Raw genomic sequence first — 114,833 nt, 5'->3', positions numbered from 1 at the left:
GCGTGCCGCCGGAGGCCGTCGCGCCGGGGCTGAGGCTCGGGCGGGGCGTCGGCAGGCCCGCGGGCAGGCCCGAGCCGTCCTCGGTGCTGATGTGCGGGTCGCCGCCGGGCTTCTCCGAGCCGGTGACGCTCATCGCGACCGCCGTCCCGAGCACTCCCAGCGCCAGCACGGCCGCCGAGGCGGCGATCACCGTCCGCCGGGTGCCGCCGGCCGTTCCCGGGGTGCTCTTGAAACGCCACGGCACCTGCGCGATGGCCCGGATGACGGGCCGCCGGGGCGAGGCCTGGCCGACCGACCCGGCCGCGGGCAGCTGACGCCCGTCGGCGCGCAGCAGGTCGAGCATCCGACGGGCCGCGACGGCCCCCCGCGGCTCGCCCAGCGCGGCCCGCAGGGCCAGTGCGGCCTCCAGGTCGGCCATCGCGCGGGCCGGTTCCCGCGCACAGATCGCGAACACGCCCAACTCGTGGCGGAACCAAGCCTCGTCGCCGCGCGAGCCGCTCCGGCGGGCGGCCTCCAGACCGAGCTGCAGGGCCTGCTCCCAGGCCCCCCAGCGCAGCGACAGCGCCAGCGCGGGGGCGGCCGCCCGGGCCAGCCGCAGCACCGAGCCGTCGCGCCCGGCGGCGGCGTCGGCCAGCAGTACGCCGATCACCACCTCCGCCTCGGCCGCGATCTGCCGGGTGGAGACCGAGCTGTGCCCGACCCACCAGGCGAAGTGCTGGGCGGCGCCGTCGATGCTGCGACGGGCCGGCCAGTGCGGGGCGAGCAGCTCCAACGCGCCCGAGGTGAGCCGGTGGTGGCCGCCGATGGAGACGGCCAGCCCGCAGTCGGCGAGTTCGTGCAGGGCGCTCTCGCCCTGGCCCACGTCGATCAGCGCGGGCAGGTGGGGCGCCGTCGGGCACTCGCCGCCGAGTGCCACGGCGAGCCGCAGCACGGCCTGGGCGGGCTCACTGAGCCCCTCGGCGAGCCGGACGGCGGGTGAGGCGCTCTCGGCGACGGAGGGCAGCGGGAAGGTGCCGCGCAGCTCGCCCTCGCGGATCGCCGGGTCGGGGTGCTGGACCGGCTCCTCGACCGCGCCGAAGACACCCAGCCGGTCCTCCTCGGCGGCCACCAGCGCGTCCACCGCGACGTCCCGCTGGCGCAGCAGCGCGGCGGCCTGGACGAAGCGCAGCGGCAGGCCCTCGGACTCGAACCAGAGGTCGACCGCCCAGGCCTTCTCGGACGGGTCCAGCGCCCGGCCGGCCAGCCGGGCGGCCAGCGCCAGGCAGGCGGACCGGGAGAGCCCGGCCACCAGGTGGTCCTGCAGCCGGGAGTCGAGCGGCAGCGCGGGGCTGTCCGGGGTGACGGAGAGCAGGAAGGCGCAGTCGGGGGCCGCGGCGAGCAGCTGCTCCAGCTCGGGGCCGACGCACTCGACCTCGTCGACCACCACGACCGCGCCGACCCTGGCCAGGTGCTCGGCGAGCTGCCCCGGGTCGGGCCGGTAGCCGGGGGCGTGGTGGGTGGCGGCGAAGAGGTCCTGGAGCAGGTCGGCCGCGGTGCGGCGGTGACCGCAGAGCTGGACGACGCCGCCGGGGGCGATGTCCCCGGCCGCCTCGGCGACCGCCGACAGCAGGGCGCTGCGGCCCGAGCCGGCCTGGCCGACCAGGCGTATCGAGCGGCCCTCGGCGAGCAGGCCGAGCAGCTGGGCGATGTCGGCCTCGCGGTCCAGCAGCGGCAGGTCGGCCGCCCCGGCGCCGAGGGCGAGCGGTCCGACGGCGCGGCCGGGGCCGCCGACCGGGCCGCGGGCGGGCTCGCTGCGCTCGATCCGGCGGGGGCGGGGGCGCCACTCCTCGGGGCAGGGGCGCACCTCGGAGCCGTCCGGGGTGCCGACGCTCACCAGCAGGCCGCCGGAGACCAGCTCACCGCCCCGGGTGCGTACGGCCTCCTGCCGGAACTCACCGGATGGCTGTCCCACGTTCTACCTCGCCCCATGCTCGGCCGACGACTGCGTGCGGCCGCTCCCGTGCCGGGGTACGCCCCCGGCCTCCGGTCGGCGGACCCCCGCCCGGCCGAAGACCGGGGGGAGCCGGACCTGGCTCCGGCGGCCGAATTCTCTGACGGCAGACTCTCGCACATCCGGCCCCACCCGTGCAGCGGCGGTCCGGGCCGGGCCCGCGGACGGCGGCCGGACCAGGGGCGGTGCCCGCCGCCGGGACCGGACGGTGCCGGGCCGAGCCGGACGGTGCCGGGCGCTAGAGGACCGGCCCCAGGGCGGGCAGGTTCGCACCGAGGTGGTCGACGGTGATGCCCTCGACGGCGAGGATGCGGTGCAGCCTGGTGGCCACCAGCAGGCGCTGGAGCTGGGCCGGGACGGCGCGCAGCACCAGTCGGCGGCCGATCCGGCCGGCCCGGCGGTGGGTGCCCATGATCACGCCGAGTCCGGTGGCGTCCCAGAAGTCCAGCCGGGCGAGATCCAGGACGAGGTCGCCCCGGCCGCCGTCGACGGCCCGGTGCAGGCGGGCACGGGCGTCGGCGGCGGTGCGCACGTCGAGGCGGCCTTCGATGGCCAGCGCCGTGTGGTCGCCGGTGATGCGCATGCTCTCCTCCTCCGCCTGGCAGGCCTGGTACGGGATCGTTCCGCCCCGGCCGCGCCGGGTCCGGGGGCGGGGTGTCCATCCGGGCGGGCCGTGGCCCCGCGCCCGGGCCCGGCCGCGGCATCAGTGCCGGGTCGGGTTCCCCCTCATCTGACGGTGAACCAGGTCCGCAGGTTGCTGGTTCCGGCCAGATCTGAAGCAACTTCACTCGTCCGAGGGAATATACGCAGTAACTCCCCACACCTACGCTCGATTACCGCCCAAATCACCCGTCTGCGGCACCCGGCGTGAGGAAACTCACCCGCCCCCTCGGAGGCGGGCCCGCGATGCGCTGATCGCGGGCCCGGCCCTGCTCATCCGAGCCGGCGGATCACTTGCCCGGGTAGGGGTAGAAGCCCCGGCCGCTCTTGCGGCCCAGGTCACCGGCCGTGACCATGCGGGCCATGATCTCGGGGGCGGCGAACTTCTCGTCCTGGGTCTCGGCGTAGATGTTGTGGGCGGCGTGCAGCAGGATGTCGACACCGGTGAGGTCGGCGGTCTCCAACGGGCCCATCGGGTGGCCGAAGCCGAGGCGGCAGGCCGCGTCGATGTCCTCGGCGGTGGCGACGCCCGACTCGTACAGCTTCGCGGCCTCGACGACCAGGGCGGTGATCAGGCGGGTGGTGATGAAACCGGCCACGTCGCGGTTGACCACCACGACGTCCTTGCCGACGCCCTCGGCGTAGGCGCGGACGGTGGCCAGCGTCGCGTCGCTGGTCTTGTAGCCGCGCACCAGCTCGACCAGCTTCATCAGCGGCACCGGCGAGAAGAAGTGCACGCCGACGACCGACTCGGGGCGCCCGGTGGCGGCGGCGATCCGGGTGATCGGGATGGCGGAGGTGTTGGAGGCCAGCACCGCGCCGTCCTTGGCGATCTTGTCGAGCTCGCGGAAGACGCCCTCCTTGACCTCCAGCTGCTCGAACACCGCCTCGACCACGATGTCGGCCTCGGCGACCGCGCCCAGGTCGGTGGTGGTGGTGATCCGGGCGAGCGCCGCCTCGGCGTCCTCGGCGGTCAGCCGGCCCTTGGCGACGAACTTGTCGTACGAGGCGCGGATGCCGGCGAGGCCGCGCTGCAGCGCCTCCTCGGTGACGTCCCGCAGCACCACCGGGTGCCCCGCCTGCGCGGAGACCTGGGCGATGCCGGCCCCCATCAGGCCGGCGCCGATCACGGCGATCTGCTGGCTGGACGCATTGCTCATGGCTGGGTCTCCCGGATGCCGTCGCCGCCCTTTGGGCGGGCCCTGAAGGCGGCTCAGGGCAGGGGTCACCCGCTTCGGAGCCGCGTCGCTCATGCGCGGACTCTAATGCCCTTCAGGCCCGCGTGGTGCCATTCGAGAGTGTGATCTGTGCCCGACCTGGTCACCCGATCAGACCGTCAGCCCGAGGTCCTGCGCGAGGATCGCCGCCTGCACCCGGCTGCGCAGCTCCAGCTTCGACAGGATCCGGCTGACGTGCGTCTTGGTGGTCGCCTCCGCCATCTCCAGCCGCCGCGCGATCTCGCCGTTGGACAGCCCGGCGCCGATGCACGCCAGCACCTCCCGCTCGCGCGGGGTGAGCGCCGCGACGGCCGCCCGCGCGTCGGGCCCCACCGTGCGGTCCGGGCGGGCGAAGGTGCCGATCAGCCGCCTGAGCACCGAGGGCGCCAGCATGCCGTCCCCGCGGGCCACCGTGCGGATGCCCTCGACCAGGGTGTCCGCCTCCAGGTCCTTGAGCAGGAACCCGGCCGCGCCGGCCCGCAGCGCGCCGTAGACGTACTCGTCCAGGTCGAAGGTGGTCAGCACCAGCACCTGGGCCGCCCCGGCGGCCACCACCTCGCGGGTCGCCGAGACGCCGTCCAGCCGGGGCATCTGCACGTCCATCAGGACGACGTCGGGCCGCAGCTCCAGCGCGAGGCGCACCGCCTCCTCCCCGTCGGCGGCCTGTCCGACCACCTCCAGGTCCGGTTCGGCGCTCAGGATCATCACCAGCGCCGCCCGCACGGCCGCCTGGTCCTCGGCCACCAGCACCCGGATCGTCATGCCCGGCCCTCGCCTTCCTCGGTCACCAAGGCGCGCGGCAGTACCGCGCGCACGCTCCACAGCTCCCCGTGCGGGCCGGCCTCGAAGTCGCCGCCGAGCAGTCCGGCCCGCTCCCGCATCCCCACCATGCCCGCCCGGGCGCCGGGCAGCGCCTGGCCGGCGCCGCTGCGGTACGGGCTGTCCACGGCGATCCGCAGCTCCCGCGGCAGGTACTCCAGCCGCACCCGGACCGTCCCCGGACCGGCGTGCTTGAGCGTGTTGGTCAGCGACTCCTGCACGATCCGGTACGCCGCCAGCCCGACCGGCACCGCCAGCGTGCCGCGCTCACCGCTCTGCTCCAGTTCGAAGTCCAGCCCGACGTCCTGCCCGGCCGCCCGGGCCTTGGCCAGCAGCGCGTCGACCGCGTCCAGGTCGGGCGCGGCATAGGACTCGTCGGCCTCTCCCCCGCCGCTGTCCCGCAGCAGCCCGATCATGCGGCGCATTTCGGCCAATCCCTGGACGCTGTTCTCCCGGATCACCCTCAGCACCTCCACCAGCGGGTCGTCCTCGGTTCGGCGCTGACGGCGGGCCACCGACTGCGCGCCGGTGGCGTGGATCGCGATGGCCGACAGGTGGTTGGCCACCACGTCGTGCAACTCCCTTGCCATCCTGGCCCGTTCGGCGACGACCGCCTCCCGCCGGTCCATCTCGGAGAGCAGCGCGGTCTGTTCGGCCCGAAGCCGCTGGGTCTCCGCCTCCTCGCGGTGCCTGCGCACCAGGTCGCCGGTCCACACCGGCCCGAGGAAGATCAGCGTGGTGATCACCACGACCGCGAGCGCCGTGGGGGCGTCGCTGTAGAGGAAGGCCAGACTGCTCAGCACCACGACCGACCCGGCACCGGTCAGGTGCAGGATCCGCGACATCCGGGCGTTGCCGTAGAGCACGCTCGCGTAGAGCAGGTCGGTGTACATGATCGTGGTCGCGATCAGCGCACCCGTGAAGATGCTCACCGCGAAGACCACCCCGCCGAGCGCCACCGTCAGGATCGGACGGGTCCGGCGGAACAGCTCCAGGCAGGCGGTGACCAGCAGCGGCGGCAGCACCATCCAGCGCGGGACGCCCTCGGAGTGGTCGTACACCTTGAACGCGATCAGCAGCAGGCCGCCGAGCAGCCCGCCGAGGGCGATCGCTCGGTCCTCCTGCCGCGGGGTGAGGGTGGGTCTGCGCACCACCCCATCAGATCATCTCCGGGCGGGCCCCCGGCTCCGGTGCGGGGAGGAGCCGTCGTACACCGAAAGATGCAGGCCGGGCTCGCCTTCGGCGACGATGACGGGCGCGCCCGCACCGGGGAGGCTGGAGGCACCGCCGAGAGTCCCGGAGTACACCATGATCGTCACCCTCATCCTCGCGGCCGAGGTCGCCTTCTGGGTTCTCCTCGCCCTCGGTCTGGCCGCCCGCTACCTGCTGCGCCGGCGCGCACTGAGCACCGTCCTGCTGGTCGGGCTGCCCGCGGTGGACCTGACGCTGTTCGCGCTCACCGTGCTCGACCTGCGCGGCGGGGCCACCGCGAGCTGGACGCACGCGCTCGCGGCGAGCTACGCGGGCTTCTCCATCGGCTACGGGCCGTCGCTGGTGCGCTGGGCCGACCGGCACTTCCAGTACCGCTTCGCCGGCGGCCCCAAACCGCAGCGCCCGCCCAAGTACGGCGCCGAGCGGACCAGCCACGAGTGGCGGATCTGCCGGCGCACCGTGGTCTCGGCCGGCATCACCCTGGCCCTGATCACCGCGCTGGTCCCGCTCTCCGCCGGCGCCGCGCACTTCGACGACTTCACCGGCTGGTACCTGCGGCTGGGCATCGCGGCCGTCGTCAACGTGATCGTCGCCGCCTGCTACTCGATCTGGCCCAAGGAGGCCCCGGCCGGCGCCCCCGTCGGGAACGGCCACCTGGTCGGCCGGGACTCCTGACCGGCCTAGCGGTTCTCGCCCGGCACCCAGAGCACGTCGCCCTGCTCCTTGTTGGCCGTACGGGCCAGGATGAACAGCAGGTCGGACAGCCGGTTGAGGTACTTGGCGGTGAGCGGGTTGACGGTGTCCCCGTGCTCGTCGATGGCCGCCCAGGTCGACCGCTCGGCCCGCCGTACCACCGTGCAGGCCAGGTGCAGGTACGCGGCGCCCGCGGTGCCGCCGGGGAGGATGAAGCTGCGCAGCTTCTCCAACGGCTCCAGGTAGCGGTCGCAGTCCTCCTCCAGCTTGTCGATGTAGGACTCCAGCACCCGCAGCGGCGGGTACTTCGGGTCCTCCACCACCGGGGTGGCCAGGTCCGCACCGACGTCGAAGAGGTCGTTCTGCACCCGGGTGAGCACCGCGGCGACGTCCTCGGAGAGCCCGCCGGCGGCGATCGCCACACCGATCGCGGCGTTGGCCTCGTTGGTGTCGGCGTACGCGGCCAGCCGCGGGTCGGTCTTGGTCGTACGGCTCATGTCACCGAGCGCGGTGGTGCCGTCGTCGCCGGTACGGGTGTAGATGCGCGTCAGATTGACCATGCCGCCAAGACTAGCGAGCCAGGTTAGGCCGCGTTAACCCCCGGCCCGAGGTCCGCCGCTACGCGACGTTGACCCTCCCCCAGCCTCCGGCCGGGGGTGCCCCCACCCCGAGGGTCCGGCCGGGGGTGCCCCCACCCCGAGGGTCCGGCCGGGGGTGCCCCCACCCCGAGGGTCCGGCCGGGGGTGCCCCCACCCCGAGGGTCCCGCCGCTACGCGACGTTGACCCTCTGCCCGGGCGGGGCGGCCTCCAGCCAGGCGAGGAAGCCGGTCAGCGCGTCGTCGCTCATCGCAAGCTCCAGCGGGGCGCCGTTGTGCAGGCAGCGCAGCACGACCGAGCCGGAGAGCAGCGCCAGCTCCTCCTGGCCCTCGGGGTAGCGCCGACCGAGGACCTCGATCTCCCGGCGGGGCAGCACCTTGCGCGGGCGCGGGGCGTAGGAGAAGACCCGGAACCACTCGATGGAGTCGCCGCTGTACCGGCCGATACCAAAAACCCACCCCTTGCCATCGGTCTGCGGAACCGGGGCCGAGGTGGGTTTGCCGTTCTCGTCGAGGTCGGGCTGCGTCGACGCGTCGGCGGGCATTTTGAGTCGGTAGCTGCAGTCGAACGTTCCGCCGACCCGCTGGATGACACGGCGGCGTACCGCGAAGGCCACCAGGCCGATCACGCCCAGTGCCACGACCGCCGCACACACCACAAGGGCGAGGACCATGCTCACCTACCTCCTCGCTGCCCGCGTTCCCCGTATCGGTCGTATCAAGCGACCGCGTTGACCTACCAACTGATACGACAGTCCCGGGGTCACGCTCACGCGTCCCCGGGACCGTCGGTCGACCCCGCCACTGCGGGGTCAAGCTTGCTCAGGCGTGGGCCTTGAGGCCGCGCGCCGCGAACAGGCGCACCTCGGCGCGCCGCTCGGCGTGCTCGTCCAGGTCGGACTTGGCCTTGTCCAGCGCGCGCTCGGCACGGGCGACATCGATCTCGTCCGCCAGCTCGGCGATCTCCGCAAGCAGAGACACCTTGTTGTCGGCGAAGGAGATGAAGCCTCCGTGCACGGCGGCGATAACGGTGCCGCCGCCCACCGTGCGGATGGTGACCGGACCGGTCTCCAGCACGCTCAGCACCGGGGTGTGTCCCGGCATGATGCCGGTGTCACCGGAGGCCGTACGTGCGACAACGATGGTGGCCGCACCGGACCACACCTTGCGGTCGGCTGCGACCAGCTCGACGTGCAGCTCAGCCAACGTGGGCTCCTAGGCTCATGCAACGCCCGATTACTCGGGAGTTTCGGTAAGAATAACGGGCCCGCGCCTCCGGCATGAAACCGGCGGCACGGATTTGACCTGAATCACAGCCGATGCGACGCGAGGGGTGGGTCCCAGGGCTGGGGCCCACCCCTCACGGTCGCTCAGCTGCTACCGGCCGCGATTACTTCTTCGCCAGCTCGGCGGCGTTGCGCTCCAGGTCCTCGATGCCACCGCACATGAAGAAGGCCTGCTCCGGGATGGAGTCGTACTTGCCGTCGGCGATCGAGTTGAAGGCCTCGATGGTCTCCGACAGCGGCACGGTCGAGCCCTCGACACCGGTGAACTGCTTCGCCACGTAGGTGTTCTGCGAGAGGAAGCGCTCGATACGGCGGGCGCGGTGGACAGTGATCTTGTCCTCCTCGCTCAGCTCGTCGATACCGAGGATCGCGATGATGTCCTGGAGGTCCTTGTACTTCTGCAGGATCCCCTTGATACGGATGGCCGTGTCGTAGTGGTCCATCGCGATGTAGCGCGGGTCCAGGATGCGGGACGTCGAGTCCAGCGGGTCGACGGCCGGGTAGATGCCCTTCTCCGAGATCGGGCGCGACAGAACGGTCGTCGCGTCCAGGTGGGCGAAGGTGGTGGCCGGGGCCGGGTCGGTCAGGTCGTCCGCGGGGACGTAGATCGCCTGCATCGAGGTGATCGAGTGACCGCGGGTCGAGGTGATGCGCTCCTGGAGGAGGCCCATCTCGTCGGCCAGGTTCGGCTGGTAGCCCACCGCGGAGGGCATACGGCCGAGCAGGGTCGACACCTCGGAACCGGCCTGGGTGAACCGGAAGATGTTGTCGATGAAGAGGAGCACGTCCTGCTTCTCGACGTCACGGAAGTACTCCGCCATGGTCAGCGCGGAGAGCGCGACGCGCAGACGGGTGCCCGGCGGCTCGTCCATCTGGCCGAAGACCAGCGCGGTCTTGTCCAGAACGCCCGAGTCGACCATCTCGTCGATGAGGTCGTTGCCCTCACGGGTGCGCTCGCCGACGCCGGCGAACACCGACACACCACCGAAGTTCTCGGCGACGCGGTAGATCATCTCCTGGATCAGAACGGTCTTGCCGACACCGGCACCACCGAACAGACCGATCTTGCCACCCGTGACGTACGGGGTGAGCAGGTCGATGACCTTGATGCCGGTCTCGAACATCTCGGTCTTGGACTCGAGGTCCTTGAAGTCCGGGGCCTTGCGGTGGATCGGCCAGCGGACCTCGACCTGGGACTCGAACTCGCCCTTGTCGACGTTCAGCACCTCACCGAGGGCGTTGAAAACCTTGCCCTTGGTGATCTGGCCGACCGGCACCGAGATGGCGGAGCCGGTGTCGCTGACCTGCGTGCCGCGGACCAGGCCGTCGGTCGGCTGCATCGAGATGCCGCGGACCATGCCGTCGCCGAGGTGCTGGGCGACCTCAAGGGTCAGGGTCTTCTTGCCCGAGCCGTCGGGGTTCTCGACCTCGACGTGAAGGGCGTTGTACATCTCCGGAATCGCGTCGACGGGGAACTCCACGTCGACGACCGGGCCGATGACCCGCGCGACGCGGCCCGTCGCCGTGGTCGGCTCAACAGTGGTGGTCATTCTCATTCGCTCCCGCGGCTAGCGTCGGCGAGGGCGTTGGCACCGCCGACGATCTCGCTGATTTCCTGGGTGATCTCGGCCTGACGGGCCGAGTTGGCAAGCCGCGTGAGCGACTTGATGAGCTCTCCGGCGTTGTCCGTCGCGCTCTTCATCGCGCGCCGACGTGCGGCGTGCTCGGAGGCGGCCGACTGCAGCAGCGCGTTGTAGATCCGGCTCTCGACGTACCGCGGCAGCAGTGCGTCGAGGACGCCCTCCGCCGACGGCTCGAAGTCGTACAGCGGGAAGATCTCGTGCTTCGCCTTCGACTGGTCGCTGAGCTCGACCTCGTCGAGCTTCAGCGGCAGCAGGCGGGCGTCCACCGCGGTCTGGGTCAGCATGGACTCAAACTTGGTGGAGACGAGGTGGAGCTCGTCCACGCCGCCGGTCTCGGCCGTGAAGGCCTCGATCAGGTCGGCCGCCACGATCTTCGCGTCACCGTACGTCGGTTTGTCGGAGAAGCCCGTCCACGACCCCGTGACCGAGAGGTCACGGAAGTTGTAGTACGAGACACCCTTGCGGCCGACGATGTACGTCACCACGTCCTTGCCCTCGGCGCGAAGCTTCGCGCTGAGGAGGACCGCCTGCTTGATGGCGTTGGTCGAGTAACCTCCCGCCAGGCCGCGGTCCGCCGTCACCAGCAGGACGGCGGCACGCGAGGCGTTCGGGTTCTCGGTGGTGAGCGGGTGCTTGGCGTTGGACCGGGTGGCCACCGCCGTCACCGCCCGGGTGAGCTCATCGGCGTACGGAGTGGAGGCGGCCACCGCGCGCTGCGCCTTGACGATGCGCGACGCGGAGATCATCTCCATCGCCTTGGTGATCTTCTTCGTCGCGGTGACAGAGCGGATCCGGCGCTTGTAGACCCGAAGCTGTGCTCCCATGGGTCGTTACGTCCTTTCCCTCGCTACCGGACTCAGGCCTGCTCGCCGAGCAGCTTGCCGTCGGCGGTGGTGAAGCCCTGCTTGAAGGCGTCGATCGCGGTGGTCAGCGCGTCGGTGGTGCCCTCGGCCAGCAGACCGGTCTCGACGATGCCGGCGAGCAGGTCCTTGTGCTGCAGGCGCACGTGGTCCAGGAACTCGCGCTCGAAGCGGCGGATGTCCGCCACCGGGACGTCGTCCAGCTTGCCGGTGGTGCCGGCCCAGATGGAGACGACCTGCTCCTCGACCGGGAACGGCTGGTACTGGCCCTGCTTCAGCAGCTCGACCATGCGCGCACCGCGCTCCAGCTGGGCCTTGGAGGCCGCGTCCAGGTCGGAACCGAAGGCGGCGAAGGCCTCCAGCTCACGGTACTGGGCGAGGTCCAGGCGCAGACGGCCGGCGACCGAGCGCATGGCCTTGATCTGGGCGGAGCCACCGACGCGGGAGACCGAGATACCGACGTTCACGGCCGGGCGGATGCCGGCGTTGAACAGGTCGGACTCCAGGAAGCACTGGCCGTCGGTGATGGAGATGACGTTGGTCGGGATGTACGCCGAGACGTCGTTCGCCTTGGTCTCGATGATCGGCAGACCGGTCATCGAGCCGCCGCCGAGCGCGTCGTTCAGCTTGGCGCAGCGCTCCAGCAGACGGGAGTGCAGGTAGAAGACGTCACCCGGGTAGGCCTCGCGGCCCGGCGGGCGGCGCAGCAGCAGGGAGACGGAGCGGTACGCCTCGGCCTGCTTCGACAGGTCGTCGAAGATGATGAGGACGTGCTTGCCGTCGTACATCCACTCCTGGCCGATGGCCGAGCCGGTGTACGGGGCGAGGTACTTGAAGCCGGCCGGGTCGGAGGCGGGAGCAGCCACGATCGTGGTGTACTCCAGCGCGCCGGCCTCCTCCAGGGCGCCGCGGACGGACGCGATGGTGGAGCCCTTCTGGCCCACGGCGACGTAGATGCAGCGGACCTGCTTCTTCGGGTCGCCCGAGCGCCAGTTGTCACGCTGGTTGATGATCGTGTCGACGGCCACCGCGGTCTTGCCGGTCTGGCGGTCGCCGATGATCAGCTGGCGCTGGCCGCGGCCGATCGGGGTCATCGCGTCGATGGCCTTGATGCCGGTCTGCAGCGGCTCCTTGACCGACTTGCGGGCCATGACACCCGGAGCCTGCAGCTCCAGGGCACGACGACCGGTCGCGGCGATGTCGCCCAGACCGTCGATCGGGCTGCCCAGCGGGTCCACGACGCGGCCGAGGTAGCCGTCGCCGACCGGCACGGAGAGGACCTCGCCGGTGCGACGCACCGTCTGGCCCTCCTCGATGCCGCCGAACTCGCCGAGGATGACGACACCGATCTCACGGGTGTCGAGGTTCAGCGCGAGGCCGAGCGTGCCGTCCTCGAACTTCAGCAGCTCGTTCGCCATGACCGAGGGCAGGCCCTCGACATGCGCGATACCGTCCGCCGCGTCAGTAACCGTGCCGACCTCTTCACGCGAGGCGGCGTCCGGCTGGTACGACTGGACAAAGTCGGCCAGCGCGTCCCGGATCTCCTCCGGACGGATCGTAAGCTCCGCCATCAGGCTTCCCTGCTCTCCTAGTTTGCGATCCTCGGCCCGCCATTGAGGGCCGCAAGTATTCGACTCTCGGCCGGGTCTCTCGAACCGGCCGTACGATTTGCCGGCTCCGGTGGAGCCGGTTCCCGACCGAGGGTCGGATGTGCTTCGGGGTGCTCAGCCTTCGAGCGACTGGCGAGCGCCTTCGAGGCGGCTCGACACGGTGCCGTCGATGATCTCGTCACCGATCTCGACCCGGACACCGCCGACGACCTGGGGGTCGACGTCGATGTTCAGGTGCACCTGGCGACCGTAGAGCCGGGCCAGCGAGCCCGACAGGCGCTCCTTCTGGCCGTCCGAAAGCGGCACCGCGGTGGTGACCAGGGCCACCACGCGACCGCGCCGCGCCGCGGCGAGCCGCGAGTAGGACTCCAGGCCCTGCTCAAGGCTACGGCCACGCGGGTGGGTGACCAGGGCCGTGACCAGCCGGACGGTGCCCGCGTTGGCGCGGCCGCCGAGCAGCTTCTTGATCAGCTCCGCCTTGGAGGCGGTGCCGGCCTTGGGCTCGGTCAGCGCGGAACGCAGCTCGTGCGAGCCGCTCACCACCCGGCCGAACCGGAAGAGCTCGTCCTCGACGTCGTCCAGGACACCGGCCTTCTCGGCGGCGATGACCTCGGCGTACGCGGCCAGCTCCTCGGTGGCGTCCACCAGGTCGCGCGAGCCCGACCAGCGGGAGCGGACCAGGCCGGAGGCCAGGTCCACCGTCTCGCCGGAGACCTGGCCGGCCAGCAGCGAGGAGACCAGCTGGGCCTTGTCCTGGCCCGACCGGGACGGGTCGGTCAGGACGCGGCGCAGCGACACCTCACGGTCCAGGAGGACCGTGACGGCGGTGAGCTCCTCGGCGAGCTTGACCGCGTCCACCGAGGTGGAGTCGGTCAGGCTTTCGAGGTTCTGCCGCCCGGCGGCGAGGGCCTCGCGGCTTGCGCCGATCACTTGGCCGCACCCTGAGCAACGGCGGCCTTGGCCTCCAGCTCGTCCAGGAAGCGGTCAATCACGCCGCTCTGCCGGGTGTGGTCCTCAAGGGACTCACCCACGATGCGGGAGGCCAGCTGCGAAGCGAGCGAACCCACGTCCTGGCGCAGGGCGGCAGTCGCCTGCTTCTTGTCGGCCTCGATCTGGGCGTGGCCGGCGGCGACGATGGCCTCGCGCTGACGCTGGCCCTCCTCGCGCATCTCGCCGAGCTGGGCAGCACCCTGCTCGCGCGCCTGCTCGACGATCCGAGCAGCCTCGTGCCGCGCCTCGGCGAGCTCGGCCCGGTACTGCTCAAGCAGGGCCTGGGCCTCAGCCTGAGCGGTCTCCGCCCGCTCCATGCCGCCCTCGATGGCGTCCCGGCGCTCCGACAGCACCTTCTCGATGCTGGGGAGGAGCTTCTTGCCGAGCAGGCCGAAGACGATGAAGAAGCAGAGCAGGCCGATGATGATCTCCGGCCACGCGGGGAGGAGAGGATTCATCTTCTCCTCCTCCTGCGCAAGCTGAGCCACAATGCCCATGCTCATATCTGGACCTTCCTCGAAAGGGTCTGCGGCGGGATTACTTGTTGCCGAAGACGAACGGCATGACGATGCCGATGAGGGCCAGCGCCTCGGTCAGCGCGAAGCCGATGAACATGTTGGAGCGGATCAGGCCCGCGGCCTCGGGCTGACGGGCCATGGCCTGGACACCGTTACCGAAGATGAGACCGACGCCGATGCCGGGGCCGATCGCGGCGAGGCCGTAGCCGATGGAAGCGACGGAACCGTAGACAGTGCCCTCAGCGAGGAAGCTCATTGCAGTTGTCCTTTGCAGGGTGGTGAACCGGTGGTGATTGGCCACCGGGCGATCCGGGAGGTTGGTTCAGGGAGGGCCGAAGGCCCCCTGGCTCAGTGCGCCTCTTCGAGGGCACCGGCGATGTAGCTGCTGGCCAGCATCACGAAGATGTAGGCCTGCAGGAACTGGACCAGCAGCTCGAAGGCGGTCAGCGCAATGGTCACCACGAAGGAGACCGAGCCGTAGAGCGCGCCCAGGGTCGGGCTGAGCAGGTACCAGGAGGCGATGGAGAACATCACGATCAGCAGGTGGCCCGCGAACATGTTCGCGAAGGCTCGGACCGCGAGCGTGAAGGGGCGCACGAGAACGTTCGAGAAGAACTCGATCGGCACCAGGATGAACATGACCCAGCCGGGGATGCCCGAGGGCCAGCAGAGGTTCTTCAGACCGCCGACGAAGCCGTGCTTCTTGAAGGTCAGGGTCATGTACGTGACCCAGACGATCGCCGCGAGGCCGGCCGGGAACGCGATCGCCGCCATCACCGGGAACTGGGCGAACGGGATGATCGACATGATGTTCATCATCCAGATGAAGAAGAACATCGAGACGAGCATCGGGACGTACTTCTCGCCCTTCTTGCCGATCGTCTCCAGCACGATGGACCGCTTGACGAAGTCGTAGCCGATCTCACCGACCAGCTGCATCTTGCCGGGCACCACTCGCGGCTTGGCGAAGGCGGCCCAGAAGAAGGCGACCACCAGGAAGGAGACGATGAACGACAGCAGCATCGGCTTGTTGAACTCGATGCTGCCGATCGTGAAGATCGGCTCGAACTGGAACTCGTTCAGGCCCGGGGCCGGGAAGCCGCAGCCAGCGTCCCCGAAGTGGCAACTGCCTGAGGCGAGGGACGTGAGTTCAGCACTCACCACGGACTCCTTCGTCGTGACGCATGGTTACGGCAACCTCGGTGTGTCGGCGTGGCCTGCGGCCACGGAGCGGCACTGAAACTTGATGGGTATCTCGCCGACCCCGCGCAGCAGTGCGGCGCACCGCAGAGGGATCATCGAAGACTTCGCGGATCCGGGGGGCGATCCGTCCATGACTCGGACAGGCCAGGCCTCTTCCCGTGTTCCGTTGTTGCGACGGACGATAGCAGCCCGTCAGTGCGGCATAAACACCGCCCCCCTCGTTGGGGGGACAGTCCGGGCTCGTCACTGTTGACGCCCCGAGTCCGAAGGCTTGTCGGCCTTGTTTTCGGAGGCGTCCGGGTCGACGTAGAAGGTCTTGGCCTTGAGCGCACCGCGGACCTGGAAGCCGGTCCAGATCAGCGCGCAGCCGAGCAGGGTGAAGGCGAAGGCCTGGCGGTTGAAGAGCTCGGTGTCCTTGAAGACCGCGAGGACGATGCCCACCAGCAGGATCTGCGTCGTGTAGACCAGGAGCGCCGCGGCCATCATGATGTGCGGGTTGTTCCTGGTCAGCCGGTCGAGGGCGACCTGGCCGAAGCTGAAGAAGGCCATCACCAGCAGCGTTCCGAAGAGAGCGCCGAGCAGCCCCTTGGTGCCCGCGACGGCGAGGGAGATCACCATCGCGATGACTCCGGCGACCGCAGTGGGGATCGCGGCGCCTCGGAGGATCCGGGCGTCGTTGGACGGCATGTCGGCAACTCCGGCGGCATGTCGATGTGGCGGGGGGACGGGCACAGAACGTGGTGGGTGGCACCGGACCGGGAGGCCGCCGCGGGCCGGCCGTCTGACGACGGGGCCGTCGAGGGAGACCGACCAGGGACGGAAGTCATCCACCTGTGAGGTCTTTCGGCGTGTTCTCGGTACTCGTGAACGGTATCACAAACTATTTGATGAGAGCTTTACCATGAATGTGTGGCACCTGTCACACTGGCGGCCTAACGGTGCCGCCGTACGGGTGAAGCATCTTGACGCCGCATCAGCCTGATGCGTAGGCCGGACGGACCCTCGGTCGACCGGGCGCCGGCGTCCGGCCTGGCCCTAGTCGCGGTGCGGACCGCGCCCGCGGCCGCCGACCGCCGAGGATCCCTTGCCCAGGCCGCCGAGCAGTTCCTTGTCCTTGGCGGACAGCTCGGCCATCGGCTCGGAGGCCGGCGCGGCCGCGGCGGGCTCGCTCCCGGGCGTCGCGGCGGCGACGGCCCTGGCCGGGGTGCGGCGGCGGTAGCGCGGCGGGACGAAGGCCTGCACCGCACGCGGGGCGCGCGGGCGGAACCGCGGGGTGAGTAGCACCACCAGGCCGACCAGGCAGAGCCCGGCCAGCGTCAGCACCACCGTGCGGCCGGTGTTGGTGACCGAGAAGGCGACGGTGCCGAAGGCGATCAGCGCGGCCCAGAAGTACATGATCAGGACGGCCCGGCTGTGCGAGTGGCCGACCTGGAGGAGCCGGTGGTGCAGGTGCCGCTTGTCGGCGGCGAACGGCGACTGGCCGGCCCAGGTGCGGCGGACAACGGCGAGCAGCAGGTCGGCCAGCGGCAGCGCGATGACGGTCAGCGGCAGCAGCAGCGGGATGTAGATCGGGACCAAGGCGTGCACGGTGGCGGTCTGCGAACCGGTCTCGCTGGTGATGAGGTCCGGGTCGACGCGGCCGGTGATGGAGATCGCGGCCACCGCCAGCATCAGGCCGAGCATCATCGATCCCGAGTCGCCCATGAAGATCCGGGCCGGGTGCACGTTGTGCGCCAGGAAGCCCAGGCACATGCCGATCAGCAGCACGCTGAACAGCACGGCGGGGGCCGCGTCGGTGATCGTGTAGCCGTACCAGAGCCGGTAGGAGTACAGGAAGAAGGCGATCGCGGCGATGCAGACCATGCCGCCGGCCAGGCCGTCCAGGCCGTCGATGAAGTTCACCGCGTTGACCATGACGACGACCATGGTGACCGAGATGACCATGCCCTGGGTGGGGCTCACCGCGACCGCGCCGACCCCGGGCACCGGCAGGGTGATCACCGTGACGCCCTGCCAGACCATCACACCGGCGGCGATCATCTGGCCGCCGAGCTTCACCAGGGCGTCCACGCCCCACTTGTCGTCGAGCACGCCGAGCAGCCACATGATCCCGGCGCCGGAGAGCAGCGCCCGGATGTCGGTGCCCTGGGAGAACACCTTGCTGAGGTTGTCGAGCTGGGAGGCGACCAGGATGCCCGCGCACAGGCCCCCGAACATCGCGATGCCGCCGAGCCGGGGCGTGGGCTCGCGGTGCACGTCACGGGCGCGCACCGGCGGCATAGCGCCGGCCGCGATCGCGAACTTCCGGACCGGGCCGGTCAGCAGGTAGGTGACGGCCGCGGTGCAGAACAGCACCAGCAGATACTCACGCACCACTGGCCTCCTGCGTCACTGTCCGACGGGTGAGTACCGAAGGTACTCCCGCGCTTGTCCGGGATTCGAGGTGCGTCGCCACGGCACACACCTTATTGAGTCGGACGCCCCGGATGTGCATCGCGGTTCGCCCTGGAGGGTAGGGATCCCGGTTGCGTGTTCACCCGCGCCCGGCGAAGGCCGCCGCCAGCTCCCGGACGCGCGCTCCGGTCCGGGCGTCCGTACCCCCGCCGAGCACCCGTCCGATCAGCTCGGCGATCTCGGCGATCTCCACCTCGCCCATGCCCTGCGTGGTGACGGTGCCGGTGCCGAGCCGGATCCCGGAGGTCTCCGCGGGCGGCGCCGGGTCGTAGGGCAGCGCGCACTTTCCGAGCAGGAGTCCGACCGAGGCGCACCGGCGTTCGGCCTCGGCGCCGCTGACACCGAGCGGACCGACGTCGGCGGTCACCAGATGGGTGTCGGTACCGCCGGTCAACAGGCGCATTCCGGCCGCCGCGAGCCCTGCCGCCAGCACCCGCGCCCCCGCCACCGTGCGGTGGGCGTACCCGCGGTAGCCGGGGGTGGCGGCCTCGGCCAGCGCGACCGCCTTGCCGGCCACCTCGTTCATCGCCGCGCCGCCCTGGCTGAACGGGAACACCGCCCGGTCGATCCGCTCGGCCAGCTCGGCGGTGGAGAGCAGCAGACCACCGCGCGGGCCGCGCAGCAGCTTGTGGGTGGCCGCCACCGTGACGTCCGCGTAGGGCACCGGGGAGGGGGCCACACCCGCCGCGATCAGGCCGGTGGTCTGCGCGGCGGAGGCGATCAGATAGGCGTCCACCTCGTCGGCGATCTCCCGGAAGGCGGCCCAGTCCGGGTGCCGGGGGTGGGAGATGGATCCGGCCACGATCGCCTTCGGGCGGTGCAGGCGGGCCAGCTCGCGGACCTGGTCGAGGTCGATCAGGCCGTCGTCCTCCCGCACCCCGTACCCGACGAACTCGAACCAGCGGCCGGAGAAGTTGGCCCGCGAGCCGCAGCTGAGGTGGCCGCCGTGCTCCAGCGACATCGCCAGCACCGCGTCGCCGGGCCGCAGCAGCGCCGCGTAGGTCGCCAGCATCGCCGAAGTGGCCGAGCGGGGCTGGACGTTGGCGTGCGGGGCGGCGAACAGCTCACGGGCCCGGTCGATCGCCAGCAGCTCGGCGGCGTCCGCCAGCGCGCAGCCGGTGTGGTGGCGCCTGCCCGGGTAGCCCTCGGCGTACTTGTCGATCAGCGGGCCGCCCAGGGCCGCCAGCACCGCCGGGGTGGTGAGGTTCTCCCCCGCCAGCAGCTGGATCGTTTCGGCCCGCCGTTCGGACTCGGCGGCGAGCAGGTCGGCCAGCTGCGGATCGGCCCGGTACAGCGCCTCGGACGCCCACCGGCGCCCGGTCGTCGCGGAGGAGCCGGTCGCGGCATCGGTGACGGTCATGGCGGGGCTCCCGGCGGCGTCGGGTTGCGGGCACCTCCCGGCCGAAGGCTGGGGGCGGTCCCTCCAGCGTAGGACCGGGTGCCGTGCAAGGCCTGCCGACGCGGGGACGGTGCACCCGGCCGGGGGCCGGACGGGGGTGCCGGCGCCAGGAGGAGGGGCCGCGGGCCCCTCGCGGCGCGGGCCGTCAGTGGAGCGCGGGAACGCCGGTGAGCGCGGTGACCACCGGGTCCACCGCGTGGAATATCTCCTCGCCGCAGTTGCGGAACATGCCGATCGGCGCGCCGTACGGGTCGTGGACCTCGTCCGACTCCGGGCTGGCCGCCAGCAGCCAGCCGCGCAGCGCGGCGGCGGCCCGGACCAGTGCGCGGGCCCGCTCGGTGACGTCGGCGCCGCGGCGCGGGTCGGGCAGGGTGCCCGGGTCGATCGTGCGCACCAGCCGGGTGAACTCCTTCAGCGTGAAGGTGCGCAGCCCCGCCTCGTGGCCCATCGAGATCACCTGGGCGCGGTGGTCCAGGGTGGCGGTGAGCACCAGGTCGGCCTCGACCACGTGCTCGTCCAGCAGCTCGCGGCCGGCGAAGCCGCCGCTGTCCGCGCCGTACTCGTCCAGCACGGTCGCGGCGTGGTCCTCCATCGGCGCGCCCACGTGGCCCCAGGTGCCGGCGCTCTCCACCAGGATGCGCCCGGCCACCCGGGGGCTCAGCCGGGTGTCCAGCTCACGCCGGGTGAGCCGCTCGGCGATCGGCGAGCGGCAGATGTTCCCGGTGCAGACGAACAGGATCCGAAAGTGGTCCAGGGGCCTCGGGCCCACGCTCAGGTACGGCGATATGCCGGGCCCGGCATGGAGGGAGGCGGCCGTCAACTGCCGGCCTCCAGGTCGGGAACGACCTCCCTCAGCTGCTCGGCGCTGATCGCGCCGGCCCGCAGCAGGACCGGGACCTTGCCCGTGACGTCGACGATGGAGGAGGCGGTGGCGTGGTCGGCCGTGCCGCCGTCCAGGTAGACGGAGATGGCGTCGCCGAGCTGCTGCTGGGCCTCGTCGCAGGTGGACGGGGAGGGGCCGCCGGTCCGGTTGGCGCTGGAGACGGCGAGCGGGCCGGTGGTGTTCAGCAGCTCGATCGCGACCGGGTGCAGCGGCATCCGGACGGCGACGGTGCCCCTGGTGTCGCCGAGGTCCCAGCGCAGCGAGGGCTGGTGCCTGGCGACCAGGGTGAGACCGCCGGGCCAGAAGGCGTCGACCAGCTCCCAGGCCTGCTCGGAGAAGTCGGTGACCAGGCCGTGCAGGGTGGTCGGCGAGCCGACCAGGACGGGCGAGGGCATGTTGCGGCCGCGGCCCTTGGCGTCCAGCAGCGCGGCGACGGCCTCCGGTGAGAAGGCGTCGGCGCCGACCCCGTAGAGGGTGTCGGTGGGCAGCACGACGAGTTCGCCGCGGCGGATGGCCGAGGCGGCCTCGCGCAGACCGGTGGCGCGGTCCCCGGCGTCGGCACAGTCGTAGCGGCGGCTCATCGGTGCGGTCCCCTTCCGAGATGACTCATGACAGCGCGGCCGTGCGGGCCACGGCGCTGGTCGTTCACAGCGCGGCCGTTCGGGCGGCCGTGCTGCTCTGCTTGCCGGTCACGACGACGCCGTTCGGGCCGTCGCAGTCCGTCTGGTGGTCACAACGACGCCCTTCGGGCCGTCGTGCTCTGCTCGATCGTCACAACGACGCCCTTCGGGCTGTTGTGCTCTGCTCGATTGTCACAACGACGCCCTTCGGGCTGTTGTGCTCTGCTCGATTGTCACAACGACGCCCTTCGGGCTGTTGTGAACCGCGGGCGGTTGTTGAGGTCGCGGTGGTCGGCCGCGTCCGTCCAGCCGCCCTCCTCGTTGAAGATCCACGGGACCTGGCCGCCCTGGGTGTCGGCGTGCTCGATCACCACGGCCCCGCCGGGGCGCAGCAGCCTGGCCGCGACCCGTTCGATGCCCCGGATGGTGTCCAGGCCGTCCTCGCCGGAGAACAGCGACATCTGCGGGTCGTGGTCGCGGGCCTCGGGGGCGACGTACTCCCACTCGGTGAGCGGGATGTACGGCGGGTTGGAGATCACCAGGTCGAAGCGGCCGTCCCAGGAGCGGTCGTCCTCGAAGGCCCGGGTGGCGTCGCCCGCGTGCAGGGTGACCCGGGCCCGGTCGGAGCTCGCCTCGATGTTGCGCCGGGTGTACTGGAGCGCGCCCTCGTCCAGCTCGAAGGCGTGCACGGTGGAGCGCGGCAGCTCCTGGGCGAGGGCGAGCGCGATGGCGCCGGAGCCGGAGCAGAGGTCGACCACCAGCGGCTCGGCGACGTCCATGTCCCGGACTGCGTCTATCGCCCACTCGACGACCGACTCGGTCTCCGGCCGGGGCACGAAGACCCCGGGGCCGACCTCCAGCTCCAGATAGCGGAAGAACGCCCGACCGGTGATGTGCTGCAGCGGTTCGCGCGCCTCGCGCCGGGAGACGGCCTCCCAGTAGCGGGCGTCGAAGTCGCCGTCCTTGACGGTGTGCAGCTGGCTGCGCTTCACGTTGTGGACGTGTGCGGCGAGCTCCTCCGCGTCGAAGCGCGGCGACGGCACGCCGGCCGCGGCCAACCGCTGGGTGGCCTGGGCCACCTCGGCGAGCAGCAGGTTCATCCGTACGACCTCTTGTTTCTGCGCTCCGGCCTGGACGCCGGTCTCAGTTCTGTTGGGCCGCGGCGAGCTTGGCCGCCGCGTCCGCGTCGACGCAGGACTGGATCACCGCGTTCAGGTCGCCGTCCAGGACCTGGTCCAGGTTGTACGACTTGAAGCCCGTGCGGTGGTCCGAGATGCGGTTCTCGGGGTAGTTGTACGTCCGGATCCGCTCGGAGCGGTCCACCGTGCGGACCTGGCTGCGGCGCGCGTCGGAGGCCTCCCGCTCGGCCTCCTCCTGCGCGGCGGCCAGCAGCCGCGAACGCAGGATGCGCATCGCCTGCTCCTTGTTCTGCAGCTGGCTCTTCTCGTTCTGGCAGGACGCCACGATACCGGTCGGAAGGTGGGTGATCCGGACCGCCGAGTCGGTGGTGTTGACCGACTGGCCACCGGGGCCGGAGGAGCGGTACACGTCGATCCGCAGGTCGTTGGCGACGATCTCGACCTCGACCTCCTCCGCCTCGGGGGTGACCAGCACGCCCGCCGCGGAGGTGTGGATGCGGCCCTGGGACTCGGTGGCGGGGACGCGCTGCACGCGGTGCACGCCGCCCTCGTACTTCAGCCGGGCCCAGACGCCCTGGCCGGGCTCGGTGCCGCCCCTGGTCTTCACGGCCACCGCGACGTCCTTGTAGCCGCCGAGGTCGGACTCGTTGGAGTCGATGATCTCGGTCTTCCAGCCGACCCGCTCGGCGAAGCGCAGGTACATCCGCAGCAGGTCTCCGGCGAACAGCGCGGACTCCTCGCCGCCCTCACCCGCCTTGACCTCCAGGATGACGTCCTTCTCGTCGTTCGGGTCCCGCGGGACGAGCAGCAGGCGCAGCTCCTCCGTCAGCACCTCGCGGCGGGCCTCGGAGTCCTTCACCTCGGCGAGGAACTCGGGCTCCTCGGCGGCGAGTTCACGAGCGGCCTCGATGTCCTCGCCGGCCTGCCGCCAGGCGCGGTACACCCGGGTGATCGGGGTCAGCTCGGCGTAGCGCTTGGCCAGCTTGCGGGCGTTCGCCTGATCCGAATGGACCGACGGGTCGGCCAGCCTCGTTTCGAGGGCGGCGTGCTCGACGAGGAGCTCTTCGACTGCCTCGAACATGGAGTGGGCCTTCTTCCCGTGAGAACCGGTGGAGTGGGTGGCGCACAGGGCGCCGGGGACGCGGCCGCCGCGGCGTTCACACGCCGTGGGACGCGAACGGCGCCGGTCCCCAGCGCCCCCGGAACAAGTACGGGGGCGCCGGAAACCGGCGCCGAGGGAGCGCTAGGCCTTCGCGCTGTGCTGCTTGCCGAAGCGGGCCTCGAAGCGGGCCACGCGGCCACCGGTGTCGAGGATCTTCTGCTTGCCGGTGTAGAACGGGTGGCACTGCGAGCAGACCTCGGCGCGGATCACGCCACTGGTCTCGGTCGAGCGGGTGGTGAACTCGGCGCCGCAGGTGCAGGTCACATTGGTGACCACGTACTCGGGGTGGACGTTGGGCTTCAAGGGGATCTCCTAGGTTCGGGAGGGCACCGGGTCGGCGGCTGGAATGCCGCACGTGAACCGGGACCGACGTACCAGTCTGCCAGGACCGGCCGCTTCTTCCCAAACCGGGTCGCGTCCCGGGATATTCCGGGCCCGGATCAGCGGTCCGCGGTGGCCTTCGGAGACGGCCTGGCGGTGCCCGCGGCGCCCGTGGGGGCCTTGGCCGGGGCCGTGGCCGCCTTCGCGGGGGCCGTGGGCGCCTTCGGCGGGGCCGTGGGGGTCGCCTGGGCGGGGTTGACGGGCTGGTCGCCCAGGATGCCCGGCGGGAGCGGCTGGTCGGCCTTCAGGGCCGCCCACAGCTGTCCGGCCTGCGGCTGCTGCTCGACCACGCGGTTGGCGTCGCCGGGGGCCGTCACGACCGGCAGGGTGACCATGGTGAGCTGGTCCGGCCCGATCCCCTTCAGCTCCTCGGCCAGGCCCACCAGGGAGTTCACCGAGGCCAGCGCCGAGTCGGTGGTGATGCTGCGGGTGAGGGTGTCGCCGACCGACCAGAGCTTGACCGGGTTGGAGAAGAGCCCGATCCCGCCGGCCTGCTGGAGCAGCGACTTCACCATCTGCTTCTGGAGCTCGATCCGGCCGAGGTCGCTGCCGTCGCCGACCCCGTGCCGGGTCCGGACGAAGGCCAGCGCCTGCTCGCCGCCCAGGTGGTGCTCGCCGGCCGGCAGGTCCAGCCCGCTGTCCTTGTCGTGGATGGCCACCGCGGTGGTCACGGTGGCCCCGCCTATCGCGTCCACGACCCGGGCGAAGCCGGCGAAGTCGATCTCGACGTAGTGGTCCATCCGCAGGCCGGTCAGCTGCTCGGTGGTCTTGACGGCGCACGCGGCGCCGCCGGTCTCGTAGGCGCTGTTGAACATGGCGCGCTTGGCGCCGGCCGCCGCCCTGCCGCTCGCGTCGGTGCAGTCGGGCCGGGCGACCAGGGTGTCGCGGGGGATCGAGACGATCTCGGCGCGCGAGTGGTCCTGGTTGACGTGCACCACCATCGCGGTGTCCGAGCGGGCGGTGTCGCCGGTGTCACCGCCGGCCAGGGCGCCGTTGCCGCCGGCCCGCGAATCCGAGCCGAGCACCAGCAGGTTGAACGATCCGTCGGTGGCGGCCGGCGGCCGGGCGGTGCCCAGCCGGGCGTCGATGTCGACGCTCTTGATGTTGCCGTTGAGCTTGAAGTACGCGTAACCGGCGGCCCCGGCACCGAGGACGACCAGCGCGGCGAACGCGCACGCGGCCGTCCGCAGCAGCCTGCGGCGGCGACTCGTAACCCTCTTGTGCTCGGCCATACGATCCAGAGTAAATCGGACAACATGATCAAAAAGGTTCAAGGTGTCCCAACTCTGGAACAAACGCAGAACCCTGGACCGCTCGCGCGATCCAGGGTTCTGTGCGTGCCTACCGGTTACCTACTGTCAGTCGCCGGACCCGGGGGTCGTCTTGGCGATCTGCATCAGGAACTCGGCGTTCGACTTGGTCTGCTTCATCTTGTCCAGCAGCAGCTCGATCGCCTGCTGCGAGTCGAGCGCGTGCAGCACCCGGCGGAGCTTCCAGACGATGGCCAACTCCTCGCTGCCCAGCAGGATCTCCTCCTTGCGGGTGCTGGAGGCGTCGACGTCGACGGCCGGGAAGATGCGCTTGTCCGAGAGCTTCCGGTCGAGCTTGAGCTCCATGTTGCCGGTGCCCTTGAACTCCTCGAAGATGACCTCGTCCATCCGCGAGCCGGTCTCGACCAGCGCGGTGGCCAGGATCGTCAGCGAGCCGCCGTTCTCGATGTTGCGCGCGGCGCCGAAGAACTTCTTCGGCGGGTACAGCGCGGTCGAGTCGACACCACCGGACAGGATGCGGCCGGAGGCCGGCGCCGCCAGGTTGTAGGCGCGGCCCAGACGGGTGATCGAGTCCAGCAGGATCACCACGTCGTGGCCCAGCTCCACCAGGCGCTTGGCGCGCTCGATGGCCAGCTCCGCGACGGTGGTGTGGTCCTCGGCCGGGCGGTCGAAGGTCGAGGAGATGACCTCGCCCTTCACCGACCGCTGCATGTCGGTGACCTCCTCGGGACGCTCGTCGACCAGGACGACCATCAGGTGGCACTCGGGGTTGTTGTGGGTGATCGCGTTGGCGACCGCCTGCAGCACCATGGTCTTACCGGTCTTCGGCGGCGCGACGATCAGACCGCGCTGGCCCTTGCCGATCGGCGACACCAGGTCGATGATCCGGGTGGTCAGCACGCCCGGGTCGGTCTCCAGGCGCAGCCGCTCCTGCGGGTACAGCGGGGTGAGCTTGTTGAACTCGGGGCGGCCGCGGCCGCTCTCCGGGTCCATGCCGTTGACGGAGTCCAGGCGCACCATGGCGTTGAACTTCTCGCGGCGCTCGCCGTCGCGCGGCTGGCGCACCGCACCGGTGATGGCGTCACCCTTGCGCAGGCCGTTCTTGCGGACCTGGGCGAGCGAGACGTAGACGTCGTTGTGGCCCGGCAGGTAGCCGGAGGTGCGCACGAACGCGTAGTTGTCGAGGATGTCGAGGATGCCCGCGACCGGGATCAGCACATCGTCGTCGCCGACCTGCGGCTCGGCGGGGCCGACCTCGAAGCCCTCGCGGCGGCCACGGCCACGGCGGTCGCGGTAGCGGCCGCGGCGGCCACGGCGTCCGTCGCCGAACTCGTCGTCGTCGTAGCCGCCCTGCTGCACCTGCGGCTGGGCGGGCTGCTGGCTCTGGCGGCCCTGCTGGCCCTCGCTCTGGCCGCCCTGCTGCTGGCCCTGCTGGCCCTGGCGCTCGGGACGGTCCGCGCGGTCCCGGCGGTTGCGCCGGTCGCGACGCGACTCGCGGGAGTCGGCGTCCTGCGCGGTCTGGGCCTCGCCGCCCTCCTGGCGGCCCTCGCGCTCGCCGCCCTCGCGGCGGTCGCGGCGGTCACGGCGGTCACGGCGGGTCTCGGTGCGACCCTCCTCGCGGCCCTCGAAGCCGCGGGTCTCGGCCGGGCGGGCCTCGGCCTGCTTGGCCTCGGTGACCACCGCGGCGGGCGCCTCGGCGACGGCGTCGGCGGTCGGGGCGCCGGCGGCCGAGGTGGCCCGGCGGCGGGTGCGCTCGGTACGGGCGGGCGCGGCGGCGGCGGTCTCGGCGGCGGCCTGGACCGGGATCTCGATCTGGGCCTGCGCCTCGGCGGCCGGGGCCTCGGCCTGCGCGGCCTTGGTCCGGCGGGCCGGCTTCTCGGCCGGGGCGGCGGTCTCGGCCTTGGCCGCGGCACGCTTGGTGGCGGGCGCGGCGGCGGCGGTGCCACCGGCGGCGGCGAGCAGCGGGTCCCCGCCGCTCTTCTCCTTGATGGCCTCGATCAGCTGGCTCTTGCGCAGGCGTCCCGTGCCGCTGATCCCGAGCGTCGAGGCGAGCTTCTGCAGCTCGGCCAGGACGAGGCCGTCCAGGCCCGCGGCGGCGGTGCGACGGCGCCGGGCCGGGGCCGCGGGGGCGGCGGCTGCGTCCGACGCCTCGGCGTCCGGGCGCGCGCCCATCAGATCGGTGGTGTCGCTCACTAAGGGTCCTTCCCTGGAGCGGACGTCGGCCTGTCTGGCACGGCGACCGGTTGTGCTGTCCTGACCAACGCTCGACTGCGTCGGTCCGAGGCGGTGATCCCCCGAATGGCGGTAGCCGGTCGGGGGAGGGGCTGCGAGGTGCGGTGCGTGAAGCACGGTGGTGCTGGGTTGGCGCGGTGGGATGGTCGCGTACCGACCCTCCCCCGGCCTCCGGCCGGGTGGTACCCCCACGCTGCCTGCGAATCCCGGGCCCCGTCGCGTGACGGTGGCCCGTGCTCCGCCCGGCATGGCCTCGGAGTGGGGAGGCTGCGGGGTGGGGGTCAGGTGCCGTCACGGCTTCGGGATGCGGCCGCATGTCGCGCAGGCAGGCTGCGTACGCGCTGCGGTGGGCTCCCGGAGAATCGTCGCCCCGTGCATCGCCGGGACTCCGCTGACGCGGAGTGCTGGGATCGGGACGCGGCGCACCGAGCCCCGGAGGGCACCTGGTGCAGCAATGAGGTTAACACTACCGACCCCCTCAGACATTCCCCAGCCGTGCGCTTGCCAATCGTGTCCGGAGGACCGGGCTCCGGCCGTGCCGGAGCCCGCCTCCCGGACGGGGTGTTCAGACGTCGAGCGGGAGTACCGCGGCCCCGGTCCGGTCGAGTTCCAGCCGGTGCGCGGCGAACGCCTCGCCCGCGAAGTGGACCAGCTTGTCGGCCCCCGCCTCGTCGGTCAGTGCGAGGACGGTCGGGCCGGCGCCCGAGATCACCGCGGCGTAGCCCTCCGCCCGCAGCGCCCCCACCAGCGCTGCGCTGTCCGGCATCGCCGAGGCCCGGTAGTCCTGGTGCAGCCGGTCCTCGGTGGCGGCGAGCAGCAGCTCGGGGCGCCTGGTCAGGGCCTCGACCAGCAGCGCGGCACGGCCCGCGTTGACGGCGGCGTCGGCCAGCGGGACGGTCTTGGGCAGCAGGCCGCGGGCGGTCTCGGTGAGCACCTCGGTGCCCGGGACGAAGACCACCGGGACGACCCGGTCGGACGGCTCCAGGGTGACGGCCTTGGCCGATTCCTCGTCCGTCCACGCCACCGTGAAGTTGCCGCGCAGACAGGCGGCGACGTTGTCCGGGTGGCCCTCCAGCTCGGAGGCGAGGGCCAGCAGCGCGTCGTCGTCCAGGGCGGACGGGCCGCCGATGGTGACGGCGCGGGCGGCCACGATGCCGGCGCAGATCGCGGCCGAGGAGGAGCCGAGGCCCCGGCCGTGCGGTATCCGGTTGGCACAGACGACCTCAAGGCCGCGCGGCTGGCCGCCGAGGCGGTCGAAGGCGGCGCGCATCGAGCGGACCACCAGGTGACGCTCGTCGCGGGCCAGCGTGTCGGCGCCCTCACCGGCGATGTCGACGGAGAGCCCGGAGTCGGCGACCCGGACCACCACGTCGTCGTACAGACCCAGCGCGAGTCCGAAGGCGTCGAAGCCGGGGCCGAGGTTGGCGCTGGTCGCGGGGACCCGGACCCGGACGGCGGCGGCACGGAACGCAGGACCGGCCATGCGGTGGACTCTCCTGGGGAAATCGGACGGCGCGAAGCTCGTCGGTGCGAGGGTGGGGGAGGGGGCCGCGGGCCCCGTCCTGGGCGGACGGTCACAGTCGTCGGCGCGGCCCGGGGAGCGGGTCGGGCCCGGGGCATGTGCCACACGGCCGGACCCAGAGTATCGAAGAGAGGTTCCACAGTGGTACACCCCGTGGGCCTTCGATCTGGTGTGTTGCCGCTTCTGGCCGGAATGCGTGCCGAAACGGGCGCGGAATACGCCGCTGAATTGACACAAAAGTGTCAGCCGGAGACGGCGACGGGCCGACCCCCGAAAGGGTCGGCCCGGGGCCTGGATTCGGCTCGGGAGCGGCGGGATCCGGTCAGTCCAGCAGGCCGAGGCGCTGCGCGGCGGCCTCCGCGTCGATCGGGACGATCTGCGGCTGCGGCGCACCGGCCACCGCCCAGTCCGGGTCCTTGAGGCCGTTGCCGGTCACCGTGCAGACGATCCGCTGGCCCGGGTCGACCAGGCCGGCCTCCGCCTTGGCCAGCAGACCGGCCACCGAGGCCGCCGAGGCGGGCTCCACGAAGACGCCCTCCTGCGCGGCCAACAGCCGGTAGGCGGAGAGGATCTGACGGTCGGTCACCTTGTCGATGAGGCCGCCCGACTCGTCCCGCGCGGCGAGCGCGAAGTCCCAGGAGGCCGGGTTGCCGATCCGGATCGCGGTGGCGATGGTCTGCGGCTTGAGCACCGGCGCACCGTCCACGATCGGGGCCGAGCCGGCGGCCTGGAAGCCCCACATCCGCGGGGTGCGGGCGGCCAGGCCGTCGGTGGCGTACTCGCGGTAGCCCTTCCAGTACGCGGTGATGTTCCCCGCGTTGCCGACCGGCAGGACGTGGATGTCCGGCGCGTCGCCGAGCATGTCGACGATCTCGAAGGCGGCGGTCTTCTGGCCCTCGATCCGGACCGGGTTCACCGAGTTGACCAGCGCCACCGGGTACTTCTCGGACAGTTCACGCGCAAGGGTGAGGCAGTCGTCGAAGTTCCCGTCCACCTGAAGGATCTTCGCGCCGTGCACCAGCGCCTGGCCCATCTTGCCGAGCGCGATCTTGCCCTGCGGGACCAGCACCGCCGAGACCATGCCGGCGCGCACCGCGTAGGCGGCGGCGGAGGCCGAGGTGTTGCCGGTGGAGGCGCAGATGACGGCCTGGGCGCCGTCCTCCTTCGCCTTGGAGATCGCCATCGTCATACCGCGGTCCTTGAAGGACCCGGTCGGGTTGGCGCCCTCGACCTTGAGGTAGACGTCGCAGCCGGTGCGCTCGGAGAGCACCTGGGCGGGGACGAGCGGCGTGCCGCCCTCCAGCAGGGTGACCACCGGGGTGTTGTCGCCGACCGGCAGCCGGTGGCGGTACTCCTCGATCAGGCCGCGCCACTGGTGGGTGTGGGCGCCTCTGTCGATCACGGCGTTCATGGCTGTTCCTACTCCCCTTCGACCCGCATGATGCTGGCCACGTCGCGCACGCTGTCCAGTGCGCGGAGCTTGTCGACCGTCGCCGACAGGGCGGCGTCGGTCGCACGGTGGGTGACCACGACGAGCGAGGCGTCGCCGTCGCGGCCCTGCTGGCGCACGGTGTCGATGGAGACGCCGTGCTCGGCGAAGACGGACGCCACCTGGGCGAGCACGCCCGCGCGGTCGTCCACGTCCAGGCTGACGTGGTAGCGGGTGACCACCTCGTCCATCGGCTTGGCCGGCAGCCGGGTGTACACCGAGTCACCGGGACCGGTGGCGCCGGCGAGCTTGTTGCGGCAGACCGCGACCAGGTCGCCGAGGACCGCCGAGGCGGTCGGCGCGCCGCCCGCGCCCGGGCCGTAGAACATCAGCCGGCCGGCCGCCTCGGCCTCGACGAACACCGCGTTGTACGCCTCGCGGACGGAGGCCAGCGGGTGCGAGAGCGGGATCATCGCCGGGTGGACGCGCGCGGTGACGGACCCGCCGTCCGCGGCCCGCTCGCAGATCGCCAGCAGCTTGACCACGCAGCCCATCTGCTTGGCGGAGGCGATGTCGGCGGCGGTCACCTCGGTCAGGCCCTCGCGGTAGACGTCCGCGGCGGTGACCTTGGTGTGGAAGGCGATACCGGCCAGGATGGCGGCCTTGGCGGCGGCGTCGAAGCCCTCCACGTCGGCCGTCGGGTCCGCCTCGGCGTAGCCCAGCGCGGTGGCCTCCTCCAGCGCCTCCGAGTACCCGGCGCCGGTGCTGTCCATCTTGTCGAGGATGAAGTTGGTGGTGCCGTTGACGATCCCGAGCACCCGGTTGACCTTGTCGCCCGCGAGGGACTCGCGCAGCGGGCGGATCAGCGGGATCGCCCCGGCCACCGCGGCCTCGTAGTACAGGTCCACGCCGGCCTCGGCGGCCGCGGCGTGCAGCTCGGTGCCGTCCTTGGCGAGCAGCGCCTTGTTGGCGCTGACCACCGAGGCGCCCTGCTTGAACGCCGACAGGATGAGGTGTTTGGACGGCTCGATGCCGCCCACCACCTCGACCACGACGTCGATGTCGCCCCGGTTGACCAGGGCCTCGGCATCGGTGGTGATCAGGTGCTCGGGCACTCCGGGACGGACCCGTCCGGCCCGGCGGACCGCGATACCGGCGAGCTCGACCGGCGCGCCGATGCGCGCGGCGAGGTCGGCGGCGTCCGTCGTCATGATGCGCGCCACCTCGGAGCCCACCACACCACAGCCCAGCAACGCCACCTTCAGCGGCCGCGTACGCATCATCCGACTCCGCTCTGCATTCATCGTGCTTCGGTATTTCCGGCGGGATTTCGGGGGTCCGCCGGAACTTCGGTCCGTACCAGTCTCCGGGACTTTCCGTACGGATCTACGGTCGTTCCATGATCTGAGACAAGGATTTCGTCATCCGATATCGAGACGCAGGAGATCCTCCTCCGTCTCGCGCCGGACGATCACCCGGGCCGCGCCGTCGTTCACGGCCAGCACGGGGGGCTTGAGGGCGTGGTTGTAGTTGCTGGCCATCGAGCGGCAGTAGGCGCCGGTGGCCGGTACCGCGATCAGGTCGCCCGCGGCCAGGTCGGCGGGCAGGAAGGCGTCCCGGACGACGATGTCGCCGGACTCGCAGTGCTTGCCCACCACCCGTACCAGCATCGGCTCGGCGTCGCTGCGACGCGACACCAGGGCCACCGAGTACTCGGCGTCGTACAGCGCGGTACGGATGTTGTCGGACATGCCGCCGTCCACGCTGACGTACGTGCGCAGGCCGTCCAGCGGCTTGATGGTGCCGACCTCGTACAGCGTGAAGGCGGTCGGGCCGACGATCGCGCGGCCCGGCTCGACGCTCAGCCGCGGGGCGGCGAGGTTCGCGGCGGCGCACTCGCGGCGGACGATCTCGGCCAGCGCGGCGGCGATCTCGGCCGGCTCGCGCGGGTCGTCCTCGCTGGTGTACGCGATGCCGAGGCCGCCGCCGAGGTCGATCTCGGGCAGCTCCACGCCGTGCTCGTCGCGGATCCCGGCCAGCAGGCCGACCACCCGGCGGGCGGCGACCTCGAAGCCCGCGGTGTCGAAGATCTGCGAGCCGATGTGGGAGTGGATGCCGCGCAGCTCCAGGCTGCCCTGGCCGAGCACCCGGCGGACCGCCTCGGCCGCCGCGCCGCCGCTCAGCGAGAGGCCGAACTTCTGGTCCTCGTGGGCGGTGGCGATGAACTCGTGGGTGTGCGCCTCGACGCCCACCGTGATCCGGATCAGCACGGGCTGGCGCACGCCCTGGCGGGCGGCGATCGCCGCGAGGCGCTCGATCTCCTCGTAGGAGTCGAGCACGACGTGGCCGACGCCCGCCTTCACGGCCTGCTCCAGCTCGTGCACGGACTTGTTGTTGCCGTGCAGCGCGATCCGCTCGGCGGGCATCCCGGCGGCCAGCGCGACCGCCAGCTCGCCCGGGCTGCAGACGTCGAGGTTCAGGCCCTCCTCGTGCAGCCAGCGCACGACCGCCTTGGAGAGGAAGGCCTTGCCCGCGTAGTAGACGTCCGCGCCGTCGCCGAAGGCGTCCCGCCAGGCGCGCGCCCGGGAGCGGAAGTCGTCCTCGTCCATGACGTAGGCCGGGGTGCCGAACTCGGCGGCGATCCGGTTGACGTCCAGGCCGCCGACGGTGACCACGCCGTCGGCGCCGCGGGCGACGGTCTTCGACCAGACCTTGGGGTCGAGCGCGTTCAGGTCGCTCGGCGGCGCCTGGTAGTGGCCCTCGGGCAGCACGTCGCCGTGGCGGGGACCTGCGGGGTGTGCGGAGCGACTCATCGGTGTCTCTCGTCCTTGACCTATGGCGAGGGGCGGCGACGGTCCCCGTTGACCGTCCGCCGCCCCCGCTGTGCGCTTGGGGGTGGTGCTACATCCGCTCGGGCGCCGTCACGCCCAGGAGCGTGAGGCCGTTGGCGATCACCGTGCGCGTCGCGTCGGCGAGCCAGAGCCGGGCGTGCGTGAGGTCGGTGACCTCCTCGTCGCCCTTGGGCAGGATCTGGCAGTTGTCGTAGAACCGGTGGTAGTCGCGGGCGACGTCCTCCAGGTACCGCGCGACGTGGTGCGGCTCCCGCAGCTCGCCGGCCTTGGCCAGCACCCGGGGGAACTCGCCGAGCTGGCCGAGCAGGTCGGACTCCCACTCGGTGACGAGCAGCTCCGGTTTGAAGTCCTGGGCCTTGGTGATGCCGAGCGCGGCCGCCTTGCGCTGCACGCCGCACATCCGGGTGTGCGCGTACTGGACGTAGAAAACCGGGTTCTCGTTGGTCTGGCTGGTCAGCACGTTGATGTCGAGCGTGATGGTGGAGTCGGTGGAGGAGCGCGCCAGGGTGTACCGGGCCGCGTCCACGCCGATCCAGTCGACGACGTCGTCGATCGTGATGATGTTGCCGGCCCGCTTGGACATGCGGACCTCCTCGCCGTCGCGAAGCATCTTCACGAACTGGCCGATCTTGACCTCGATGTTGCGGTCCATGTCGTCGCCCGCGCAGGCCGAGATGGCCTTGAGGCGGTTGACGTAGCCGTGGTGGTCCGCACCGAGCATGTAGACCGAGACCTCGGAGCCGCGGTCCCGCTTGGAGAGGTAGTAGGCGGCGTCGGCGGCGAAGTAGGTGGTCTCGCCGTCGGCCTTGATCAGGACGCGGTCCTTGTCGTCGCCGAAGTCGGTGGTGCGCAGCCAGATCGCGCCGTCCTGGTCGAAGACGTGGCCCTGCTCGCGCAGCCGGTCGATGGCCTGCTCGACGGCGCCGGAGTCGTGCAGCGACTTCTCGGAGAACCAGACGTCGAAGTGGGTGCCGAACTCCCGCATGGAGCGCTGGATCTCGGCCACCATGAGCTTGAGGCCCTCGCTGCGGAAGGCCTCCAGCTGCTCGGCCTCGGGCAGGTCGAGCACGCCCGGGACGCCGTCCACGATCGCCTTGGCGATGTCGACGATGTACTCGCCGACGTAGCCGTCGGCCGGGACGGGCTGCCCGTTGGCGGCGGCCTTCAGCGAGCCGGCGAACTTGGAGATCTGCACGCCGGCGTCGTTGAGGTAGTACTCGGTGGTGACGTCGGCACCGGAGGCCCGCAGCACCCGCGCCAGCGAGTCGCCGACGGCGGCCCAGCGGACGCCGCCGATGTGGATCGGACCGGTCGGGTTGGCGGAGACGAACTCCAGGTTGATCTTCAGGCCCTTGAGGGCCTCGTTGCGGCCGTAGAGCTCGCCGGCCTCGACGATGGAGCGGGCCAGCGCGCCCTGGGTGGCCGCGTCGAACGTGATGTTCAGGAAGCCGGGCCCGGCGATGTCGACCTTGGCGACCCCGGGCAGCTCTCGCAGACGGGCGGCCACCAGGTCGGCCACGGCTCGCGGCGGCTTGCCGGCCGACTTCGCGAGCTGGAGGGCCACGTTCGTCGCGTAGTCGCCGTGGTCCCTGTTCTTGGGTCGCTCGACCGTCACGTGCTCGGGCACGGCGACGGCCAGCTCGCCCGCCTCGACGGCGGCGCTCACTGCGGCCTGGACTGCCTGGGAAAGTTCTGCGGGGGTCACGACGCCAAGCGTAGGCGAGAGGGGGTGCCCGCCCGCCACTCGGTTTGCCGGTTGAGACGTCCGCCCGCCCGGCTCAGCCCCGATCGATGCCATCTGTTCGCTGAGGGCGAAACCCCTCGGTCGCACCGCCGCGGGCCATCAGCCGTCGCACCAGTGCCACCAGATCCGCCGGATCGAAGGGCTTGCCGAGGTAGCCGTCGACACCGACCGACTCTCCCAGGTCCAGATCCGCCGGGGTGCAGGCGCTGACGATCGCGATCGGCAGCCGGCGCGTCCCCGGGGCCGCCCGCAGCCGGGCCGCCGTCCGCAGGCCGTCCAGTCGCGGCATCACCACGTCCAGCGTCACCACGTCCGGCTTCACCCGGCGGACCACCTCCAGACACTCGGCGCCGTCGGCGGCGGTCACCACCTCGAAGCCCTCGAGCTCCAGGTTGACCCTGATCAGCTGGCGGATCACCTCGCTGTCGTCCACCACGAGGACCCGCCCGGACACTCCCGACACCTCACCGAGGGTATCGGCGCGCCCGTCGCCCCGTCCGGCCTTTCCCGACTTCCGCTCCCCCGTCCACCACCCCGCGCTCCCTCTCCGCTCCCCTGCCTCCCTCCTGCCCCTCCCCCGCCGGCCGGGCCGTCCCGGGACGGCCCGGGACGCGTCGCCAAAACCCGTGCACGGACCACGGCCCGGGCCTGGTAATGTTCTCCACGTCGAAGCGAAAGCAACGACAGCACCAAGCAGGCCCCCGTAGCTCAGGGGATAGAGCACCGCCCTCCGGAGGCGGGTGCGCAGGTTCGAATCCTGCCGGGGGCACTTCGCAAGAAGTGCTGAAGAGGCCCAGGTCAGCGGGTAGTTACCGCCAACCTGGGCCTTCGTCATGTTCCGGGTCGAGTCAGCCTTGTGCCCCATCCGTGCCCGATGCCTCCTCGGGCCTGGCGGTTCGCCTCCTGCCCCGCGCATGTGCTGGTAGCGCAGCGCCGCCTCCATGGTCGAGTGGCCCATCCGGTGCATCAGCTCACGGGTGCTGGCGCCGTGTCGGCGGCCAGGTTGTTGCCGGTGTGGCGCAGGTCGTGGAAGCGGATGCTCCCGGCGCCGGTCTCCTCCAGGGCCCGGGTGAAGTCCACCCCGGATCCGGCCAGGGCAGCCGTCCACACGTCATGGAAGGTGCTCCGGCGGAGCAGGCCGCCGCGGGGGCCGACGAAGACCCGGCCGCCAGCGCCGGACTCCCCGAACCACCGCAGGTGCTCGGCCAGTTCCTTGACGATCGAGGCCGGGAAGGCCACCGGGCGCACCCCCGCCTCGCTCTTCGGCCGCTTCACCTTGAGCTGCCCGGTCTGGAGTTCGGCCTGAGCCTGCCGGACCCGGACGATCCCGCGCTCCAGGTCGACGTCCCGCCGGCGGAGAGCGGCGAACTCCCCGAAGCGCAGGGTCGAGAACGCGGCCATCAGGACCGGCGCCCGGTAGCGCGGCTCGATCACGTCGGCAATCGCGTAGACCTCCTCGATCGTCAGCACCGGCCGCTCGGCGGAGTCCTCCTTGTCGGCCCCCTTGATCCGGCACGGGTTGCGCTCGATCATCCCGTCATCCACGGCCGTGTTCAGGACTGCCCGCAGCACCCGGTAGGACTTGGCCACGGTCGCCGGGCCGACCCCGGCGTCCAGGAGCGGCGAGCGCCGTCTCGGTGATGCGGACGTGCCGGTCGACCTTGACGTACGCAATCCGGCGTTCCTCGATCAGGCGGCGGGTGTGGTCGGGCAGGTCGTGGCGGTCGAGTTCGTGGCGCTCCAGGATCCGGCGGTCCACGGACTCGGTGGCCTCCGCGCTGTTGGTGGCGTACTTGGCCACATAGGAGGCCACGGCCTGTTCGCTGAGCTCCCCCGAAGCGAAGGCGCCGATCTGACGCACGTCGACCTGGGCGCCCCACTGGAGGACCCTGGCGCGGCGGCCTCCGACAGCGGCAAGCGGGACTACGGCACGTCGCGCCGCAGAGCGAATCGCACCGTCGAGCAGGGTCGGCGTGGCCCAGGCGGGCGGTGGCGTGTCGGGCCCGTCGGGGCCGTCGGGGCCGTCGAGGCGGACCACGGCGTGGAAGTGCACGGCCCCCCGCCGCTGGTACTCGGCGACCTTGCCGAACGGGACCCGGCACGCCTCCTTGAAGGCAACCTGCGTGAGGCCCGCCCGCTCCGCCAGGGTTCGGCGCAGATAGATGGTGAAGCGCCGCCACAGGTCGGGGGCGTGGTTGTTCCAGAGCGCGGCATGCGCGTAGTCGTACCGGTCCGGGTCCAACGGTGTGCCCAGCACGGAGGCTCCAGCCGGGTGCCTCAGCCCGCAGCGACAGGCACCGGAGTCCGGCCGGTTGTGGACCGGACCGAAGGAAGGCGCGGTCAGCGTGGCGAACACCCGCGGGTGCGAGCGGACAGTGGCCGGCACTCCCTTCGCCTGGTCCCCGGCAAGTCCGGCGCGGATCAGGTGGAAGGTGTCCGCCGAATACGTCCGCGCGCACGAGGAACACCGGGAGGCCCGCCGATTACCGCAGGCCACCTTCAGCCGGTGGCCGGGCTCGTGGTCTGTGCCGTAGCGGTTCCACACGGCCCCGGTCGAGGCATGGACCAGGGTCCGAAAGCCCTTCAGGTGGATCGGGGCAGCGCAGCCGCCGGTACGGCGGAGCTGGTCCTGGAGGCGGGGAAGAACTCAGCCGCAGGACCTGGAAGGCAGGTGGCCGAGCCGTCCGACACCATCCAGGTTGATCCGCAGCACGGGCACACCGGAGGCCGATCGGGCGTCCGGGAGATCTCCTGAGCAGGGCACATCGGGCACCTGCCGTCCTCCAATGACCGCTCGGCATCGCCGGTTACATCCAGGAGCGAGTAGCGCTCCCGGGCCCCATCATGGTCGGCACTCACGCAGCAGGGAAACACCCGCTGAGCCTTGCCGCCCGAGCACCCGGCGGGGTGAGAGGAGGAGGAAGGGCAGGAGGTGTTACGAGTTTCGCTACTTCATCAAGGCGCCGCGCACAGCGCGGCGCGGCTCGGGGCGGCTCGGGGCGGCTCGGGGCGGCTCGGGGCGGCTCGGGGCGGCTCGGGGCGGCTCGGGGCGGCTCGGGGCGGCTCGGGGCGGCTTGTCCGGCCGAGAACCTGAGAAAAGGCCTGCCTGGCGTCAGGCGAGGGGTATATGCTCACACTGCGGTGGATGATCTCGTGGCCATGCTCTGAGCGCACCAGCATCCACCCCGCTCTGAGGTTGAAGCCTGCGGAGTTGCACCGCCCCCCAACAGCGGGGATGCCAGTAGTCGGGAGCGCGATTTTTTGCGCCCTTGATGGCTCGCCACTTCGATGTGACGAGTCCTCATCCACTGCTGAGGAGTCTCATGTCTCGCGTACCCTCTCGCGCCTCTCTCTCCCGCCTGACTCGCGCGGCGCTTTTCAGTGCTGCCCGGGGCCTTGGGTACGGCCTTGGGCTGGCGTTGGCGTCGTTGATCGCTTGGATCGCCAAGAGCCGGATCTGAACCTCCGCGTGTGCCCGCTGCCTGTCTTCACGAGTGAGGTAGCGGGCACACGCAGTCGTGCCCAATGTGTGCCCGATCGAACGGGTAGAAGCGGGGAGAAGCGGGCTCTCACGGTCGAGCCGGCAGCAGTCGGCCAATGGGGCATAAGGCCAGCTCAGGCTAGGTGACTACCTGCCGCCCTCCGGAGGCGGGTGCGCAGGTTCGAATCCTGCCGGGGGCACTTCGCAAGAAGTGCAACAGAGGCCCAGATCAGTGGAGTTCATCCACGGATCTGGGCCTTCGTCATGTCGCGGGCGGGTCGGCCCGCCATGCCCCGGGCCGCCTCCCACGGCGGGGCGGCGGGCGGGCCGCGGTCAGCCGGCGATCGGGGCCGCGAAGGTCTCGGCCGGGCCGAAGTCGGAGAAGGTCACCTTGTTGACCACCTTCACGCCCTTCTGCTCGACCTGCTGCTCGACGTAGACGGTGCGGCCCCTGCGGTCGATCCACTGGTCGAACTCGAAGCCGGTGGCGCCCTTCGCCTTCATCGACTTGTAGGTCCGCGGGTCGATGGTGCTCAGCTGCTCGACGCCGATGTGGCCCGCCAAGTGGTAGGCGGCGACGCCGTTGCGCGTCTCCATGCCCTTGCGGGCGGAGGGGCCGGAGGCCAGCAGCAGCTTGGCGAAGTCGGTGTAGTCGATGACCGCGTCGCCGGTGGAGCGCGGCATCCTGACCCAGTCGTCGCCGGGCGTGGAGAGGTCCCGCATGTAGTTGGCGTCGGGCGTGGTCAGGGTCTCGATCCACAGGATCGGCTCGGCCACACCGGGGGCGGTGGTGCGCATCTCCATGCGGCCGACCCAGACACTGTTGAAGTTGCTGCGGCCCTTCGTCGTCGACAGCACCGTGCCGTCGCTCTCGGTCTTGATGGACACCGACACCGCGTACGGCGCCTTGTCCGCCCCGGCCAGGGCCTGCTCGGGGTCGAACGCACCGTCGGCGGGCGCGGCGGAGGGGGCTGCGGCGGAGGGGGCTGCGGCCAAGGAGGTCGCGGCCAAGGAGGTCGGCGACGCCGCGGCGGCGGCCGTCGGGGCGGAGGCCGGGGCCGGCTGGGCGGCCGGACCGGTGTCGTCGTTGCACCCCGCCACGGCGGCGAGGGCCAGGGCCGTCGCGGCGATCGTCAGGGCGGTGGTGCGGGAGGTGGTCACGAAGGTCTCTCCGGTGGCTTGGATCGTCGACGGAGAGTTTTTCACGCGGCGCACACACCGATCGAACCGGATGGCGACGCCCGCTCAGGAGGCCGACTCCACCGCCTCGTCGTAGAGGGCGGCGATGGTGTGGTCGAAGGAGGCGCTGTAGGAGGTGTCGGGGCTGTCGCCGCCCTCCTGGTAGCCGCCGATGGCGCCGACCACATGGCCGGTGGCGGTGCTGATCCAGGGGCCGCCGCTGGTGCCGCCCGGGTAGTCGGGGCAGTCGACCACGCGCTGGTAGGTGCTCTGGCGGCCGGTGGTGTTGGTGCACAGGACCGGGCCGTCGGAGCCGTTGGGGTAGCCGTAGAGGCGCACGGTCACGCCGAAGGGCTCGTCGGCCCCGAGCCGGTTGGCGCCGACCACGTCCTCGATCCGGCGGCCGCCGTTGGAGGCGGTCTCCAGGATCGCGAAGTCCTCGTCCTGGTCGCCGTCCTGGGACCAGCCGGTGGTGGTGTGGATCGCGGTGACCCGCCAGGTGCCGTAGGGGGCCGTGCCGTCGCGGTAGCCGGGGGCGAAGGTGACGCCGGAGGTGCTGCTGAGGCAGTGGGCGGCGGTGAGCAGCAGGTTGCCGGTCGCACTGTGCAGCACGCTCGCGGTGCAGAAGTGCCCCCCGGCGGCGACCGCTCCGGTGAACAGGGCGCCCACGGTGGCGGATTCGGGGGTGGCGGGGGCCGCGGCCGTGGTGCCGAGCGCGGGCGGGGCGGGGGCCGCGGAGGGTGTGGAGGCGGCGACGGGGGACGGACCGTCGACGGAGGACGGGCTGTCGCTGGGGGCCGGACCGTCGGCGGGGGACGCGGAGTCGGCGGGGGCGGCGGCATCAACGGACGGGGTCGGGGCGGCGTCGGCCTCGGCCCCGGCGGGGGCGGGGGCGGGGGCGGGGGCGGGGGGCCGGGCGGGGGGGCCCGCGGCGGCCCCCCCCCCCGGGGGGGGGGGGGGGGGGGCCCCCCCCCGGGGGGGGGGGGGGGGGGGCCGCCCCCGGGGGGGGGGGGGGGGGGGGGGGGGGGGGGGGGGGGGGCGGGGGGGGGGGGGCGGCCGCCCCCCCCCCCCGGGGGGGGGGGGGGCGTGCGAACCCGCCACGACGGTGGCGACGGTGAGCACCGCCACGGCGGTGAGCAGGGTTGGTGCCAGGAGGCGGCGGCGGGGGGTGCGGCGACGGTGCTGGCCCATGCCTGTCTGCTCCTGCCCTGGGTGTCGGTGCGAACTGTCGGTCCGACTATGGCGGGTGCAGCTGGGAAGGGTGTGATGCCCGGCTGGGAGCCGGATGAGAAATCTCAGCCCGCGCGGTCGGCCGCTCCGGCGGTCAGACCGTCCGCCGTGATGAACGCCGTGTGGGTGCCCGCCGTGGTGCAGGCGAACGCGCCCGCCACCGAACCGGACCGCGCGCACTCCAGCGGCGGGCGGCCCTGGAACCAGGCGTACAGGAAGCCGATCACGAAGGCGTCCCCGGCGCCGTTGGTGTCCACCACCGGGCGGCCCGGGTCGACGGCCGGGACGTGCCGGAACAGCCCGTCCCCGGTGAGCAGATGGCAGCCGTCCGCCCCCGCGGTGGCGACCACGGTGGTGGCGCGGCCCTCGGCGAGGATCCCCCGCATCACCTCCTCGTGGCGGCCCCGGCAGCCGGCCACCGAGAGGAAGACCAGGTCGGACCGGAGCGCGTACGGCCGGTGGTGGGGGTTGCGGCCGTCCCAGTCGTGCAGGTCGGTGGAGCTGGTGCGGCCGAGCCGCTGGATGTCCGGGTACATGTCCCGGTTGGGGCCGGTGATGGAGAGGTGGACGTGCCGGCTGCGCTCCACGTACGGGAGGTAGAACGCGCGCGGCAGCCGCAGTTCGTCGGGGTGGCGGCCGTCGTAGAAGGAGAAGCGGCGGCCCTCGGCGTCGACCAGGTTGACCGCGCGCGGGGTGCCGTGCGGGGAGACGAGGTGGTCGAACGGCAGGCCCTGGCGGGCGTATTCGGCGAGGATCAGGGCGGCCTGCGGGTCGTCGCCGAGGTGGTCGATGAAGGCGGTGCGCAGGCCCAGGTGGTGGGCGCCGAGGGCGACGCCGTTGCCGGTGTGGGCGACGTAGTCCCGCACCGGCGGGACGTACTGCGAGTCGCCGGCGGGCACTTCGAGCCGGTCGACCCGGACGATGGTGTCGACCCCGGCCCCGCCGACGACCAGCAGGTCGAGGTCGGGTGCGGGGGTGGGTGCGGACTGGTCCGGCTCCGGCACGGCGGCGCCTCCTTGGCTCCTGGTGGTGGCCAGGAGTCAAGCAGGCGCCGGAGGTTGACTGCAAGACCTTGCTGCAATTTTCACGTGGCCCTCTGCTCTCCGGTCGCGGTCACCGCGCCGCCGGACTTCGCGACGGCCTGGGCGTCCGCCGTGGCGTCGACCCGGGCACCCGCCGGGGCGCCGGCACCGACCTCCTCGGTCGCCTCGCCGGGCGCCGGGCGGTGGTTGATCATCAGGAAGGCGATCAGCGCCGCCAGCAGCAGGACGCCCATGGCCACCCAGGTGGCGACCACGTACCCGTGCACCGCGCCCTCGGCCTGGACCTGGGGATCGGAGGCGATCCTGGTGGCCAGGAAGGTCGCGGTGGCGCTGGCCGCGATGGTGTTCAGCAGCGCCGTGCCGAAGGATCCGCCGACCTGCTGGGCCGAGTTGATGGTGGCCGAGGCCGCGCCGGCCTCGTTCGGGGCGACGCCCAGGGTGGCCAGGCTCATCGACGGCATGAACACCAGGCCCATCCCGAAGCCGAGGAGCAGCTCGGCGGGCAGCACCATGCCGGCCCACGGGCTGTCCACCTTCATCTGGGTCAGCCAGGCCATGCCCGCCGCGGCGAGCAGCAGGCCCGGGCCGATCAGGTTGCGCGAGGGCACCCTGGTCATCAGCCGGGCCGCGAAGGCGGTCGAGCTGATGACGATGGCCGCCGTCATCGGCAGGAAGGAGACGCCGGACATCACCGGCGAGAAGTGTTTGATGACCTGCAGGTAGTAGGTGAGGAACAGGAACAGGCCGAACATGCCGACCATGGCCAGGCCGACCGAGAGCGCGGCGCCGCCGCGGTTGCGCTCGGCGACGATGTGGATCGGCAGCAGGGCGTGCCGGGTGCGCTTCTCGACCAGGACGAACACCGCCAGGAGCAGTGCGCCCAGCGCCAGCGAGCCCAGCACCAGCCAGTCCACCCAGCCCCGGGAGACCGCCTCGGAGGTGCCGAAGACGATGGCCAGCAGGCCGCCGCAGCCGAGGAACGCGCCGGGCAGGTCGAGTCTGACCCGGCGGCCCTTGGCGATGTGGTCGGCGGTGAGCACGTAGTAGGCCGCGAAGGCGGTGGCGATGGCGATCGGCGTGTTGACGAACAGGCACCAGCGCCAGTTCAGGTACTCGGTCAGCAGACCGCCCAGGAGCAGTCCGATCGCGGCGCCGCCGCCGGCGATCGCGCCGAAGATGCCGAAGGCCGTACTGCGCTCCTTCGGGTTGCTGAAGGTGGTCGACAGCAGTCCCAGCGCCGACGGGGCGAGGAGTGCGCCGAAGGCGCCCTGCAGGGCGCGGGCGGCGAACAGCATGAACGGGCCGGACGCGGCGCCGCCGATCGCCGAGGCGAGGGCGAAGCCGAGCAGGCCGACGGTGAACACGCGTTTGCGGCCGAAGAGGTCCCCGAGCCGGCCGCCGAGCAGCAGCAGCCCGCCGAAGGCCAGCGTGTAGGCGGTGATCACCCATTGCCGGTTGGCGTCGGAGATGCCCAGGTCCTTCTGGGCCGATGGCAGCGCGATGTTCACGATGGTGATGTCGAGGACGATCATCAATTGGGCGATGGCGATGACCGCCAACGCCCACCAGCGGCGGCTGTCCGCCGGTTCGGTACGGGTGGCAGCTTGCGCAGACACTGGGGAGCCTTCCGGTTGGTAGCGGAGAGGTCACGCAGTCGTCTTCAAGCCAAACTCGCGGGGCTGCGAATGGCAAGGAAAAACATCACCAAATAGTGTGAATCGGGACAAAAGAACCAGAGCCTCTGGGACCAGCGCACCAGAGGGCCCGGGAACGCCCGGGCCCCCGGGAGCGCATGGCTCCCGGGGGCCCGTCGGCCGGCCCGCCCGGCCACCGCAAGGGGCGGCGGCGGGGTGGCTCCGCCAGGCCCCGTCCGGGCCTACAGCGCGGCCAGCTCCGCGACCAGGTCGTCCAGACCGAGCGAGCCCTGCGACAGCGCCGCCATGTGCCAGGCCTTGAGGTCGAACACCTCGCCGCGGGCCTCGTGCGCCGCCTTCGCCGCCGCCCGGCCGCGCAGCCAGGCGCGCTCGCCCAGCTTGTAGCCGATCGCCTGGCCGGGCATGCCCAGGTAGCGGACCAGCTCGCTGTCCAGGAAGTCGGTGGACAGGCCGCAGTACAGGCCGAAGAACTCCCGGGCGTCGTCCGGCAGCACGGGCCGGCCGGCCTTGTACGGGGAGTCCGCGGGGAAGTCGAGTCCGGCGTGCATGCCGATGTCGACGATCACCCGCAGCGCGCGCATCATCTGGGCGTTGAGGTAGCCCAGCCGGTGGCCCGGGTCGGTGAGGTAGCCCAGCTCGTCCATCAGGCGCTCCGCGTACAGCGCCCAGCCCTCCAGGTTGGCGCTGACCCCGCCGGTGCTGACCTGGTAGGTGGAGAGCTGGTCCGCGACGTAGTTCCACTGCGCCAGCTGGAGGTGGTGGCCCGGGACGCCCTCGTGGTACCAGGTCGAGACGAGGTCCCAGACCGGGAAGCTGTCGCGGCCGATGGTCGGCAGCCAGGTCCGCCCGGGGCGGGTGAAGTCCAGCGAGGGGGCGGTGTAGTACGGCGCGGCGGCGCTGCCGGCCGGGGCGATCATCGACTCGACCCGGGTGACCGGCTCGGCCAGGTCGAAGTGGGTGCCCTGGAGGTCGTTGATCGCCTGGTCCATCAGGCCCTGGAGGTACTCACGGGCGGCCTCGGCGCCCTCGATGGCCGGACCGTCGGTCTCCAGCCACTTCATCGCCTCCATCGGCGTGGCGCCGGGCCGGACCTTCTCCGCCTCCGCCCGCATCTGGGCGTACAGGTCGTGGAACTCCTGCCAGGCCCAGGCGTACGCCTCGTCCAGGTCGAGGTCGGCGCCGGTCCAGTAGCGCACCCAGCGGCCGTAGCGCTCGCGCCCGGTGGTGTCGGGGGCGTCGGCGGCGGCCGGGCCGTAGACGTCCCGCAGCCAGTCGCGCAGCTGCGCCAGTGCCTCGGCGGCGGCGACGGCGTGCCCGGTCAGGGCCGGGCGCAGGCTCTCGGGGGCGTCCTGGACGAAGTCCCCGAACCAGCCCGCCCCGTGCCCGGCCGGCGCGCCCTCCTCGGGAGCGTCCTGCGCCAGCCACTCGCCGAGCTGGCCGACCACGGTGACGACCTGGCGGGGGCCGGAGAGCAGACCGCGCTCGACGCCCTCGGCGAGGGTCTCGCGGTACTGCGCCAGCGCGGCCGGCACCCGGGCCAGCCGGCGGCCGACGACCTCCCACTCGTGCTCGGTCCCGGTCGCCATCAGCGTGAAGACGTCGCGCACGTTGTGCACCGGCGAGCCGAGGTTGCGCACCGCCCGGTAGCCCTCCCCCGCGTCGTGGACGGCGAGTTCGGCGGTGAGGCGCTCGCGCAGCAGGCGCGCGCAGCGGCGCTCGGCCTCGTCCTCGGCGGCGCCGGCCGCCTCGGCCTCGGCGAGCCGGGCGAGGGTGCGGCGGGCGAGGTCGGCGATGGCCTGCGCGCCGGCCGGGGAGAGGTCGGGGAGGCGGTCGTCATCGGGGTTGAGCCCCAGATACACCGCGGTCAGCGGGTCGAGCTCGGCGAGGGCCTGGACGTAGGCGTCGGCAATACGGCGGGGGGTGGTGCCGTCTGAGCTGATCAGTTCTTCAACCATCCGGACATCATTTCGCGGCCCGGGCCGATTGCAAGACCCGTCGACGGATACTGACCGTCAGCGGTCAGGCGGTGCCGCGCCGCGCCCGCCACCACTGCCGCAGCAGACCCGGATCCCAGGTGGGCCGTCCGCGCGCGAAGCGGTGGAAGCAGAGGCCGATCAGCACCGCACAGAAATGGCCGAGATCCGTGAAGGTGTGCGAAGTGACCAGCGGGACAAGGTAGAAGACCACCACCCCGGTCCCGTACAGCCGGCGCCAGCCGCCCGCGAAGCGGTAGGTGAGCACCGCGACCACGCCGGCCAGCGCGTACGAGACCCCGACGTCCACGGTGTCGGCCAGGTCGGCCTGCAGCCGCCCCCGGACGATGCCCCAGGCCACCACGCCCTCGCTGACCAGGGTGGCCAGCACATGCGAGGTGGCGGCGACCGTGAGCCAGCGCCAGGTGCCCAGCCAGCGCTCGGCGTTGGCGTGGAAGAGGGTGAACAGCACCAGGTAGAAGAGGAAGTCGGCCTGCTCCGTCCAGAGCGCGCTGGCCACCAGCGCGTGCACCGGGTGCGAGGTCAGCTGGTCGATGTTGGTGGAGCGGGCGGCCAGGAACCAGTCCAGCGCGGCCGGTTCCATCCGCGCCACCACGAAGCTGGTCACCGCCAGGGCCAGCAGCCACAGGTACGTTCCCGGCGCCGACCGGACCCACGCCCACACCGCCCGCGGCACCCTCCGGGCAAGGCCCGCCCGCTCCGGCGTCTGCGCCATCCGGTAGGCCCTCCTCGCCTGCGACCACGGGCATCCCGTCCATATTCGACGCTTTGTCCGCTTCCGGCCCGCCGACCCACGCGAACCGTGGCGAACGGCGACAAACATCCGTTCGGGAAGATCGGTGCAGGCAAGGAGCCGATCGGCCGGACGCCCATTACGCTGGCCGCCATGGAAGCCAGCTCAGCGCCCGTTCCGTCCGCCGGTGAGGCCCGTCCGCGCAAGGCGGGGTACCGCCGACTGCCGGTCCAGCAGCGGCGGGAGCAGCTGATCGCGGTGGCGCTGGAGCTGTTCGCCGCGCGGCCGCCCGAGGAGGTCGGGCTGGACGAGGTGGCGGAGGCGGCGGGGGCCTCCCGGCCGCTGGTGTACCGCTACTTCGCGGGCGGCAAGCAGCAGTTGTACGAGGCCGCGCTGCGGACCGCAGCGGAGGAGCTGACCAGCCGGTTCACCGTGCCGGTCAGCGGGACCCCGACCGAGCAGCTGGCGGCCGTGCTGGACGCCTACTTCGCCTTCGTCGCCGGGCACGACGCCGGGTACTCGGCGCTGCTGCGCGGGGGTTCGGTGGTGGAGACGGCCCGGACCTCGGCGATCGTCGACGACGTCCGCCGGGCGGCGCTCAAGCGGACCCTGCGGCACCTGGGGGTGCGGGAGGCCGGACCGCGGCTGACGCTGCTGGTGCGCTCGTGGATCTCGGTGGTCGAGGGCGCCTCGCTTAGCTGGCTGGACGAGGGCCGGGTGCTGGCGGTCGACGAGCTGCGGGACTGGCTGGTCGACCAATTCGTGGCGATGGCGGCGGCGACGGCGGTGCACGACCCGCAGACCGCGGACGTGCTGACCGCGCTGTTGGCGCTGGAGGGCCCGGACGCGCCCCGGCCGAGGCGGCTGCGCGAGCGCCTGTCCCCGTGAACCCCGGTGGCTCGGACGGCGCCCCGAAGCGGTGACCCTGACCCCCGTGCCCGGGGTCGGGGTCGTGACGGGCCGGCTCAGGCCTTGCCGAGGACCTGCCGCTGGCGTCCCAGCCCGTCGATCTCCAGCTCGACGATGTCGCCCGGCGCCAGGAAGGCGGCGCCGGGGTGGCCCAGCGTGACACCGGCCGGGGTGCCGGTGACGATCACGTCGCCGGGCTCCAGCACCATGAACCGGCTCGCGTAGCGGACCAGCTCCAGCACCGGGAAGACCATCTGCGCGGTGGAGCCGTCCTGCCGCAGCTCCCCGTTGACCCAGAGCCGCAGCGGCAGCCGCTGCGGGTCCGCCACCTCGTCGGCGGTGACCAGCCAGGGCCCGAGCGGGGTGAAGGTCTCCGCCGACTTGCCCTTGTCCCACTGGCCGCCGCGCTCGAACTGGAAGGCCCGCTCGGTGACGTCGTTGGCGATGGTGTAGCCGGCGATCACCTCCGCCGCCGCCTGGTGGCTCTCCAGGTAGCGGGCGGTGCGGCCGATCACGATGGCCAGCTCGGCCTCGTAGTCGGTCTTGTCGCCGCCGCGCGGCACCAGCACCTCGTCGTACGGGCCGACCACGGTGTAGCTCGGCTTGAGGAAGATCACCGGCTCGTCCGGGATCGCCGCACCGGCCTCCTTGGCGTGGTCGCGGTAGTTGAGGCCGATCCCGACCACCTTGCCCGGGCGGGCGACCGGCGCCCCGACCCGCTGCCCGGCGATGTCCGTCACCGGCAGTGCGCCGGCGGCCACCTCGCGGGCGAGTTCGGCCGGGTCCAGCCCGGCCAGGAAGGCGCCGTCGATGTCCCGGGCCCGGCCCGACAGGTCGTACGCGGCACCGTCCTGGCCCAGCACGATCGGACGCTCGGCGCCCGGGGGTCCGACACGGAGGAGCTTCATCAGAGCGTCACCACCTGGTTCGTCGCAGCTCACCGGAGCGGCGGCACACCGCTCCCGGTCTATGCAAGCGAGGTATATCAACGTCCGGTGCCGGCGAACCAGACGGTTCCGGTCGGCGAATTCCTATCAATTCCTCCAAGCCGGCCGGGCCCCGAATCGGCTGCCCGTACGGTTGACAGCCCCCGCCGTGCGCGGACGGCCGCCCGGCCCGGGCCCTGTCCGGGCGGAACCCGGGGTCGGCGGGGCCGTGCGCCCCGGGCGTCAGACGCGGCCCAGCAACGCCCCCAGGGTCGGCGACGCGCTCCCGCCCCGGTTCGGCCCGGCCGACCCGCGCTCCCAGCGGGCCAGGTCGCGGCGGGCGTCCTCGTACGCGGCCGGCTCGCCGGTGAGGGCCGGCAGCAGCTCGCGCAGCAGCGCGGCGGCGGCGCCCGGGCGGCCGTCGCGGGCCAGCCAGACGGCCAGGTCGTGGCAGGTGCGCAGGGTCCGCAGGTCGGCCGGGCCGCAGATCCGGGCGAACTCCGGGATCAGCCCCTCCAGTACCTGGACGGCCATCGCCGGCTCGCCGTCCGCACCGATCCGCCAGGCCTGGTCGGCCCGGCGGCGCAGCTGCTCGGGGCTGGGGTCGTCCGGGGCGAGCAGGCCGGGCCGGACGTCGCGCAGCCTCCGGCGCACCTCGGCGGCGTTGGCGGGCCGGTCGGCCGGGTCCTTGGCGAGCAGCTGGGCCACCAGGGCGGCCAGCGCCGGATCGGTGGTGCGCACCGCCGGCGGGGTGTCGTGCAGGTGCTGGTACATCATCGCGACGGGCGTGTCGGCGGTGAACGGGCGCCGCCCGGTGCAGAGCTGGAAGAGCAGCACGCCGAGCGCGTACAGGTCGGCCCGGCCGTCGATCGAGGCGCCGGACCAGCACTCGGGCGCCAGGTAGGGCGCGGTGCCGACCACACTGCCGGTGGAGGTGATCCCGACGGACTGGCTGAGCAGCCGGGCGATGCCGAAGTCCAGCACCTTCGCCTCGCCGCTCTCGGAGATCATGATGTTCTGCGGCTTGATGTCCCGGTGCACCACGCCCGACCGGTGTGCGGCGTCCAGCGCCTTGCAGATCTGCCGGACCCACTTCAACGACAGCGCGTGCTCGGGCAGGCCGTCCTTGAGCACGTCGGACAGCGGCCGGCCGCGTACCAGCTCCATCACCAGGTAGTGGGTGGACCACGCCCCGTCCTGTACCCGCCCGTAGTCGTGCAGGGTGACGATGTGCGGGTTGGTGAGGCTGCCGACGGTCTTCGCCTCCTGGATGAAGCGCTGCACCGCCTCCTCGTCCGAGGCGTTCTCCTCGGACAGGACCTTCACCGCGACCGGCCGGTCGATGGTGCGGTCGTGGGCCGCCCAGACCACGCCGAAGCCTCCCCGGCCGAGCTCCCGGTCCAGCCGGTAACGGCCGTCCAGCACGTCCCCCGCCCTCATGCCTGCCCCCAAGTCCGCTGGATCCGAACGGTGTTCCCCCGCACGATAGCGGTGGAGGCAGGCGTGGAGGTGAACAGGTCACGGCTTGGGCCTGGGCAGCCCCGGCGGATTGATCTCGGAGCTCTGGACGGCCTCGCCGTCCAGCCCCCAGCGCTTCAGCACCTGTCCGTAGGTGCCGTTCCTGATGATCTCGTCGAGTGCGCCGCCCAGCGCCTTGACCAGCCCGTTGTCCTTCCTGGTGGTCGCCGCGATCTTCCCGAGGACGTCCCCGCCGCCGGAGTAGGTGCCGATCACCTCGGTCTCGCCGGTCTGCACGGCGTGGAACGCGGCGCTCGGGTTGGGGCCGACGTAGGCGTCGATCCGGCCGGAGGACAGCGCCAGGTAGTAGTCGGAGGAGCTCTGGAAGTACTTGATGTCGGTCGGCTTGAGGCCGTCCTTCACGTTCTGCTCGCTCCAGCCGACCAGCAGCTTCTCCTGGTTGGTGCCGGAGGCTACGGCGATCGTCCTCCCGGCGACGTCCCTGGGCCCGGTGACCTTCCAGCCGCTGCCCTTCTTCGCCTCGAAGCCGAGGACGTCCAGGCGGTAGGTGGCGAAGTCGTACTTCTCCTTGCGGGCCTCGGTGACGGTGATGTTGGAGAAGCCGACGTCATACTTGCCGCTGTCCAGGCCGACGAAGATGTTCTCCCAGGAGACCGGGTTGAACTCCACCTTCAGGCCGAGCACGTTGCCGACCAGCTCGGCGATGTCCGGTTCGACGCCGATGACGGTCCTGTCGTCGTCGGCGTAGAAGTCCAGCGGCGGCGTGGTGCCGAGCGAGTCGACGACCGCCAGTGTGCCCTTCTTTCTGATCTCCTCCGGAACCAGCGCCGCGAGCGCGTCGACCCTGGCGGTGGTGACCCGGTTCTGCTGTGGCGTCAGGTTCACCGTGACCCCGTTCGGCGCGGTGCCGCCCCTGGCGGGGGCGAGTCCGGCCGAGGCGCCGGAGGTGCTTGCGCAGGCGGCCAGCGTGAGGGCGGCGGCGAGCGAGGCGGCGGCGGTCACGAGGGCGCGACGGGGTAGGGACATGGCGGAACTCCTTGCGTGCGTACGGGCGTGCGGGTGGCGGGGAGGGGAGGCGGAGGGGCGGCGGTCAGAGGACCTTGGCGAGGAAGGCGCGGGTCCGCTCGTGCCGCGGGTCGTCCAGGACGGCCTTCGGCGGGCCCTGCTCGACCACCACGCCGCCGTCCATGAAGACGACGGTGTCGGCGACCTCGCGGGCGAAGCCGATCTCGTGGGTGACGACGATCATCGTGGTGCCGGACCGGGCCAGGTCCTTGATCACGTCGAGCACCTCGCCGACCAGCTCCGGGTCGAGCGCCGAGGTGGGCTCGTCGAACAGCAGCACCTTGGGCTCCAGCGCCAGCGCCCGGGCGATCGCCACCCGCTGCTGCTGGCCGCCGGAGAGCTGCCGGGGGTAGGCGTCCGCCTTGTCGGCCAGCCCGACCCGGTCCAGCAGCTCCAGGGCCCGTGTGCGGGCCTCGGCCTTCGGCCGCCCGAGCGCGCTGATCGGCGCCTCGGTGATGTTCTCCAGCACGGTGAGGTGCGGGAAGAGGTTGAAGTTCTGGAAGACGAAGCCGATGTTGGTGCGCTGGCGCAGGACCTCGCGCTCCTTCAGCTCGTGCAGCCGGTCGCCGGCCCGGCGGTAGCCGATCAGCTCGCCGTCGATCACGACGAAGCCCCGGTCCAGCTTCTCCAGGTGGTTGATGGCGCGCAGCAGGGTGGACTTGCCGGAGCCGGAGGGGCCGAGCACCACCGTGACCGAGCCGGTGGCCACGTCGAGGTCGACCCCGCGCAGCACGGCCAGCCGGCCGAAGCTCTTGTGCAGGCCCCGGACCTGCACCATCGGGTCCCCGGACTTGGTCAGCGTGGTCATGAGCGTCCTCCGACGGCGTTCTCGGCAGCGGTGCGGGGGCTGCGCAGGCCCCGGACGAGGGCCCGGGCCCGCTGCAGCGGGGTGGGGGGCGGGGTGCGCTGGGTGCCCCGGGCGAAGTACCGCTCGACGTAGTACTGGCCGATCGACAGCAGGGTGGTCAGCAGCACGTACCAGACGGTGGCGACCATCAGCAGCGGCACCACCCGGCCGGTGCGGCCGTAGATCACCTGCACCTGGTAGAAGAGTTCGCCGAGGGCCATCACGTAGACCACCGAGGTGCCCTTGAACAGCGAGATCACCTCGTTGGCGGCGGCCGGCAGGATGCCGCGCATCGCCTGGGGCAGCACGATCCGCCAGGCCTGGCGCCAGCGCGGGACGCCGAGCGCGGCGGCGGCCTCCCGCTGTCCGGCGTCGACGGCGATGATGCCGCCGCGGATGATCTCGGCGGCGAACGCTGCCTGGTGCAGCCCGAGGCCGAGCACGGCGGCGCCGAGCGCGCCCAGGACGCCGATCGTCTCGACGTCCGCGAAGGTCGGGCCGAACGGGATGCCGAAGCCGAACCGCTTGTAGAGATAGGAGAGGTTGAACCAGAACACCAGCTGGACGATCAGCGGGATGGAGCGGAACGCCCAGACGTACGCCCAGGCGATGGACTGCAGGACCGCGCTGCCCGAGAGCCGCATCGCGGCCACCCCGGCGCCCAGCACGAAGCCCAGGACCGTTCCGTAGAAGGTGAGTTCAAGGGTGCGGCCGACCGCGCGCAGGATGGTGTCGGCGGAGAAGAAGACCCGGAAGGTGGCCCAGTCCCAGCCCGGGTTGGTGGCCAGCCCGTGGGCGAACTGGGCCAGCACGACGAGCGCGGCGAGGCCGGCCGCCCAGCGCCAGGGGTGCCGGGCGGGGACGGTCCGCAGGCGGGGCAGCTCGTCCAGGTCGAGCGGACCGGCCGGCTTGGCAGCGGTCCCGGCCGGCGGTCCGCCGGCCGTGGTGATGACGGTCATGGGGGGATTCCTCCAACAGGCCCGGGGCCCGGACAGGGGGTCACGTGTGCTCGGGCGGGCTGATCCGGGACTCCTTGATCGCGGAGTCGGTCACCCCCCACTTCCGGAGGATCCGCTCGTAGGTGCCGTCCTTGATCAGCTGGTTGACCGCCGCCTGGAACGCGGGGGCCAGCGGCGAGCCCTTCCTGAAGGCGAAGCCGACGTCCAGGCGGTGGAACTCGCCGAGGAACCGCGTCCCGGAGGCCTCCTGCGACGCCTGGTAGCGCAGGCCGTTGATGGTGGACATCAGGATGTCCACCCGGCCCTGCTGCAGGCTGGTCAGCACGGTGCCGCTGTCGCTGAACGCCTTCACCTCGTACGGCTTGCGGCCGGCGTCGGTGCAGACGCTCTTCCTGCTGTTGAGCGTGGTCTCGAAGGTGGTGCCGGCGCCGGTGCCGATGGTCAGGCCGCAGAGCTGGAGGAGGTCGGTGACCGGCTGGACGGCGGTGTTGTCCTTCCTGACCGCGAAGCCCTGGCCGTCGTCGATGTAGGTGACGAAGTCGATGGTCTTCAGCCGGGCCTCGGTGACGCCGAAGTTGCCGGTGCCGACGTCGTACTTGCCGCTGCCGAGCGCGGGCAGGATGGTCTCGAAGGCGGCCTCCTCGCGCTGGACGGTCAGGCCGAGCACCCTGGCCACCGCGTCGCTGAAGTCGATGTCGATGCCGGCCGCCTTCCTGGTGGCCTGGTCGGCGTAGAACGCGGTGGGCGGGGCGCCGATGGAGGCGCCGAACTTCACGGTGCCGGACTTGCGGACGTCCTCGGGCAGCAGCGCGGCGGCGGCGTCCGACCTGGCGATGCCGGAGACGACGTCCTGCGTGGCGGCGGCGGCCGCCTGGCCGCCGCCGCCCTTCCCGCCGACGGCCTTCGGGTCCGAGCCGCAGGCCGCCAGCGCCAGCACGGGCAGCAGGGCGGTGGCCGCGAGCAGGCGGCGGGCGGTGGTGGTTCTCACGGGAAACAGCGCCTTTCAGCTGGTCAGGTACTTCTGGAAGGGCAGCGGGCCGATGGTCAGCGGGTCGGCCGAGAGGTCGAACAACGGGGTGTAGCCGGTCGCCAGGTACAGCCCCCTGGCCTCGGGCTGGCGCGGTCCGGTGGTGAGGAGGACCCGGGAGTAGCCGGCCGCCCGGGCGGCCCGCTCCAGCTCGGCCAGGACCTGCCGGGCCAGGCCGCGGCGGCGGTGCGCGGAGTGCGTCCACATCCGCTTGAGCTCGGCGGTGTGCTCGTCGTACCGCTTGTACGCGCCGCCCGCGACCGGCTCGCCGTCCTCCAGCAGGAGCAGCAGCAGCCCGGCCGGCTCCGCGAAGGCGTCCCGCGGGTAGCGGGTCATCTCCTGGCGGGCCTCGGGCCCGTACCGGCTGACGTACTCCTCGGTGAGCTCGCGCAGCAGCGGCTCGACCAGCGGGTCGTCGATCACCACCCGGCGGACCTCCACCACCGGGCGGGTGCCGGTGGCGGCGGCGCCGGGGAATTCGACGGGCATGGTGACGGACCTTTCGGTTGTACGGGCGCCCGGCGGCTGCGGGCGGGCAGGCCGGAGGAGGCCGTGGCCGGGGCCGGGCCGGAAGGAGGCACACGTGCGGACGTGACGGCGACGGCGACGGCGACGTGCCGAACTGCCGGAGTGCCGGAGTGCCGGAGTGCGGAAGGAGTGAGAGACGGCGAAGACGGCAGCGTGCGCCTGAACCGCCGTCAGTGCACGGCGGTTTCCCGGCCCGCGACGGGGCACCGAGGGAGGGGTCTCCGAAGGAGAGCAGGGCCGGCTAGACGGCCCGCTGCCGGGTCAGCCGCGACACGCCGCGGACCACACCCGACCGAAGTCGATGTGGTCGCGGGTGACCAGGGGCTGCTCGGCGTACATGGCAACAAGTTGAGCAGCGAACGACGCACTACGTCAACCACCCTCTGTTGCCGCACTGTTGCGATCTCCTGTCGCCCCGCGACCACCGTTTCGACCCCGCTCACCACTCTTGACAGGCGCCGATCGCGCATGCGTACGATCAAAACGGAGTGAGTGCAGTGCCACCCGCGTTGAGGGACGCGGACCGGCACCGACGGCCGTACGTGACCATCCCCGTACCTCCCGCCTGCCCGCACCTCCCCGCCTGGAGCCCTCCGCATGGCCACCCCGCAGGACGTCCTCCCCTCCCCCGCCCTCACCCCCGTCCGCCGCCCGGCCGCCGAAGCCGCCGCGGACGACACCCGCATCGTCCCCCGCCGCCGGCCCGGCCAGTGGGTCTCCGCCGCCCTCGCCCTGCTGCTGTTCGCGATGGCCGCCAACTCGGTGGTCCGCAACCGGGCCTTCCAATGGGACGTGGTGGCCGACTGGTTCACCTCCGCCTCCGTCCTGCACGGCCTCACCCTCACCCTCTGGCTGACCGGCGTCACCCTCGCCCTCGGCTTCGTACTGGGCACCGTGCTCGCCACCATGCGGCTGTCCGCCAACCCGGTGCTGCGCACCCTGAGCTGGATCTACATCTGGATCTTCCGCTCCACCCCGGCGCTGGTGCAGCTGCTCTTCTTCTTCAACATCGGCGCGCTCTACCCGACCCTCGGCCTCGGCATCCCGTTCGGCCCCGAGTTCGTCAGCGTCAGGACCGTCAACCTGATCGGCCCCACCCTCACCGCCGTCATCGGCCTCACCCTGCTGGAGGCCGCCTACGCCGCCGAGGTGGTGCGCGGCGGCATCCTCTCGGTCGACCGCGGCCAGTTGGAGGCCGCTTCGGCCCTCGGCCTGGGCCGGTGGCGGGTACTGCGCCGGATCGTCGTGCCGCAGGCGATGCGCTCGATCGTGCCGACCGCCGGCAACATGCTGATCAGCGCGCTCAAGGGCACCAGCATCATCAGCGTGCTGGCCGTCTCCGACCTGCTCTACTCGGTGCAGCTGGTGTACCTGCAGACCTACCAGGTCATCCCGATGCTGATGGTCGCCACCATCTGGTACATCGCCGTCACCACCGTCCTCTCCATCGGCCAGTACTACGTCGAGCGCCACTACGCCAAGGGCGCCACCCGGGAGGGCCTGCCGCCCACCCCGCTGCAGAAGGCCAGGGCCGGCTACCGCCGGCTGCGCGCCGCCGCGGACGCCGACCCGCGGACCGGGGGGAAGGGATGAGCACCCTGGTGATCGTCGGAGCCGGGCCGCGGGGCACCGGCCTGCTGGAGCGGATCGCCGCCAACGCACCCGAACTGCTGCCCGCCGACCGGCCGTTGCAGATCCACCTGGTCGACCCGTACCCGCCCGGCGCCGGCCGGATCTGGCGCTACGACCAGTCCCCGCTGCTGCGGATGAACTCGATGGCCGAGGACGTCACGATGTTCACCGACGAGCGGTCGACCATCGACGGGCCGCGCAGGCCGGGCCCCTCGCTGGCCGAATGGGCCGCCCGCAGAACGGAGTTCGCCCCGTATCGGGAGATACCCGACCCGGCGGTCCGGGCCGAGCTGGACACCCTGGCGCCCACCGACTTCCCCACCCGCCGGGCCCAGAGCGCCTACCTGGACTGGGTGTTCCGCCGCGCCGTCGCCGACCTGCCACCGCACATCACCGCCACCGTGCACCGCGACACCGTCCGCCGGATCGACGGGCCCGCCGACGGCCCCCAGTCGGTCCACCTCGCCGACCGGGTGCTCACCGCCGACCACGTCGCCCTCACCCTCGGCCACCTCGACTCCGCACCCGCCCCCCGGTACGCCGCCGACGCCGCCTTCGCCGCCCGGCACGGCCGCTTCCACCTCCCGCCCGCCTTCTCCGCCGACGCCGACCTGGCCGGCATCGCCCCCGGCGAGCACCTGGTCCTGCGCGGCTTCGGACTGGCCTTCGTCGACCTGCTGTCACTGCTCACCGAGGGCCGCGGCGGCCGCTTCGAGGAGGCCCCCGACGGCCTGGCCTACCGCCCCTCCGGCCGGGAGCCGGTGATCCACGTCGGCTCCCGGCGCGGGGTGCCGTACCACTCCAAGACCGGCTACCGCCTCCAGGGCCCGCCCGCACCGCTCCCCCGGTACTTCGACGCCGCCGCCGTCGACACCGTCCTCGCCCGCCCCGGCCCCCTCGAACTACGGCGCGACTTCTGGCCGTTGATGGCCAAGGACATCGGCTTCGGCCACTACCACGAGCTGTTCCACGCCCACCCCGAGCGCACCGCCCTGCCCTGGCCCGCGTTCCTCGCCGCATACGACCGGCACGACTGGTACTCCCCCGAACTCGGCCGGCTCGTCGCCGAGGCCGTCCCCGACCCGGCCGACCGGCTGGACTTCGAACGCCTCGACCTCCCGCTGGCCGGCGTCGAACTCGGCTCGGCCGAGGAGCTCCAGCACCACCTGCGCGACTACGTCACCCGGGACGCCGAACGACGCGCCGACCCCGCCCACAGCGCCGACCTCGGCGCCTTCCTCGCCCTGCTCTCGCTCTTCGGCCAACTGCCCCGCGTCCTCGCCTCCGGCCGGCTCACCGCCCGCTCGGTCGGCGAGGAGGTCGACGAGTGGTTCTTCGGGTACTTCGGCTTCCTCGCCTCCGGCCCGCCCGGCTTCCGGCTGCGCCAGCTGCTCGCCCTCTCCGAGGCGGGCGTGGTGCACTTCCTCGGCGCCGGGATCCGGGTCGAACAGGACGAGGCCACCGGCACCTGGCGGGCGTCCGGCGCCACCGTGCCCGGCCACACCGTCACCGCCACCGCGCTGGTCGAGGCGTACCTGCCCAAGCACGCGCCGGACCGCACCCGCGATCCCGTGCTGCGCGAACTGCACCGCGCCGGGCGGATCGTGGAGGAGGTGGTCGAGGACGCGGAGTACACCCACCGCTCCGGGCTGCTCACCATCGCGCCGGGTGACAGCCGCCTCCTGGACCCGGCCCTGGGCGGCGCCCCGCACCCGCGGCGCACCGCCCTCGGCCCGCACACCAGCCTGCGCGCGGCCGCCGCGTTCGCCCGGCCGCGCACCGACTCCCCCGGCTTCCGGCAGAACGACGCCGCCGCCCGCGCGCTGCTGCGGGCCCTGGCCGCGCAGGAGGCGGCCGCCCTGGCGGACTGCGTGGCCGGCGCCCTCTGACCGGCCCGGCCACGCAGCCCGCCCGAGCGTGGAGCGGCCCTACGGTCCGAAGATCTCCGCGACCAGGTCCTCGGCCGTGACGTGGTCCGGAGCGGAGAGGATCCAGTCCCCGACCCCCTTGATGCCCGTCCCGCGCTCCAGCGCGCTCACACAGGCATCGGCCTCCCGGTCACTGGCGAACTCCCAGGCCAGCAGGCGCCGGACGAGCACCACGGCCTCGATCGGGCTCATCTTCGGCCGCCGGCCCGCGCGGGGAACGGCGCCGCGGGCCCGGCGGCCCGGCGCGGCGAGGCGCTGCTGGTAGCCGGCCAGGTCGTGCCAGGCCTGGACGGTGCTCGGGTGCTGCTCCCCCAGCGCCCGGGCGAGGTCCGGCAGGAGGGTGCGCAGTTGGAGGACGGCGCCGTCCAGATCACCGCGGTTGGCGGCGTGGACCGCCAGGTCGTGCCGGGCCTTCAGCACCCGGCTGTCGTGGCCGCCCCAGGCCGCGTGCAGATCGGGGAGCAGCTGGGACAGCTGCCGGATCGCGGTGACGCTCTCGCCGCTCTCCCCGATGCACCAGGCCAGGTGGTACCGGGCGCCCAGGGTGTCCTCGTCGGTCGGGCCGAGCGCCGTGCCCATGTCCCCCACCAGCGTGCCGAGCAGCCGGATCGCGCCGTCGAGGTCGCCCGCCTTGCTGAGGTACCAGGCGAAGTCGCGCCAGGTGCACAGGGTGTCGCGGTCGGTGCCGCCGAGCGCGGCGAGCGCGTCCCGGGCCACCGCCTGCAGCTGGATCGCGGACTCCCCGGCGGTCGGCGCCCGGTAGGCGGCGGTCCGGCGCTCGCGCAGTGCCGTCCGGACGTCCTCGGAGCCGGCGGCGGGCGGTGCGGTGACCGGGGGCGTGGTGAGCGGCGACAGCACCGGCTCGGCCTCGGCGGGCGGCGCGGCGGACGCACCGGGGACGACGGGCGGCGCCGTCGGCGCGGGGGGCACCGAGGGCGGAGCGGGCGCCACCGACGGCGTCACGGGAGCCACCGGCGTCACGGGAGCCACCGGCGCCGGGCGGTCCAGCACGGTCGGGGTCGGCGCCGCGGGCTCGACCGGCCCCATCGCCGCACGCGGGTCCGCCAGCGCGGCCAGCCTCCGCTCGACCACCCGGGCGTCGGCCGGCCGGTCCTGCGGGTCCTTGGCGAGCAGCTCGGCGACCAGCCCCGCCACCTCCGGCGCCAGGCCGAACTGCGCCGGGTCCAGCGCCGGCGGCGGCTCGTTGAGGTGCTTGTACATCAGTACCGGCGTCGACTCCCCGCTGAACGGCCTGGCCCCGGTGCAGAGTTCGACCAGCACGCAGCCGAAGGCGTAGAGGTCCGCCCGCCCGTCGACCCGGCCGCCGGTCCACCGCTCGGGCGCCATGTAAGCCGGGCTGCCGATCACCGTCCCGGTGGTGGTGAGCCCGCCCGCCCCGGTGTCCAGCTGGGCGATGCCGAAGTCCAGCACCTTCAGCACCCCGGCCTCGGTGACCATGATGTTGTCGGGCTTGATGTCCCGGTGCACCATGCCCGCGTCGTGGGCGGCGGCCAGCGCGGCGCAGATCTGCCGCCCCCAGCCCAGGCTCCGCGCCGGGTCGGGCGGCCCTCCCCGCAGCACCTCGGTCAGGGTGCGGCCGGTGAGCAGCTCCATCACCAGGAAGGTCACCGACTGCCCGCCGAGCTCGGCCTCCCCCAGGTCGTGCACGGTGACGATGTTCGGGTGCGACAGGTTCCCCGCCGCGCACGCCTCCCGGACGAACCGCAGCGCCGCCTTCTGCTGGTCGCCGCCGTGGTGCCCGATGACCTTGACCGCCACCTGGCGCCGCATCCGGGTGTCGAAGGCCCGCCACACCACCCCGAAGCCACCCTGGCCGAGCCGTTCCATCAGCTCGTACCGGCCGTCGAGGACATCTCCGACTCTCACGCGCCCCACCCCTGCCTCTCGAAGCGGTCACACTCTATCGACGCCCGTCCCGGCCGGCCGGAGCCGGTGATGGGGATGGTCCGGACGACTCGGCCGGGTGGAAGGATGGGGGTCGGGCCCCGCGACGGCGCGGCGGACCGGACGAATGACGAGCCGAGGAGCGCAGTCATGGCCAAGCAGGCCCCGCAGAGCGACCCGGCGCAGGACGCCCCCCGGGTGTCCGCGCCCCAGCACGCGGCGGCCGGGCTGCCCGCGGTCGGCCACAGCCTGCGCATGGCCGCCGAGCAGATGGGCGCCCGCCGCACCCTCGCCACCCTGCGCAAGGTCAACCAGCCGGACGGCTTCGACTGCCCCGGCTGCGCGTGGCCGGAGCCGGGCAGGACGCACGCCGCCGAGTTCTGCGAGAACGGCGCCAAGGCCGTCGCCGAGGAGGCCACCGAGCGCCGGATCACCGCCGAGTTCTTCGCCGCCCACCCGGTGGCCGAGCTCGCCGGGCGCTCCGGCTACTGGCTCGGCCAGCAGGGCCGCCTCACCCAGCCGATGCTGCTGGACGAGGGCGCCACCCACTACCGCCCGGTCTCCTGGGACGACGCCTTCGAGATCGTCGCCGAGGAGCTGCGCGCACTCGACACCCCCGACGGCGCCGCCTTCTACACCTCGGGCCGGACCAGCAACGAGGCCGCCTTCGCCTACCAGCTGTTCGCCCGCCGGCTGGGCACCAACAACCTGCCGGACTGCTCCAACATGTGCCACGAGTCCTCCGGCTCGGCGCTCACCGAGACGCTCGGCATCGGCAAGGGCAGCGTCAGCCTCAAGGACCTCTACCAGGCCGACCTGATCATCGTGGCCGGCCAGAACCCGGGCACCAACCACCCGCGGATGCTCTCCGCCCTGGAGCGGGCCAAGCGCGCGGGCGCCACCATCGTCAGCGTCAACCCGCTGCCGGAGGCCGGGCTGGAGCGGTTCAAGAACCCGCAGAACGCCCGCGGCCTGGTCGGCCACGGCACCAAGCTGACCGACCTCTTCCTGCAGATCCGGCTCGGCGGCGACCTCGCCCTGTTCCGCGCGCTCAACCAGCTGGTCCTGGAGCAGGACGGCGGCGTGGACCGGGCCTTCGTCGAGGAGCACTGCCACGGCTTCGAGGAGTTCGCCGCCGAGGCGCGGACCACCGACCGCGCCGAGGTGCTCGCCGCCACCGGTCTGCCCTGGGAGCAGATCGAGGAGCTGGGCCGGCTGGTGCTCTCCTCCCGGAAGATCATCGTCTGCTGGGCGATGGGCCTCACCCAGCACAAGCACTCCGTGCCGACCATCCGCGAGGTGGTCAACTTCCTGCTGCTGCGCGGCAACGTCGGCCGCCCCGGCGCCGGGGTCTGCCCGGTGCGCGGGCACAGCAACGTGCAGGGCGACCGCACGATGGGCATCTTCGAACGCCCCTCGGCGGCCTTCCTGGACTCGCTCGGCAAGGAGTTCGGCTTCGAGCCGCCGCGCGAGCACGGCCTCGACGCGGTGGACACCATCCGCGCCATGCGGGACGGCAGGGTCGGGGTGTTCTTCGCGATGGGCGGCAACTTCGTCGCGGCCACCCCGGACACCGACGTCACCGAGGCGGCGATGCGCCGCTGCCGGCTGACCGTGCACGTCTCCACGAAGCTCAACCGCTCGCACGTGGTGACCGGCGCCCGGGCCCTGATCCTGCCCACCCTCGGCCGCACCGACCGGGACGTCACCGCCAAGGGCGCCCAGTTCGTCAGCGTCGAGGACTCGATGGGCCAGGTCCACTCCTCGCGCGGCGGTCTGCGCCCGCCCGCGCCGGGCCTGCTCTCCGAGGTGGCGATCGTCTGCCGGCTGGCCCGCGCCGCGCTCGGCCCGCAGGACAGCGTGCCGTGGGAGGAGTTCGCCGCCGACTACGACGGGCTGCGGGACCGGATCGCCCGGGTCGTGCCCGGCTTCGACGACTTCAACGACCGGGTCCGCCGCCCCGGCGGCTTCACCCTGCCGCACGGGCCGCGTGACTCCCGGACCTTCCCGACCGCGACCGGCAAGGCCAACTTCACGGTCAACCCGCTCACCGCGCCCGAGGTGCCGGCCGGCCGGCTGCTGCTCCAGACGCTGCGCTCGCACGACCAGTACAACACCACGATCTACGGCCTCGACGACCGCTACCGGGGCATCACCGGCGGCCGCCGGGTGGTGCTGGTCAACCCGGCCGACGCCGCCGAGCTCGGCCTCGCCGAAGGGGCGTACGTCGACCTGGTCGGCGAGTGGAAGGACGGCGTGGAGCGCCGCGCGCCGCACTTCAGGGTGGTCCACTACCCGGTCGCCCGGGGCGGCGCGGCCGCGTACTACCCGGAGACCAACGTGCTGGTGCCGCTGGACTCCACCGCCGACATCAGCAACACCCCGACCTCCAAGGCCGTGGTGATCCGCTTCGAACCGGACACCGGGGAGCGCTGAGCCCGGGTACGCCTGAGGGGCGGTGGACCGCGGTCCACCGCCCCTCAGGCGTAAGGCTCCGGGCCGGACAGGGCCTAGTTCTGGCCGGACGGCAGCGACGTGGCCGAGGCACTGCCGTGGGCGGAGGCCGAGGCGCTGCCCTGGGCCGTAGCCGAGGCGCTGCCGGTGCCGGCGGGCGTGCCGCTGACGGTGCCGGCCGGCGTCCCGGTGGGCGTGGCGGTCGGCGCCGGGGTGACCGGGTCGGGCGTGCCCGTCCCGGTCGGGGTGCCGGTCGGCGTCCCCGTCGGCGTTCCGGTGGGCGTCCCCGTCGGGGTGCCGGTCGGCGTGCCCGTGGGCGTCCCGGTCGGCGTGCCCGTGGGCGTCCCCGTCGGGGTGCCGGTCGGCGTCCCCGTGGGCGTGGTGGAGGGCTGGCCCGTCCCCGGGTCGGTCGGCGTGGCCGTCCCGGGCGTCGGCGTCCCCGGCGCGGGCGTGCCCGGCTCCGGGGTGCCGGGCGCGGTCGGCGCGCCGGGCTCGGGGGTGGCCGCGACCTGGTTGGCCGGGCTCGGCGCGATCGGTGTGACGCTGTCCCAGCCCGCCGGGAGGTCCGGCACCTTCCAGGCGCCGCCCTGGTCGTCCGAGGCCGTCTCCGGGTCGGGGCGGACGGCACCGAGGATCGGCATCGAGCCGATCGGCGACACCTTGATCCAGGCACCCGGCCGGGGCGCCTGGACGACCAGGCCGCCGCCGATGTACAGCGCGACGTGGGTGGCGCCCTCGAAGTAGATGACCAGGTCCCCGGGGCGCAGCTGGTTCAGCGGGAGGTGCTGGAGCCGGGCCCACTGCTCCTGGCTGGTCCGCGGGATGGGCTTGCCGGCGTGCAGCCAGGCCTGCGAGGTGAGGCCCGAGCAGTCGAACACGTCCGGTCCGGCGCCGCCCCACACGTAGGGCTTGCCGAGCTGCGCGAGCGCGTAGGCGACGGCGGCCCGGCCGGCCAGCGACGGGGTGCGCTCGCCCTGGCCGAGCGCGCCCGAGGCGAGGAAGGCCAGCTGGGCCTCGTCGGCCTTGACCTTCTCCAGCTTCTCCAGCTCGGCGCGCTGGGCGCCGGTGAGCGAGGAGACCATCTGCTCGACGGCGGCCAGGTCGGTGGCGACCTTGGCCTTGGCGGCGTCCTGCTGGGCGACCAGCGCCTGGGTGTTCCTCAGCGCCTCCTCGTTCTGCTTCTGCAGTCCGTTGAGGGCGTCGCGGTCGGACTTCAGCCGGTCGAGGAAGTCGGACTGGGAGCGGCTGGCCGCGGCGAGCAGCTCGGCGATGGTGACCGCCTCGTACGGGTCCTTGGAGAGCAGCAGCTCGGCGTAGGCGGAGGCGGAGCCGTTGCGGTACTGGGCGGCGGCGAGCTGGGCGGCCACGTCGGTGCCGGCGTCCACCTGCTTCTGCTGGCGGTCCAGGCGGGCCTTGAGCTCGGCGAGCGCGGCCTGCTGCTCGGCGACCTTGGCGACGCTGCCGTTGTACTGCTCGCTGGCGGCCTCGGCGTTCTTGTACAGCTCGTGCAGCTGGTCGAGCAGCGGGCCGAGGGTGGCCTTGGCCTCGGCGAGCGGGTCGGCGCCGGGGGAGGCGGTCGGGGCGCTGATGCCCGGGGTGCCGCCCGGGTCGGGGGCGGCGTACGCGGCCTGGGCGGCCAGCGGGAGCGCGAGGGCGGCGGCCGCGAGCACGGCTCCGCAGCGCAGGGCGGCCCGCACCCACGGTCGTATGCCCGCCGACTCCGCGCGCTGTGCAGCCCCGCCCATGGGTGTGTCCTCCCCGCCCTGCCGATCCCCGGGCTCCCCGGATCCCCGCCGATCCTGCCATGGGTTACCCGCCGGAAACAGACCGCACCCGTACGGGTCGGTGAATTCTCCGGTTCGGCTGTGAGACAGGTCTCAGCAAACCCGCCCGAACCGGGACGTTCTCCACTAATGCCCAGCTCAGCATGGGTGAGGACACCCTGCGGAAAGCCTACGGCAACCCCTCAGACACTGTCGGAACCACGAATCCCGATCCAGTTCACCTTCCGTTCACCGAGCGTCCCTACCGTCGCGAGCGACACCAACGTCAGTGCGACAACTACGACGATTGTTTGGGTATGGAACACATCTCGTTCCTGGTGGCCGTTGTGATCATCACGGCGCTCGCCTTCGACTTCACCAACGGGTTCCACGACACCGCCAATGCGATGGCCACCTCCATCGCGACGGGAGCCCTTCGGCCCAAGGTCGCGGTCACCATCGCGGCCGTCCTCAACTTCGCGGGCGCGTTCCTGTCCGTGAAGGTCGCCACCACCATCTCCGGCGGCATCGTCAACGAGAAGGCGGGCATCCACCCCGAGATCATCTTCGCCGCACTGGTCGGCGCGATCCTGTGGAACCTGCTCACCTGGCTGAGAGGCCTTCCGTCCAGCTCCTCGCACGCGCTGTACGGCGGCCTGATCGGCGCCACCGTGGTGGGCGTCGGTGTCAACGGCGTCAACTTCGACACCGTCGTCAGCAAGATTCTGATCCCCGCCGTCGCCTCCCCGCTGGTCGCGGGCCTGGCCGCCTGGGGCGCCACCAAGCTGGCGTACGCGATCACCCGCCGGACCAACGAGGAGACCGCCACCAAGGGCTTCAAGACCGGCCAGGTCTTCTCCTCCTCGCTGATCTCGCTGGCGCACGGCACCAACGACGCCCAGAAGACGATGGGCATCATCACCCTGACCCTGGTCTCGGTCGGCGCCCTGCCCAAGGGCGCGCTGCCCCCCACCTGGGTGATCATCTCGGCCGGTGCGGCCATCGCCCTGGGCACCTACATGGGCGGCTGGCGGATCATCCGCTCGATGGGCAAGGGCCTCGCGGACATCAAGGCGCCGCAGGGCTTCTCCTCCGAGTCGGCCGCCGCGACGGTCATCCTGACCTCCTCGCACATGGGCTTCGGCCTCTCCACCACCCAGGTCTGCTCCGGCGGCATCATGGGCGCCGGCCTCGGCGGCCCGAAGGGCGAGCTGCGCTGGAGCCTGGTCCGCCGCATGGTCTACACCTGGGGCCTGACCCTGCCCGCCGCCGCCTCGGTGGCCGGCGGCGCGGCCTTCCTCGCCGAGCAGGGCAGCTGGGGCGTGGCGCTGGTCGGCGTCACCCTGGTGGCCGGCTCGGGCGCGATGTGGATCATCTCCCGCCGCCAGCCGGTCGGCGCGGACAACGTCAACGACGTGACCCCGGTCGAGACCGTCACCCCGGTCGAGGTGGGCCCGGCCTCCGTCTCCGCCGCCCCCACCGCCGCCTCGACCACCGTCGCGGCCTGAGCGCCGACCACCAAGGAACCGACACCATGCACATCAAGTGGAACGCCCTGGCCCAGACCGCCGGCGTCAGCTTCGGCATCACCGTCGCCGTGGTCGCCGTCTTCGCCCTCGGCATCCTGGCCCTGTCCCGCCGCGAGGCCTCCCAGTCCGCCCGCGGCCCGGAGTCCGGCGCGGCCGCCGGCGGCCGGCTGGCCCTGGTCGGCGCGTACACCTGCTTCGCCGTCTGCGCGGCGGCCGTGGTCTACGGGCTGACGCTGATCGCCGGGAAGTAGCACGGGACGCAACAGCAGTACGCCGGAGGGCCGGGGAGTGGTGGATCCACTCCCCGGCCCTCCGGCGTGTTCCGGGTCAGTCCTGCTGCGTGGTGCGCAGCACGGTCTCCCGGATGAACAGCACGGTCACGAAGGCCGCCAGCGCGAACGGCGCCGCCACCAGGAAGACCACGCCCACGCCGTGCCCGAAGGCGTCCGTCACCAGCGGGACGACCGGGGCGGGCAGCTTGTGCAGGTCCGGGATGCCGCCGCCGCCGGCGCCCGTGGCCGGGATGTGCGCGGCCGCCAGGTTCTCCGCCAGGTAGTGGGAGACCTTGTTGTTCATCAGGGCGCCGAGCGCGGAGACGCCCATCGCGCCGCCCATGGTTCGGAAGAAGGTGACCACCGAGCTGGCCGCGCCGAGCTCGCCCCGGGGCACCGTGTTCTGCACCGCGAGGACGAGGTTCTGCATGGTCAGGCCGAGGCCGATGCCGGTGATCGCCATGTAGACGGAGAGCAGCCCGTACGACGTGTCGGCCCGGGCGGTGCCCAGCAGGGCGAAGCCGACCGCCAGCATCAGGGTGCCGGCGACCAGGTACGCCTTCCACTTGCCGTACTTGGTGATCAGTCGGCCGGCCACGGTGGAGGAGACCGCCAGGCCGAGGATCATCGGCAGCGTCATCAGGCCGGCGATCGTCGGGGACTTCTCCCTGGCCAGCTGGAAGTACTGGCTGAGGAAGGTGGTGGCGCCGTACATCCCGACGCCGACCAGCACGCTGGCGAGCGCGGCCAGCACGACGGTGCGGTGGCGGAACAGGCTCGGCGGGATGATCGGCTCGGCGGCCCGCTTCTCGATCACCACGGCGAGCGCGCCCAGCAGCAGGCCGCCGCCGACCATCGCCCCGGTCTGCCAGGAGACCCAGTCGTAGTTCTTGCCGGCCAGGGTGATCCAGATCATCAGCAGGCTGACCGCGCCGGTGACGACCAGTGCGCCCAGGTAGTCGATCCTGACCTTGCGCTTGACCACCGGCAGCTTGAGGGTCCGCTGGAGCACCGCGATCGCGGCCAGCGCGAACGGGATGCCGATGTAGAAGCACCACCGCCAGCCGAGCCAGGAGGTGTCCACGATGACGCCGCCGATCAGCGGGCCGCCGATGGTGGCCAGGGCGAACACGGCGCCGAAGTAGCCGCTGTAGCGCCCGCGCTCGCGCGGCGGGACCATCGCGGCCAGGCAGATCTGCGCCAGCGCGGTGACACCGCCGGCGCCGATGCCCTGGAGCGCGCGGCAGGCGATCAGCTCGCCGGTGTTCTGGGAGAGGCCGGCCAGCGCCGAGGAGCCGATGTAGATGACCAGCGCGATCTGCAGCAGCAGCTTCTTGCTGGCGAGGTCGGAGAGCTTGCCCCAGATCGGGGTGGAGGCGGTGAGGGTGAGCAGCGTCGCGGTGATCACCCAGGTGTAGGCGGACTGCCCGCCGTGCAGGTCGGTGAGGATGTGCGGCAGCGCGTTGGAGACCACGGTCGACGAGAGCACGGCCACGAAGAGGCCGAGCAGCAGGCCGGACAGCGCCTCCATCACCTGCCGGTGCGTCATGGGTCGGTCGTCGGCGAGGGCGGCTCCGGTCGCGGCGGGTGCGGCGAGGGTCATCTGGGTCCTTCGGGGTACGGGAGGCAGGGCGCGAAAAACCGTTGCCTCAGGCAACCATAAGCCTGATGGTTGACTAAGGCAACTTTCTTCAAGCCCCGGCAAAGTCCCGGCGCCGTCAGGCCCCGACGCCCTCCCCGACCACGTCGTTGAAGCGGTGCAGCAGCTCGGCGAATCGCACCACGTCCTCCTCGGGCCAGCCGCCCATCACCTCGCGCACCCGCGCCATCCGGGCGCCCCGCGCCTCCAGGAACCGCCGCCGGCCGTCCGCGGTCAGCGAGACCAGCGCGGCCCGCCGGTCCTGCGGGTCGGCCTCGCGGGCCACCAGGCCCAGCTCCTCCAGCGCCCTGATCTGCCGGCTCACGGTGGCCTTGCCCACCGCGAAGTGCACGCCGACGTCCGTCACCCGCACCGGTCCGGCCTGCTCGATGTACGCGAGCAGGCTGTACGCCATGCCCTCCAGCCGGGGGTGCACCCGCCGGGACATCTCCGCCACCCGGGCCCGGCCGCGCCGGAACAGCAGCGCGACCTCGCGCTCAACCGCCATCAGGGGTTCCTCGTCGCCGGGCGCACCGGCCGCACTTGCCGCACTCACCGCGCCAGTATCCCGCAGCGGTCCCGGCCGGAACGCGGCGCGGGATCCCCGATCGACCAACTACTTGATGATATGAAGTATCCGTTTTTCACTCATACGTTAGGAGATGTCGATGACCGCCCCACGGCAGGGACTCGTCGCCGAACTGAAGGATGCGGTCACCCCCCGCACGGCACTGCTGGTGATCGCCGTGCTGCTGCTCCAGCTCGGGTTCATCACCTCGTACGTCGGCGCCCTGCACGACCCCAGCCCGCACGAGCTGTCGATCGCGGTGGTCGCGCCGCCCCAGGTCTCCCCCAAGCTGGTCGAGGCACTGGAGGCGGTGCCCGACGACGCCGTGCGGGCCGTCACCGCGCCCGACGCCGCGACCGCCACCGAGCGGATCAAGGACGAGAAGATCTACGCCGCGCTGGTGGTGGACCCGGCCGGCACCGAGGACACCCTGCTGGTCGCCAACGCCCGCGGACCGGCCGCCGCCCGGGCCGCCGAGACCATCGTCACCGCCCTGGACAAGTCCCAGGGCCGGACGGTCAAGGTCCAGGACGTGGTGCCGCTGGCCAAGGGCGACACCAACGGGCTCTCCTCCTTCTACCTGGTGATCGGCTGGTGCGTCGGGGGCTACCTGGTCGCCTCGATCCTCGGCATCAGCGCCGGTGCGCTGCCCGCCAACCCCAACCGGGCGCTGATCCGGCTCGGCAGCCTGGCGCTGTACTCGGTCGCGGCGGGCATCGGCGGCGCGGTCATCGTCGGGTCGGTGCTGAACGCCCTGCCCGGCTCGATCTGGGGGCTGGCCGCTCTGGGCGCCCTGGTGGTCTTCGCGGTCGGCGCCGTCACCATGGCGCTGGAGTGCCTGTTCGACATCGTCGGCATCGGGATCGCGGTGCTGCTCTTCGTGGTGCTCGGCAACCCCAGCGCGGGCGGGGTCTTCCCGCCGCCGATGATGCCGCCGTTCTGGCGGGCCATCGGCGCCTGGATCCCCAACGGCGCGGGCACCGACGCGGCCCGCTCGATCGCCTACTTCAACGCGGCCAACCTCACCATGCCGCTGCTGGTGCTCGCCGTCTGGGCGGCGCTCGGGGTCGCGGTGACCTTCGTCGCCGTGCTCCGCAAGCCGCGCTACGGCCGGGAGCTGGTCCACCCGTAGCCGGGGCCGCAGGCCTCTTCGGGCCTCAGGCCTCCAGGCGGCCCGGGTCGGCGACGATCGCCCGCACCACCCCGACCGCCGCACCCAGCAGCGGTCCGCGGCGGCCCAGCCGGGAGACCGTCAGCCGGTCCTCCGACCAGGGGCGGACGGTCACCCGGGCCGCCAGCTCGGCCCGCATCGCGGGCAGCAGCCAGGGCGCCAGCTGGGCGTAGCCGCCGCCCAGTACCACCTCGGCCGGGTCGAGCAGGTTGACCGCCCCGGCCGAGGCGGTGCCCAGCGCGGAGCCGGCCCCGGCCAGCGCCGCCCGCACCTCCTCGTCCCCGGCCTCGGCCCGCTCGGCGAGCAGCGCCACCCAGTCGCCCCGGACGCCCTCAAGGCCGGCCGCCCGCATCACCGCCGTCTCCCCCGCGTACTGCTCCAGGCAGCCGTACGCCCCGCAGGCGCAGAGCGGCCCGTCCGGGCGGATCGGCACGTGCCCCAGTTCGCCCGCGTAGCCGCGCGCCCCGCGCAGCAGCCGGCCGTCGACCACGATCGCCGAGCCGACCCCGGCCTCGGCGGAGACGTGCAGGAAGTCGTCCGGTGCGCCGCCCAGCCAGAGCTCGGCGAGCCCGCCCAGATTGGCCTCGTTGTCGGCGTCCATCGGCAGCTCGGCCAGCTGCTCCGCGCCGGCCGCCCGCAGTGCGAGCCGCAGCTCGGCGGCGATCGACACGTCCAGCCAGCCCAGGTTGGCGGCCCGCTGGAGCACCCCGCCACCCGTCCCGACCAGCCCGGGCACGGCCAGCGTCAGCCCGGCCGGGCGCAGGCCGGCGTCGACGGCGGCCCGCCGCAGCAGCTCGGCCAGGTCGGCCATCACGGCGGCCGGCCGGCGGTCCCGGTTTCGGATCTCCTGCCGGCGCCAGGCCCGGACCTCGCCGCGCAGGTCGACCACGCAGGCGCCCAGGTGCTCGACCCCGATCTCGGCGCCGAGGCCGCCCGGCCCCTGCGGGTCGAGGCCCAGCGCGGTGCCGGGCCGGCCGACCTTGCCGCTGGGCGCGGCCGGGCCCTCCTCGACCACCAGGCCGGCGCCGATCAGCTGCTCGGCGAGCGAGGAGACGGCCGCCCTGGTGAGCCCGGTCTCCGCGGCCACCTCGGCCCGGGAGCGCGGGGAGCGCGCGATCACCCCGAGGACCAGGGCCAGGTTGGACCGGCGCATGCCCTGCTGGCTGGCGGGCCCGGCCGGGGGCCGTTCCGTCTCGCGCATCGCCTTCACCCCGCTCCCGCACGTCCCGATGGGCCCGGATGCTTGCAGCCTAACCGCGTTCCGCCGACCGCTCCCGGCTGCGCGGCCGGCCCTGGGGCCCGCCTTCGGGCACGGGACCTAGCGGGCCTGGGCCGGCTGCTCCATCCGGGTGGCGGCCGGGTCGGGGCACCGGGTGAAGACCCAGCGCTGCATCGCCCAGTAGCGGAACAGCATCGCGATGAAGGTGCCGACGACCATCCCGCTGAGGAAGTCGGCGACCTCCTGGGTGAACGCGCCCACCTGGGGCTCGCGCAGGTCCAGGACGTAGCGCGAGAGGATCAGCGGGATGTCGTTGACCCCGATCGCCACCACGCTGACCAGCAGGAACAGCAGCACCTCCCGCTGGCGCCCGTTCGCCCGGAAGGACCACTGGCGGTTCAGCACATAGGAGACGGCGGTGGCGACCACCGTCGCGATGGTGAGCGCCACCACCGGCTTGTGCTGCAGCACGGTGAACTTCAGCGAGAAGTTGATCACCGTGGTCAGCGCGAAGCAGGTACCCCCGACCAGCAGGAACTTCACCAGCCTGCGGTGCCTGACCAGGAACGGGCGCAGCCCGGCCGGCACTCTGGCCAGGGCTCGCTGAGTGGGGGACGGCATCCTCGCAGTCTCGCACGAGGCCCCCCGACCCTCCCGTCCGGCGCGGAGCGCCCGGCCCCGTCCCGCCCGGGTCGGCCTGCACACCGCAGTACGCACAGTAAGAGGGGTCGGACACCGAGGCGGTCCGGCCCCGGACGGCGGCCGGCGGCCCGGCGGGGTGCCTCCCCCGCCGGGCCGCCCGGTGAGCGGTGGGCCGCGGTCAGACGGCCACCAGCACCTCGGCCGGCTCCAGGGCCAGCTTCAGCACCTCCCGGACGTCCGCGACCGGGTGGACGGTGAGCCGCTCCAGCACCTCGGCCGGGACGTCGTCCAGGTCGGCCTCGTTGCGCTTGGGGATGATCACCGTGCTGACCCCGGCCCGGTCGGCGGCGAGCAGCTTCTGCTTCACCCCGCCGATCGGCAGCACCCGCCCGGTCAGCGAGACCTCGCCCGTCATCGCCACGTCGGTGCGCACCCGGCGCCCGGAGAGCAGCGAGGCCAGCGCGGTCGTCATGGTGATGCCGGCGCTCGGCCCGTCCTTGGGCACCGCCCCGGCGGGGACGTGCAGGTGGACGCCGCGGTCCCGCAGCGAGGTGACCGGCAGCTCCAGCTCGGCGCCGCGCGAGCGCAGGAAGGAGAGCGCGATGTGCGCGGACTCCTTCATGACGTCCCCCAGCTGTCCGGTCAGGGTGAGCCCGGTGCCGCCGGTCTCGGCGTCGGCGAGCGAGGCCTCGATGTAGAGGACGTCGCCGCCGGCGCCGGTGACCGCGAGGCCGGTGGCCACCCCGGGGACGGCGGTGCGCCGCTCGGCCGGCTCCTGGGCGGCCTCGGGGACGTGGTGCGGCCGGCCGATCAGGGCCCGCAGCTCGTCGGCGCCGATCGCGGCGGGCAGCTTCCGCTCGCCCAGCTCGCTCTGCGCGGCGACCTTGCGCAGCACCCGGGCGATCGAGCGTTCGAGGTTGCGGACGCCCGCCTCGCGGGTGTACTCGCCGGCCAGCCGGCGCAGCGCCGCCTCGTCGACCGCGACCTCCTCGCTGCGCAGGCCCGCCTTCTCCAGCTGGCGCGGGAGCAGGTGGTCCCGGGCGATGACGACCTTCTCGTCCTCGGTGTAGCCGTCGAGCCGGACCAGCTCCATCCGGTCGAGCAGCGGCTCGGGGATGGCCTCCAGCACATTGGCGGTGGCGAGGAAGACCACGTCGGAGAGGTCCAGCTCGACCTCCAGGTAGTGGTCGCGGAAGGTGTGGTTCTGTGCCGGGTCCAGCACCTCCAGCAGTGCGGCCGCCGGGTCGCCCCGGTAGTCGGAGCCGACCTTGTCGATCTCGTCCAGCAGGACGACCGGGTTCATCGAGCCGGCCTCCTTGACGGCCCGCACCAGGCGGCCGGGCAGCGCGCCGACGTAGGTGCGCCGGTGGCCGCGGATCTCCGCCTCGTCCCGGACGCCGCCGAGCGCGACCCGGACGAACTTGCGCCCCATGGCGCGGGCCACCGACTCGCCGAGCGAGGTCTTGCCGACGCCGGGCGGGCCGACCAGCGCCAGCACCGCGCCGCCGCGCCGGCCGCCGACCAGGCCGAGCCCCTGGTCGGCCCGGCGCTTGCGCACCGCCAGGTACTCGACGATCCGGTCCTTGACGTCGGCGAGACCGGCGTGGTCCGCGTCCAGCACCGCGCGGGCGCCGGCGATGTCGTAGGCGTCCTCGGTGCGCTCGCTCCAGGGGAGCTCCAGGACGGTGTCCAGCCAGGTGCGGATCCAGGAGCCCTCGGGCGACTGGTCGGAGGCGCGCTCCAGCTTGTCGACCTCCTTGAGGGCGGCCTCGCGGACCTTCTCGGGCAGGTCCGCGGCCTCGACCCGGGCGCGGTAGTCGCCCTCCTCGTCGGCCGGGTCGCCGTTCAGCTCGGCCAGCTCCTTGCGGACGGCCTCCAGCTGGCGGCGGAGCAGGAACTCCTTCTGCTGCTTGGCGACGCCCTCCTCGACGTCCTTGCGGATGGTGTCGTTGACCTCCTCCTCGGCGAGGTGGTCGCGCAGCAGCGTCAGCGCGTACTCCAGGCGGGCCGTCTGGTCCGCCTCCAGCAGCACCTTGAGCTTCTGCTCGGCGGTGGCGAAGGACGCGTAGCCGATGTTGTCGGCCAGCTCGCCGACGCCCTCGATCTGGGCCACCCGGTCGACGATCTGCCAGGCGCCGCGCTTGCGCAGCCACTGGGTGGAGAGCGCCTTGTACTCCCTGACCAGCTCGGCGGAGCGGCCGGTCAGCGGGGTGGCGACGGCGGACTCGCGGAACGGCGTGGTCTCCACCCAGAGCGCGGCGCCGGGCCCGGTGGTGCCGGCGCCGATCCGGACCCGGCGCACGGCGCGGACCAGCGCGGCCGGCTGGCCGACACCGTTGGGGCCGTCGGCCAGCCGGCCGACCTGCTCGACGGTGGCGAGCGTGCCGACGGCCGCGTACGAGCCGTCCACCCGCGGGACGAGCAGTACCTCGGGCCGCCCGGCACCCACCGCCGCGCGGGCGGCCTCGACGGCGGCGCGCACCTCGGTGTCCTTGAGGTCCAACGGGACGACCATGCCCGGGAGCACGACCTCGTCGTCGAGCGGCAGCACGGGCAGGGTGAGCGGTGTGGACGTCGATGCCATGATCTCTCCCCAGTCAGCGAAGTTGAGCTGACCTGACTAAGGTTTGGCGGGCGCCGGATGTTCCCGGGGATTCGTTCGCCGTGAGCGAACAGGGAAGGGGTCGCGGGGGCCTGTCAAAACACCCGGCGTCGACCACCCGGCGCGGCCCGAAGGAGAGGGGCTACGCGCGGTCGAGGACCGCCGCGCCGGAGCCCGGGGCCCGCGAGGCCGCCGACTGGGCGCCGGACGCCACCCGGGAGCGCCGCAGCGGCAGCCGCCGGCCGGGGCCGCGGCGCAGCCAGCGCCAGAGCGCCACCCCGGCCAGCAGCGCCACCGGGTGGCCGACCCCGGTCACGAGGTCCCGGTCGGTGAGGATCTGGTCGGCGATCAGCGCCCCGGCCCCGCCGAGCGCCAGCAGCCTGCCGCCGGGCGGGAGCAGCCCGGCCAGCGCACCCAGGCTCGCCAGCACGCCGTAGCTGACGCCGATGTCCAGGTAGTCCAGTGCCGCGGACTCCATCCGCCCGGTCGCGACCGCGGCCAGCACCACCGCCTGGGACAGCACGGTGGCCGTGACGTGCCCGATCGCGAACACCGCGGCCGCCCGGGCCGCCCCGACGCGGCGCTCCAGCGGGGCGATGGTGAAGGCGAAGGCCCACAGGTAGGGCATCCAGACCGGACCGGCGACCCAGAAGCCGCTGAACAGCAGCGCACGCACGGGGTGGTGCAACAGGTTGTGCCCGTCCGAGCTGGACGCCTCCTGGAGGCGCAGCACCAGGTCCGGGTCCGCGAGCTTGGCGAAGGTGGTGGTGGCTCCGACCACCGCGAGGTAGCCGAGCGCGAAGGGGTTGCGCCGGGGCGTCGGCACCCGGGCCAGGATCCAGTCGGCGACGCCGGCCCGCAGACCGAGGCGCAGCATGCCGTACGGCGGCCCCGCGGAGGGCCCGACCTGCGGCCCGGGGCGCGATCCGGCCCGCACCGCATCCTTGCGCAGCTCCGCCATGCCGTCTCCGCTCCAGACCCCGCAGCCACCGGACCCGTCCGATGCCCAACGTACCGGCGCGCGCCGAAAATCCCACCCCCGCGACTTGTCGTGACCACGGTACGTCCCGGTCCTGGGAGCCAGCTGGGAATACCCCGTGAAAACGGTGTCCGACACGGGCTCGGCATTGGTACGGACCTGCACTCCGTTTACGCACGAGTAGTGGCCCTGACCGGCGGCTCGGCACCAAATCAACTGCATACGTACCGTTACGGAGTGAAAAATCGCCGGGTAAGGTATCGCCCCGTGCCCACTTGCGAGTGGGTCCGAGGGCGGCCGGACAGCCGGCCCACGGGCCGGAAATGTCCGGTCCACCTGCCGGGAAGCACCCGTTGTCCGTACGCTGCGAAGTGTGCGGGAGGGGTGGGCGGTCCACACCCGTCCCCCTGATCCGCACACACGACGGAGCGGGACGGCGGACCCGGCACAGTCCACGACGGAACAAGACTACGAGCGGAGCCCCGCCATCCCCACAGGTGGCCGGCCCGCAGCCCTGGGGGCGGTGGCGTGACCGTGACAGATATTCAGCAGGACAACAACAACAGCGGCGGCACGGTGAGCAGCCAGCGCAGAGTGCTGGTGGTGGAGGACGAGCCGACGATCGCCGAGTCGATCGCGGCCCGACTGGGCGCGGAGGGCTTCAAGGTCGCCGTGGCCCACGACGGCCCTGGCGCCGTCGACGGCTTCCACACCTGGCAGCCGGACCTGGTGGTCCTCGACATCATGCTGCCCGGCTTCGACGGCCTTGAGGTGTGCCGCCGGATCCAGGCCCAGCGCCCGGTGCCGGTACTGATGCTGACCGCGCGCGACGACGAGACGGACCTGCTGGTCGGCCTCGGCGTCGGAGCCGACGACTACATGACCAAACCCTTCTCCATGCGCGAGCTGGCGGCCCGGGTCAACGTCCTGCTGCGCCGCGTCGAGCGCGCCCAGCAGGCGGCCAGGACGCCCGCACTCGGCAGCCTGCGCTTCGGCGAACTGGAGATCGACCACGTGCAGCGCCGGGTCCGGCTGGCCTCGGGCGACGTCCACCTGACGCCGACCGAGTTCGACCTGCTCGCCTGCCTGGCCGCCCAGCCGCGCGCGGTACTCACCCGCGAGCAGCTGCTGGCCGAGGTCTGGGACTGGACGGACGCGTCCGGCACCCGCACCGTCGACAGCCACGTCAAGGCGCTGCGCCGGAAGATCGGCGCCAGCTGGATCCGCACCGTGCACGGCGTCGGCTACGCACTGGAGGCCCCGCTCTCCTAGCGGCGCCTCGGGCACCGGGCCTCCGGGGGGCCCGTGTCCCGAACCGCCGCTCGGACCACCGCGGGGGACCCACAGGGGACCCATGACCTTTCCACAGCAACGCAACGGGGACGCCGCCGGAGCGCGGCCGCCCACGCTGGCCACCCGCGCCGCCCGCCGGGTCTGGGCCGACATCCGGCCGCTCGACCCGGTCCGGTCCATCAAGGGCAAACTCGCCCTTCTGGTGATCGTCTCGGTCTTCCTGGCCACGGGCATGGTGGTCGTCGCGATCCGCTCGGAGACCCAGATCCGGATCATCATGGTCTTCTCCATGATCGCCTCACTGCTCTTCATGCAGTTCCTCGCGCACGGGCTGACCGCCCCGCTGCGCGACATGACCGCCGCCGCCCGCGCGATGGCCTCCGGCGACTACAGCCGCCGGGTCGAGGTGAGCTCGCGCGACGAGATCGGCGAACTGGCGGCCACCTTCAACCAGATGGCGTCCGACCTCGAAGCCGCCGACCGCCACCGCCGCGAGCTGGTCGCCAACGTCTCGCACGAGCTGCGCACGCCCATCGCCGCGCTGCGCGCCGTGCTGGAGAACGTCGTCGACGGCGTGGTCCAGCCGAACCCGGCGACCCTGGGTGCCGCCCTGGAGCAGACCGAGCGGCTCGGCCGCCTGGTCACCCACCTGCTCGACCTGTCCAAGATCCACGACGGCGTGGTCGCCCTGGACGCGCGCCCCTTCGAGGTGCGCGAGTTCCTGGACGGCGTGCTGCGCGGGGTCACCGTGGACGGCGCGACGGCCGGCGGGGCGTTCTCCCGGCGCGGCGACGTCCGGCTGGCACTGGAGGTCAGCCCGACCGGCCTGACCGGCGTGGCGGACCCGGAGCGGCTGCACCAGGTGGTCGCCAACCTGGTCGACAACGCCTGCAAGCACTCCCCGCCCGGCGGCACCGTGACGGTCCGCGCGCGGCCCGGCGACGGGCCCGGCGACCTGCTGCTGGAGGTCGAGGACGAGGGCCCGGGCATCCCGCTCGCGGACCGCGGACGGGTCTTCGAACGGTTCAGCCGCAGCGGCACCGCCACCGCCCAGGGGCCCGGCTCCGACGGCGGCACCGGCCTGGGGCTGGCCATCGCCCGCTGGGCGGTGGACCTGCACGGCGGACGGATCGAGGTGGCCGAGGCCCCGCGCGGCTGCCGGATCGAGGTGCGGCTGCCCGGGCAGCGGTGAGCCGCGGGCGGGCGCCGGGCCCGGGTCGGTCGGCGTTCGCCCGCATGTCACAGAAGCGACACAGTGGTATACGGATCTTGGGTGATCGCTATGTCCGGATTCATCCGGATATGGGGGTCGATCAGCGGTGATCGGTTCCCTTCCCATGCGGCTTTCTAACGCACATTTTCAGCCAAACTGCAGGTCAGGACTGTGATCTGGGCGACGCCTGAGCCCTGGGGACTGCGCGATCACTGGTCAGGGGCGTAGCCTTAATCCCCGCTGTCCAAACATCCCAAAAGGAAGCGGAAGAGGGCGGTTGCCGCCGTGTCGCCACAGTCCCAAGAAACCCCCAACAGCTCGGCAAGCTCCACGGGCTTCGGCCCCAATGAGTGGCTCGTCGACGAGATCTACCAGCAGTACCTCCAGGACCCGAACTCGGTCGACCGAGCCTGGTGGGACTTTTTCGCCGACTACAAGCCCGGTACCGAGGTGACCCCAGTGACCCAGGCCGCGACCCAGGTCGGCCCCACGCCGACCCCCGTTGCCGCCCCCGCGCCCGCCGCTGCTGCTCCGGCCGCGCCCGCCCCCGCCGCACCGGCCGCGCCCGCGCCGGCCCCTGCGGCCCCGGCGCCCGCGCCCCTCGCCGCAGCCCCTGCCGCGCCCCCGGCCCCCAAGGCCGCCGCCGCAGCAGCGCCGGCCGCGCCCGCCGAGACCGGCCCCGAGCTGGTCCAGCTCCGCGGCCCGTCGAAGGCGGTGGCGACCAACATGGACGCCTCGCTGGAGGTGCCGACGGCGACCTCCGTGCGCGCCGTGCCGGCCAAGCTGTTGATCGACAACCGCATCGTCATCAACAACCACCTGCAGCGCGCCCGCGGCGGCAAGGTCTCCTTCACCCACCTGATCGGCTACGCCCTGGTCCAGGCCATCAAGGCCTCGCCGGGCATGAACCACAGCTACCAGGTGAAGGACGGCAAGTCGTACCTGGTCAAGCCCGAGCACGTGAACCTGGGCCTGGCCATCGACCTGGTGAAGCCCAACGGCGACCGCCAGCTCGTGGTCGCGGCGATCAAGAAGGCCGAGACCCTCGACTTCTTCGGCTTCTGGCAGGCCTACGAGGACATCGTCCGCCGGGCCCGCGCCAACAAGCTGACCATGGACGACTTCACCGGCGTCACGGTCTCGCTGACCAACCCCGGCGGCATCGGCACCGTGCACTCCGTGCCGCGCCTGATGCAGAACCAGGGCACCATCGTCGGCGTCGGCGCCATGGAGTACCCGGCCGAGTTCCAGGGCTCCGCCCCGGAGACGCTGTCCCGGCTCGGCGTCTCCAAGATCATGACGCTGACCTCGACCTACGACCACCGCGTCATCCAGGGCGCGGCGTCGGGCGAGTTCCTGCGCGAGATCCACCGGCTGCTGCTCGGCGAGAACGGCTTCTACGACGAGATCTTCGAGTCGCTGCGGATCCCGTACGAGCCGGTCCGCTGGGCCACCGACGTCGCCACCACGCACGACGACGAGGTCAACAAGACCGCCCGCGTCATCGAGCTGATCCACTCCTACCGGGTCCGCGGCCACCTCATGGCCGACACCGACCCGCTGGAGTACAAGCAGCGCAAGCACCCCGACCTGGACGTCACCACCCACGGCCTCACCCTGTGGGACCTGGAGCGCGAGTTCGCGGTCGGCGGCTTCGGCGGCCAGCGGATGATGAAGCTGCGCGACATCCTCGGCCTGCTGCGCAACACGTACTGCCGCACCGTCGGCATCGAGTACATGCACATCCAGGACCCGAAGCAGCGCAAGTGGCTGCAGGAGCGCCTGGAGAAGCCGTACACCAAGCCGGAGCGCGAGGAGCAGCTGCGCATCCTGCGCCGGCTGAACTCGGCCGAGGCCTTCGAGACGTTCCTGCAGACCAAGTACGTCGGGCAGAAGCGCTTCTCGCTGGAGGGCGGCGAGTCGCTCATCCCGCTGCTGGACGCGACCATCGACTCGGCGGCCGAGCACCGCCTGGACGAGGCCGTCATCGGCATGGCCCACCGCGGCCGCCTCAACGTGCTGGCCAACATCGTCGGCAAGCCGTACGGCAAGATCTTCGGCGAGTTCGAGGGCAACCTCGACCCGAAGTCGATGCACGGCTCCGGCGACGTGAAGTACCACCTCGGCTCCGAGGGCACCTTCACCGGCCTGGACGGCGAGACCATCAAGGTCTCGCTCGCCGCGAACCCCTCCCACCTGGAGGCCGTGGACCCGGTCGTCGAGGGCATCGCCCGCGCCAAGCAGGACATCCTGGACCAGGGCGGCACCACCTTCCCGGTGCTGCCGATCCAGATCCACGGCGACGCGGCCTTCGCCGGCCAGGGCGTCGTCGCGGAGACCCTGAACATGTCGCAGCTGCGGGGCTACCGCACCGGCGGCACCGTGCACGTCGTGGTGAACAACCAGGTCGGCTTCACCGCCGCACCCGCGAGCAGCCGCTCGTCGATGTACTGCACCGACGTGGCCCGGATGATCGAGGCCCCGATCTTCCACGTGAACGGCGACGACCCGGAGGCCGTGGTCCGCGTCGCGCGGCTCGCCTTCGAGTTCCGCCAGGCGTTCCACAAGGACGTCGTGATCGACCTCATCTGCTACCGCCGCCGCGGTCACAACGAGGCCGACAACCCGTCGTTCACCCAGCCGCTGATGTACGACCTGATCGACAAGAAGCGCTCGGTGCGCAAGCTGTACACCGAGGGCCTGATCGGTCGCGGCGACATCACCATGGAAGAGGCGGAGCAGGCGCTCCAGGACTTCCAGGGCCAGCTGGAGAAGGTCTTCGCCGAGGTCCGCGACGCCGCCCAGACGCCGGCCCCGGCCGCCAACGGCAAGCCGCAGGCCGACTTCCCGGTCAACATCCAGACCGGCATCTCCCAGGAGATGGTCAAGCGGATCGCCGCCTCCCAGGTCAACCTGCCGGACTGGCTGACCGTCCACCCGCGCCTGCTGCCGCAGCTGCAGCGCCGCGCCGGCTCGGTCGAGGACAACACCATCGACTGGGCGATGGGCGAGACCCTCGCCATCGGCTCGCTGCTGATGGAGGGCCACCCGGTCCGACTGGCCGGCCAGGACAGCCGCCGCGGCACCTTCGGCCAGCGCCACGCGGTGCTGATCGACCGGGTCTCCGGCGAGGACTACACCCCGCTGCTGTACCTGACCGAGGACCAGGCCCGCTACACCGTGTACGACAGCCTGCTGTCCGAGTACGCGGCGATGGGCTTCGAGTACGGCTACTCGCTGACCCGCCCGAACGCGCTGGTCATGTGGGAGGCGCAGTTCGGCGACTTCGTCAACGGCGCGCAGACCATGGTGGACGAGTACATCGCCTCCGCCGAGCAGAAGTGGGGCCAGCACTCCGGCGTCACCCTGCTGCTGCCGCACGGCTACGAGGGCCAGGGCCCGGACCACTCGTCCGCCCGCCCGGAGCGCTTCCTGCAGATGTGCGCGCAGGACAACATGACGGTCGCCATGCCGACCCTGCCGTCGAACTACTTCCACCTGCTGCGCTGGCAGGCGCACAACCCGCACCACAAGCCGCTGATCGTCTTCACCCCGAAGTCGATGCTGCGTCTGAAGGCCGCGGCGAGTGCCACCGAGGAGTTCACCTCCGGCTCGTTCCGCCCGGTCATCGGTGACAACACCGTCGACCCGGCGAACGTCCGCAAGGTGGTCATCACGGCGGGCAAGTTCTACTACGACGTCGAGGCGGCCCGTACCGAGCGCGGGGTCACCGACACCGCGATCGTCCGGGTCGAGCGGCTCTACCCGCTGCCGGTGGCCGAGCTCCAGGAGGAGCTGGCCAAGTACGGCGACAACGTCCAGTTCGTCTGGGCGCAGGAGGAGCCGGCCAACCAGGGCGCGTGGCCGTTCATCGCCATGAACCTGGTCGACCACCTGCAGGTCGTCATCGGCCGCAGCGCCAACGGCTCGCGTCTGCGCCGCGTCGCCCGCACGGCCTCCTCGGCCCCCGCGGTCGGCTCGGCCAAGCGCCACGCCGCCGAGCAGCAGGGGCTGCTGGAGGAGATCTTCTCGCTCTGACCCCCGCTCAGGCCGAACGGCCCCGGCCCCCCGTGCACACCGCACGGGGGGCCGGGGCCGTTGCGCCACCCGGCCGCGGTGGCGCCATGTCAAGGTCCCAGCTCTGCAACCAAACGGCCACCGGACTGCGGGCCGACCTGACGGCTCGATAGGTTGTCCCTCGCCGGATCGCCGTCCGGGCAGCCGTCCAAGCGCCCCGGCGCCGGCCGAACGACCTCACCGCTCTCCCAGGGGGATCACCGCATGACCGCCGACACGCCTCCCGGCTCCGCCGCCTCACCGCTCCCGCCGATCTTCCAGCCCCTGCTCCCCGAGGACCCGAGGGAGGTCGGCGGCTACCGGCTGTTCGCCCGCCTGGGCGCCGGCGGCATGGGCCGCGTCTACCTGTCCTACACCCCGGGCGGCCGCCCGGTGGCGCTCAAGGTGGTCCGCCCGGAGTTCGCCGAGGACGGCGAGTTCCGCCGCCGCTTCGCCCAGGAGGTCACCAACGCCCAGCGCATCCACGGGCTGTACACCGCCCAGGTGATCGACTCCGGCCTGGACGCGGACGCCCCCTGGCTGGTCACCGCGTACGTGCCGGGCCCGTCCCTGCAGCAGGTGGTACGGGAGAACGGCGCGCTGCCGGTCCGCACCGTCCTGCTGCTGCTGGGCGGCGTCGCCGAGGCGCTGCAGGCCATCCACAGCGTCGAGGTGGTCCACCGCGACCTCAAGCCGGCCAACGTGCTGGTGGCCGGCGACGGCCCCCGCGTCATCGACTTCGGCATCGCCCGGGCCGCCGACGCCACCGCGCTGACCGGCACCGGCTACCGGATCGGCTCGCCCGCGTTCATGTCGCCGGAGCAGGCCCAGGGCCACCGGGTCACCCCGGCCACCGACGTCTTCGCGCTCGGCGCGCTGGCCGCGTACGTGGCGGGCGGCACCGCGCCGTTCGGCGACGGCCCGGACACCGCGGTGCTCTACCGGGTGGTGCACGAGCAGCCCGACCTGAGCGCCGTCCCCGGCGACCTGCGCGAGCTGGTCCTGCGCTGCCTGGCGAAGTCCCCCGAGGACCGGCCCACGCCCGCCGAGATCATCGAGATCGCCCGCAACCACCCGTCGGTCGGCGGGCAGCTGCGGTTCGGCGACGACTGGCTGCCCCGGCAGGTCAACACCGAGATCACCCGCCGCTCGGACCTCCCCAAGACCCCGCCGACCCCGCTGCCGGCCTCCCCGACCAGTGCGCCGACGGTGCCGCAGGCCCCGGCCGGGCCGCCCACCGCTCCCCCGCAGCCGGTCGGCCAGCCGACCCACCCCGCCACCGCCATCTCGTACAGCACCCCGCAGCAGCCGCCGGCGACCCCGCCGCCCGGCTTCACCCCGCCGCCGCTCGGCGCCTACGGCCCGCCGCAGCCCGGCACCGAGGCCCCGACCGGCCCGCTGCTGTCCTCCCCGCCGACCATGCAGCTGCGCCAGGACCCGCCCTCCTACGACACCCCGCCGCCGGGCCCGGTGGTCTCCGACCTCCCGGCCCCCGCGCCGGAGCCCAGGCGCAAGGGCGTCTCCTGGAAGGTGCTGCTGACCGTCGCGCTGGTCATGGCGGTCGGCGGCACGGCGGGCGGCGTCGTGCTGATGGACAAGCTGGGCAAGGACAAGGACAAGGACAAGGCCTCCTCGGCCGCCCCCGCGTCGGGTGCCGCCTCCACCCCCAATCCGGCGCCCGCCGCGACCACTCCGCCGGCCGCCTCGGCCTCGCCCAGCGCGTCCCCGAGCTCCGGCAGCGACCCGTTCACCACCACGCCCTCGCCGACCAAGTCCGCGAGCAACGGCGTCACGGCGCCGGCCCGGCCGACCGGCTACTCCCCGCTGCTGGACAAGAAGCCGCTGTCCATCCCGGGCGCCGACTACTCCTCGGAGGCCTACCGGATCGACCTGGTGGCGGGCACGGTCGTGCCGCGCGGCAACGACCTCAAGTGGGGGCTGGGGGTGACGGCCACCGGCAGCAGCAACAAGGCCAACGCCTTCACCAGCTTCGGCGACGAGAAGTCGGACTTCGCCGTGATCACCGAGGCCACCGTGACCCCCGAGCAGTGCGCCATCGCGATCGACTCCCGTCCCGACACCGACCTGTCCTTCAACCGGGTCGCCCCGGGCCGGCTGCTCTGCATCCGCGACCGGGTCACCCACAACATCGCCGTCGGCGCGGTGGAGGTCGCCGACTCCACCACCGGCACCGCCAAGATCGTCATCAGCACCTGGCGGGCCAGCTAGGCCGGAGCCCCGGCCGGGACGGTCCCGGACGGGACTATCCTGACCAGGTCGAATCCCCACCGGACCCGGAGTGAACCGTGTACTTCACCGACCGCGGCATCGAGGAGCTGGCGAACCGGCGCAGCGACGAGGAGGTCACCTTCGAGTGGCTGGCCGAGCGCCTGCGCGAGTTCGTCGACCTCAACCCCGACTTCGAGATCCCGGTCGAGCGGCTGGCCACCTGGCTGGCCCGGCTCGACGACGAGGACGACGAGTGACGCGGTGAACCCCGCTTGAAGGGCCCGGAAAGGCAGCCGCCTTCCGGGCCCTTTCGCATGCCCCCCGTAGGGGACGCCTCGGGGGCGCCTCAGGGTCCGCTCCGGGGCGGGCTCCGGGCCGGATCCCTTGACTTCGCCGTCACGCGATATATCGTCTTTAAAAGAGAACGCGATACATCGCGAGTTACAACGGGAGGCGGCAGAGATGAGCCAGTGGACGGTCGAGGGACCCGACAGGATCACCATCGACGAGGCGGTCCGCGCGCTGCACGTGCGCATCATCGACGGCACGGTGAACGTGGTCGCGGCCGAGGGCCAGGCCCGCCTGGAGGTCACCGAGCTCCAGGGCGAGCCGCTGCACGTCACCCTGGTGGACGGCGTCCTGACGGTCACCTACAAGGACCTCAGCAGCTGGAACGAGTTCGGCGACGTGCTCAAGTCGGTCGACTCGGTCAAGGGCTTCTTCTCCTCGTTCAAGCGCAAGCGCCGGGCCGCCGTCACGCTGACCGTGCCGGCCGCGGCCGAGGTCAAGGTGGGCACCGTCTCGGCCGACGCCACCGTCTCGGGGGTGGCCGGGCACGTCTCGGTGCAGAGCGCCAACGGCGACGCCACCCTGGTCGGCCTCACCGGCCGGACGGACGCCAACACCATCACCGGCGACGTGGACGCCCAGTCGGTGGCCGGCCGGCTCAAGCTGAACACCGTCTCCGGCCGGCTCACCGTGGTCGCCGGCACCTCCGACAAGGTGCAGGCCAACGCCGTCACCGGCGACGTCACCCTGGACCTCGACGTGACCGGCCCGACCGACATCAAGGTCACCACGGTCAGCGGCGCGGTCGGCGTCCGGCTCCCCTCGCTGGCCGACACCCGGGTCGAGGCCGGCACCAACAGCGGCGACGTGTCCAGCACCTTCGAGCAGCTCAAGGTCGGCGGCACCTGGGGCGCCAAGCGGCTCTCCGGCCAGCTCGGCGACGGCAAGGGCAGCCTCTCCGTGACCACCGTCTCCGGCGCCGTCACCGTGCTGCACCGCCCCGACACCGAGGAGGACGGCCCGGTGGTCGTCAAGGAGCTCCCGGCCGGCCCCGACCTCACCAAGGAGGCCTGAGATGACCCCCGTCTTCGGCCACGGCCGGCTCCGCCTCTACCTGCTGAAGCTGCTGGACGAGTCCCCGCGGCACGGCTACGAGGTGATCCGCCTGCTGGAGGAGCGCTTCCAGGGGCTGTACGCCCCCTCGGCCGGCACCGTCTACCCGCGGCTCGCCAAGCTGGAGCAGGAGGGCCTGGTCACCCACAGCACCGAGGGCGGCCGCAAGGTCTACCGGCTCACCGACGCCGGGCGCGCGGAGCTGGAGGCCCGCCAGGGCGAGCTGGACGAGCTGGAGCTGGAGATCGTCGACTCGGTGGCCCAGCTCGCCGGGGCGATCCGCGAGGACGTCCGGGACAGCGCCAACGACCTCCGCGAGGAGCTCTGGGGTGCCGCGCGCAAGGCCCGGAAGGCCGAGCCGGGGGCGGAGGGCGCCGAGGGTGCCGAGGGCGGGGACCCGTGGGCCGGCCCGTGGGGGGACCGGGACGCCTGGCAGCGTGCCAAGGAGGAGTTCGCCCAGTTCAAGGCCCAGGCCAGGGAGCAGGCCAAGCGCGCCAAGGACCAGGAGAAGGCCGCCAAGGCCAAGGCGAAGGCCGCCGAGGAGGAGGCCCGCCGGCTGCGCGAGCAGTCCAAGGCCGCACGGACGGCGGCCCAGCAGGAGGCACTGCGGCTCAAGCGCCGGGTCGAGCAGCAGGTGCGCGAGCACGCGGCCAAGGGCGACTGGTCGACCGGACTGGCCGAGGGGCTGTCCGAGCTGACCAGGGGTCTGGCCGGACTGGCCGACGCGGCCCGCTGGGGCCACCCGGCGGAGGGCGGGGCGCCGGCCGCCGAGAAGGTCGGCGTCACCCGGATCGACCTGGACAAGGACGAGCCACCCACCGGCACCGCGGACCTGCCCTCGTGGGCCCGGACCGACCCGGCCGGCGACCCGGCCCGTGAGCTGGAGCGGCTGCTCGACCGCTTCCGCGACCAGGTCCGGGACGCGGCTCGGGACGGCGGGGTGACGGACGCCCGGCTCGCCGAGGCCCGATCGGTGCTGGGCACGGCGGGCGAGCGGCTGCGGCGCCTGCTGGGCTGACGCACGGGGAGGACGCACGGGGAGGACGCACGGGGAGGACGCACGGGAGGGACGGCCGGGAGGGACGGCCGGGTCGGCGGGATGCCGACCCGGCCGTCCGCCGTCCCGGCTCAGCGGTTCCGCGGGTTCACGGGTTCACGGGTTCACGGGTTCAGCACGATCTTCCCGAAGACCTCGCCCTTGGCCAGCCGGGCGAAGCCCTCCCGGGCCTCGGTCAGCGGCAGCACCGAGTCGATCACCGGCCGGACCCCGGCGGTGGTGCAGAGCGAGAGCAGCCCGGCCAGCTCCTCCTTGGTGCCCATGGTCGAGCCGACCACCTTGAGCTCCAGGAAGAAGATCCGGTTCAGCTCGGCGGCCTTCGGGCTGGGGCCGGAGGTGGCACCGGAGATGACGATGGTGCCGCCGGGCCGCAGCGACTTCACCGAGTGCGACCAGGTGGCGGCGCCGACCGTCTCCATCACCGCGTCCACCCGCTCGGGCAGCCGGGCGCCGCTCTCGAAGGCGGCGTCGGCGCCGAGCTCCACGGCCTGGGCGCGCTTGGCCTCGGACCGGCCGGTGACCCAGACCCGCAGGCCGGCCGCCTTGCCGAGGACGACCAGCGCCGTCGCCACACCGCCGCCGGCGCCCTGCACCAGCACGGTGTCACCGGGCTTCACCCCGGCGTTGGTGAACAGCATCCGATAGGCCGTCAGCCAGGCGGTGGGCAGACAGGCCGCCTCCTCGAAGCTGAGCTCCGCGGGCTTGGGCAGCAGGTTCCAGGTGGGGACGACCACCTGCTGGGCGAAGGTGCCCTGGTAGCGCTCGGTGAGGATGGAGCGCGGCTCGTCCGGGCCGACCCCGTGGCCGCTCTGGCCGATCACCGAGTGGAGGACCACCTCGTTGCCGTGCTCGTCGACGCCGGCGGCGTCGCAGCCGAGGATCATCGGCAGCCGCTCGGCGGGCAGGCCGACCCCGCGCAGCGACCAGAGGTCGTGGTGGTTGAGGCTGGCGGCCCTGACCGTGACCACGCTCCACCCGGGACGGGCCTGCGGTTCGGGGAGTTCGCCCAGCTCAAGCCCGCTCAGCGGGTCGTCGGCGTCGATTCGTGCGGCGTAGGCAGCAAACATGGTCCGGACGATAGCCGCGACGGCCGGGGCCCGGAACCGCGCGTAGGTGTGACGCGCGTCCCGGCCCCGGCCGGCTGTGCCGCAGGGCGGTCAGCGGCGGGCGACGCCCTCGGCCCGGGCGGCCTCGGCCACGGCCTTGGTGACGGCCGGGGCGACCCGCTCGTCGAACGGCGAGGGGATCACCTTCTGCGGCGTCAGCTCGTCGGCGACCACGCCGGCCAGCGCCTTCGCGGCGGCCAGCTTCATGCCCTCGGTGATCCGGGTGGCCCGGACCTGGAGGGCGCCGGCGAAGATGCCGGGGAAGGCCAGCACGTTGTTGATCTGGTTCGGGAAGTCGCTGCGCCCGGTGGCGACGACCGCCGCGTACTTGTGCGCCACCTCGGGGTGGATCTCCGGGGTGGGGTTGGCCATCGCGAAGACGAACGCGCCCTCGGCCATGGTCGAGACGACCTCCTCCGGCACGGTGCCGCCGGAGACGCCGATGAAGACGTCGGCGCCGGCCATCGCGTCGGCCAGCGAGCCCTTCACGCCCGTGCGGTTGGTCAGCGCGGCGATCTCGGCCTTGACGTCCGTCAGGTCGCCGCGGCCCTCGTACACCACGCCGCGGCGGTCGCAGACGGCCACGTCGCCGATGCCGGCGGCGACCAGCATCTTGGCGATCGCGATCCCGGCCGCGCCGGCGCCGGAGATGACCGCGCGCAGCGAGCCGATCTCCCGGCCGGTGACCTTGGCGGCGTTCCACAGCGCGGCGGTGGTGACGATCGCGGTGCCGTGCTGGTCGTCGTGGAAGATCGGGATGTCCAGGGCGTCCTGGAGCCGGCGCTCGATCTCGAAGCAGCGGGGCGCGGAGATGTCCTCCAGGTTCACGCCGCCGAAGGAGGGGGCCAGCCGGACGACGGTCTCGACGATCTCGTCCACGTCGGTGCAGGCCAGCGCGATCGGAACGGCGTCGACGCCGCCGAACTGCTTGAACAGGATGGCCTTGCCCTCCATGACCGGCAGGGAGGCCTCCGGGCCGATGTCGCCGAGGCCCAGCACGGCGGTGCCGTCCGTGACGACGGCGACCGTGTTGGCCTTCCAGGTGTAGTCGTTCACCAGCTCGGGCTGCTCGGCGATGGCCGTGCAGACCCGGGCGACACCGGGGGTGTAGGCGAGGGACAGGTCGTCCGCGTCGCGCACCGGGACGGTCGCCCGGACCTCCATCTTGCCGCCGCGGTGAAGCGCGAAAACGGCGTCGACCGGATCGTCGGTGTCCTGAGTGCTGCTGTGGATGATCTCCGCTGCCACGATGACCTCTTCGTCATTGTTCGGCGAGGACGCGTGGCCGACGGGCGGACGACCCCGGCCGGAAACCGGAAACCGGGTACGCCGAAGCGGACCCGGGGCGGGGTCGGGGCGCTGCCGTCGGGGCGGCGCCCTCGGGTGAGGGTTTTTTGTCTAGTTGTCTGCGCTGTGCTTTCGGGCCGAGCGTAGGTCGAACGAAGGCATCGCACCTATGCCTTTTCGTCCTCGTCACGTGCATTTCATCAGCCTTGCGGCCAAATGAAGGCGCCGGGCGTCTTCAAGCGCCGGGCTCCGGCGGCGGCAATGGCGAGAAGGTACACGCACCCGCAGGAGTGAACTGCAGACACGGAGGGGATTCGGTGCCTCGGATGCGGAGTCGGCGTCGTGGACTTCCGTTCCTGCGCACCCCGAGCCTGTCGCGACTCGGCGGTCTGGGTTCGAGCGTCGGGGGTCACCCGGTACCGAATTCTGACATACCCGCCGCCCCGCCCGGCAGGGTGGGATGGGAGGATCCCTTTTCCGCCACCTTGCGTACACCCCCGCGCCTCCGTGGTGACACCACACCCCTCCCACAGGAGCATCCTCATGCACCACCGCCCCCACCTGCGCCGACCGGCCGCCACCTGTGCGGCGCTGGCCACCGCCGGAGCCCTGCTGCTGACCGGCTGCGGCGGCGGGAAGGAGACCGCCAAGGACCCGGTCCAGGAGATCCGCGGCAAGGTCCCGAAGGCCCAGCGCTCCGCCGGTGTGCTGAGGATCGGCACGGACCTCAACTACGCCCCGGTGGAGTTCCGGGGGGCGGACGGCAAGCCGGACGGCCTCGACCCGGAGATCGCCACCGCGCTCGGCAAGATCCTCGACCTGCGGATCGAGATCGCCGACACCCCGTTCGAGAAGCTGATCCCGAACCTGCACGCCAAGCAGTACGACCTGGCGATGTCCGCGCTCAGCGACATCCGCCAGCGCCGCGACGGCACCGACGATGCGGGCAAGCAGGTCAACCCCGGTGTGGACTTCGTGGACTACTTCATCGCGGGCACCTCGATCATCGTCCCCAAGGGCAACCCCAAGGGCGTCCGCACCCTGGACGACCTCTGCGGCCGGACGGTCGCCCTGCAGGAGGGCACCACCCAGGACGAGATCATCGCGCGCCAGGTGCTGGCCTGCGCCCGGACCGGCAAGGTCCTCACCGTCCACAGGTTCGACAGCGACGCCAAGGCGCTCGCCGAGGTCGCCTCCGGCGCCGCGGTGGCCGGCCTGAACGACTTCCCGGTGGCCGCCTACGCGGCGAAGACCACCGACGGCGGCACCCGCTTCGAGGTGACCGGCGCGCAGTCCAAGTCCAACCCGTACGGGATCGCGCTGCGCAAGGAGGACACCGCGCTGCGGGACGTCCTGGTCAAGGCGGTCGACCAGCTGATCCGCAGCGGCGACTACGACAAGATCCTCGCCAAGTGGAACGTGAGCGCGGGCGCGGCCCAGAACGCGGTGGTCAACGGCGGGATCTGAGCCGGATCCGAGCGGCATCCGGGCGACACGCGAGCGGGGCCCCGCGGAGGGGATCCGAGCCGGACCGGGCCGCCCCCACGCGGGCGGCCCAAAACCCGCAGGCCCACGGGCGGGCCTCCGGGCACTGTGCGGGGAGATCTGCATACTTATACACAGGGTGACAGGGACACGGTATTCGTCCGAATAGCGGACAGCGCAGGCCCCCGTTATCCGATTTTGATCTGAATGACGGCCACCCGACCGTCATCAGATGGCAGGATTCCCCCCATCTCGGATCGAGCCGGCCACTGGTCGAGGCGGTTCGGTCAACGTCCACCTCGGCGGAGGGTGGCGACAGCACCAGGCACCACCCTGCGCACCTCCTGCCCAGGCCACGCACGACCGGCCCCGCCCGTACGACGACGTACAGCGAAATTCACCCGTACAGCGACGTACGACCTGCCGCCCCGGTGTGCCGCTCCCCGCGGCGCGCTCCGCCCGACCTCTCCCTCAGGAGGAGATCCCCCCATGACCGCCCGTACCCAGCGCACCCGTCTCCTCGCGGCCGGCGCGGTAGTCGCGTCCGTCTCCCTCGTCCTGACCGCCTGTAGCAGCAGCAGCTCGGACGACAGCGGTGGCGCACCGAACGCCGGCGCCACCATCAGCGCGGTGAAGGCCGACGACAAGCTGGTCGCCCTCGTCCCCGCCGACGTCAAGTCCTCCGGCAAGCTCGTGGTCGGCGCCGACGCCTCCTACGCGCCGGACGAGTTCAAGGACGACAGCGGCAAGATCATCGGCATGGACGTCGACCTGGCCAACGCCATCGCGGCCAAGCTCGGCCTCAAGGCCGACGTCCAGGACTCGGGCTTCACCGCGATCATCCCGGGCATCCAGTCGAACAAGTTCCAGCTCGGCATGTCGTCCTTCACGGACAACAAGGAGCGCGAGCAGATCGTCGACATGGTGACCTACTTCAACTCCGGTAGCGCCATCGCGGTCAAGAAGGGCAACCCGGACAAGATCGACCCCAACGACCTCTGCGGCAAGAAGGTCGCCGTCCAGACCGGCACCACCCAGGCCGACGAGATCAAGGACACCCGCAACCCGGACTGCGTCAAGGCCGGCAAGCCGGGCATCCAGAACGACGGCGACAAGTTCGACCTCCAGACGGACGTCACCAACGCCGTCGTGTCCGGTCGCGACCAGGCGCTGATGGCCGACTCCCAGGTCGTGGACTACGCGATCAAGCAGTCCGGCGGCCAGCTGGAGAAGATCGGCTCCACCTACGGCGTCGCCCCCTACGGCGTGGCGCTGGCCAAGGGCTCGCAGCTCACCCCCGCCGTGCAGGGCGCGGTGCAGTCGCTGATCGACGACGGCACCTACAAGCAGATCCTCGCCAAGTGGGGCGTCGAGGCCGGCGCGATCGACAAGTCCACCATCAACGGTGCCGTCAGCTGACCGTCCGCCTGCCTTCTCTCTCCCCCGAGGCCACACCGTGAACTCTCTGGACAAGGGGAAGGCGGACAAGGGACGGCCTGAGACCATCAAGGCCGTCCCGGTCCGCCACCCCGGACGCTGGGTGGGCGCCGTCGTCATCGCGGTACTCGCCGCGATGCTGCTGAGCGCCCTCTTCACCAACCCCGCTTTCAAGTGGGACATCGTCGGGAAGTACCTCTTCCACGACAGCATCGTGCACGGCATGCTCGTCACGCTGGAGCTGACCGCGCTCGCCATGGTCATGGGTGTGGTCGGCGGCATCATCCTCGCGGTGATGCGGCTCTCCCCGAACCCGCTGCTCTCCGGCACCGCCTGGATCTACATCTGGATCTTCCGCGGCACCCCCGTGCTGGTGCAGCTGGTGTTCTGGAACTTCCTCGGCCTGATCTGGGCCAGGCTCTCGATCGGCGTGCCGTGGGGACCGGAGTTCTGGTCCGAGTCCACCAACGTCCTGATCCCCACCTTCGTCGCCGCCCTGCTGGGCCTGGGCCTCAACGAGGCCGCCTACATGGCGGAGATCGTCCGCGGCGGCATCCAGTCGGTGGACGAGGGCCAGTCCGAGGCCTCCCACGCGCTCGGCATGAGCCGCTTCACCACCATGCGCCGGATCGTCCTGCCGCAGGCCATGCGGGTGATCATCCCGCCGACCGGCAACGAGACCATCTCGATGCTCAAGACCACCTCGCTGGTCAGCGTCATCTCGCTGGAGGAGATCTTCCGGGCCGGCCAGGTGATCTACTCTCGGACGTACCAGAACATCCCGATCCTGATCGTGGTCAGCCTCTGGTACCTGTTCTTCACCTCGCTGCTGACCATCGGCCAGTACTACATCGAGCGGTACTACGCCCGCGGCTCCAACCGGACCCTCCCGCCCACCCCGCTGCAGCGACTGCGGCGCATGTTCGCCGGGAAGTCCACCCCGAAGACCAAAACCGACGTGGTCCCGGGGCTTGAGGGAGGTGGTCACCTGTGACCGATCTGACCAAGACCCCTGCCGACGCCGTCAGCGGCGGCCCCATGGTCCGTGCCGAGGACGTCCACAAGTCCTACGGGTCCGTCCAGGTGCTCCGGGGCATCGACCTGGAGGTCCGGCAGGGCGAGGTGTTCTGCCTGATCGGTCCGTCCGGCTCCGGCAAGTCGACCTTCCTGCGGTGCATCAACCACCTGGAGAAGATCAACGCCGGCCGCCTCTGGGTGGACGGCGAGCTGGTCGGCTACCGGCAGAAGGGCGACCGGCTCTACGAGCTCAAGGAGAGCGAGGTCGCGCTCAAGCGCCAGGACATCGGCATGGTGTTCCAGCGCTTCAACCTCTTCCCGCACATGACCGCCATAGACAATGTCATCGAGGCGCCGGTGCAGGTCAAGGGCGAGAGCCGGGCCGCCGCCCGGGAGCGCGGGATGGCCCTGCTGGAGCGGGTCGGCCTCTCCGACAAGGCGAAGAACTACCCGTCCCAGCTCTCCGGCGGCCAGCAGCAGCGCGTCGCGATCGCCCGCGCGCTCGCCATGAAGCCCAAGCTGATGCTCTTCGACGAGCCCACCTCCGCGCTCGACCCCGAGCTGGTCGGCGACGTCCTCGACGTCATGCGCGGCCTGGCCGAGGAGGGCATGACGATGGTCGTCGTCACCCACGAGATGGGCTTCGCCCGCGAGGTCGGCGACGCGCTGGTGTTCATGGACGGCGGTGTGGTGGTCGAGGCCGGCAACCCGCGCGACGTGCTCACCAACCCCCAGCACGAGCGCACCCGCGCGTTCCTCTCCAAGGTGCTCTGATCAACGCGCCTTGAGCGCACCCCCTGGGCGCCCGGCAGGCCGGTCCTGCCGGGCGCCTGCGTTTGCCCCGCCAAGGTAATAGGCTGGAGGCACTCAGCCCGTTACCAACGCTTGAAAGGACCACCGTGGAGCTCGCCTCGTACGCAGACCTGGCCGTTCGGCTGGTCAACACCGAGGAGCCCGAGCGCGGCACCGACTCGCTGACCTCGGTGGAGGCCGTCCGCGGCCTGTTCTCCGACTCCTCGCGGGCCGCCGCGCTCGCCGACGAGGCGGACCTGCCGCGACTGCGCGGCGTCCGCACCCGGCTGCGCGGGGTGTTCGAAGCCGCCGCCGAGGGGGACGAGATCCGGGGCGTCGACCTGCTGAACAGCCTGCTGATGGAGTACCCCGTCAGCCCGCTGGTCTCCGGGCACGACTACCTCGACGATGCCGGACGCCCCCGCTGGCACCTGCACCTCGCCGACAACTCGCCCACCGCCACCGCGCACTTCAGCGCCGTCGCCTGCATGGGCCTGGCCGTCCACCTCACCGAGCTGGGCGCCGACCGGCTCGGCATCTGCCAGGCCTCGCCCTGCCGCAACGCCTACCTGGACACCTCGACCAACCGCTCCCGCCGCTACTGCTCCGACCGCTGTGCCACCCGCGCCAACGTCGCCGCGTACCGGGCCCGCAAGCGCCTGGAGGCCCAGGCGGCCGCCACGGCCTGAGCCGAGACCCGCCTCAGAAGCCGTCGGGGTCCACCCAGACCCCGAGCCGGCGGGCCAGCCCCGGCACCCGGGCCAGCGGGCCCCGGAGCAGCAGCCGCTCCAGCCGTCGGCCCGGGGCCAGCCAGGCCGGGCGCGGGCGCAGCCGCAGCAGCACCCGGCCGAGCACCAGCTCGTCCGGCACCGCGCCGTAGCTGCGGCTGTCACTGTCGATCGGCCGGTTGTCCGACAGCAGCCACCAGCCCTTCGGCCGCCGCGCGTCGGCCCGCTTCACCACCAGCAGGTCCTGCTGGAGCGGGTGGCGGAACACCACCACCGCACCCGGCCTGATCCGCGCGCCGTACCGGACGACCAGCTGGTCGCCCTCGCGCAGGGTGGGCACCATCGAGTCGCCCGCCACGTCGATCAGCCCGAACGGGGCGACACCCCCCGGGGCGCCGCCCTCCGGTTGCACCATCCGCGCCACGACTCCTCCTCCCGGCCCGCCGCGTCCCAGTCTGCCGTACGGACCGTCACCCGCCGATGTCCGGATTAGTCCGGTTCCGGCTCCGCCTTTTGCCCTAGGCCGACTGCCCGACCGCGAAACCGGGTGGCCGGAGGGGTAATCTCGGGCGCGGGAAGACGATCTAAGGAAGGACTCCCATGTTCTCTCGTCTGTTTGCACCGCGTGCCACCGCTCACGCCCACTGTGACCTGCCCTGCGGCGTGTACGACCCGGCGCAGGCCCGGATCGAGGCCGAGTCGGTGAAGGGCACCCAGGAGAAGTACCAGGCCAACGAGGACCCGGCGTTCCGGACCCGTGCCCTGATCATCAAGGAGCAGCGCGCCGAGGCCGTCAAGCACCACATCTCGGTGCTGTGGAGCGACTACTTCAAGGCCCCGCACTTCGAGAAGTACCCGCAGCTGCACCAGCTGATCAACGACACCCTGAAGGCCGCCTCGGCCGCCAAGGCGTCGACGGACCCGGCCACCGGCCAGGCCCTGCTCGACCTCATCGCCGAGGTCGACAAGATCTTCTGGGAGACCAAGCAGGCCTGATCGCCGCTCAGTCGCCTTCGACCGCCCCCCTCCGGCCCGCCGGAGGGGGGCGGTCGTGCGTTCCGCGGCGCGCCCGGGCCCTCCGGGGCGTTCCGATGAGGTGTCACCCCGGGCACCCGGTAAGGGTTGACCGCCCCAAGCGCTTGTTATGCTGCCAGGGCGTCCCAGGGGGAAGTCCGGTGTGAATCCGGCGCTGACCCGCAACGGTAAGCGGAGCCCCGGCCCCGTGAGCCCGATCGCCCTGGGGTGCCGACCTCCCGACAACTCGCCGTGGACTGCGAAGGGATGGCGCTGCGGCACATCCTGGTGCCCCGGCCCGCCGACCCTGCCCGGACCATCGCCCGAGGCTAAGGCGCGCCCCGTTGAGCACCGCAGCGACCGCACCGCTCCGCCGAATACCCGCCGTGCCGCTGGCCGCCGCCCTGGCCGCGGCACTCCTGCTGTCCATGGTCTGCGCGGTGGCCCTGGGCGCCGCCGGACTCGGCTGGGGCCGGGTGCTGCGGCTGCTCGGCGCCGGGCTGACGGGCGGTCGGCTGGAGGCCGGGGAGGCCGCCGCGTACGCGATCGTCTGGGAGATCCGGCTGCCGCGGACCGTGCTGGCCGCCGTGGTCGGCGCCGGACTCGCGGCCACCGGCGTCGCCGTCCAGGCGATGGTCCGCAACGCGCTCGCCGACCCGTTCGTACTCGGCATCTCCTCCGGCGCGGCGGTCGGCGCCAACGCCGTCCTGCTGCTCGGCGCGCTCGCCTCGCTCGGGGTCTGGGCGCTGTCGGTCTCCGCGTTCGGCTCGGCCCTGCTGGCGATGGTGCTGGTGTACGCCGCCGCCCGGTCCGCCTTCGGGCTCACCCCGCTGCGACTGGTGCTCACCGGCACCGCGATGTCCTACGGCTTCTCGGCGGTGACGGCGCTGATGGTGTTCGGCGCCGCCCGCGGGGAGGCGGCCCGCAGCGCGATGATGTGGCTGCTCGGCAGCCTCGGCGGGGCGACCTGGGGCTCGGTGCCGATCGCCGCCGCCACCGTGCTGGCCGGCCTGGCGTACCTGGCCTGCTCGGCCGGGCGGCTGGACGCCCTGGCGATGGGCGACGAGACGGCCGCCTCGCTCGGGGTGGACGCCGACCGGCTGCGCCGCGAGCTGTTCGTGGTGACCGCCGCCGTCACCGGCACGGTGGTCGCGGTCAGCGGCGCGATCGGCTTCGTCGGGCTGATGGTGCCGCACCTGACGCGGATGCTGGTCGGCGCCGGGCACCGCCGGGTGCTGCTGGTCGCCCCGCTCGCCGGCGCGCTGCTGCTGGTCTGGGTGGACATCCTCTCGCGGGTGGTGCTCGCCCCCGCCGAACTGCCGGTCGGGGTGGTCACCGCCGTCCTCGGCGTGCCCTGCTTCCTGCTGCTGATGCGCCGTCGCGGCTACACCTTCGGAGGCCGCTGATGGACATCGACCTCGACCGGGTCTCGGTCGACCTCGCCGGGACCCGCCTGGTCCACGACATCACCCTGAGCGCCGCCGCCGGCCGGGTGGTCGGCCTGGTCGGGCCGAACGGCAGCGGCAAGTCGACGCTGCTGCGCTGCGTCTACCGGGCGCTGCGGCCCGCCGCCGGGGCCGTCCGGCTGGGCGGCGCCGACCTGCACGCGCTCGCCCCGCGCGAGGCCGCCCGGCGGGTCGCCGCGCTGCCCCAGGAGCACTCCGCCGAGTTCGACTTCACGGTGGCCGAGGTGGTCGGCATGGGCCGGCTCCCGCACCGCGGCGCCTTCGCCGGACCGACCGCCGGGGACGAGGAGCGCTGCGCCGCGGCGCTGCGCCGGGCCGGCGCGGACCACCTGGCCGGGCGCGGCTTCCTCAGCCTGTCCGGCGGCGAGAAGCAGCGGGTGCTGATCGCCCGCGCGCTCGTCCAGGAGCCGCGGGTGCTGGTGCTGGACGAGCCCACCAACCACCTGGACATCGCCCACCAGTTGGAGGTGCTGGCGCTCGTCCGGGAGGCCGGTCCGACCGTGCTCACCGCGCTGCACGACCTCAACCTGGCGGCCGGCCACTGCGATCTGCTGTACGTGATCGAGGCGGGCCGGATCGTGGCCTCGGGGCCGCCCGTCGAGGTGCTCCAACCCGACCTGCTGGCCGAGGTGTTCGGCGTGCGCGCCACCCCCGTACGGCACCCGCTGACCGGCGCCGTCCACCTGCTCTTCGACCGCCTCGACCGGCTCGACCCGCTCGACCCGCTCGACCCGCTCGACCGACCCTAGGACCTCCCATGCGCACCAAGGCCGTTGCCGCCGCCGCCCTGCTCACCCTCGCCCTGACCGCCTGCGGCGCGGAGATCGCCCCCGCCGGCGATGCCGCCGCCGGCTCCGCCCACTACCCGGTGACCGTCGAGAACTGCGGCGCCAAGGCGACCTTCAAGGCGAAGCCCGCCCGGGTGGTGACCAACGACGTCGGCATCACCGAGCTGATGCTGGCGCTCGGACTCGCCGACCGGATGGCCGGCTACGTGATGCCCGACGAGAAGGGCCAGGTGGACAAGGTGGCCTGGAAGGACGGCTACGCCCGGACCAGCTGGCTCTCCAAGCAGCAGATCACCAAGGAGATCGTGCTGGAGGCCGGGGCCGACCTGGTCTTCGCCGGCTGGCACTACGGCTTCAGCGACGCCGACGGCTTCACCCCGCAGGCGCTCGCCGGGCTCGGCATCGACTCGTACGTGCTCAGCGAGTCCTGCCGCAGCGGCAAGGGCCCGGAGCGCGGGGTGATGTCCCCGCTGGACGCGCTCTACACCGACCTGGCCAACCTCGGCGAGATCTTCGACGTCCGGGACCGGGCCGACCGGCTGATCGCGGAGTTCAGGGCCGAGGTCGCCGCCGTACCGCAGCCCGGGCGGCGGCCGAGCGTGTTCCTCTACGACAGCGGCGAGGACAAGCCGTACACCTCCGGGCGGTTCGCCGCACCGGAGGAGATCATCGCCAAGGCCGGCGGGCGCAACGTGATGGGCGACCTCGCCGACTCCTGGACCACCGTCGGCTGGGAGAGCGTGGTGCAGCGCAACCCCGAGGTGATCGTGATCAACAACTACGGCGAGACCGGCGCCGAGGCGAAGCGGAGGTTCCTGACGTCCTTCCCCCCGCTGGCCGGGGTCTCCGCGATCAGGAACGACCGGATCTTCGTCCTGGACTACGTCGACCTGGTGGAGAGCCCCCGCAACCCCGCCGCGATCACCGCGCTCGCGGCCTACCTGCGCGGTGTGACGACCGGCTGACCGGCGCCCCGCCGGGCGTAGGCTCGAAGGTACGAGCCGACGGAACCGACCGGAGGAGCGACATCATGACCACCACGGCGGCGCCGCCCGCCTTCGACACCCGGGCGCTGCGCGAGGGGATCGAGCGCGGCGACGCCGAGGCCCTGCTCGCGCTCTACGCCGACGACGCCGAACTGCGCATGGTCGACCGCACCACCCAGCCCAGCCACCCGCTCGTGGTGCACGGCCGCGCGGAGATCGGCGCGCTGCTGAGCGACGCCTACGGCCGGGAGACCACCCACCGGTTGGAGCAGGTGGTGCTCCAGGACGACCACGTCGCCTTCCTGGAGTCCTGCCGCTATCCCGACGGCATCCGGGTGCTGGTCAGCTCGATCGCCGACCTGCGGGACGGCCGGATCGTCGACCAGACCTCGGTCCAGGCCTGGGACGAGAACAAGTCCTGGGACGACGGCGGACCGGCCCAGTAGGCTCGTGGCATGATCCGCACCGCCGCAGTCACCGATGTCCCGGTCATCCACGCCATGATCCGCGAACTCGCGGAGTACGAGAAGGCGCCCCAGGAGGCGGTGGCCACCGAGGAGCAGCTGCGGGACGCGCTGTTCGGCGCCGCCCCGGCGCTGTTCGGCCTGATCGCCGAGGACGACACCACCGGTGAGCCGGTCGGCTTCGCGGTCTGGTTCCTCAACTTCTCGACCTGGCGCGGCACCCACGGCATCTACCTGGAGGACCTCTACGTCCGCCCGGAGGCCCGCGGCGGCGGCCACGGCAAGGCGCTGCTGCTGGAGCTGGCGCGGATCGCGGTCGAGCGCGGCTACTCCCGGGTGGAGTGGTCGGTGCTGGACTGGAACGAGCCCTCGATCAACTTCTACAAGTCGCTCGGCGCCGTGCCGATGGACGGCTGGACGGTCCACCGGCTCACCGGGGACGCGCTCGCCGCCGCCGGCGCGCGCTGAGCGGACCCTTGCAAGTCCGGTCCGACCACTGCCACCCTGTGTCGCGATGGCTTACCATGAGTGACTCCCGCACCGGGGCCGGAAACGGTAACGTCTCGGGCGGATGCGCGGCGTCCGGCCAGGGGTATGACCGGTACGTACCGCACCACCCCTCTGGACAGTTGGGGCGAAGCAGTTGAGCCAAGCAACAGACAGTGCCGCGGCCACCGGCCCGGAAGCACAGCGCGTCACCCAGGAGGTGAGGGTGTCCCAGATCGACGGCGAGCCCGGAGTGCAGGACTTCGTGGAGGTCCGGCTGCCCGCGGCGGGGGCCTACCTCTCGGTGCTGCGAACAGCAACGGCGGGGCTGGCGGCCCGGCTGGACTTCACGCTGGACGAGATCGAGGACCTGCGGATCGCGGTGGACGAGGCCTGCGCCATCCTGCTCCAGCAGGCGGTGCCCGGCTCGGTCCTGTCCTGTGAGTTCCGGTTGGTCGGCGACTCGTTGAAGGTCACCGTCTCGGCCCCGACCACGGACGGCCGGGCCCCCGAGCGGGACACCTTCGCCTGGACGGTGCTCTCCGCCCTGGCCGGCGAGGTGGACTCGTCGGTCGGGGAGGACAAGACCGTGTCGATCAGCCTGCACAAGAAGCGCGGCGGGTCCGTCGCCCACTAGTGCGGTAGCACAGCAGCACCGAACAAGGGCCGTCCGCCCGGCACCCCGCCAGGGGCCGGCGGACGGCTCCCGGTACCGCCCACCACGCGGTACGACCAACGAGACGAATCCGGGGCCGCCCCACGGCCCCGGTGCTCCCGGAACGGAACGGGGGAATGGCCGTGAGTGATCTGGACCGTACCGGCCTCGCGACGGCGGGCCCTGCCGTACCGACCCAGGCGAGCGTTCCCGGCCTCGCCGCCAACGACGAAGCGCACCCGAAGGACGCCCACCGGATGAGCCAGCCGACCGAGCCGACGTCCGAACCGTCGCAGACGCCCTCGCCCCCGCCGTCCCCCGAGGAGCCGGCGGCCGAGGTACTGCGCGGTGCGGTGCCCGCCCAGGCCCCGCACCGCTCGGGTGCGCCGGACCGGGAGGCGGCCCGGGCGCTGTTCGTGCGGCTGTCCTCGCTGCCCGAGGGCTCCCCGGAGCGCGTCGAGCTGCGCAACCAGCTGGTGCGCATGCACATCCCGCTGGTCGAGCACCTGGCGCGGCGGTTCCGCAACCGGGGCGAGCCGCTGGACGACCTGACCCAGGTCGCCACCATCGGCCTGATCAAGTCGGTGGACCGCTTCGACCACGAGCGCGGGGTGGAGTTCTCCACCTACGCGACGCCGACCATCGTCGGCGAGATCAAGCGGCACTTCCGGGACAAGGGCTGGGCGGTCCGGGTGCCGCGCCGGCTCCAGGAGCTGCGGCTGTCGCTGACCACGGCGACCAGCGAGCTCTCCCAGCGGCACGGACGCTCCCCCACGGTGCACGAGCTGGCCGAGCACCTGGGGATCTCCGAGGAGGACGTCCTGGAGGGCCTGGAGTCCGCCAACGCGTACTCCACGCTGTCGCTGGACGTCCCGGACAGCGACGACGAGTCGCCGGCCGTCGCGGACACCCTCGGCGCCACCGACGAGGCGCTGGAGGGCGTCGAGTACCGCGAGTCCCTCAAGCCGCTGCTGGCCCAACTGCCGCCCCGCGAACAGAAGATCCTGGTGCTGCGGTTCTTCCGGAACATGACGCAGTCGCAGATCGCCGCGGAGGTGGGCATCTCGCAGATGCACGTCTCCCGGCTGCTCGCCCGGACGCTGGCACAGCTGCGGGAGAAGCTCCTCGTCGAGGAGTAGGCACCGCGGAGCAGTGCCGGAAACAGATGTGCGCCGGGGCCCGGGCCCCGGCGCACATCTGTTTTCACGCGCCCCCTCGCGAGGCGCGGTCGGCCGGCGCGGCGCGGCCCGCCGCGCGCCCGGCGGGGTCAGTCCTCGCGCGGGCCGTAGAGGGTCGCCGTGACCCTCGGGTTGAGCAGCGAGCCGATGCCCGCCAGTCCGAGCAGGCCGATGACCGCCGCGACGGCGACCATCGGGCCGCCGCTCTGCCCCATGTAGTAGGCGACCGGCAGGCAGATCGAGTTGGTGAGCAGCGCCGGGCTGCGGCCCCAGCGCCGCCCCTTGAGCAGCGCCTGGCCGGCCAGCAGCGGGAAGACGCCGAGCAGCACGATCAGCAGCCCGCCGAACTCGTGCAGGCCGAGGTTCTTCGCGTCGGAGGTGAGGGCGTGCACCATGTCGAGGACGCCGACGACGGCCAGTGCGGCGCCCTCCAGCGCGGTGATGGCGGCGCCCACGACCAGGGGCACGGGCCGGGCCGGGCCGGGCGCGGGTACGGGTGCGGAGGATTCTGCGGTCACTCCAGCAGGGTAGCCGCCGGTTGGTCCGTACCGACCCGTAGGCTGAGCACATGCGCGCTCTCCTGGTCGTGAACCCGAAGGCGACCACCACCAGTGGCCGCACCAGGGACGTGCTCATCCACGCCCTGCGCAGCGACCTCAAGCTGGAGGTCGCCCAGACCGAGTACCGGGGCCACGCGCGCGACCTGGCCCGGGAGGCCGCCGAGGACGGCGCGGTCGACCTGGTGGTGGCGCTGGGCGGTGACGGCACCGTCAACGAGGTGGTCAACGGGCTGCTGGCGCACGGGCCGGGCGAGAAGGTCCCCCGACTGGCCGTGGTGCCCGGTGGTTCGACCAATGTCTTCGCCCGCGCGCTGGGCCTGCCCAACGACCCGGTGGAGGCCACCGGCGCCCTGCTGGACGCCCTGGAGCGCCGCCGGGAGCGGCCGATCGGCCTGGGCAAGGCGATGACCGACGGGCTGCCGGACCGCTGGTTCACCTTCACCGCCGGCCTCGGCTTCGACGCCGGCGTGGTCGGCCGGGTGGAGGAGCAGCGCCGGGCGGGGCGCAAGTCCACGCACGCGCTCTACGTCGGCCAGGCGCTCCGGCACTACGTCACCCAGCGTGAGCAGCGCAGATCGGGCCCGGTCACCCTGCAGATGGCGGGCCACGAGCCCGTTCCGGGCCTGGTGCTGGCGATAGTCAGCAACACCTCCCCGTGGACGTTCCTGGGGAACCGGCCGGTCTATCCCTCCCCGCTCGCCTCCTTCGACACGGACCTCGACGTCTTCGGCATCACCCGGATGACGGCGTTCGGCACTGCTCGAACGGTCCGTCAGATCCTGCGGTCGTACGGGCCTTCGAGCAATGACGCCCGGCCTGTCGGCCCTTCGGGCAAGCACGTCGTCTCCTATCACGACGCCCGACACTTCACCTTGGTTTCACAGGAACCGGCCCCGTTCCAGGTCGATGGGGACCACCTTGGAGACAGGAGTCGCGTCAGTTTCACAGGCGTACGGCGGGCACTGCGTGTGATTGTGTGACCGGAAGGGGGGTTCACCCTTCTTCTCGAACGCACAAGCCCCCTTCACTCCATAGAAGTACTGGCTGTGAGCTAGGCGACACCGAAGAATCAAAAATTCCTCCCTGAAGGGGGTTGTATCCGGGCCCGAGGTTTGCGAACCTCTACATGGCGATCGGGACACATCGCAGCGACGGCAACCTCAGACCCTGACGGGGGCCGACCGCGGAGTGTCCCTCGAATCGCCGAATCCCTCCCCAGCACAGACCACCCGGGCCCGATGGGCCTTTGGTCTCTTTTGCTGTTGCGGGATTCGTGAAAGCGTTCACATTCACAAGCCATCGATTATGCCGATCGGGTGACCCCCGCCGGCAGGAGGAGTTGGACGACCATGGACTGGCGCCACCGCGCTGTCTGCCGCGAAGAGGACCCGGAGCTTTTCTTCCCGATCGGGAACACCGGTCCTGCTCTGCTGCAGATCGAGGAAGCCAAGGCCGTGTGCCGCCGCTGTCCGGTCATGGAGCAGTGCCTCCAGTGGGCGCTCGAGACCGGCCAGGACGCCGGCGTCTGGGGCGGTATGAGCGAGGACGAGCGTCGCGCGATGAAGCGCCGCGCAGCCCGCAACCGCGCCCGCACCGCCTGATCACACGCCGCATTACCAGCAGTGACCGCAGTACCGATCAACCCATGATCAAGGGCTTCCCTGCACTTCCTGGCGAAGCCTTCCGCACAAAGGACCTTGTTCCTTGAGGTCCGACGACACCGGGCCGCCCAGGCACTTGATACTGTTCACTTAGAGCAATATTGTGGAGCTGTGGCGCTCACCGTGTGCAACGCACTGGTGAGGTGTCGTCCCACCTAGAGCCCCCGCTCCGGCCGACTCCCCCCGACGGCCGGAACGGGTTGAGAGGCCCTGCCGACCCACCCCCCCCCCGGTCGGCAGGGCCTCGTTTCTGTTTCCGCCCGTTCTCACCGTGCACGGCGTTCGGCGCACGGGGGTTCCGCGCGCCGGAGCGGGTTGCGCGCACCCGGCGCTCCCGCCGGGCACGCGCCCCGTCCGCACTCCTCAATGCATCAGGGCACCGGGATCATCAGGGCACCGGGATCTCCAGGATCACCTTGGTGCCGCCGTTCGGCCCGGCCACCATGTCGAAGGTGCCGCCCAGCTCGCCGGTGGCCAGCGTGCGCACGATCTGCAGCCCGAGGTTGCCCGCCGTCTGCGGGTCGAAGCCCTCCGGCATGCCCCGGCCGTCGTCCTGCACGGTGATCAGCAGGTACTCCTCCGGCCGGGCGCCGCCGTTCCAGCTGTCCGACCAGCCCATACCGGTGGCCGGCGCCCGCCCGCGCAGGGCGGAGACCTCCAGGTTGCCGGAGGCGGACGGTCCGAAGGCGTGCTCCAGCGCGTTCTGCAGCAGCTCGGTCAGCACCATCGACAGCGGGGTCGCCACCTCGGCGGAGAGGATGCCGAAGCTGCCGCTGCGGCGGGTGGCCACCCGGCCGTCCTGGGACAGCTCCATCACCATCGCCAGCACCCGGTCGGCGATCTCGTCGAAGGCCACCTGCTCGTCCAGCGCCTGGGAGAGCGTCTCGTGCACGATCGCGATCGAGCCGACCCGGCGGACCGCCTCGTCCAGCGCGGCCCGGCCGGCGTCGGAGTCCATCCGGCGGGACTGCAGCCGCAGCAGCGCGGCCACCGTCTGGAGGTTGTTCTTCACCCGGTGGTGGATCTCCCGGATGGTGGCGTCCTTGGTCATCAGTTCGCGGTCGCGGCGGCGCAGTTCGGTGACGTCCCGGCAGAGCACCAGGGAGCCGGTCAGGGTGCCCTTGGGCTTGAGCGGGATGGCCCGCAGGGTGACCACCCCGCCCTGCACCTCGACCTCGGTCTGACGGGGCGCCCAGCCGCTCGCCAGCTTCACCAGCGCCTCGTGCACGGCCGCCCGGGAGGGCGGGACGAGCTCGGCGGTGGCCCGGCCCAGGTGGCTGCCGACCAGGTCGGTGGTGAGGCCGAGGCGGTGGTAGGCGGAGAGCGCGTTGGGGCTGGCGTAGGTGACGACGCCGTCGGCGTCCAGCCGGATCAGGCCGTCGCCGACCCGGGGGGCGGCGTCCATGTCGGCCTGGTCGGCCCCGGGGAACGGGAAGGTGCCGGCGGCGATCATCTGGGCCAGGTCGGAGGCGCTCTGCAGATAGGTGAGTTCGAGCCTGCTGGGGGTGCGGACGGTGAGCAGGTTGGTGTTCCGGGCGATCACGCCGAGCACCTTGCCCTCGCGCCGGACCGGGATCGACTCGACCCGGACCGGCACCTCCTCCCGCCACTCCGGGTCGCCCTCGCGCACGATCCGCCCCTCGTCGAAGGCGGCGTCCAGCAGCGGCCGGCGGCCGCGCGGGACGAGGTGGCCGACCATGTCGTCCTGGTAGGAGGTCGGGCCCGTGTTGGGCCGCATCTGGGCCACCGAGACGTACCGGATGCCGTCCCAGGTGGGGATCCACAGGACCAGGTCGGCGAAGGAGAGGTCGGAGAGCAGCTGCCACTCCGAGACCAGGAGGTGGAGCCACTCCACATCGGCACCGGTCAGGGTGGTGTGGCGGCGGACGAGTTCGTTCAGCGAGGGCACATGGCGAGGGTAGCTCCAGCCGTGCGGGCGGGGCCCCCTCGCACCCGCCCGGCGGGGCGTCCGCCAAGTTGTCCAGACCAATTTTCGGGGAGCCCTGGACAACCCAGATTGGTCTAGTCCACAATGAAAGGGCACCAAGGAGAGGCCCACCGCGCAACTGCCCTGACCGCGCGCGGCCGCTCCTCGGTCGGACGCCGTCGAGCGAGGACCCCGCACAGTTCTCGATCGGCCCGGCGCCCGACGACAGCTCCGGGCTGCGGTGCCGCATGGGTTGAGGGTCCCGTGTCGGCGCCGTGGCCCGTAGTGCTTTCCAGACCCGTACGGCACAACACAACGCCGAACCCCCGTCCACAGGCTGTGGACGGGGGTTCGGCGTTGTGCCGTACGGGCGAGGGTCAGTGGGTCTCGGTGACCTTCGCCAGGGCGCGCGGGGCGTCCGGGTCCTGGCCGCGGGCGATGGTGACCTCGTAGGCCAGCTGCTGGAGCGGCAGGATCTCCAGGATCGTCTGGACCTCCTCGGGCACGCCGGCCGGCAGCACGAAGCCCGCGGAGGCGGCGTCCACCTGCGCCTGCTGGCCGATGACCACCAGGTCCGCACCACGGCCGCGCAGGCGGTCCAGGACGGGCTGCAGGGCCTCGCCGCCCTTGCCGTCCGGGACGATGGCGATGACCGGGGAGACGTTGTCGACCATGGCCAGCGGGCCGTGCAGCAGGTCGGCGCCGGAGAACGGGGAGGCCGGGATGTAGGTGGTCTCCATCAGCTTCAGCGCCGCCTCGCGGGCGGTCGGGTAGCCGTAGCCGCGCGAGGTGATGACCAGGCGCTGCGCGAAGCGGTAGCGCTCGGCCAGGGCCTTCACCTCGGCCTGGCGGGCCAGGATGCCGGCGGCCAGGGCCGGCAGCTCCTTGGCGGCCGAGCCGTCGCCGCCGCGCAGGCCCTCGACCAGCAGGTAGAGCGCCAGCAGCTCGGCGGTGTAGGTCTTGGTGGCCGGGAGGGCCTTCTCCGGACCGGCCAGCACGTCGATGTGGAACTCGGAGACCTCGGCCAGCGGCGAGGCGGCGTTGTTGGTGACCGCCAGGGTGATGGCACCGGCCTCGCGGGCGGCCTTGGTGGAGGCCACCAGGTCGGGCGAGCCGCCCGACTGGCTGACGGTGATCACCAGCACGTCGGTGAGGTCCGGCTTGGCGCCGTACGCGGTGGTGGTGGACATCGAGGTCAGGCCGGCCGGCTTGCCGAGCAGGATCTCGATCAGGTACTTGGCGTACAGGGCCGCGTTGTCGGACGTGCCGCGCGCGGTGAGCAGGACGAAGCGCGGGTTGCGGGCGGCGATCTCGGCCGCGATCTCGCGGATCTTCGGGGCGCCCTCGTCGAGGATGCGCTGGAGGACGGCCGGCTGCTCGGCCATCTCCGCCGCCATGATCCGGCCCGGGACGGAAACAGTCTGCGTGTCGGACATCTGGATGTGCCTCCGATGAGATGGTTCTACCCCGCCAGGGCGGATTGCCCGGCGGGACCTCTACGGCGGCGAGTCCGCACACTCGCTGCGGTGATTCCTGCGGCAATCCTACGGGGGGCTCCCCCGTGGAGCACATTCGAGAGCGCCCCCCGGTGGACCGGGGGGCGCTCCCGAGGGCGCCGCGGACCCGTCAGGACGGGTTGTTGATCAGCTGGTCGATCGCGGCGTCGGCCTCCTTGGTGGCCTGGTCCACGGTCTTGCCCTTGAGGATCTGGGTCAGCATGTCCGGCAGGATCTTCTGCTTCTCCACCGCGCCCCAGCCGGGGGCCAGCGGGGTGAACCAGGCGTCCGGCACCGCGTTGGCCGCGGCGGAGGTGGCCGGCTTGCTCTTCAGCGGGTTCAGCTGGGTCAGGTTGTTCGGCAGGATGTCCTTGTCCGCCAGCGCCTGCTGCGACTTGGTGCTGGTGAACAGCCGGATCCAGTCGGCGGCCAGCGCCGCGGACGGCGACTTGGCGGTGACGGCGAGGTCCGAGCCGCCGATGAAGGTCGGCAGCGGCTTGCCCTCCGGGCCGGGCATGGTGGCCACCTTGACGGCGTCCTTGAGGATCGGGTCGCCGGTGACCGGGGCGGTCACGCTGGCCGCCTCGTAGCCGTTGCCGTAGAAGGACGCGGCGTGCCCGCGGGCCATCGCCTCGAACTGGTTCTGCTCGTTGAGCGCCAGGTCGCCCTTGTTGTACTTGCGCACCAGGTCGACGAAGTGGCTGATGCCCTGCTGGGACTTGGCGTCGTGCAGGGTGCCGTGCCAGTTGCCGGCGCTGTCGAACCGGGCGATGGTGCCGCCGTACGCGGAGACGTAGCTCATCGCGGCGTACCAGTACGGGCCGGGCAGGTACACCGGCGAGAAGGTCTTGTCCGCCTTGTTCTTGTCGGCGATCTTGTCGAGGGCCGCCCGCAGGTCGTCCTCGGTCTTGGGGAAGTCGGCGCTGCCGGTGGCCGCCTGGAAGGCCGCGGAGTTGTAGATCGCGACCCGGGCGCCCGCGTAGTACGGCACGCACCACAGCTTGTCCTGGTAGGTGCAGGTGTTGGCCAGCGCCTTGATCCAGGAGTCCGCGTTGTCGAAGGTGGTCCGCTCCACCGGAGCCAGCGCGCCGGACAGGACGTACTTCATGGTCTCGGTGTTGCCGAGCTCCACCACGTCCGGGGCGCTGCCGTCGGCGATCGCCTTGTCGAGCTTGCCGACCTTGTCGGCCCACCCCTGGTAGGAGAGCTTCAGGGTGACGTGCGGGTACTTGGCGGCGAACTCGTCGTTCACCCGCTGCACCAGGTCGGGCCAGTTCTTCTGGGCGTCGTCCATCAGCCAGACGGTGACCGTGCCGGTGGCCGTCTTCGGGTCGATGCCGGCGGACTTGGCGTCCCCTGACGGCGAACCGCCCGAGGAACAGGCCGTCAGTCCGGCGGCCAGCGCCATGGTTCCGAACGTCGCGATGAGCCGACGCTTCTTCACGCCATCCTCCGAGGGTGCTAGAGCCTGTGCCCGCCGGCAGCGTGATGGCGCCCGCCGGGAACGGCCCGGGCATGGCAACGAGGAGCTTCGGGAAGGGCTGATACCACATCCGGTGAGGTTTAATTTCGAACCGGATGCAGTGGACTCTGGCCTAGACCACTGCCAGTGTCAACGCCAAATGGCCTGCCCGGAGGGGCCGTTGCAGACCTGTTGTAGCCCGTGGCGATCAGTTGCGGCGCCATCACCCTAAGTAGAACTTAAGGCTGACTTAAGACCGATTTGAGGGAACACCGACAGGTGGCGAACCCGCAGGTCAGCAGCGGCGAAAACAGAGCGGGCCCGTCATGCGCCATGCGCATGACGGGCCCGCTCTTAAGGTGCCCCTCGGCACCCCGGGTGACCGATCCGACGTGGACTCAGCCGATCGCTCCCGGCTGCCCGGTGAGCACCTCGACGGCCGCCAGCCCGCAGACCCGGGCGGCACCGTGGGTGGCGATGTGCAGCGCGCCGACCGGCTCGGACTGCGGCAGGCCCATCTCGACCACCGCGGCGTCCGGACGGGCCGCCACCAGACGGGACAGCGCGGCGGACATCCACTCGTGCCGGTGGGCGTCGCGGACCACCAGCACCAGGCGGCGGCCCTCGGCGCCGGCCACCACCTCGGCGACCACGGCCTCCAGCCGCTGCGCGTCGGCGGTGTCCGGGCCGACCTCCAGGGTCCGGGTGCCGGGGAAGCGGTCGGCCAGCATGCCGGCCACGCCCCACGGGGTGACGTCCCCGACCGCGATGTTGGGCTCGGCGGAGAACGAGGCCACGTACGGGCGCTCGGTCACCGGAAGGGCCTCCCGGCCCGGTGCCCGGACCACTCGCAGCGCCCGGCGGGCGGCCCGCAGGCCGACCGCCAGGTCGGGCTCCAGCCGCTCGCCCTGGGCCTCGATCCGGCCCCAGCTGCCGAGTGCGCGCACCCGGGCGGCGGCGTCCGCCAGCCGCTCCTCGGGGAGCAGTCCGGCCTGCACGCCCGACACGATGGCGTCGCGCAGCAGCAGCACCGTCTCCTCGTCGGCCAGCCCGCCGCCGACGCAGATCGCGTCCGCGCCGGCCGCCAGGGCCAGCACGGTGCCGTCGCCCATGCCGAAGGTGTCGGCGATGGCACCCATCTCGATCGCGTCGCTGACGATCAGGCCCTGGTAGCCGAGGCCGCCGTCGGCCGGGGCGGCCCGCAGCAGGTCGCGCAGCACCCGGGGGCTGAGCGTGGCCGGGAGCTTGGGGTCGAGCGCCGGGATCATGATGTGGGCCGTCATCACGGCCTTCGTCCCGGCCGCGATCGCGGCCTCGAACGGGATCAGGTCGCGGGCGCGCAGCACGTCCAGGTCGACGTCGATCACCGGCAGGCCGTGGTGCGAGTCGACCGCGGTGTCGCCGTGCCCGGGGAAGTGCTTGGAGCAGGCGGCCACGCCGGCCGACTGCAGGCCCTCCACCCAGGCGGCGGTGTGCCGGGCGCACAGCTCCGGGTCGGCGCCGAAGGAGCGGACGCCGATCACCGGGTTGCGCGGGTTGGAGTTGACGTCCGCGGTGGGCGCCCAGTTGTAGTTGACGCCGGCGGCGGCCAGCGCCCGGCCCAGCTCGCGGGCCACGTCGCGGGTCAGCGCCGGGTCGTCGATCGCGCCGAGGGCGAAGTTGCCGGGCCAGGACGAGCCCGAGCCCGCCTCCAGCCGGGTGACGTCGCCGCTCTCCTCGTCGATCGCGATCAGCAGGTCGGGGTTCTCCGCGCGCAGCGCCGAGGTGAGCGCCGAGAGCTGCTCCAGGTCGGTCACGTTGCGGTCGAACAGCGCGACCGAGCCGAGGCCGGCCTCCAGGTGGCGGCGCAGCCACTCGGGCGGCTCGGTGCCGACGAAGCCGGGCTGGAGGACGGTCAGGGCGTCGCGGTGCAGCTGGTCACTGACCGGGAGTGTGGGGATGAGGATGCTCACGGTCGATCAGCCCTTCACGGCGCCGTCGGTCAGTCCGCCGACAGCCTTGCGCTGCAGGAAGACGAACAGGATCAGGATCGGGATGGCGAACAGGGTCGAGGCGGCCATGGTGGCGCCCCAGTCCGTGCCGAAGTTGGTCTGGAACGAGGACAGCCAGAGCGGGAGGGTCTGGCTCTCGGCCTTCTTGTTCAGCCACAGGACGAGCGGGAACTCGTTCCAGGCGGTGATGAAGCCGAACAGCGAGGTGGACATCAGGCCCGGGGCCAGCAGCGGGAAGATCACCTTCACGAAGGCCTGGCTGCGGGTGCAGCCGTCCACCATCGCCGACTCCTCCAGCTCCTTGGGCACCGCGGCGATGAAGCCGCGCAGCGTCCAGATCGTGAAGGGCAGGACCATCATCATGTAGAAGATGGTCAGCGGGACGAGGCTGTTCAGCAGGTCGTTGTCGCGGGAGATCATGTAGACGCCGATGGTCATGACCTCCCACGGCGCCATCTGGGCGACCATGACGACCAGGACGAAGGTCTTGCGTCCGCGGAACTTCATCCGGGCGATGGCGAACGACGCCAGGGTCGCGATCACCAGCGAGATCAGCACCGCGCTGATCGTGACGGTGAGGCTGTTGGTGACGTACGTCCAGAAGTTCGGGGCGTGGACGGCCTTGTCGAAGTGGTCGAGGGTCGGGTTCAGCGGGAGGAACACCGGCGTCCGGCTGATGATGTCGTTGTCCTGCTTGAAGGCAGTCGAGAACATCCAGTAGACGGGGAAGATGAAGAAGACGAAGAGGACGACCGCGATGACGTTCGGCCAGGTACGTCCGATGAGCGAGCGCCTCACAGCTCGTCCTCCTGCTTCAGAATGATCCGGAAGTAGTACGCCATCAGCGCACCCAGCATCAGGATGGTGAGCACCGCGATCGCGGAGCCGACGCCGAAGCGCTGGGCACCGCTGCCTTCGAGGAAGGCGTGGACCGGGAGGGTCCGGGTGAGCGAGTCGGGCCCGCCGTGGTTGATCAGGTAGACCTGCGTGAAGGCCTTGAACACCCAGATGACCTCAAGGAAGGTCGTGGCCAGGAAGAAGGGCTTCAGGTTCGGGAACACCACCGAGCCGAAGATCTTGAACGCGCCGGCCCCGTCCATCCGGGCGGCCTCGTAGAGCTCCTTCGGGATGGTGGTCAGGGCGGCGTACATGTTGAAGGCCACGAAGGGGACCGAGCCCCAGACGATCAGCAGGATGATCACGAAGAACGTCGTGTACTGGCCCTCGGTCCAGCTGAAGGTGGCCATCGAGTGCCAGCCCAGCTTGTCCAGGAACCAGTTGACCACGCCGAAGTGCTGGTCAAAGAGCCAGGTGTAGACGGTGGTCGCCGCGACCACCGGCATCGCCCAGGCGAGGATCAGCGAGAGCGAGAGCAGCAGCCGCATCTTCTTGCCGAGGCGGTTGAGCAGCAGGCCGATCAGGGTGCCGCCGACCATGATCAGGACCACGTTGACCACGGTGAACGCCACCGTGCGGCCGGTGACCGCCCAGAAGTCCGGGTCCTTGAGCTGCTCGGTGTAGTTCTCCAGGCCGTTCCACTCGGTCAGGTGCAGGATGAACTGCCGCCTGTTGAGGTTCTGGAACGACAGCAGCACGGTCTTGAGCAGCGGCCAGCCCAGCAGGGCCAGGGTCGCCACGACGGCCGGTGCCAGCAGCAGGTACGGCAGGAGGCGGGAGCCGATGCCGGCCCGGGCCGCCGGTCTGCCGCTGTTCTTCGGGGTGCCATGGGTGCCGACGACGGCACCCTTCTCAGTACTGGCCACAGCAGCCTTCCCTGACTCCGGGGACTGTGTCTGCACCCGCTCCGAATGCACAGCCATCGTTCTCTCTTCCTAACAACCTGGCCACGACGGATAGGCGCCGCTCACCGGCTCCCCGCCGGGAGTCGGTGAGCGACGCCGCTCGACTTGCTTACTGCTTGGCGTTCAGACGCTTCGCGATCTCGTCGTCGGCCTTCTTGGCGGCCGCGGCGTAGTCACCCGTGAGGGCGCCGGTCAGGAAGCCCTTGATCGGGTTCGGCTCGTTCTCGACGCTCGCCCAGGTCGGGACGTTCGGGGTGATCGCACCGTTGGAGGCGGCCGGGAGGGCGGCCTTGGCGAAGTCGCCGGCGACCTGGCTGTTCAGCGCGGCCTTGTTCGGGACGTTGCCCGCGGCGGCGACCAGACCCTCGTTCTTGTCGTTGAGGGCGATCTTCAGGAAGTCCTTCGCCATCTCGGTGTTCTTGCTGGTCGCCGAGATCGCCAGGTTCGAGCCGCCGAGGAAGACGCTGGAGGCCTTGTCGGCGGTCTTGCCCGGGAGCGGGAAGAAGCCGATCTTGTCCTTCGGCATGGTCTTCTCGTCCGGGAGCTCCCAGCCGAGGCCGATCATGGCGCCGATGTCACCCTTGCCGAAGACGTCCTTCTGCTGCGGGGTGGCCTCGTCCTTGTCCTTCGGAGCGGTGGTCGAGTAGCTCTGCAGCTTCTTGTAGGTCTCGAAGGCCTTCTGCGCCTCGGGGGAGGACAGACCGCCGACCCACTTGTCGCCCTCCTTCTTGGCGAGCTTGCCACCCTCGCTGGTGAGGAGACCGAAGTAGACGTACCACTCCTGGCCCGGCATGTAGATCGCGTCGGTGACGCCCGCGGTGGCCTTCAGCTTGTCGAAGTCCGCGTAGAGCTCGTCCAGGGTCTTCGGCGTGGCGGTCAGGCCGGCCTTGGTCCACAGGTCCTTGTTGTAGGCGACGACGCGGTTGGTGACGAACCACGGGGCGGCGTACTGCTTGCCGTCCAGGATCGCGGCCTCGTTCTGGTTGGCGGCCCAGTCGGCCCCGCCCAGGGCGGCCTTGTCCTTGGTGATGTCGAGCAGACCACCGGTGGCGGCGTAGCCCGCGGTCTGGGTGTTGCCGACCTCGAGGACGTCGACCGAGCCCTCGGACAGACCGGCGGTGACCTTCGGGCCGATGCCGTTCCACGGCTGGACCTGGAAGTCGACCTTGGAGCCCGGGTAGGCGGTCTCGAAGTCGGCCTTGACCGAGTCCGTCCAACCCTTGGGGGCGGAACCGTCCATCGTCCACACGGTCAGCGTCTTGCCACTGTAGTTCTTGGTGGCGGCGGAGGAGGACGAACCGCTCGCGGTGTTGTCGCTGTCCTTCTTGCCGTCCGAGCCGCAGGCCGCCAGGCCGACGACCATTGCTGCGACGCCGACCGCCGCGATGAGCTGACGCTTCACGCCATCCTCCTGAGGGATGCCTGGGTTACCCCCGTCGGGTGGCAGCGGCAGACCCACATAAAGCGGGAGGAAAGGTGCCGCGGTCCCCAGCGAACGGGTGGGGGGATTCATAGTTACCGGCCTAGTGGTGTAGACCAGATGCCTGGAGCTTGGCCTAGACCAATGGGCCTGTCAACGGCTGTTCGACCTATCAGGACCACCCGTTATCAAGCCGACACCGCACATCGTTCATCGCGTGATGAGGTATTCGTTCCGTAGCCATACATGCAACGATGTGAGCCGTTAACGATATGGCGGGGCACCTACAGGCCCTGTAAGAAGCGGGAGACAGGTCCGATGAGCAGCGACGGGGGCAGCACGGCCCAGGTGAACGACCCCCAGGAGAAGAGCCTCCAGGGCCAGCCCGCCGGGGACGCCACCGCACGGGTGCCGAAGTACTACGGCCTCAAGCGCCACCTGCTGCAGCTCACCGAGACCCAGCCCGCCGGCACCCCGGTACCGCCCGAGCGGGCACTGGCCGCCCAGTTCGACACCTCGCGCACCACCGTGCGCCAGGCCCTCCAGGAGCTGGTCGTCGAGGGCCGGCTGGAGCGCATCCAGGGCAAGGGCACCTTCGTCGCCAAGCCCAAGGTCGCCCAGGCCCTCCAACTGACCTCCTACACCGAGGACATGCGGGCCCAGGGCCTGGAGCCCACCTCCCGGCTGATCGAGATCGGCTACATCACCGCCGACGAGCACCTCGCCCCGCTGCTGGACATCAAGCCCGGCGGCCGGGTGCTGCGGATCGAGCGCCTGCGCCTGGCCAACGGCGACCCGATGGCCATCGAGGTCGCCCACCTCTCGGCCAAGCGCTTCCCCGCGCTGCGCCGCAACCTCGCCAAGCACAACTCCCTGTACACCGCCCTGCGCGAGGTGTACTCGGTGACCGTGGCCGAGGCCGAGGAGACCATCGAGACCACCCTCGCCAACCCGCGCGAGGCCGGCCTGCTCGGCTCCGACCTCGGGCTGCCGATGCTCCAGCTCTCCCGGCACTCCTTCGACGCCGAGGGCCAGCCGGTCGAGTGGGTCCGCTCGATCTACCGCGGCGACCGCTACAAGTTCATCACCCGCCTCAAGCGCCCGGAGTAGCCCTCCGGCCGCCCCGGCCCCCCTGAGCTGCCGAGCCCCGGCGCGCGAAGCGCGTGCCGGGGCTCGCGCGCGTCCGGATAGCGGGAAGTTCCGCCATTCCCGGTGACACAGATCACTCCATGCTCTAGATTTCGCACCCGTACTGACTGTCGATCACCAGTGGTGCTGCTCGGCGGGCTCAGGGGGGTGTGCGGTGCCCGCTGGGCTGCGGCGCCGACGGGGTGACCCCTCCGGAGCGGAGCCGAACCATGTCGTCAGACCTCCATCCCACCGAACCTGTCATGCCCGAGCCACCAGGGGCGATCCCGGCCGTCACGCCGGAGCGGGTGCTGGCCGGACTCGCCCTGCTCGTGCCGATCGTCGCGATGCTCTGGGTGTCCTCCTACGACAAGACCGACCCCGAGGTCGGCGGGGTCCCCTTCTTCTACTGGTACCAGCTGCTCTGGGTGCCGATCTCGGCCGTCTTCACGGTGGCCGCGTACCTGCTGATCAACCGGGACGAGAAGGCCCGCAAGGCCCTCCGCAAGGCGGGTGGCGCGCGATGAACGGCGTCAACGTGCCCGCCCTGGTCGTCTTCCTGCTGTTCTTCGCGCTGGTCACCGTGATGGGCTTCCTCGCCTCGCGCTGGCGCCGGGCGGACGACGCCCAGCACCTGGACGAGTGGGGCCTGGGCGGCCGCAGCTTCGGGACCTGGATCACCTGGTTCCTGCTCGGCGGGGACCTCTACACCGCGTACACCTTCGTCGCCGTCCCGGCGGCCGTCTACGCGACCGGCGCGGCCGGGTTCTTCGCGGTGCCGTACACGATCATCGCCTACCCGCTGGTCTTCCTCTTCCTGCCCCGGCTCTGGTCGGTCTCCCGGGTGCACGGCTACGTCACCCCGGCCGACTTCGTGCGCGGGCGCTACGGCTCCAGGCCGCTGTCCCTCGTGGTGGCGCTGACCGGGATCCTGGCCACCATGCCGTACATCGCCCTGCAGCTGGTCGGCATCCAGGCGGTGCTGGACGTGCTGGGCGTCGGCGGCGGCGAGAACGCCAACTGGTTCGTCAAGGACCTGCCGCTGTTCATCGCCTTCGGCGTGCTGGCGGCGTACACCTACTCCTCCGGGCTGCGGGCGCCGGCGCTGATCGCCTTCGTCAAGGACACCCTGATCTACATCGTGATCATCGTCGCGGTGATCTACATCCCGATGCGGCTCGGCGGCTACGGGCACATCTTCGACGCGGTCGGCGAGAAGTTCAGCGCGCCCAAGGCAGCCGGCTCGCTGACGGTGCCGGAGAACAAGCAGTGGACGTACGCCACACTGGCGCTCGGCTCGGCGATGGCGCTGTTCATGTACCCGCACTCGGTGACCGGCGTGCTGGCCTCCAAGTCCCGCAACACCGTGCGCCGCAACATGGCGATCATGCCCGCCTACTCGCTGATGCTGGGCCTGCTGGCGCTGCTCGGCTTCATGGCGATCGCGGCGGGCGTCGGCAAGGGCGACAAGAAGTTCAACACCCAGCTCTCGGTGCCGCAGCTGT

Annotated in this window: 96 protein-coding genes, 1 tRNA gene, 2 pseudogenes and 1 riboswitch (2 of these 100 cut by a window edge); of the genes and pseudogenes, 34 read left to right on the top strand and 65 right to left on the bottom strand. The window is 72.0% G+C overall.

The genetic code is table 11. The annotated features are described in order from the left end of the window. The 5 genes from ACGFZP_RS06765 to ACGFZP_RS06745 form a co-directional block, all read right to left on the bottom strand. A protein-coding gene (locus ACGFZP_RS06765) for an ATP-binding protein (protein ID WP_392929298.1) crosses the window boundary here: on the bottom strand, positions 1–1,951 show its 5' portion. Its footprint begins 443 nt before the window's first position; 1,951 of the gene's 2,394 nt are visible here — the first part of the coding sequence; the start codon lies at positions 1,949–1,951; its stop codon lies beyond the left edge, outside the window. Positions 1,952–2,228: 277 nt separating this feature from the next. Next, the gene (locus ACGFZP_RS06760; protein WP_392929296.1) at positions 2,229–2,573 is read right to left on the bottom strand and encodes an STAS domain-containing protein; all 345 of its coding nucleotides are present in this window, start codon (positions 2,571–2,573) and stop codon (positions 2,229–2,231) included. Between the two features lie 367 nt (positions 2,574–2,940). Beyond that, positions 2,941–3,810, bottom strand: a complete 870-nt coding sequence (locus ACGFZP_RS06755) for a 3-hydroxyacyl-CoA dehydrogenase family protein (protein ID WP_392929294.1) — start codon at positions 3,808–3,810, stop codon at positions 2,941–2,943. Positions 3,811–3,978: 168 nt separating this feature from the next. Next, positions 3,979–4,629 (bottom strand): response regulator, encoded by a 651-nt coding sequence (locus ACGFZP_RS06750; RefSeq protein WP_392929292.1) that lies wholly within the window; start codon positions 4,627–4,629, stop codon positions 3,979–3,981. Beyond that, positions 4,626–5,837 (bottom strand): sensor histidine kinase, encoded by a 1,212-nt coding sequence (locus ACGFZP_RS06745; protein ID WP_392929290.1) that lies wholly within the window; start codon positions 5,835–5,837, stop codon positions 4,626–4,628. Before ACGFZP_RS06745 ends, ACGFZP_RS06750 begins: the two co-directional genes overlap by 4 nt. A gap of 157 nt (positions 5,838–5,994) precedes the next feature. On the opposite strand from ACGFZP_RS06745, the gene ACGFZP_RS06740 reads away from it, so the two are divergent. Beyond that, positions 5,995–6,573 (top strand): hypothetical protein, encoded by a 579-nt coding sequence (locus ACGFZP_RS06740; protein ID WP_392929289.1) that lies wholly within the window; start codon positions 5,995–5,997, stop codon positions 6,571–6,573. 5 nt (positions 6,574–6,578) lie between these two features. Here ACGFZP_RS06740 and ACGFZP_RS06735 read toward each other — a convergent pair whose 3' ends face one another. From ACGFZP_RS06735 to ACGFZP_RS06610, 26 genes and pseudogenes are all read right to left on the bottom strand, one after another. Then, entirely contained in the window at positions 6,579–7,151 is a 573-nt protein-coding gene (locus tag ACGFZP_RS06735; protein ID WP_392929286.1) for a cob(I)yrinic acid a,c-diamide adenosyltransferase, read from the bottom strand. Between the two features lie 209 nt (positions 7,152–7,360). Beyond that, on the bottom strand, positions 7,361–7,861 hold the full coding sequence (locus ACGFZP_RS06730) for a DUF2550 domain-containing protein (protein WP_030302766.1): 501 nt from the start codon (positions 7,859–7,861) through the stop codon (positions 7,361–7,363). 148 nt (positions 7,862–8,009) lie between these two features. Next, the gene (locus ACGFZP_RS06725) at positions 8,010–8,393 is read right to left on the bottom strand and encodes a F0F1 ATP synthase subunit epsilon (RefSeq protein ID WP_392929284.1); all 384 of its coding nucleotides are present in this window, start codon (positions 8,391–8,393) and stop codon (positions 8,010–8,012) included. A 184-nt stretch (positions 8,394–8,577) separates the two neighbouring features. Next, a complete protein-coding gene (atpD, locus tag ACGFZP_RS06720; protein WP_392929282.1) occupies positions 8,578–10,023 on the bottom strand; it encodes a F0F1 ATP synthase subunit beta in 1,446 nt (481 codons plus the stop codon). A gap of 2 nt (positions 10,024–10,025) precedes the next feature. After that, positions 10,026–10,940 carry a F0F1 ATP synthase subunit gamma gene (locus ACGFZP_RS06715; protein ID WP_392929280.1) on the bottom strand — a complete coding sequence of 305 codons (915 nt, stop codon included), beginning with the start codon at positions 10,938–10,940 and terminating at the stop codon, positions 10,026–10,028. A 32-nt stretch (positions 10,941–10,972) separates the two neighbouring features. Continuing rightward, positions 10,973–12,547, bottom strand: a complete 1,575-nt coding sequence (gene atpA / locus ACGFZP_RS06710; RefSeq protein WP_392929278.1) for a F0F1 ATP synthase subunit alpha — start codon at positions 12,545–12,547, stop codon at positions 10,973–10,975. A gap of 153 nt (positions 12,548–12,700) precedes the next feature. Then, positions 12,701–13,516, bottom strand: coding sequence for a F0F1 ATP synthase subunit delta (locus ACGFZP_RS06705; RefSeq protein WP_392929276.1), 816 nt, complete (start codon positions 13,514–13,516; stop codon positions 12,701–12,703). Then, positions 13,513–14,073 carry a F0F1 ATP synthase subunit B gene (locus ACGFZP_RS06700; protein ID WP_387945394.1) on the bottom strand — a complete coding sequence of 187 codons (561 nt, stop codon included), beginning with the start codon at positions 14,071–14,073 and terminating at the stop codon, positions 13,513–13,515. The genes ACGFZP_RS06705 and ACGFZP_RS06700 overlap by 4 nt, the downstream gene beginning before the upstream one ends. A 40-nt stretch (positions 14,074–14,113) precedes the next feature. Continuing rightward, positions 14,114–14,350 carry an ATP synthase F0 subunit C gene (gene atpE / locus ACGFZP_RS06695; RefSeq protein ID WP_148642913.1) on the bottom strand — a complete coding sequence of 79 codons (237 nt, stop codon included), beginning with the start codon at positions 14,348–14,350 and terminating at the stop codon, positions 14,114–14,116. 92 nt (positions 14,351–14,442) lie between these two features. After that, positions 14,443–15,255 carry a F0F1 ATP synthase subunit A gene (gene atpB, locus ACGFZP_RS06690; RefSeq protein ID WP_392929274.1) on the bottom strand — a complete coding sequence of 271 codons (813 nt, stop codon included), beginning with the start codon at positions 15,253–15,255 and terminating at the stop codon, positions 14,443–14,445. Positions 15,256–15,540: 285 nt separating this feature from the next. Next, positions 15,541–15,984, bottom strand: coding sequence for a hypothetical protein (locus ACGFZP_RS06685; RefSeq protein WP_392929273.1), 444 nt, complete (start codon positions 15,982–15,984; stop codon positions 15,541–15,543). Between the two features lie 348 nt (positions 15,985–16,332). Next, a complete protein-coding gene (locus ACGFZP_RS06680) occupies positions 16,333–17,670 on the bottom strand; it encodes an MraY family glycosyltransferase (protein ID WP_392929271.1) in 1,338 nt (445 codons plus the stop codon). Between the two features lie 160 nt (positions 17,671–17,830). Beyond that, positions 17,831–19,111 carry a serine hydroxymethyltransferase gene (gene glyA, locus ACGFZP_RS06675; protein WP_392929269.1) on the bottom strand — a complete coding sequence of 427 codons (1,281 nt, stop codon included), beginning with the start codon at positions 19,109–19,111 and terminating at the stop codon, positions 17,831–17,833. Positions 19,112–19,295: 184 nt separating this feature from the next. Beyond that, a complete protein-coding gene (locus tag ACGFZP_RS06670) occupies positions 19,296–19,937 on the bottom strand; it encodes a protein-tyrosine-phosphatase (RefSeq protein WP_392929672.1) in 642 nt (213 codons plus the stop codon). 29 nt (positions 19,938–19,966) lie between these two features. Then, a complete protein-coding gene (locus tag ACGFZP_RS06665) occupies positions 19,967–20,614 on the bottom strand; it encodes an L-threonylcarbamoyladenylate synthase (protein ID WP_392929267.1) in 648 nt (215 codons plus the stop codon). A 272-nt stretch (positions 20,615–20,886) separates the two neighbouring features. Continuing rightward, entirely contained in the window at positions 20,887–21,753 is an 867-nt protein-coding gene (gene prmC / locus ACGFZP_RS06660) for a peptide chain release factor N(5)-glutamine methyltransferase (protein WP_392929264.1), read from the bottom strand. A gap of 43 nt (positions 21,754–21,796) precedes the next feature. Next, positions 21,797–22,873 carry a peptide chain release factor 1 gene (gene prfA / locus ACGFZP_RS06655; protein ID WP_392929262.1) on the bottom strand — a complete coding sequence of 359 codons (1,077 nt, stop codon included), beginning with the start codon at positions 22,871–22,873 and terminating at the stop codon, positions 21,797–21,799. 162 nt (positions 22,874–23,035) lie between these two features. Then, positions 23,036–23,257, bottom strand: coding sequence for a 50S ribosomal protein L31 (rpmE, locus tag ACGFZP_RS06650; RefSeq protein ID WP_327680707.1), 222 nt, complete (start codon positions 23,255–23,257; stop codon positions 23,036–23,038). A gap of 137 nt (positions 23,258–23,394) precedes the next feature. Then, the gene (locus ACGFZP_RS06645; RefSeq protein ID WP_392929260.1) at positions 23,395–24,567 is read right to left on the bottom strand and encodes an LCP family protein; all 1,173 of its coding nucleotides are present in this window, start codon (positions 24,565–24,567) and stop codon (positions 23,395–23,397) included. A 126-nt stretch (positions 24,568–24,693) separates the two neighbouring features. Then, a complete protein-coding gene (gene rho, locus ACGFZP_RS06640) occupies positions 24,694–26,799 on the bottom strand; it encodes a transcription termination factor Rho (protein ID WP_392929258.1) in 2,106 nt (701 codons plus the stop codon). 604 nt (positions 26,800–27,403) lie between these two features. Then, complete coding sequence (thrB, locus tag ACGFZP_RS06635; protein ID WP_392929256.1) at positions 27,404–28,321, bottom strand: homoserine kinase; 918 nt, start codon at positions 28,319–28,321, stop codon at positions 27,404–27,406. 361 nt (positions 28,322–28,682) lie between these two features. Further along, positions 28,683–29,771: a threonine synthase gene (thrC, locus tag ACGFZP_RS06630; RefSeq protein WP_392929254.1), complete on the bottom strand. Its 1,089-nt coding sequence runs from the start codon at positions 29,769–29,771 to the stop codon at positions 28,683–28,685. 8 nt (positions 29,772–29,779) lie between these two features. Then, positions 29,780–31,072: a homoserine dehydrogenase gene (locus ACGFZP_RS06625; RefSeq protein WP_392929252.1), complete on the bottom strand. Its 1,293-nt coding sequence runs from the start codon at positions 31,070–31,072 to the stop codon at positions 29,780–29,782. A 138-nt stretch (positions 31,073–31,210) separates the two neighbouring features. Further along, positions 31,211–32,602, bottom strand: a complete 1,392-nt coding sequence (lysA, locus tag ACGFZP_RS06620) for a diaminopimelate decarboxylase (RefSeq protein WP_392929250.1) — start codon at positions 32,600–32,602, stop codon at positions 31,211–31,213. Between the two features lie 88 nt (positions 32,603–32,690). Continuing rightward, positions 32,691–34,346 carry an arginine--tRNA ligase gene (gene argS, locus ACGFZP_RS06615; protein WP_392929248.1) on the bottom strand — a complete coding sequence of 552 codons (1,656 nt, stop codon included), beginning with the start codon at positions 34,344–34,346 and terminating at the stop codon, positions 32,691–32,693. Positions 34,347–34,419: 73 nt separating this feature from the next. Then, positions 34,420–34,918: pseudogene (locus ACGFZP_RS06610) on the bottom strand (response regulator). 164 nt (positions 34,919–35,082) lie between these two features. Here ACGFZP_RS06610 and ACGFZP_RS06605 point away from each other — a divergent pair. After that, positions 35,083–35,154 (top strand) — tRNA-Arg (locus ACGFZP_RS06605). Positions 35,155–35,351: 197 nt separating this feature from the next. Here the strand turns inward: ACGFZP_RS06605 and ACGFZP_RS06600 are convergent. The 8 genes and pseudogenes from ACGFZP_RS06600 to ACGFZP_RS06565 form a co-directional block, all read right to left on the bottom strand. Then, on the bottom strand, positions 35,352–35,918 hold the full coding sequence (locus ACGFZP_RS06600) for a tyrosine-type recombinase/integrase (RefSeq protein ID WP_392929247.1): 567 nt from the start codon (positions 35,916–35,918) through the stop codon (positions 35,352–35,354). Positions 35,919–36,069: 151 nt separating this feature from the next. Then, positions 36,070–37,023: pseudogene (locus ACGFZP_RS06595) on the bottom strand (replication initiator); the annotation flags it as partial. Positions 37,024–38,199: 1,176 nt separating this feature from the next. Next, entirely contained in the window at positions 38,200–39,027 is an 828-nt protein-coding gene (locus ACGFZP_RS06590) for a hypothetical protein (RefSeq protein WP_392929245.1), read from the bottom strand. Between the two features lie 84 nt (positions 39,028–39,111). Next, a complete protein-coding gene (locus tag ACGFZP_RS06585; protein ID WP_392929243.1) occupies positions 39,112–39,714 on the bottom strand; it encodes a trypsin-like serine peptidase in 603 nt (200 codons plus the stop codon). Between the two features lie 626 nt (positions 39,715–40,340). Beyond that, entirely contained in the window at positions 40,341–41,279 is a 939-nt protein-coding gene (locus ACGFZP_RS06580; RefSeq protein ID WP_392929241.1) for a carbohydrate kinase family protein, read from the bottom strand. Positions 41,280–41,359: 80 nt separating this feature from the next. After that, entirely contained in the window at positions 41,360–42,850 is a 1,491-nt protein-coding gene (locus tag ACGFZP_RS06575) for an MFS transporter (RefSeq protein ID WP_392929670.1), read from the bottom strand. A 344-nt stretch (positions 42,851–43,194) separates the two neighbouring features. Then, positions 43,195–44,928: a DUF885 domain-containing protein gene (locus ACGFZP_RS06570; protein WP_392929240.1), complete on the bottom strand. Its 1,734-nt coding sequence runs from the start codon at positions 44,926–44,928 to the stop codon at positions 43,195–43,197. A gap of 64 nt (positions 44,929–44,992) precedes the next feature. Then, entirely contained in the window at positions 44,993–45,682 is a 690-nt protein-coding gene (locus tag ACGFZP_RS06565; protein ID WP_392929238.1) for a rhomboid-like protein, read from the bottom strand. 171 nt (positions 45,683–45,853) lie between these two features. Between ACGFZP_RS06565 and ACGFZP_RS06560 the strand changes: the two genes are divergently transcribed. Beyond that, positions 45,854–46,588, top strand: a complete 735-nt coding sequence (locus ACGFZP_RS06560; protein WP_392929236.1) for a TetR/AcrR family transcriptional regulator — start codon at positions 45,854–45,856, stop codon at positions 46,586–46,588. 77 nt (positions 46,589–46,665) lie between these two features. On the opposite strand, the gene ACGFZP_RS06555 is transcribed toward ACGFZP_RS06560, so the two are convergent. From ACGFZP_RS06555 to ACGFZP_RS06525, 7 genes are all read right to left on the bottom strand, one after another. Then, a complete protein-coding gene (locus ACGFZP_RS06555; protein WP_392929234.1) occupies positions 46,666–47,517 on the bottom strand; it encodes a fumarylacetoacetate hydrolase family protein in 852 nt (283 codons plus the stop codon). Between the two features lie 261 nt (positions 47,518–47,778). Beyond that, positions 47,779–48,975, bottom strand: a complete 1,197-nt coding sequence (locus ACGFZP_RS06550) for a serine/threonine-protein kinase (protein ID WP_392929232.1) — start codon at positions 48,973–48,975, stop codon at positions 47,779–47,781. 78 nt (positions 48,976–49,053) lie between these two features. Beyond that, a complete protein-coding gene (locus tag ACGFZP_RS06545; protein WP_392929229.1) occupies positions 49,054–50,040 on the bottom strand; it encodes an ABC transporter substrate-binding protein in 987 nt (328 codons plus the stop codon). A 64-nt stretch (positions 50,041–50,104) separates the two neighbouring features. After that, complete coding sequence (locus tag ACGFZP_RS06540) at positions 50,105–50,887, bottom strand: amino acid ABC transporter ATP-binding protein (RefSeq protein ID WP_392929227.1); 783 nt, start codon at positions 50,885–50,887, stop codon at positions 50,105–50,107. After that, on the bottom strand, positions 50,884–51,885 hold the full coding sequence (locus ACGFZP_RS06535; protein WP_392929224.1) for an amino acid ABC transporter permease: 1,002 nt from the start codon (positions 51,883–51,885) through the stop codon (positions 50,884–50,886). The genes ACGFZP_RS06540 and ACGFZP_RS06535 overlap by 4 nt, the downstream gene beginning before the upstream one ends. Positions 51,886–51,925: 40 nt before the next feature. Beyond that, on the bottom strand, positions 51,926–52,873 hold the full coding sequence (locus ACGFZP_RS06530; RefSeq protein WP_392929222.1) for an ABC transporter substrate-binding protein: 948 nt from the start codon (positions 52,871–52,873) through the stop codon (positions 51,926–51,928). 15 nt (positions 52,874–52,888) lie between these two features. Continuing rightward, the gene (locus ACGFZP_RS06525) at positions 52,889–53,401 is read right to left on the bottom strand and encodes a GNAT family N-acetyltransferase (RefSeq protein ID WP_392929220.1); all 513 of its coding nucleotides are present in this window, start codon (positions 53,399–53,401) and stop codon (positions 52,889–52,891) included. 636 nt (positions 53,402–54,037) lie between these two features. On the opposite strand from ACGFZP_RS06525, the gene ACGFZP_RS06520 reads away from it, so the two are divergent. Then, on the top strand, positions 54,038–55,033 hold the full coding sequence (locus tag ACGFZP_RS06520; protein WP_392929218.1) for an amino acid ABC transporter permease: 996 nt from the start codon (positions 54,038–54,040) through the stop codon (positions 55,031–55,033). Beyond that, the gene (locus ACGFZP_RS06515; RefSeq protein WP_392929216.1) at positions 55,030–56,961 is read left to right on the top strand and encodes an FAD/NAD(P)-binding protein; all 1,932 of its coding nucleotides are present in this window, start codon (positions 55,030–55,032) and stop codon (positions 56,959–56,961) included. The genes ACGFZP_RS06520 and ACGFZP_RS06515 overlap by 4 nt, the downstream gene beginning before the upstream one ends. Before the next feature lie 39 nt (positions 56,962–57,000). Here ACGFZP_RS06515 and ACGFZP_RS06510 read toward each other — a convergent pair whose 3' ends face one another. After that, entirely contained in the window at positions 57,001–58,887 is a 1,887-nt protein-coding gene (locus ACGFZP_RS06510) for a protein kinase (RefSeq protein WP_392929214.1), read from the bottom strand. 168 nt (positions 58,888–59,055) lie between these two features. Here ACGFZP_RS06510 and ACGFZP_RS06505 point away from each other — a divergent pair, with 168 nt between their 5' ends. Next, complete coding sequence (locus tag ACGFZP_RS06505) at positions 59,056–61,341, top strand: FdhF/YdeP family oxidoreductase (RefSeq protein WP_392929211.1); 2,286 nt, start codon at positions 59,056–59,058, stop codon at positions 61,339–61,341. Positions 61,342–61,415: 74 nt separating this feature from the next. Here the strand turns inward: ACGFZP_RS06505 and ACGFZP_RS06500 are convergent, their stop codons facing one another. Continuing rightward, positions 61,416–63,104 carry an NlpC/P60 family protein gene (locus ACGFZP_RS06500; RefSeq protein ID WP_392929208.1) on the bottom strand — a complete coding sequence of 563 codons (1,689 nt, stop codon included), beginning with the start codon at positions 63,102–63,104 and terminating at the stop codon, positions 61,416–61,418. A gap of 335 nt (positions 63,105–63,439) precedes the next feature. On the opposite strand from ACGFZP_RS06500, the gene ACGFZP_RS06495 reads away from it, so the two are divergent. Both ACGFZP_RS06495 and ACGFZP_RS06490 read left to right on the top strand, forming a co-directional pair. Further along, a complete protein-coding gene (locus ACGFZP_RS06495; protein WP_392929205.1) occupies positions 63,440–64,630 on the top strand; it encodes an anion permease in 1,191 nt (396 codons plus the stop codon). Positions 64,631–64,656: 26 nt separating this feature from the next. Next, the gene (locus tag ACGFZP_RS06490) at positions 64,657–64,902 is read left to right on the top strand and encodes a hypothetical protein (RefSeq protein ID WP_392929203.1); all 246 of its coding nucleotides are present in this window, start codon (positions 64,657–64,659) and stop codon (positions 64,900–64,902) included. Between the two features lie 76 nt (positions 64,903–64,978). Here ACGFZP_RS06490 and ACGFZP_RS06485 read toward each other — a convergent pair whose 3' ends face one another. Continuing rightward, positions 64,979–66,526, bottom strand: a complete 1,548-nt coding sequence (locus ACGFZP_RS06485) for an MDR family MFS transporter (RefSeq protein ID WP_392929201.1) — start codon at positions 66,524–66,526, stop codon at positions 64,979–64,981. 115 nt (positions 66,527–66,641) lie between these two features. Further along, complete coding sequence (locus tag ACGFZP_RS06480; RefSeq protein ID WP_392929200.1) at positions 66,642–67,118, bottom strand: MarR family winged helix-turn-helix transcriptional regulator; 477 nt, start codon at positions 67,116–67,118, stop codon at positions 66,642–66,644. Between the two features lie 112 nt (positions 67,119–67,230). On the opposite strand from ACGFZP_RS06480, the gene ACGFZP_RS06475 reads away from it, so the two are divergent. Then, the gene (locus tag ACGFZP_RS06475; RefSeq protein ID WP_392929197.1) at positions 67,231–68,262 is read left to right on the top strand and encodes a DUF3533 domain-containing protein; all 1,032 of its coding nucleotides are present in this window, start codon (positions 67,231–67,233) and stop codon (positions 68,260–68,262) included. A gap of 25 nt (positions 68,263–68,287) precedes the next feature. Here the strand turns inward: ACGFZP_RS06475 and ACGFZP_RS06470 are convergent, their stop codons facing one another. The 4 genes from ACGFZP_RS06470 to ACGFZP_RS06455 form a co-directional block, all read right to left on the bottom strand. Continuing rightward, on the bottom strand, positions 68,288–69,502 hold the full coding sequence (locus tag ACGFZP_RS06470; RefSeq protein WP_392929195.1) for an ROK family protein: 1,215 nt from the start codon (positions 69,500–69,502) through the stop codon (positions 68,288–68,290). 117 nt (positions 69,503–69,619) lie between these two features. Next, entirely contained in the window at positions 69,620–70,141 is a 522-nt protein-coding gene (locus ACGFZP_RS06465) for a GtrA family protein (protein ID WP_392929193.1), read from the bottom strand. Between the two features lie 199 nt (positions 70,142–70,340). Continuing rightward, positions 70,341–72,746: an endopeptidase La gene (gene lon / locus ACGFZP_RS06460; protein WP_392929192.1), complete on the bottom strand. Its 2,406-nt coding sequence runs from the start codon at positions 72,744–72,746 to the stop codon at positions 70,341–70,343. Positions 72,747–72,906: 160 nt separating this feature from the next. Further along, a complete protein-coding gene (locus ACGFZP_RS06455) occupies positions 72,907–73,725 on the bottom strand; it encodes a rhomboid-like protein (protein ID WP_392929189.1) in 819 nt (272 codons plus the stop codon). A gap of 552 nt (positions 73,726–74,277) precedes the next feature. On the opposite strand from ACGFZP_RS06455, the gene ACGFZP_RS06450 reads away from it, so the two are divergent. From ACGFZP_RS06450 to ACGFZP_RS06420, 7 genes are all read left to right on the top strand, one after another. Further along, a complete protein-coding gene (locus ACGFZP_RS06450) occupies positions 74,278–75,015 on the top strand; it encodes a response regulator transcription factor (RefSeq protein WP_387945096.1) in 738 nt (245 codons plus the stop codon). An 82-nt stretch (positions 75,016–75,097) separates the two neighbouring features. Continuing rightward, the gene (locus ACGFZP_RS06445; RefSeq protein WP_392929185.1) at positions 75,098–76,228 is read left to right on the top strand and encodes a sensor histidine kinase; all 1,131 of its coding nucleotides are present in this window, start codon (positions 75,098–75,100) and stop codon (positions 76,226–76,228) included. A gap of 306 nt (positions 76,229–76,534) precedes the next feature. Continuing rightward, positions 76,535–80,287 carry a multifunctional oxoglutarate decarboxylase/oxoglutarate dehydrogenase thiamine pyrophosphate-binding subunit/dihydrolipoyllysine-residue succinyltransferase subunit gene (locus ACGFZP_RS06440; RefSeq protein ID WP_392929184.1) on the top strand — a complete coding sequence of 1,251 codons (3,753 nt, stop codon included), beginning with the start codon at positions 76,535–76,537 and terminating at the stop codon, positions 80,285–80,287. Between the two features lie 243 nt (positions 80,288–80,530). After that, a complete protein-coding gene (locus ACGFZP_RS06435) occupies positions 80,531–82,534 on the top strand; it encodes a serine/threonine-protein kinase (RefSeq protein ID WP_392929181.1) in 2,004 nt (667 codons plus the stop codon). Between the two features lie 77 nt (positions 82,535–82,611). Further along, on the top strand, positions 82,612–82,791 hold the full coding sequence (locus ACGFZP_RS06430; protein WP_387945089.1) for a DUF6104 family protein: 180 nt from the start codon (positions 82,612–82,614) through the stop codon (positions 82,789–82,791). Positions 82,792–82,996: 205 nt separating this feature from the next. Continuing rightward, positions 82,997–83,896 carry a DUF4097 domain-containing protein gene (locus ACGFZP_RS06425; RefSeq protein ID WP_392929179.1) on the top strand — a complete coding sequence of 300 codons (900 nt, stop codon included), beginning with the start codon at positions 82,997–82,999 and terminating at the stop codon, positions 83,894–83,896. Between the two features lies 1 nt (position 83,897). Continuing rightward, positions 83,898–84,953 carry a helix-turn-helix transcriptional regulator gene (locus ACGFZP_RS06420; RefSeq protein ID WP_392929177.1) on the top strand — a complete coding sequence of 352 codons (1,056 nt, stop codon included), beginning with the start codon at positions 83,898–83,900 and terminating at the stop codon, positions 84,951–84,953. A gap of 143 nt (positions 84,954–85,096) precedes the next feature. Here ACGFZP_RS06420 and ACGFZP_RS06415 read toward each other — a convergent pair whose 3' ends face one another. Together ACGFZP_RS06415 and ACGFZP_RS06410 are read right to left on the bottom strand one after the other, a co-directional pair. Beyond that, positions 85,097–86,059 (bottom strand): zinc-binding dehydrogenase, encoded by a 963-nt coding sequence (locus tag ACGFZP_RS06415; protein WP_392929176.1) that lies wholly within the window; start codon positions 86,057–86,059, stop codon positions 85,097–85,099. A 90-nt stretch (positions 86,060–86,149) separates the two neighbouring features. Continuing rightward, on the bottom strand, positions 86,150–87,346 hold the full coding sequence (locus tag ACGFZP_RS06410) for an NADP-dependent malic enzyme (protein WP_392929174.1): 1,197 nt from the start codon (positions 87,344–87,346) through the stop codon (positions 86,150–86,152). A 582-nt stretch (positions 87,347–87,928) separates the two neighbouring features. Here ACGFZP_RS06410 and ACGFZP_RS06405 point away from each other — a divergent pair. The 5 genes from ACGFZP_RS06405 (at position 87,929) to ACGFZP_RS06385 (ending at position 92,805) form a co-directional block, all read left to right on the top strand. After that, on the top strand, positions 87,929–88,852 hold the full coding sequence (locus ACGFZP_RS06405; RefSeq protein WP_392929172.1) for an ABC transporter substrate-binding protein: 924 nt from the start codon (positions 87,929–87,931) through the stop codon (positions 88,850–88,852). 507 nt (positions 88,853–89,359) lie between these two features. Then, positions 89,360–90,289 carry an ABC transporter substrate-binding protein gene (locus tag ACGFZP_RS06400; RefSeq protein ID WP_392929171.1) on the top strand — a complete coding sequence of 310 codons (930 nt, stop codon included), beginning with the start codon at positions 89,360–89,362 and terminating at the stop codon, positions 90,287–90,289. 37 nt (positions 90,290–90,326) lie between these two features. After that, positions 90,327–91,301, top strand: coding sequence for an amino acid ABC transporter permease (locus tag ACGFZP_RS06395; RefSeq protein WP_392929169.1), 975 nt, complete (start codon positions 90,327–90,329; stop codon positions 91,299–91,301). A 44-nt stretch (positions 91,302–91,345) separates the two neighbouring features. After that, on the top strand, positions 91,346–92,098 hold the full coding sequence (locus ACGFZP_RS06390; protein ID WP_392929668.1) for an amino acid ABC transporter ATP-binding protein: 753 nt from the start codon (positions 91,346–91,348) through the stop codon (positions 92,096–92,098). 125 nt (positions 92,099–92,223) lie between these two features. Further along, positions 92,224–92,805, top strand: coding sequence for a CGNR zinc finger domain-containing protein (locus ACGFZP_RS06385; protein ID WP_392929167.1), 582 nt, complete (start codon positions 92,224–92,226; stop codon positions 92,803–92,805). 13 nt (positions 92,806–92,818) lie between these two features. Here ACGFZP_RS06385 and sodX read toward each other — a convergent pair whose 3' ends face one another. Beyond that, positions 92,819–93,259: a nickel-type superoxide dismutase maturation protease gene (sodX, locus tag ACGFZP_RS06380; RefSeq protein ID WP_392929165.1), complete on the bottom strand. Its 441-nt coding sequence runs from the start codon at positions 93,257–93,259 to the stop codon at positions 92,819–92,821. 185 nt (positions 93,260–93,444) lie between these two features. Between sodX and sodN the strand changes: the two genes are divergently transcribed. The 8 genes from sodN (at position 93,445) to ACGFZP_RS06340 (ending at position 99,842) form a co-directional block, all read left to right on the top strand. Further along, on the top strand, positions 93,445–93,840 hold the full coding sequence (sodN, locus tag ACGFZP_RS06375; protein WP_063347853.1) for a superoxide dismutase, Ni: 396 nt from the start codon (positions 93,445–93,447) through the stop codon (positions 93,838–93,840). 140 nt (positions 93,841–93,980) lie between these two features. Next, a riboswitch (cobalamin riboswitch) is annotated at positions 93,981–94,099 on the top strand. Positions 94,100–94,286: 187 nt separating this feature from the next. Next, positions 94,287–95,264 carry a FecCD family ABC transporter permease gene (locus ACGFZP_RS06370; protein ID WP_392929666.1) on the top strand — a complete coding sequence of 326 codons (978 nt, stop codon included), beginning with the start codon at positions 94,287–94,289 and terminating at the stop codon, positions 95,262–95,264. Further along, positions 95,264–96,073: an ABC transporter ATP-binding protein gene (locus ACGFZP_RS06365; RefSeq protein WP_392929164.1), complete on the top strand. Its 810-nt coding sequence runs from the start codon at positions 95,264–95,266 to the stop codon at positions 96,071–96,073. The genes ACGFZP_RS06370 and ACGFZP_RS06365 overlap by 1 nt, the downstream gene beginning before the upstream one ends. Positions 96,074–96,081: 8 nt before the next feature. Further along, a complete protein-coding gene (locus ACGFZP_RS06360; RefSeq protein ID WP_392929162.1) occupies positions 96,082–97,077 on the top strand; it encodes an ABC transporter substrate-binding protein in 996 nt (331 codons plus the stop codon). Positions 97,078–97,142: 65 nt separating this feature from the next. After that, positions 97,143–97,544: a nuclear transport factor 2 family protein gene (locus ACGFZP_RS06355; protein WP_392929161.1), complete on the top strand. Its 402-nt coding sequence runs from the start codon at positions 97,143–97,145 to the stop codon at positions 97,542–97,544. A 9-nt stretch (positions 97,545–97,553) separates the two neighbouring features. After that, positions 97,554–98,030, top strand: a complete 477-nt coding sequence (locus ACGFZP_RS06350; protein WP_392929159.1) for a GNAT family N-acetyltransferase — start codon at positions 97,554–97,556, stop codon at positions 98,028–98,030. Between the two features lie 244 nt (positions 98,031–98,274). Further along, positions 98,275–98,685 carry an anti-sigma regulatory factor gene (locus ACGFZP_RS06345; RefSeq protein ID WP_387945057.1) on the top strand — a complete coding sequence of 137 codons (411 nt, stop codon included), beginning with the start codon at positions 98,275–98,277 and terminating at the stop codon, positions 98,683–98,685. A 155-nt stretch (positions 98,686–98,840) separates the two neighbouring features. Then, on the top strand, positions 98,841–99,842 hold the full coding sequence (locus ACGFZP_RS06340) for an RNA polymerase sigma factor SigF (RefSeq protein ID WP_392929157.1): 1,002 nt from the start codon (positions 98,841–98,843) through the stop codon (positions 99,840–99,842). Positions 99,843–99,970: 128 nt separating this feature from the next. On the opposite strand, the gene ACGFZP_RS06335 is transcribed toward ACGFZP_RS06340, so the two are convergent. Next, positions 99,971–100,399 (bottom strand): hypothetical protein, encoded by a 429-nt coding sequence (locus ACGFZP_RS06335; RefSeq protein WP_392929155.1) that lies wholly within the window; start codon positions 100,397–100,399, stop codon positions 99,971–99,973. A 50-nt stretch (positions 100,400–100,449) separates the two neighbouring features. Here ACGFZP_RS06335 and ACGFZP_RS06330 point away from each other — a divergent pair, with 50 nt between their 5' ends. Then, positions 100,450–101,421: a diacylglycerol/lipid kinase family protein gene (locus tag ACGFZP_RS06330; RefSeq protein WP_392929153.1), complete on the top strand. Its 972-nt coding sequence runs from the start codon at positions 100,450–100,452 to the stop codon at positions 101,419–101,421. A 369-nt stretch (positions 101,422–101,790) separates the two neighbouring features. Next, complete coding sequence (locus ACGFZP_RS06325; RefSeq protein ID WP_014138019.1) at positions 101,791–102,042, top strand: WhiB family transcriptional regulator; 252 nt, start codon at positions 101,791–101,793, stop codon at positions 102,040–102,042. A 448-nt stretch (positions 102,043–102,490) separates the two neighbouring features. Here ACGFZP_RS06325 and ACGFZP_RS06320 read toward each other — a convergent pair whose 3' ends face one another. From ACGFZP_RS06320 to ACGFZP_RS06290, 7 genes are all read right to left on the bottom strand, one after another. After that, positions 102,491–104,011 (bottom strand): sensor histidine kinase, encoded by a 1,521-nt coding sequence (locus tag ACGFZP_RS06320; protein WP_387945049.1) that lies wholly within the window; start codon positions 104,009–104,011, stop codon positions 102,491–102,493. 395 nt (positions 104,012–104,406) lie between these two features. Then, complete coding sequence (locus ACGFZP_RS06315; protein WP_392929151.1) at positions 104,407–105,465, bottom strand: SIS domain-containing protein; 1,059 nt, start codon at positions 105,463–105,465, stop codon at positions 104,407–104,409. Positions 105,466–105,655: 190 nt separating this feature from the next. Continuing rightward, positions 105,656–106,933 (bottom strand): extracellular solute-binding protein, encoded by a 1,278-nt coding sequence (locus ACGFZP_RS06310; RefSeq protein ID WP_392929664.1) that lies wholly within the window; start codon positions 106,931–106,933, stop codon positions 105,656–105,658. Between the two features lie 452 nt (positions 106,934–107,385). Further along, positions 107,386–108,939, bottom strand: coding sequence for a glycoside hydrolase family 3 protein (locus ACGFZP_RS06305; protein WP_392929150.1), 1,554 nt, complete (start codon positions 108,937–108,939; stop codon positions 107,386–107,388). A 6-nt stretch (positions 108,940–108,945) separates the two neighbouring features. Next, entirely contained in the window at positions 108,946–109,776 is an 831-nt protein-coding gene (locus tag ACGFZP_RS06300; protein WP_392929148.1) for a carbohydrate ABC transporter permease, read from the bottom strand. Next, positions 109,773–110,798, bottom strand: coding sequence for a carbohydrate ABC transporter permease (locus ACGFZP_RS06295; protein ID WP_392929146.1), 1,026 nt, complete (start codon positions 110,796–110,798; stop codon positions 109,773–109,775). Before ACGFZP_RS06295 ends, ACGFZP_RS06300 begins: the two co-directional genes overlap by 4 nt. 91 nt (positions 110,799–110,889) lie before the next feature. Further along, positions 110,890–112,182 carry an extracellular solute-binding protein gene (locus ACGFZP_RS06290; protein ID WP_392929144.1) on the bottom strand — a complete coding sequence of 431 codons (1,293 nt, stop codon included), beginning with the start codon at positions 112,180–112,182 and terminating at the stop codon, positions 110,890–110,892. Between the two features lie 336 nt (positions 112,183–112,518). Between ACGFZP_RS06290 and ACGFZP_RS06285 the strand changes: the two genes are divergently transcribed. The 3 genes from ACGFZP_RS06285 to mctP form a co-directional block, all read left to right on the top strand. Beyond that, complete coding sequence (locus ACGFZP_RS06285; protein ID WP_392929142.1) at positions 112,519–113,310, top strand: GntR family transcriptional regulator; 792 nt, start codon at positions 112,519–112,521, stop codon at positions 113,308–113,310. 281 nt (positions 113,311–113,591) lie between these two features. Continuing rightward, positions 113,592–113,855 (top strand): DUF3311 domain-containing protein, encoded by a 264-nt coding sequence (locus ACGFZP_RS06280; RefSeq protein ID WP_392929140.1) that lies wholly within the window; start codon positions 113,592–113,594, stop codon positions 113,853–113,855. Beyond that, a protein-coding gene (gene mctP / locus ACGFZP_RS06275; protein ID WP_392929138.1) for a monocarboxylate uptake permease MctP crosses the window boundary here: on the top strand, positions 113,852–114,833 show its 5' portion. 632 nt of this gene lie beyond the right edge of the window; the window shows 982 of its 1,614 coding nt (coding positions 1–982); its start codon is at positions 113,852–113,854; the stop codon falls past the right edge of the window. The genes ACGFZP_RS06280 and mctP overlap by 4 nt, the downstream gene beginning before the upstream one ends.

Origin of the sequence: Kitasatospora sp. NPDC048239, from assembly GCF_043202015.1 — a bacterium.
Lineage (GTDB): Bacteria > Actinomycetota > Actinomycetes > Streptomycetales > Streptomycetaceae > Kitasatospora.
The sequence above is the reverse complement of the archived record's forward strand: the minus strand, read 5'-3'. Positions and strand labels throughout refer to the sequence as shown.

Excerpts from the sequence above, each read along its gene's own strand:
- ACGFZP_RS06445 (WP_392929185.1), top strand. The coding sequence starts at position 75,098 with ATGACCTTTCCACAGCAACGCAACGGGGACGCCGCCGGAGCGCGGCCG.
- ACGFZP_RS06665 (WP_392929267.1), bottom strand. The coding sequence starts at position 20,614 with ATGAGCCGCCGCTACGACTGTGCCGACGCCGGGGACCGCGCCACCGGT.
- ACGFZP_RS06425 (WP_392929179.1), top strand. The coding sequence starts at position 82,997 with ATGAGCCAGTGGACGGTCGAGGGACCCGACAGGATCACCATCGACGAG.
- ACGFZP_RS06485 (WP_392929201.1), bottom strand. The coding sequence starts at position 66,526 with ATGACCCTCGCCGCACCCGCCGCGACCGGAGCCGCCCTCGCCGACGAC.
- ACGFZP_RS06740 (WP_392929289.1), top strand. The coding sequence starts at position 5,995 with ATGATCGTCACCCTCATCCTCGCGGCCGAGGTCGCCTTCTGGGTTCTC.
- ACGFZP_RS06365 (WP_392929164.1), top strand. The coding sequence starts at position 95,264 with ATGGACATCGACCTCGACCGGGTCTCGGTCGACCTCGCCGGGACCCGC.
- ACGFZP_RS06545 (WP_392929229.1), bottom strand. The coding sequence starts at position 50,040 with ATGTCCCTACCCCGTCGCGCCCTCGTGACCGCCGCCGCCTCGCTCGCC.
- ACGFZP_RS06340 (WP_392929157.1), top strand. The coding sequence starts at position 98,841 with ATGGCCGTGAGTGATCTGGACCGTACCGGCCTCGCGACGGCGGGCCCT.
- ACGFZP_RS06570 (WP_392929240.1), bottom strand. The coding sequence starts at position 44,928 with ATGGTTGAAGAACTGATCAGCTCAGACGGCACCACCCCCCGCCGTATT.
- ACGFZP_RS06685 (WP_392929273.1), bottom strand. The coding sequence starts at position 15,984 with ATGCCGTCCAACGACGCCCGGATCCTCCGAGGCGCCGCGATCCCCACT.
- ACGFZP_RS06520 (WP_392929218.1), top strand. The coding sequence starts at position 54,038 with ATGGCCACCCCGCAGGACGTCCTCCCCTCCCCCGCCCTCACCCCCGTC.
- ACGFZP_RS06500 (WP_392929208.1), bottom strand. The coding sequence starts at position 63,104 with ATGGGCGGGGCTGCACAGCGCGCGGAGTCGGCGGGCATACGACCGTGG.
- ACGFZP_RS06750 (WP_392929292.1), bottom strand. The coding sequence starts at position 4,629 with ATGACGATCCGGGTGCTGGTGGCCGAGGACCAGGCGGCCGTGCGGGCG.
- ACGFZP_RS06600 (WP_392929247.1), bottom strand. The coding sequence starts at position 35,918 with ATGATCGAGCGCAACCCGTGCCGGATCAAGGGGGCCGACAAGGAGGAC.
- ACGFZP_RS06330 (WP_392929153.1), top strand. The coding sequence starts at position 100,450 with ATGCGCGCTCTCCTGGTCGTGAACCCGAAGGCGACCACCACCAGTGGC.
- ACGFZP_RS06475 (WP_392929197.1), top strand. The coding sequence starts at position 67,231 with ATGACCGCCCCACGGCAGGGACTCGTCGCCGAACTGAAGGATGCGGTC.
- sodN (WP_063347853.1), top strand. The coding sequence starts at position 93,445 with ATGTTCTCTCGTCTGTTTGCACCGCGTGCCACCGCTCACGCCCACTGT.
- ACGFZP_RS06360 (WP_392929162.1), top strand. The coding sequence starts at position 96,082 with ATGCGCACCAAGGCCGTTGCCGCCGCCGCCCTGCTCACCCTCGCCCTG.
- prmC (WP_392929264.1), bottom strand. The coding sequence starts at position 21,753 with ATGAACCTGCTGCTCGCCGAGGTGGCCCAGGCCACCCAGCGGTTGGCC.
- ACGFZP_RS06535 (WP_392929224.1), bottom strand. The coding sequence starts at position 51,885 with ATGACCGTCATCACCACGGCCGGCGGACCGCCGGCCGGGACCGCTGCC.
- ACGFZP_RS06550 (WP_392929232.1), bottom strand. The coding sequence starts at position 48,975 with ATGAGGGCGGGGGACGTGCTGGACGGCCGTTACCGGCTGGACCGGGAG.
- prfA (WP_392929262.1), bottom strand. The coding sequence starts at position 22,873 with ATGTTCGAGGCAGTCGAAGAGCTCCTCGTCGAGCACGCCGCCCTCGAA.
- ACGFZP_RS06405 (WP_392929172.1), top strand. The coding sequence starts at position 87,929 with ATGCACCACCGCCCCCACCTGCGCCGACCGGCCGCCACCTGTGCGGCG.
- ACGFZP_RS06490 (WP_392929203.1), top strand. The coding sequence starts at position 64,657 with ATGCACATCAAGTGGAACGCCCTGGCCCAGACCGCCGGCGTCAGCTTC.
- ACGFZP_RS06625 (WP_392929252.1), bottom strand. The coding sequence starts at position 31,072 with ATGATGCGTACGCGGCCGCTGAAGGTGGCGTTGCTGGGCTGTGGTGTG.
- ACGFZP_RS06755 (WP_392929294.1), bottom strand. The coding sequence starts at position 3,810 with ATGAGCAATGCGTCCAGCCAGCAGATCGCCGTGATCGGCGCCGGCCTG.
- ACGFZP_RS06505 (WP_392929211.1), top strand. The coding sequence starts at position 59,056 with ATGGCCAAGCAGGCCCCGCAGAGCGACCCGGCGCAGGACGCCCCCCGG.
- ACGFZP_RS06560 (WP_392929236.1), top strand. The coding sequence starts at position 45,854 with ATGGAAGCCAGCTCAGCGCCCGTTCCGTCCGCCGGTGAGGCCCGTCCG.
- ACGFZP_RS06540 (WP_392929227.1), bottom strand. The coding sequence starts at position 50,887 with ATGACCACGCTGACCAAGTCCGGGGACCCGATGGTGCAGGTCCGGGGC.
- ACGFZP_RS06525 (WP_392929220.1), bottom strand. The coding sequence starts at position 53,401 with ATGCCCGTCGAATTCCCCGGCGCCGCCGCCACCGGCACCCGCCCGGTG.
- sodX (WP_392929165.1), bottom strand. The coding sequence starts at position 93,259 with ATGGTGCAACCGGAGGGCGGCGCCCCGGGGGGTGTCGCCCCGTTCGGG.
- lysA (WP_392929250.1), bottom strand. The coding sequence starts at position 32,602 with ATGAGTCGCTCCGCACACCCCGCAGGTCCCCGCCACGGCGACGTGCTG.
- atpE (WP_148642913.1), bottom strand. The coding sequence starts at position 14,350 with ATGAGCTTCCTCGCTGAGGGCACTGTCTACGGTTCCGTCGCTTCCATC.
- ACGFZP_RS06400 (WP_392929171.1), top strand. The coding sequence starts at position 89,360 with ATGACCGCCCGTACCCAGCGCACCCGTCTCCTCGCGGCCGGCGCGGTA.
- thrB (WP_392929256.1), bottom strand. The coding sequence starts at position 28,321 with ATGGCCGGTCCTGCGTTCCGTGCCGCCGCCGTCCGGGTCCGGGTCCCC.
- ACGFZP_RS06470 (WP_392929195.1), bottom strand. The coding sequence starts at position 69,502 with ATGCGCGAGACGGAACGGCCCCCGGCCGGGCCCGCCAGCCAGCAGGGC.
- glyA (WP_392929269.1), bottom strand. The coding sequence starts at position 19,111 with ATGACCGTCACCGATGCCGCGACCGGCTCCTCCGCGACGACCGGGCGC.
- ACGFZP_RS06285 (WP_392929142.1), top strand. The coding sequence starts at position 112,519 with ATGAGCAGCGACGGGGGCAGCACGGCCCAGGTGAACGACCCCCAGGAG.
- ACGFZP_RS06355 (WP_392929161.1), top strand. The coding sequence starts at position 97,143 with ATGACCACCACGGCGGCGCCGCCCGCCTTCGACACCCGGGCGCTGCGC.
- ACGFZP_RS06515 (WP_392929216.1), top strand. The coding sequence starts at position 55,030 with ATGAGCACCCTGGTGATCGTCGGAGCCGGGCCGCGGGGCACCGGCCTG.
- ACGFZP_RS06420 (WP_392929177.1), top strand. The coding sequence starts at position 83,898 with ATGACCCCCGTCTTCGGCCACGGCCGGCTCCGCCTCTACCTGCTGAAG.
- atpD (WP_392929282.1), bottom strand. The coding sequence starts at position 10,023 with ATGACCACCACTGTTGAGCCGACCACGGCGACGGGCCGCGTCGCGCGG.
- ACGFZP_RS06455 (WP_392929189.1), bottom strand. The coding sequence starts at position 73,725 with ATGGCGGAGCTGCGCAAGGATGCGGTGCGGGCCGGATCGCGCCCCGGG.
- ACGFZP_RS06280 (WP_392929140.1), top strand. The coding sequence starts at position 113,592 with ATGCCCGAGCCACCAGGGGCGATCCCGGCCGTCACGCCGGAGCGGGTG.
- lon (WP_392929192.1), bottom strand. The coding sequence starts at position 72,746 with ATGGCATCGACGTCCACACCGCTCACCCTGCCCGTGCTGCCGCTCGAC.
- ACGFZP_RS06495 (WP_392929205.1), top strand. The coding sequence starts at position 63,440 with ATGGAACACATCTCGTTCCTGGTGGCCGTTGTGATCATCACGGCGCTC.
- ACGFZP_RS06315 (WP_392929151.1), bottom strand. The coding sequence starts at position 105,465 with ATGTCCGACACGCAGACTGTTTCCGTCCCGGGCCGGATCATGGCGGCG.
- ACGFZP_RS06415 (WP_392929176.1), bottom strand. The coding sequence starts at position 86,059 with ATGTTTGCTGCCTACGCCGCACGAATCGACGCCGACGACCCGCTGAGC.
- ACGFZP_RS06435 (WP_392929181.1), top strand. The coding sequence starts at position 80,531 with ATGACCGCCGACACGCCTCCCGGCTCCGCCGCCTCACCGCTCCCGCCG.
- ACGFZP_RS06310 (WP_392929664.1), bottom strand. The coding sequence starts at position 106,933 with ATGGCGCTGGCCGCCGGACTGACGGCCTGTTCCTCGGGCGGTTCGCCG.
- ACGFZP_RS06465 (WP_392929193.1), bottom strand. The coding sequence starts at position 70,141 with ATGCCGTCCCCCACTCAGCGAGCCCTGGCCAGAGTGCCGGCCGGGCTG.
- ACGFZP_RS06325 (WP_014138019.1), top strand. The coding sequence starts at position 101,791 with ATGGACTGGCGCCACCGCGCTGTCTGCCGCGAAGAGGACCCGGAGCTT.
- ACGFZP_RS06700 (WP_387945394.1), bottom strand. The coding sequence starts at position 14,073 with ATGGGCATTGTGGCTCAGCTTGCGCAGGAGGAGGAGAAGATGAATCCT.
- atpA (WP_392929278.1), bottom strand. The coding sequence starts at position 12,547 with ATGGCGGAGCTTACGATCCGTCCGGAGGAGATCCGGGACGCGCTGGCC.
- ACGFZP_RS06350 (WP_392929159.1), top strand. The coding sequence starts at position 97,554 with ATGATCCGCACCGCCGCAGTCACCGATGTCCCGGTCATCCACGCCATG.
- thrC (WP_392929254.1), bottom strand. The coding sequence starts at position 29,771 with ATGAACGCCGTGATCGACAGAGGCGCCCACACCCACCAGTGGCGCGGC.
- ACGFZP_RS06645 (WP_392929260.1), bottom strand. The coding sequence starts at position 24,567 with ATGGCCGAGCACAAGAGGGTTACGAGTCGCCGCCGCAGGCTGCTGCGG.
- ACGFZP_RS06735 (WP_392929286.1), bottom strand. The coding sequence starts at position 7,151 with ATGGTCAATCTGACGCGCATCTACACCCGTACCGGCGACGACGGCACC.
- ACGFZP_RS06390 (WP_392929668.1), top strand. The coding sequence starts at position 91,346 with ATGGTCCGTGCCGAGGACGTCCACAAGTCCTACGGGTCCGTCCAGGTG.
- ACGFZP_RS06760 (WP_392929296.1), bottom strand. The coding sequence starts at position 2,573 with ATGCGCATCACCGGCGACCACACGGCGCTGGCCATCGAAGGCCGCCTC.
- ACGFZP_RS06575 (WP_392929670.1), bottom strand. The coding sequence starts at position 42,850 with ATGATCGTCCTCGACATCACCATCGTGAACATCGCGCTGCCATCGGCC.
- ACGFZP_RS06370 (WP_392929666.1), top strand. The coding sequence starts at position 94,287 with ATGGTCTGCGCGGTGGCCCTGGGCGCCGCCGGACTCGGCTGGGGCCGG.
- ACGFZP_RS06555 (WP_392929234.1), bottom strand. The coding sequence starts at position 47,517 with ATGAAGCTCCTCCGTGTCGGACCCCCGGGCGCCGAGCGTCCGATCGTG.
- ACGFZP_RS06565 (WP_392929238.1), bottom strand. The coding sequence starts at position 45,682 with ATGGCGCAGACGCCGGAGCGGGCGGGCCTTGCCCGGAGGGTGCCGCGG.
- ACGFZP_RS06715 (WP_392929280.1), bottom strand. The coding sequence starts at position 10,940 with ATGGGAGCACAGCTTCGGGTCTACAAGCGCCGGATCCGCTCTGTCACC.
- ACGFZP_RS06295 (WP_392929146.1), bottom strand. The coding sequence starts at position 110,798 with ATGGCTGTGCATTCGGAGCGGGTGCAGACACAGTCCCCGGAGTCAGGG.
- ACGFZP_RS06730 (WP_030302766.1), bottom strand. The coding sequence starts at position 7,861 with ATGGTCCTCGCCCTTGTGGTGTGTGCGGCGGTCGTGGCACTGGGCGTG.